The following is a 115,343-nucleotide window of genomic DNA, read 5'->3' on the forward strand; positions in this document are numbered from 1 at the left end:
CATGCGTTCGTAATAGTCCCGGATGACCCATGCTTCGCCGGCAATGTTGAATTCACCCATGATGTTGATGGACAGCGGGCTGACATTTTCTATTTCCCCGGTACCGACAATGTTGGCCATGGCATCACAGGCCGCCTTGTAACCGTCCTTTTTGGTTCCCTTAAACCCTTCGGAATGAACCGGCAGAACCGGGATGCCCTTTTCTTCGGACATCTTCTTGCATATGGCATCGATATCATCACCGATCAGACCGACAATACAGGTCGCATAGACAAACGCGGCTTTGGGTTTGTACTTATCTATCAGTGTATCCAGCGCATTGGTTAACTTTTTCTCACCGCCAAAAATGATATCTTTTTCCTGAAGATCGGTGGAAAAACTCATGCGGTGCAGTTGCGGGCCGGATGAGAGCGAGCCGCGGATGTCCCATGTGTAAGATGCACAGCCAATCGGGCCGTGTATGAGATGCAGCGCATCGGCGATGGGATAAAGCACCACCCGAGAGCCGCAAAACACACACGCCCGCTGACTGATGGAACCGGCCAGACTCTTTTTTTCACAAGACATGTCAAAGTCTTGACTGCCTTTTTGGTAGATCTGCTTTTCTCTGCCTTTTAGTATGGAGATGCTGGCCATGTTTCCCCCTCAATTACATTACGAGTTCAAATTCTATTTCTGAAGAATCCCGGTCCTGGCGATCCATCAGCGCGTCCAAAATTTTTTCCAGCAGTCGCATTGCCCCCTGATACCCCACGCTGGGAAAGTAGCTATGGCCAATGCGATCCAGAATCGGAAACCCGTACCGAATAAAGGGGATATCTTCATCCCTGGAAATATATTTGACATAGGTATTGCCGAACATCAGATCCACCGGCTCATTTTTGATCAACTGATGAAAATGGAACATATCTGCACCGTTGCCGCTTTTCACATTCACCTTGCAAGGCAGGTCGGCGGTGAGTTCCTGGATCCGTTTTTCGAATTGCTTATCCCGGGTACCGGTGATGATATGAACCGGCAGCATATCGATGTCGATCAGAAATTCCGTAAGTGCTTCCAACTGATCCGGATCACCCACTAAGGCGACTTTTTTATGGTAAAAATAGGCCTGCATATCGGTGATGATGTCCAGCAGTTGCCCACGCTCCACATTCAACGAATCCGGGACGGTAACACCGGCCATTTTTCTCAAGGCATCCACGAATCGATCGGTGGCCTTAAGACCGATGGGCAGGTCCAAAATTTCGCAGGGCACCTTGCATTTTGCGTCAAGCGCCTTGCCTGCAGGTCCGGAGGCAAGACGTCCGAGGGCGATGGTTCCCCGGCTGCTGCCGGTTTTTTTCAACTGGTCAATGGTGACGCCGCCCTTGGGGTACATGGTAAACTTACCGGTTTGCGGCCCATTGAGCACATTTTCCGTATCCGGGAAAAGGATCGACTTGACGCCCATTTCAGCGGCAATACGTTTGATTTCCTTCATATCCGACGGCTCCACCCAACCCGGGATCAGGTTGATACACTTCTCCTTGTGGCCGTTGGACGTTGCAAAATAATCGACCATGGCCTTGGTCATGTTGGCAAAACCGGTCACATGGGTGCCCACATAGCTGGGGGTGTTGGCGTGCAGCACATACTTGCCTTCAGGAATCTTACCGTCGGCCTCGGCTTTGCCGAATATCTGAGGGATATCGTCCCCGATGGTTTCAGACAAACACGTCGTATGAACGGCAATGACCTCCGGATTGTATACGGTAAAAATATTGTTGAGGGCCTGCAAAAGGTTGGCCTGGCCGCCAAACACAGAGGCACCTTCGGTGAACGAGCTGGTTGCCGCCAAAACCGGTTCTTTATAGTGCCGGGTCAAGCAGGACCGGTGGTAGGCGTAACATCCTTGGGAGCCGTGGCTGTGAGGCAGACAGCCGTGAATCCCTAAGGAGGCGTACATGGCGCCAATGGGCTGGCAGGTTTTGGCCGGGTTGACGGTCAGAGCCTTTCGCTCGGGTATTGCTTTGGGTGTATGTCGCATTAACATCTTGATTTTCCTCTCTATTAAATGAATACCATGCCGTAGCTATTCATTCGCATACATGGCGGCAAGCTCGGGGTTTTCTTCCCAGGGTGCCCGGATGTGGCCCCACACCTTGCTGTTAATCATACGGTCGATTTCATAATAAAAATTGATCGCGCCTTTGAATGCGGCGTAGGGTCCGCCGGAATCATAGCTGTGCAGTTGTTTCATCGGCATGCCGTTTTTCTGCACCATGTATTTCTCTTTGATGCCCGCACAGAAGATGGCCGGTTTGTAAATCTCGATCATCTTTTCGGTTTCATACTGGCTGATGTCGTCAATCGAGTACGTATAGTTTTCCTCCATGTCGGGCATCATGCCGGGGTATTCTTTCAGTTTGACACCGTTTCTTTCAGCCGCCTCGATTTCCTCTATAGGAATTCGCGGGTTATAACGGGTAGCATCTTTCTGAACGTCGAGTTCCTCGATGTTCCGGCTGTCGGCGTCTACCGTGATCGACGGCAGAACATGGCGCCCCTCGTAATCGTCACGATGGGCGAATTCATAACCAGCGGCAATGGTCTGCATGCCCATTTCAGCGAACAATTCCTGGTAGTGATGGGCGCGGGAGCCGCCGACAAACATCATCGCCAATTTGCCTTCCAACCGGGGCCTGACATCGGCCTGGGCTTTTTCAACATCCACCATTTCTTCAGCGATGACCTCTTCCACACGGTCAATGAGCTTTTGATCCCCATAATACTGGGCAATCTTACGCAAGGAAGCGGCCGTTGACTTGGCCCCCAGAAAATTGATTTTCATCCAGGGGATACCATACTTCTCTTCCATCATGTCGGCCACGTAGTTGATGGAACGGTGGCACATGATCAGGTTCAGGTCGGCCGTATGGGAATTTCTGAAATGATCCACACTGGAGTTCCCCGAAAAAGTAGAGATGATCTTAATGCCGCACTTTTCAAACAAGTCATCGATTATAAATTCATCCCCACCGATATTGTACTCACCCAAAAGGTTAACTTTGTACTCACCTTCCTGGACAGTATCATCCTGGCCGATCACATGCTGAAACAATCCGTTGTTGGCCACATGATGGCCGGCGGACTGGCTGACGCCTTTGTATCCCTCACAGCTGAAGCCGAATATGGTAATACCGAGTTTTTCCTGCATTTCCCGAGTAACAGAGTGAATATCATCACCGATCAATCCGATCGGGCAGGTTGAAAACACGGAGATCATCTTGGGTTTAAAAATATCGTAGGCTTCCTGAATGGCCTGTTTCAGCTTCTTTTCTCCACCAAAAATAACCTCTTTATCCTCTATGTCGGTCGAGAAACAATAGGTCATGAAGTTATGCCCGTCCGGCGTCGTGGAAGGATCGGTCTGGTTGCGCCGGGTCAGCCAGGAGTAAAATCCGCACCCAATAGGTCCGTGCGTCAAGTTGATGATGTCACGCGTGGGCCCCATGACCACGCCCTTGCACCCGGCATAGCAGCACCCTCGCTGGGAGATAATCCCGGGAATAGTTCTCACGTTGGCTTGAATTGGCGTAAAATTTTGTTCATCTTTCTTTTTGTTAACAACAAAATGCTTGGATCGTTTGCGCGCCACCTTGGGGGGATATTTGGCCATGATCTCCTTTTTTACTTCTTCAGGATTGAGCTCCCGCCATGATTTTGCGCTTTCTTCATATTCGGTTTTTTTGTCGGGCATAGCCGTCATGATTATTTCTCCTATAAATCATCTAAGGTGGAATCACCGTCTTCGGCGGTTCTTACGCTTATCGATTCGGCTACCGGCAGAACGAATATTTTGCCGTCACCGGGTTTGCCGGTCTGGTTCACTTTTATGATGGTTTTTACGATTTTATCGACATGCTTATCCTTGGAAACAATTACGATCATTCGTTTCGGAATCAGCCGGTTACTTTGGCCGAGCTGGGATATGGCCTCTTCGTAACCCTGTTCGGCCCCCTTTAGCAGGTTCATGTCAACTAAACCGGCGCCCCGCCCCAGGGCATCGGTGGCCGTCATTGAAGAGACGCCCATTTCGGTCAATGCCTTCCGGGTTTGATTGATCATACTCATTCGGACAATGGCCATTATCTCTTTCATATTGCTACCTCTTCGGGCTCGCCGGTTTCTGTTTCCTTGATCCCTGAACTGATGGTGTAGGATTCGTCTACGGGTGTAATGAAAATCTTTCCATCGCCAAAGGCACCTTTTTCTCCAGTCCGTGCCGCATCCATAATGGTTTTGATGACAAATTCCTTAGCGCCGTCTTTTACTACAGCGATGAGCATTTCTTTGGGAATCTTATCGTAAGTAATTTCACCGATTTTGATACCCCGCTGCTTACCCCGCCCAACCACGGAAAGCCTGGTCACTGCTGGAAACCCAGCCTCCATCAATGCGGCGAGTACATCATCTGCCTTTTCCGGCCTGACGATCGATCGAATCATTATCATGGTACTTAATCTCCTTGATTATTCTATTTTCGTTTTTGTTTAAGTTACTGTTTGCCAGTATTGGCGTTGCCGGATTAATCCATAAAACCGTAATCGATCAGCAGTTTTTCGAGATCTTCGATCGCCATCGGCGTGGGGATCACCTTCAGTTCGTTTTCCGAAATCTTTTTGGCCAGCGCCCGGTACTCATCCGCCTGGGGATCCTTGGGATCAAATTCGATCACGGTTTTCCGATTGATCTCGGCCCGCTGAACCACATTGTTCCGGGGAATGAAGTGAATCATCTGGGTGCCGAGCCGTTTTGCAAGTTCCTCGATCAGTTCCTTCTCCTGGTCCACATTACGGCTGTTGCAGATCAGTCCGCCCAGGCGCACCCCGCCGGCTTCCGCAAACTTCACAATACCCTTGCAGATGTTGTTGGCCGCGTACATGGCCATCATCTCACCAGAGACAACAATGTAGATTTCCTGGGCCTTGCCCTCGCGGATGGGCATGGCGAAACCACCGCAAACCACGTCGCCAAGAACATCGTAGAAAGCATAATCCAGCTCTTCACTATCTGCATAGGCACCGAGTTGTTCAAGCAGGTTAATGGAAGTGATAATCCCCCGACCGGCACAACCGACACCCGGTTCCGGGCCACCGGACTCTGTACACAATGTCCCGCCAAATCCAATCTTGCGAACATCTTCCAGTTCTACATCTTCGCCTTCTTCACGAAGGGTGTCCAAGACGGTTTTCTGGGCCAGCCCCCCCAACAACAACCGCGTTGAATCCGCCTTGGGATCGCAACCCACCACCATCACTTTTTGTCCCATTTCTACCAAACCGGCCACTGTGTTTTGTGTGGTTGTGGATTTACCAATTCCGCCCTTGCCGTAGATTGCTATTTTTCTCATTTTCTTTTTCCTTTTTAATACATGGTTAACATCAAATTGGTTCAAGTGGTTTATTTTCTTTAGAGCAACCCGTGTGCCAAAGTGGAAGAAAACAACCAACCGCCATATAACATAAAGTAATTATTATCCAATTGACTATCCATAGAAATTCTCTTCTCATTTCTGACAATTAAAATGACTATTCAATCTACATTCATGTACATTGACAATCTACAATATTGTAGATGTAGAAATATGACTGTAAGACTGTGTATAGCATTCATTATTTGGTAGTATATGCAGAAGCAATTAAATAAGTGCCAAGGCCACCCCAAAGACAGATAAAATTACTGATTGACGCGCATCCGGGATGGATACACGCCTTCATTATTGGATAACAGGGAAAGTGACCGGAAGGTCAAATCAGCGGATGGCGTATGGCCGAAAAACTGCAGTTGACGAGAGCGTAAAAGTTCTCAATTGGAGAGATTTTTGTACTGATTGTTGTTCAGTTTGTTTTCGCGGATGATTTTATCGAGCTTAAACTTCTTTACCCGATAGCCCATCTGCCTCAGCGTAAGACCGATTTCTCGGGCCGCTTTTTGCTGCACCCAATCATTTCGCGCCAGTGCTTCCAGAACGGTTTCTCTTTCCATCATCTCAAGACGGGATGTTGTAGTTGTATCTGGCGCTTCAAGATTGGATGTTTTCTTATTGCTAAAAAGATAGGCGGGAAGCATACGGGGTTGTATCTGATTACTTTCGGCCATGATGGCTACCCGCTCGATAAGATTTTCCAATTCGCGCACATTACCGGGCCAGTTATAGGCAGCCATGATTTCCATACATTCGGTGGAGAAGTAAAACTGCCGACCGTACTCCCGAGCAATTTTGGAAATAAAATAATCGACCAACAGGGGAAGATCGGCTTTGCGCTGACGAAGCGGGGGAATTGAAATCGGAAAAACATTCAGACGGTAAAACAGGTCCGATCTGAAGCGCCCGTCTTCCACGGCCTGGTTTAAATCAATGTTGGTTGCCGCAATGATGCGCACATCGACCTTGCGGGTCTGCGTGCTGCCCAAGCGTTCAAATTCACGTTCCTGCAAAAATCGCAGCAGTTTGGCCTGCACCGGAAGCGGCAATTCACCGATCTCGTCCAAAAAGATGGTTCCACTGTCCGCTTCTTCCAGGCGCCCTTTTTTTAACTGGGTGGCGCCTGTAAAGGCGCCCTTTTCATGGCCGAACAACTCGGACTCGATCAGGTTATCCGGCAGGGCGGCACAATTGACCTTGGCAAACGGATTTCTGCGGCGTTGGCTGAGTTCGTGAATAATTCTCGCGGTGAGTGTTTTCCCGGTCCCCGATTCACCGAGAAGCAATACCGAGGCCCGGCTGGGAGCAACCTTACGGATCATCTTGTTCAGCGTTTGCATGGCCGGGCTGACGCCAACCGCGAAAAAATGATTATACTTGGCCGACACTTCAGCCCGCAGGCTGCGGTTTTCGGTCAGCAGGTGCTCCTCGCGTCGTTCGACCTGTCGGTTCAGTTGAACAAACTGAGCCATCAATGTCGCCACAATAGTGAGGAATCGGATATCTTCCTTGAAGTCCACTTCCGGCCCAAAAAGCCGATCTACACTGAGCACGCCAATGGGGTCGTTATTGAGCAAGATCGGCACGCCGATGAATGCCAGGCTGTTTTTGGTAAGACTACGGGCCTGGGTTCGGTTGAGAAAAAGCGGTTCCTTGCCGATATCCGGCACCGCAAAGGGTTGGGCCGTTTCAAAGATGGCCCCGGTGACCCCTTCTCCAGGATGATAGATTCCCCGCTTCTGCTCCATGGGATCCAGGCCGTGGGAGGCAATGATTTTGAGTAAACCCGTATGCCTGTCTTTGAGCGTCACCGTGCCCCGTTCCATGGACAGATTCTTGGATAGAATTTCAAGAATCGCCATCAACGTATGGTCCAGATCCAAGACCTGGCCTGTTTTGTGGCTGATTGCGTAAAGCGTTTTCAGCTCTAATTCGAAAATATTGTTTTCCATGCGTGTATTAAATGGTCCGTTTCATCCCTTGTGGCTGCATTCTACTCGTAAATCTCCGGCGGGCATAGGTCCGCCAACCCATTACCCCACGTACGTTCAACATATGTGCCAATCCTATAAATCGGCGTAACTCATTATATCATCTCGTTATTATTTGAAATTTTAATTATTTACAGATCTATAGATTTAAAATATATAATACATTTTTGTTTTAAATGGATACTTTCTTACAATTATGTTTTTTGATCTTACATTTGTGTTCGATACCGCCTAATCCATCTCATCATGCTCCGGGTTGGCCACTTGAAATGGTCCTGATACTGCCCGATGGCCACGGATCTGGGAAAAGCGCGATTAACAAAGCCGATTGCCGTTGAATCATCCATGGGGCGACAAGTGAAGCCGGATCGGTCCGAGGATTACCTTTTCTCGAACAATTCACGCCGGGGGTTATTGACAATCCCCCAAAAGACGATCAGATTAATGGCACTTAACATGTAAATTACTTTGGGCTGCCAACTAACGGCACACATGTAACATCGATGAAAAGGGTTGATTATGCATTACGAAGGCAACATTATCCGTCCACCCAGTGAAGCCAATAGTATCCTTCTTCAAGTCACCGTAGGATGCTCGCACAACAAATGCACGTTTTGTGGCACCTTTACCGGCGAGCGGTTCAAAATCAAATCCGATGACATCATCATGGCCGATATCGCCTTTGCCGCGCAATACTGCAAACGCCAACGCAGGGTTTTCCTTTGCGATGGCGATGCCATGATCATTCCCCAAAAGCGACTGATGAAAATTCTGACCGAAATCCGCCGGCAGCTACCTTGGGTCACCCGGGTGGGCATCTATGCAAACACCAAAAGCCTGGCCATGAAAAGCGATGCACAGCTGCGCGAACTGCACGAAAACGGAATCGGCATTGCCTACATGGGTCTTGAGTCTGGTGACGATGTAACGCTGAAGGCTGTCAGAAAGGGCGCCACCGCCCAGCGGATGATTGACATGGGGCGCAAGGCACGCGCCGCCGGCATCAAACTTTCCGTTACGGTGCTTTTGGGCCTGGCCGGACGTGAACGTTCCCAAATCCATGCTCGGGAGACAGGTCGCGTGCTGTCGGCCATTGATCCGGAATTCGTGGGGGCCCTCAGCCTGATGCTGATGCCTGGCACGCCGCTTTATGACCAGTACCAGAATGGCACGTTTGAACTCATCGAGCCGGATGAAATGTTGGCCGAACTGCGCACCATGATCGCCGAGACGCATCAAACCCAGGGGATGTTTCATGCCAACCACGCATCCAACTATCTGCCTATCCGCGCCCGTATGCCCAAAGAAAAAGCCCAAACCCTGGCCCTGATCGACGCGGCGCTGGCCGGCAAGGTGCAGTTGCGGCCGGAATGGATGCGAGCGCTTTAAGAGCCAGTTTGCCCCACCGTCTAAGGCCCGCTAACGGGGCTTTCAAACAGGCTCGATGTCTCAGAACACCATCGGCTGGCAGATATCGGCAGGTCCGGATTAAAGTCCTTGATTCCACGGCTGATCTTTTGTATCAAGCCCTTTCAATGGCAGTGCATCAATTCAAATTCCTGTGTAAAGGAGCAGTGTTAAATGAATACGGGCAAGCAGAAAAAACGATCAGCCATCGACGATCTATGCATCAACACCATCCGCACCCTCTCCATGGATGCGGTGCAAAAGGCCAATTCCGGTCATCCGGGAGCGCCGATGGGACTGGCACCGGCTGGGTACACCCTCTGGACACGGGTGCTCAAGCACAATCCAGCCAATCCAGACTGGCCGGACCGCGACCGATTCGTACTATCTGGCGGCCATGCATCCATGCTGCTCTACAGTCTTTTACATTTGACCGGCTACGACCTCAGCCTGGAAGAAATCCAGAATTTCCGGCAGTGGGGCAGTAAAACACCGGGCCATCCGGAATATGGGCACACCGCCGGGGTTGAAACCACCACCGGCCCCCTGGGCCAGGGATTTTCCAACGCTGTGGGGATGGCCATGGCCGAATGCCATCTGGCCGCCTGTTTTAACAAACCGGGCGCCGACATTGTCGACCATTATACCTACGTCATGTGTGGGGACGGCGATCTGATGGAGGGCGTCGCCTCGGAAGCCGCCTCGCTCGCCGGCCACCTGAGCTTGGGCAAACTGATCTGCTTGTATGATAACAATGGGATTTCCATCGAAGGCACCACCGAAATCGCTTTTACCGAAAAAGTGGCCAAGCGCTTCGAGGCCTACCGCTGGCAGGTCATCAAGGTCAAGGACGGCAGCGACCCAAAGGCAATCGAAAAAGCACTGCTGGAGGCCAAAGCGGAGACCCAAAAACCGTCCATGATCATGCTCAAAACACACATCGCCCATGGCAGCCCCAACAAACAGGATACCCCCGATGCCCATGGCGCACCACTGGGCGAAGATGAAATTCAGCTGACCAAAGACGCTTTGGGATGGACGACCAAAGAACCGTTTACGATCCCTGAGGAAGCGTTAGACGTTTTCCGCAAATGCCTCAAAACCGGTGAAAAAGCGGAAACCCGCTGGAAAGAAAATTATCAGAAATATGCCAAGCAGAATCCGGATCTGGCCGATGCCTGGGTCAATGCCCTGACCCGCTTCATGCCCAAAGGATGGGAATGCAGCATGCCCGTGTTTACGCCCGAACAGGGCCCCATGGCTACGCGTGCCGCCTCCGGCAAGGCGCTCAATGCTGCAGCAGCCATCTTCCCCAGCCTGATGGGCGGGTCGGCGGATTTAGCCCCCTCCAACAAGACGTTTATCGATGGCTGCCCCGAATTTCAAAAAAACGACTATTCGGGCCGCAACATTCGTTTCGGTGTCCGTGAATTTGCCATGGGCGCGATCATGACCGGCATGTTTCTGCACGGCGGCATTCGTCCCTACGGCGGCACCTTTTTGGTTTTTGCCGACTATATCCGGCCGGCGATCCGGGTGGCAGCCTTAATGAAACTGCCAGTGATTTATGTCTTCACCCATGACAGCGTGGCCGTGGGTGAAGACGGGCCGACCCATCAACCCGTGGAGCATCTGGCATCTTTGCGTGCCATTCCCAACCTGACGGTTATCCGCCCGGCCGACGCCAACGAGACCGTTCAGGCCTGGCGCAAGGCCATCGCCACCAACGACCAACCGGTTGCCTTGATCCTCAGCCGCCAAAAGCTGCCCATTCTGGATGCCAAACAGACTGCCGCAAATGTCGAACGCGGCGCTTACATTTTGTCCAACTCTGACAGCAAGCCACAAATTCTGCTGATCGCCACCGGCGCCGAAGTTCATATTACCCTTGAGGCCCAGGCCATGCTGGCCGAAAAGGGCGTTGCCGCACGCGTGATCAACATGCCCTCCTGGGAGCTTTTTGAAGCCCAACCGGAAAGTTATAGAAAACGGATCCTACCGGCCATCCATAAAAAACGCATTGCCGTGGAAGCCGGCATTCCCATGGGATGGGAACGCTATGTCGGTTCCGAAGGCAAAGTCATCGGAATTGACCGCTTCGGTGCGTCGGCGCCTGGGGCAACCGTTTTGAAAAATTTTGGGTTCAGCGCTGACAAAATTGTTGAGACAGCGCTTGAAATGCTAAAATAAAACAATTTTCATCCAAGATAAAAAAAAGGGCACTCCATATGGAGTGCCCTTTTTTTTTAAATCCTAAAGTGGCCAAACGGATATGCCGATAATATTCTTTTCATTAGTAAAAAATGAAGGAACAATTCTCAACAAATGCTTTTTTTAGCCATGCGATAATGCTGATTCTCACATTGGTCATCACCCTGGTGATCAATGTCTGGTTCAGAGTAGTTGATGAGTGAATGCCATCACTATAAAATTACAGTTAACCGTGGAGGTCATCATGAAAAAGGCGATGATAGTCGCATTGATGGTTTTTTATGGAATCATCTTAGCCGTTAACGCAGCGGCCGGTACGCGTGACGATTGCGTCACAAAGTGCAAGGAAGCCGCAGAGTTAATCCAAACCAAAGGCATTGATGCGGGTATCAAAGAGATCGGCAACAAAAATGGGCCCTTTGTGTGGAACGATGGTGTCAGCTATGTTTTCGTAATGGATATGAACGCCAACATGTTGGCTCATCCCATCATGCCAAAATTAACCAAGGCCAAAAACCTGATCGAAACAAAGGATGTCAACGGAAAAAAATTCAATGTGGATATGATTGAAGCGGCAAAAAAAGGCAAGGGCTGGACCAAATACATCTGGCCGGTGCCCGGTATGGATGTCAACAAACCGAAATATACATTCATCTACCGTGTTCAGGACACGGATTATTTTGTGGCTGCTGGATATTACGTGATTAAAGCAGGTGTTTACCGTTGATATAGGTAGTGACAAGCGTAAAAGAAAAGGCGCCTGAAACGGCGCCTTTTTTATCGAAAGTTTTTCCTGAAACTGTCGATAAGAATTAATGAACAGAACTAATAACGGCATTCATTTTCATCCTTACGGTTATCGGTTCACCAACGAGAAAATGGAAATGACGCCGCGCGTCTGTTACACACGATTTTTTTGGAATTGACCTGGAACTGATCGATCAATCTGAATGGACTGGAGGTCATTTTGAAAACCATTATTACTCGTATGCTGACCGTCATCATGCTCGTGCTGCTGACGGTCCCCGCCCTGGCAGGAACCCGCGACGATTGCGTTGCCAAATGCAAGGAAGCCAGCGACTTTATTTCATCACAAGGCATTGATGCCGCCATCAAAGAAATCGGCAATAAAAATGGCCGGTTTGTATGGAACGATGGTGTCAGCTATGTATTTTTGATGAACATGAAGGCCAAAATGCTGGCCCACCCCCACAAACCGGAACTGACCAAAGCCGAGACCCTGCGTGACTCCAAGGATGTTGAAGGCAAGTTCCTTTTTCAGGACATGGTCAAGAAAGCCGAGAAGGGCAAGGGGTGGACCAAGTACACATGGCCGGTCCCGGGCATGGACATGAACAAATCCAAGCACACTTTTGTATACCGTGTACCGAACACGGATTATTTTGTTGGTGCGGGGTTTTACGTCATGTCACCGGGTGTTTTTTATTAGAACCGATTTTTTAACGGGTTCTAGTCAATCCGGTTCCAGGGCGTTGATGCCATGGGTCTGAATCCTTTTTCACGCGCCAGAACGTCCAGATGGATCATGCCTACGGCTGCCATTTCCAGTGACGGGGGGGCTTGAGTCTGGCGCAAATCCAGACATAAAAGGTAATGGCCGCATTGGTGGCATACATTGATACGCTGTCCTGTGTTTTCCGCTTCCTGGTAATAAACCAGGCGGTGATGGTCATCGGTTTCACACACTGGACAGCGATTGCGTGCAAAACGCCATTGGTGCCCGCACAAGCCGCAGTACAGGAATGCCTGCCCGCCCCCGCCGCTTAAAAACGCGTTGATACGCTGATCAGGGGCCAGGAGCAGCACCATAGCGGGCAGGCTGCCGCAGAAGGGGCAGTGGCCGGTGATTTCGGGAATGGGTGTCTGCGCCTCCTGCCATTTTATGCGCAGGGCATGGAACAGCGTTGACATGGCCCAGTGAACGACAAATCCCAACGCACCGGCCGATATGCGTCTGTCTTCGGCAAGTGCGTTAAACGCCGCCTGATTTCCATCCAGCCATGCCCGGTACAGCGTTCCCGCCATATCCGGGTGTTGCGGGAGCATTTCATCAATGGTTTGAAAATCCGCACTCAGGTCTGGAAACGATGCGTTCAACGCAGGCAGGAGGTCGCCCATGACCTTTGCCATACCATCATTCCATTGCCCGGACAAATGACGGACCAGCCACGACATCCCGGATTCATTTACCGGTCGCTGCAGAAGCGTTGCCGGCAGTCGGCCATTTAAGGCGGCGATAATTTTAGCGCGCCGGCCGAGGACAGTGGCAAACGGCCTGACAACGGTTTCCAGCGCCGGCCGTCTGGCCAGAATCCATTCAGCCGAAACATTGAATGGCTTTGAGACCATGTCACAAGTACTTTCCTGCTCAATCATATCATAATATCCTTGAATGGGTTTCGTCTCCCCCGGCATGGGGCTGCCATATAGCGGGGAGACGATTAAGATTGATTCATAGATTGAGAAATGGCCGCAATCCTTTTTTTAAAGGCGCGCCGAGCCTGGCCAGAAAAACCTTGCGATCGATCCCCGGCGAGAATTTGGCCACACTGAATTCATACACCTTCATGGGATCATCCGGTAGCAGATAAATCACATTGACATCGTCCGCATCGGCCAGCATGGCCTTGGGGTATTCCTTCCTTGCCCGTGCCAGACGGGATTGGGCAAGCCTCAGCATATCCTCCCGCTCACCAAAATTCATGGCGCCGGTAGGGCACACCTTGACGCAGGCTGGAAGCAGGCCACGCACCACCCGCTCAACACACATGGTACATTTGCTGATCTGTCCGGTGGCCGGGTCCCGCCGCGGGATGTTGTATGGGCAGGCGTCACGGATCTCCTCGAAATCCGCTTCGGAAAGCTGCCGGGTCTTGTCGGTGTAGATAACGGCACCGGTTTTGGTATCGTGAATGATGGCACCGTCCACCAGATCCCCGCCCACCGCCACACACGGCGGGTCAATGCAGTGCCGGCACTGATCGGGAAAGAAATACCAGCGGATGGTATCGCCGTCCAAATGCTCACTGAAGCGCACCACCTTGTAGTTGTTGGGATTCAGATCGGGCGGATTCTGATGGGTCCCGGTCTGTTTGGTTTTATTGGCCGGCAATTCGTTCCATTCCTTGCAGGCCACCTGGCACCCTCTGCAGGCCGTGCAGCGGGATGTGTCGATGAAGAAAGTCTTGGGCATGAGTCGTCTCCTTGTTGCATGGCGGGCAGATCAAAGCTGCCCCATCACCGTTTAAGCCAGTTCGGTCAGCTGGTCTGCCTTATGGATATTGACACAGCAGGCTTTGAATTCCGGGATGGTGGTATTGGGATCCCCCACCGCCGGGGTCAGCCGGTTGACGCCGTCACCGCATTTGGGTGTGGTCCAGCCGAAGCAAAAGGGCATGCCGATTTCGTGGATCATGCGGCCCTGAACCATCAGCGGCCGCATGCGCACGGTGACCATGGCAATGGCCTCGACCCGTCCACGCACACTTTCCACCACCACACCGTCTCCGTTGGCGATCCCCTTCTCTCCGGCCAGTTCCGGACTCATTTCCACATAGAGCTGCGGCTCGGCTTCCAGAAGGTTAGGCACGTTGCGGGTCTCTCCTCCCCCGCACCAGTGTTCGGTGACACTGTAGGTGGTCAGCACGATGGGATACTTGGGATCGGCCGGCGGGGCCAGACGATCCATCTCGCTTTTAACAGACTTGAAACACGGGCTGCTCAGCTGGCTCGAGAACGGATGGCGAACCACCGGTGTTTCCACCGGCTCGTAATGCTCAGAAAACGGCCCGTCGGCGCGTCCCGGGCCATAAAGCTGGCCAAAGCCGTGCTGATGCATGATAAACGGATGGCGCCCCTCGCCAGTGGCCATCGGCGGCCAGCCGCCGTCGGGCACGTCACCGACCCATTTTTCCCCTTGCCAGGCAATCACCGCCTTGTCGGGGCTCCAGGGCCGGCCATTGGCATCCACTGATGCACGGTTGTAGAGAATGCGGCGGTTGACCGGCCAGCACCAGGCAAAGTTGGGAAAAAGGCCGATCCGCGCCTGCATGTCGGTCTGTGAAGGATCCCGGCGCTTGGCCTTGTTGCCATCCTCCTCGGTAATGCTGCCGCAATAGAGCCAGTTCAGGCTAAGGGTCGAGCCGTCGTCGGACAGGGCCGTAAAACTGGGCACCTGCTGCCCCTTGCGATAGGCTTTGCCCTTGACCACAACATCCCGGGTGAAGACGCCGTTGATGCGCCGGGCCACGGTTTCCGGATCGTAGGCGTCGGGCCAGGCCATTTTCAGCAATGGATCCGGATAGCTACCGCCTTCCTCCTGGTAACGGCCCCGCACCCGGTTCATCAGATCCACGAACATGTCCCCAAAGGTCCGCGCCTGCCCCGGAGGCTTGACCGCTTCATAGTGCCAGAGCATCCAGCGGCCGCTGTTGGTCACCGAACCGGCTTTTTCCAGGCGATGGGCCGACGGCAGGAGAAAAACCTCGGTTTTCACGGTTTTGGGATCCACTCCCGGACGGTGCCAGTTGTCGCTGGTCTCGCTGTTGTGCACATCCACCGCCACCATCCAGTCCAGCTTGTCGAATGCTGCCCTGACCTTGTTGGCATTGGCCACGCTGTTGGCCGGGTTCAACCCCAGGATAAAGCCACCCTCGATTTCTCCGCGGTACATGCGGTCAAACAGGAACAGGTAGGAGTAGTCCTCACCTTTATCCAGCTTGGGCAGCATGCCGTAGCCAAAACCGTTTTCCGGCGTGGCGTTATCGCCGAACCAGGCCTTGAGCAGGCTGTTAAAATACTTGGGCTTGTGCTGCCACCAGTTGGCGCTTTCAGGATCATTGCTCACCGGGGTGTTGGCCTGGTGGTAATCGGCCAGGGTGGGCCAGTCGGCCCGTGGCGTTGCCATGTACCCCGGAATGATATGATAAAGCAGGGTATGGTCCGTGGAGCCCTGAACATTGGGCTCGCCACGCAGGGCGTTGATACCGCCGCCGGCAACGCCGATGTTGCCCAGAAGCAGTTGCAGGATGCCGGCCGAGCGGATGTTCTGGACCCCTACCGTGTGCTGGGTCCATCCCAGCGCATAGAGAATGGTGCCGGATTTCTCGGGAATTCCGGTAGCCGCATAAGCTTCATACACCCGCATCAGGTTGGCTTTGGAAACCCCGGTGATATCGGAGACTTTGTCCAGAGTGTACCGGGAATAGTGCTTTTTCAGCAGTTGGAAGACGCAGCGGTCGTGCTTGAGAGTGGTGTCACTGAGCGGTACCTGATCGGGCCCCAGTTCAAAAGCCCACTTGCTGCGGTCATACTGGCGTGTCTTTGGATCATACCCGGAGAAAAGACCGTCCTTGAAGCCAAAATCCTTGCCAACGATCAGGGCCGCATTGGTATAATTGGCCACATAGTCGTGAAAAAACTTATTGTTTTCGATAATATAATGGATCATACCGCCCAAAAAGGCGATGTCGGTCCCGGACCGTAACGGAACATGGAAATCACTGCGCGCCGACGTTCGTGAAAATTTTGGATCCACATGCATCACTACGGCACCGCGATTGGTCTTGGCGTCGAGAACCCATTTGAAAGAGATCGGGTGGTGTTCGGCAGCATTGCTGCCCATGATGAGGATGGCATCGGCATTTTTAATGTCGATCCAGTGGTTGGTCATTGCACCGCGTCCAAACGACTCTCCCAGAGCCGCAACTGTGGCGCTGTGTCAAATGCGGGCCTGGTGGTCCAGATGGACGACCCCCAACGCCCGAACCGCCTGATGCACCAGCGCACATTCCTCGTTGTCCATGTGCGAAGTGCCCAGCGTAAACAGATTCTCCAGGCGGTTGACCTGTTGCCCCTTGGCATTGGTGGCCGTGAAGCCCGCATCGCGGGTCTGTTTAACACGCCGGGCGATACGGTCCAGCACCCAGTCCCAGCTCTTCTGCTCCCATTGATCGCTGTATGGCGCCCGGTAAAGCGGCGTGGTCACGCGATGTGGATTGCGGGTGAGTGAAAGCATGGCCGCCCCTTTTGCACACAGGGCCCCTTCATTGATGGGGTAATCGGGATCGCCTTCGGTGCTGACCAGTTGGCCGTCTTTGACATGGGCGATGATGTGGCAGCTGACCGAGCAGAACGGACAGACACTGATCACCTCCTTTGCGCCATCGATCTTCAGTCCGCTGGCATACCCCTTGACCTGCTTCACGCTGCATCCCAGCTGCATCAGCGAAAGTCCGGCGATACCCGCACCGCTGACTTTCAAAAAGTCCCTCCGGTTGTAGGCCATAGCCTCCTCCTTTCAAAAGTAGCTTTTTTTGGTGAAAATTGGCAGATACCTGCCGATGGATATGTCTGCAATGATACAACGAAGGGGGTTACAAAAAGGTTACAGCGAGTGATGGGAAGGATGCCAAGCCGTTATCACGGCTTTGATCAATTGGGATTGAAAGCGTCTTGATCTTCTTTTTCAAGCAGCGCCGAAGGGCTTCAGATGCCGTGTGGGTGTGAGATTCACGCTAAATGGGTATTGGTGTTTCTCACTCTCAGCACCTTGCCTTTTGAAGCCCTTCGGTATTGGCGACAATCGGGTTGATTGGAGTGATATCATATTGACGAATCTGCCAATGCGTCGCGATTAACCGCTGATGCGCTCACCCGGTAATGGGCATTTCTCTAGACCATCGTGTTCACTGAAAATCGCGGCCCGGATGAAGCAATCGATTCACCACCGAGCATTTCCAGAACAGAGGATGGGCTCTGGTCTTTGTCCAGGTTGGCCATCATCATATAATTTTCAATGCTGCCCGTCTGCGACCATGAGCGGGTGGCCAGATCCCCATGATCTGTTTCCGGAGACGGCAGCGGTCCTTCCGGTCGGTTGGCTTCCAGAGCGGCCAGGGTTTCCTCCTCACTGAGGACCCCATCACCGTCTTCATCATAAGCGGCCATCAGATCTTCAACAGCCATATCTTCACCCGTCGCATCGCTGATCATGTCGGCAATCCCCTGCGCTTCGGCTTCATTCAGACTGCCATCATCGTCTTCATCGATTTTGTCAAACATCTCGGCAGGGCTCGGCCGACGCCCCATGCCTGCCATTTGCCCCGTGTTGGAAAAAGCTGAGCCAATGCTGTTGATCACCATAAAAGACCTCCTTGACGATTTATTTTGATTAACGATCTGGCTTTGTTCGCCACAACTGTTGAGCGACCGGTTAATCAAAGATATCGCCTTAAATAAACAGCCCATTATGGCAGTTGCGTTATGCTTCGGTAACTCTTTGTAACTTCATACAGGAAATCACCGACCACCCGCAGAGCAGGTGGTTTGATGAAGCCCCCTCGAAGGGGGCTAAAATTCAGACCAATAAACGTCGAACATCGAACGTCCAACTTCGAACATTGAATGAGGCATTCTGTCGATTTTAATCGTTTTTAGATCCTGCATCACAGGCGGCAGGCAAGGCGTTGGTGAGCCGTTTTTAATACGGCTTTTCACCAACACTGGCAAATAGACATCCGAAACCATCGGAAACGGTCAACAGGACGGTTTCGGGTGGCTTGGCAAAACAATGAAAGGCTTTTTCGATCAGGATTGGCAGATTGTCGGTGTGCGCTTGAGGAACCGGCTTTGCCCCTCACCGCGCAGGATAATGCTTTTGATATTTTCTCCCATTTCAACAAAATATCGATCATCGAAATAGCACAGGTTGCCAATAATCAACGCCTGTTCCGTTGAGCTGGCATGTTGAATTCGTTTAAACAGTTCTCGATTATCGGTCACATTCCATGCCGACAAAAAGGCGATCGTATCGGACACCCGGCACATACGCTTTTCAAATCCGTGTAAATAATCAGCGGTCATATACCGGGATGATTGTAAACTCCCCTTCAAATGGGGCAGCAGGGCCTCGCTTTTGATCTGAAGATGGGTTTCGCGTTTGAGCCAGGTCACCGGATTTTCGCTGCCGATAACGGCCGCAAACTGATCACTCAACCCGCTGTGTCGATCTTTTTGAATTTTTGCCGTGTTGCCACGTTGATAAACATCAATCCGTCTGGGATTGACCAGCAGATCACCAGCGGCCTGGAACTCGCAACTGTCGGCGTAATCGCCGGCCAGCTTGATGGCCAGCTCGGCAATTCTTGAAATGGTCAGCCAGAACACACGTGGATCGACGATTTCCAGATCCAGAGCCATCTTCAGCGCCTGATCAAGGAAGGCTTCGTTGGGAAGCCCGGTGGCATCCCGGTTTAATTGCTGGTTGAAGGTCAACCATGGATCTTGTCCCCAATAGGGATCATGGTCGCTAAACAGGTCATAGACAGTGGATAAAGACGACGATTGCACAGTGCACTCCTTTGAAAGGCAGCTTGAAAACCGTGTTAGTGTTTTCAAGCTGCCGCTTTAAGACAACATAAACGATTACAATTTTTCAAGGGCTACGGAACAGGCCTTGTACTCGGCGGTCAGCGTCACCGGATCAAAGGCCGCATTGGTCAACCAGTTGGCATTACCATCCCTGAAGTGAAACGCCATCCATACCATCCCCTGAGGAACTTCGGGCGTCACATTGGCCCGTACGGTGACCTCACCACGCCTTGATTTGACCCGTATCTTCTCGCCATTGGCGATCCCCAGGCGACCGGCATCGTCGAAGGAGATGTCGGCGGTTTCCTCTCCGAGAAGGTCGTTAAGGCCTTCGCACCGACCGGTCTGCGTACGCGTATGGTAGTGATAAAGCCGCCGCCCGGTACTGAGCACTAAGGGGTACGTTTCATCGGGCACCTCGGCCGGTGGTGTCCATTCGGCCGGCATGAAGCGGCCCAGCCCGGAGGTAAAGTTACCATCCCTGTGCAGAAACGTCGTTCCCGGGTGCTCGATCGTGGGGCAGGGCCACTGGAGCCCGTCTTGTTCGATCCGATAGTATTTGACACCGCCCAGGTTGGGAGCCAGCGCCGAAATTTCGTTGTCCCAGATCTCCTGGCCGCTGTTGGATGCCCAATCGTGACCCAAGCGTTTGGCGATCTGTTTGAAGATCCACCAGTTGGGTTTTGAGACACCCGGTGCCTGGCTGACACCGCGCACCCGGCTGACCCGACGTTCACTGTTGGTAAAGGTTCCGTTGTTTTCGCTCCAGGCACATGCGGGCAGCACCACATGGGCGAAACGGGTGGTCTCGTTCTGGAAAATGTCTTGAACCACGAGGAATTCGGCCGATGCCAATTCGTGTTCTACCTTGTGGATGTCCGGTTCGGTATTGGCCAGATTTTCTCCGAAAATATAAAAAGCCCTCACCTTGCCGTCCACCAGTCCGTCCATCATCTGAGGAATCATCAATCCCAGCTGAGTGGACATACCGTCGGTTTCCCAGGCCTTCTCGAACTTCTCGCATATCTTCTCGTCGGTTACGGCCTGGTAACCGGGATAGACGTTGGGCAACGCACCCATGTCACAGGCGCCCTGGACGTTGTTCTGGCCGCGCAGCGGGTTGACGCCGCCCATCTCCACGCCCATGTTGCCCAAGAGCATCTGCAGGTTGGCAGTGGACATGACGTTGTTCCGGCCGCAGGTGTGTTCGGTGATGCCCAGGGTGTAGCAGAGCATTACCGGTTTCACTGAAGCCAGCAGGCGGGCTACTTCACGGATTTTGTCAGCTTCGATACCGCAGATGTCAACGACCTTTTCCGGTGGATAGTTCATGACGATCTCTTTGAGTTCGTCAAAACCGGTGGTGTTTTTCTGCACGAATTCCTTGTCGTAAAGATCCTCTTCGATCAGGACGTACATGATGGCGTTGAGCAGGGCGATGTCGCTGCCGACCTTCAGTTGCAGATGCATATCGGCGAAATCCACCAGCCGATGCCGTCTGGGATCGGCCACAATCAGCTTGGCACCCTTTAGGACTGCATTTTTCACAAATGTGGAGGCCACGGGATGGGCCTCGGTCATATTGGAACCGATGACAAAGAACATTTTGGCCCGAGAAAACTCGGAGAAAGAGTTGGTCATTGCCCCTGACCCGAACGTTGCCGCCAGCCCGGCGACTGTTGGGGCATGTCAAGTACGGGCGCAATGGTCGATGTTGTTGGTCTTAAACACCCCCCTGAACAGCTTTTGCATCTGGTATGAATCTTCGTTGATGCTGCGGGCGCAGCTGACGCCGGCCACGGCATCAGGACCACTTTCTTTGATAATTTGCTTGAATTTGTTGGCCACCAGATCCAGCGCCTCATCCCAGGAGGCCTCACGGAAGGTGTCTCCTTCACGGATCAAGGGCGTGGTCAGGCGTTCTTCAGAGTAAATAAAATCGTAGCCGAAGCGGCCCTTGACACACAGCCGTCCCTTGTTGGGCGAGCCATCCTCGACCCCGGTGACTTTAACAATCTTGCCATCCTTGACGTGTAGCCACTGCTGGCACCCCACGCCGCAATACGGGCAGGTGGTGCGAACTTTTTCAGTCTCCCAAGGCCGCCAGTCAAGGCGGGCCTTTTTCTCGGTCAAGGCACCGGTAGGACAGGCCTGGATGCACTCACCGCAGAACACGCATTTGGAGTCCTTCAAGGGGACATCATCGCCGGCCACGATCTTGGCGTCGGCACTGCGGTAACCAAAGTTGATGGCCCGATTGACCTGCACCTCGTTACAGGCCTGCACACAACGGCCGCACAGGATGCAACGGGAGAAGTCACGCACGATCAACGGATTGGCCAGTTCCATGGGGTATTGTTGTTCTTTGCGCGGGTATTTGCCCCCCTCCACCTGGTACTGGTAGGCCAGGTCCTGGAGCCGGCAATCGCCCCAGGCCGGGCAAAGCGTGTCGAAATTATCGGATTTGGCAGCCTGCATCTGGTAACCGCTCCAGTCGCCCTCACGGCCTGAACCAATGGAGCAGTTGTGATTTCCCGAGGCTAACAGCAACTCCAAGGTTTCCCGCCTCGAGGCCACGACAGTGGGGGATTCGGTCAGGACATCCATGCCGTCGGCGGCCGGTGTATTACATGCGGTCACCAGAGTGCTGTACCCCTTGACTTCGACCACACAAATGCGACATGCACCCGTTGGCGTGGCGTCTTTGAGGTAGCAAAGCGTCGGAATGGGAATCTGGTTAGCTTGGGCGACCTCTAAAATGGTCTGCCCGGGTTCAAATGAAAAGGGGGAACCGTTGATAATAATGGTGCCCTGGGTCATGGACAGCTCCTTTTTATTATAATCATTGGTAGGTATTACCCGCTCTTTATGCCACCTCGGACATAACGTTTGTTGCTATTAGAAATTAATCGGTTTGTCAATCAGTTTCAGCAATTCCAATGGATTTTGGACGATTATATTGAACACTTCGCCCACTCGACACATATCCTACTTTAATTACAACATAAATCATCTTAAAAATGTCTCACAAAGACTCTTATTTGGGACAAGCGCAATAATTGTTCCGCATTGACAACATTTTATCGCTAGGCTATTCGATCAATGAGGATTGATCTTTGTAACCAGTAACTTTTTCATATACGGGAGACACAACGCATGGCAGAGAAGAAGTCTACCTACAGCGTCTGTGGGATGTGCACCGTAAGGTGCCCCATTAAAGTTGAGACAGAAAACGGGACCATCAGTTTCATTCAGGGGAACCCTCACATGGGTGGCATCAATGGTGCGCTATGCGCCCGGGGTGCAGCCGGTAAAGCACTGATCAATGACAATGAACGCATCCAACGCCCCATGATCCGGGTCGGCGACCGCGGCCAGGGCAACTGGAAAGCAATCAGCTGGGACGAGGCGCTGGACTACGCCGCCAAACAGCTCAAGTCGGTCATTGATACATATGGCGGCCGGAGTATCCTTTTTTCCGACCGTGGCGGTCCGTTCCGGGATCTTCATCAGGCCTTTGTGCGCGGTGTTGGCTCTCCCAACTGGTGCAATCATGACGCATCCTGTGCCCGCAACGTGCAGCATGCAGCTCTGTCCCTGTTTGGTTTCGGACGCAAAGGGGTCAGTTATGACCTTAAAAACGCCCGTCATGTGGTCCTTCAGACGCGCAACATGTTCGAAGCCATCAATGTCAAGGAGGTCAATGATCTCATGACGGCCATGGAAAAGGGATGCAAGTTGACCGTCATCGACATCCGTGCCAATGTACCGGCTACCAAGGCCCACCGATTTTTGATGATCCGTCCCGGATCGGATTACGCGCTTAACCTGGCGGTAATTCATACCCTGCTCAACCGCGGTCTTTACAATGCCGAATATGTTAACCGCTGGTTCAAGGATCTGGATGTACTGGAGCAGTTCGTCAAGCCCTACACCCCGGAGTGGGCCGAACAGGAAACCGGTATTCCGGCCACGGAAATCGTCAGCTTTGCCCAGGACCTGGCCAAAGACGCACCGGCCATCCTCTGGCATCCAGGCTGGATGAACGCCCGGTACCAAGACTCCTTTTACATGTCGCGCACCATTTACATTATCAACGCCCTATTGGGATCAATCGGTGCCAAGGGCGGACTCCCCATGGCCAACAAACCCAGCGATGTCGGCCGCAAGGGACTTAAAAAGCTGACCGATTTGGTACCCTCGCCCGAAGAAAAACGGGCCGATGGGACCGGTTGGAAATACGGGCATTTCGACACCGGCCCCGGCCTGCTCAACCTAGCTTTCGATGCCATTGAAACCGAAGATCCGTATCCGGTGAAAGCGTATATCGCTTATCGCCATGATCCGCTCATGGGCTTTCCTGATCCGGAACGGATGAAGCAAAAATGGTCCAAGCTGGACTTTCTCATGTCAGTCAGCTTTACCTGGTCAGACACGGCCTGGCATTCGGACCTGGTGCTGCCCCTGTCCCCCTATCTGGAACGGGAGTCGATTCTGGCCTGTAAAAACGGTCTCAACCCGTACATGTTTACCCGGCGCAGAGCCGTCGAGCCGCGTTATGAAACCCGTGCCGACTGGGAGATTCTGTGTGGCCTGGCCAAACGCCTGGGTATCGATGCCCTGGCTTTCAATTCCATTGAAGATATCTGGAATTACCAGCTTGATGGGTCCGGGGTAAGTGTGGCCGATTTCGATGCCAAAGGATTCGTGCAACTGGGCAAGGGTCCCTTATATAAAGATGAGCCCACCTTTAAAACACCTTCTGGAAAGATTGAAATCATCAATGAAAAATGGGAATCCCAGGGGGTTCCGTCTCTCAAGCCCTATGAAGGTGCCCATCCCCCCGAAGGACAGTTCCGCATCACGTTTGGCCGTTGTGGCGTACACACCCAAGGGCACACGGTAAACAACCCTCTGTTGTTCGAACAGGTCCCGGAAAACACCTTATGGATCAATGCCGGCGCCGGCGCAAAGCTGGGGCTGTCCGATGGCGATATGGTGGAAATCAGCGGAAATGGCCGGGGAGGACGCATGCGTGCCCGGTTGACCGATCTGATCCATCCCGAAGCAGTGTTCATGCTGCACGGGTTCGGACACCAACTCCCCGTGGAAAGCCGCGCCTTTGGCAAGGGGGTGGCCGACCATGAATTGATGTGCGGCGGCCTGGACAAATGGGATAAAGGTGGCGGCGCAATGGCCATGCAGGAACATTTTGTTTCCGTTTCAGCGTGTTAACCATCTAAAAGGCCAACCGCGCCTTAAGATAGTAAGATAGACAAAAAGCCATTTTTCGTATCTCATCCTTTTATCGGTAAGGTGCGATACTCGGCCGGACAGTAGTCGGCCAATACAATCCTTCGGAATCCACCCTGGGGCAGACAGCATGTCTGCCCCTCTTTTTTTTCCCATACGCCGAACCATTTTATCGATCATTAATCAAGGCGCCTTGGTCCCAAAGCCCAAATGGGCCAATCGCCTTGTCGGACACAACAACAAATTTACTTAATGTTTACCCCCCATTTGTCCGAAATAAATAATGATAATCGCTTGTCACGATCCAATCAGCACGTTTTAAAACCGGGAAAGATGTCCAGTTATCAGCTTCGCCGGAAAGGATGACCGTAATGGTTGATAAGGAAAACACAAAACCATTTCTTACGGGGCATTCATGTGCGACGGATCCACGGGCCGCCGCCGCCGAAATCAAGGACGCCGTGGTTGGACCGGACACGCGGTTGGTTCTTTTTTTCTGCTCCAGTAATTTTGATTTAGGGGTACTGGAAAAGGAAATACAGCGTCTGTTCACCGGCATGGAAGTCGTCGGCTGCACCACCGCCGGTGAAATCGGACCGGCCGGTTTCCGTGAACACAGTCTGGTGGGCATCAGTTTTTCGAAAAATGCCGCCAGCGCCGTTACAGGGCGTATCGATGGTCTGCGATCACTCACGATCGCTAAGGGGCAGGCATTTATCGAACACCTGCTTGGGCAGCAGGAAGATCAAATGCAAGATATGTCACCAGACAATAGTTTTGCATTCCTGATGGTCGACGGATTGTCCTTGAAAGAGGAGACTGTGGCGCACGTGGTGCAGACGGGACTGGGAAGCATCCCCCTGATCGGCGGATCAGCCGGCGATGGAATGCGATTTTCCAGTACATGTGTCTACCACAATGGACGATTTCATACGGACAGTGCGGTCCTGCTCCTGATCAAGACCCCACTGCCGTTCAAGGTATTCAAAACCCAGCACTTTATTCCCGGGGAAGAACGGCTGGTGGCCACCGAAGTTGATACAGAGAAGCGTATCGTCATGGAAATCAACGGACGACCTGCGGCCATCGAGTATGCAAGGGCAACCGGTTTTGACGAACGTCACCTGTCCCCCACCTGTTTTGCCGCCTCGCCGGTCGTTGTGTTGATGGACGGAACCAACTATGTCAGATCAATCCAAAAGGTGAATGCCGACAACAGTCTCACATTCTATTGCGCCATTGACGAGGGACTGGTTTTCAGAGTGGCCCACGGAGAAAACATTGAAAAAAATATAACCCAAACCCTTGAAGATCTTCAACGCACGTTAGGTCCCCTGCAACTAATCCTGGTCTGCGACTGCATTTTACGCAAGCTGGAAGTACTGCGCGATGGAAAGCAGGAAAGGGTGGAGGAAATCATGCGCCGTCACAATCTGGCAGGCTTCAATACCTATGGTGAGCAGTTCCGGGGCATCCATGTCAACCAAACACTGACCGGCGTTGCCTTCGGCACAACAGTAAAGGGAACCGATGACTGATTCCACGTCTTCTCCCCCGGATAAAGATAGCGATGAAATCGTTCGATTGAATAAAATCATCCGGGCCCTGATGAACCGTGCCGAAAAAACCATGAATGTTCGGGGATCTGCCTTTGGTCTGTTCGAGACAGCGGTCCGACTCGAAGACAAGGTCCGCCGCCGTACAGCCCAACTGGAAAATGCCCTGCGGGAAAACGAGCAGATCAACCGGGCCCTGCAACGCGCCCAAAAGCGCATGAAAGCGGAAATCGCGGAACGCCAACGCATCGAAGAAGCATTGAGAAAGGCCAATGAGCATCTGGAACAACTGAGTACGACTGATCCGCTGACTGGCCTGGCCAATCGGCGGCGCCTTATGGAAGCACTGACGACGGAATGGAATCGGGCGCTGCGCACCCACCATTCCATCGGCCTGGCCATGATCGACATCGACTATTTCAAAAAATACAATGACCGCTACGGCCATCCCGCCGGCGACCAATGTCTGCGCCACGTCGCCATGGCTTTAAAAACGGCAGTTCGGCGTACGGACATCGCCGCCCGATACGGGGGAGAAGAGTTTGCGGTCATTTTCCCGAATACCGACTATACGACCGTTTACCACGTGGCCGACCGTGCCCGGATGGCCGTGTATTCGCTGAAGGCACCCCACGCTGACAGTGATACCGGGATACTCACCGTCAGTGTCGGTGTTGCCGCCATGGTCCCTTCAACGGACACCACCATCGATCAGCTCATTTATTTAGCGGACACCGCATTGTATGTGGCAAAGCGTGAAGGCCGGAACCAGGTAAGGGGCCGATTTTTGGAATCATCGGGAACCCAATCGGAAAAGATCACGTTCAGGGGCTGAATGCCTAAGAGCCTATTTGATAAATCGTTTTCTCCGGCTGCCGAGTTCTCATTTCTCCTTTGACCTCACTCGGTGCTGGATCATCTCGCCGATAATACTCACACCGATTTCTTCAGGGGTTTCGGCATCGATGGAAATACCGATGGGGGAATGCACGCGATCAATGTCTGCCTGGGTATAGCCTTCTTCGAAAAGCGCGGAGTAAATGGCGTCTCTTTTTTTGCGGCTGCCGATCATACCGATATAACCAGCCTGGGTTTTAAGGGCCTGGGCCAGTACGGTTTTGTCGTGAAGATGGCCACGGGTCAAAATAACCACGTAGTCATCCGGACTCAGCTGGAGTCCCGCAAAACTCTCTTTAAAATTCTCCAACACCCGGATTTCACCAGCATCGGGAAACCGCTCGGCATTGGCGAATTCCTCCCGGTCATCGGCCACCGATACGGCAAAGCCCACCATGGCGGCCAAATGCGCCGTGGGCTGGGCCACATGACCGGCACCGAAAATAAACGCCCGACAGATCCGGCCCACCGGTTCCACGACCACGAAACCATCGATGATGCTTAAGGTATGAATCATCGATGAAGATGCCACCGCCCCCACCTGGTCCTGTTCGATGGCCGACAGCGGCAAGTCACCCAGAATCTCCCCGCGAGCCGAAACAATACCGTGATGCACGGCACTGATTTTATCTCCATTTTTTTTCACCATGGTCAGCAGGCTGCCGCTGGCACCCGAGGCAAACAGCTCACGCCAGGCGCTGAAAACAGTACGGTTGGAAGCGCTCGGCGCCACATAATCCAGTAGCACCTCTGCCTGCCCCCCACAGATCATATCCATGGTGGCCACGCTCTGTTCACTCAGATCAAAAGGAATCACCGCCGATTGTTCCTGCCCGATCAATTCCACGGCCGTTGACATGGCCCCGGCTTCGATAATTCCGCCGCCAATGGTCCCCACGCCACGGCCGTCGGCGGTGACGATCATTTTGCTTCCCGACGTGCGCGGTGTGGACCCGCTGTGGCTGATGATGGTGGCCAGAACAAACGGTTGGTTGGATGCCAGAAGTTCACAGGCGGTGTTGGCAATGATACGCATGGGTCAGATTCCTTCAACTTGGTTTTTTGTCAATTCAACAAAACGCGCGTTCTCCATACCGTTATAGACGGTCGAGATCAACCCTAAACAAATACCACCATTTGACATTTTTAATTGGACATTGGGTTTGTTACGAAGCTGCCATTATCCGTTTTGACGGTAGAGCCGCCTCCCTTCACGGCTGGTCAAATTATACAGGCAAAACGGCACCAGCCGGCGATCCGGGGCCATCACATGAATGCAGCAGTCACGCACCCGTTCCAGATCGAGGTTCCAGACATCCTGAAAGGCCATGGACGACACCGACAGCATGTGCGTCCGCGCCCGCTGGATAAACATATCCAGGTCCATGGCGTCCGGACCAGTAGAATCACCTGCCGGCGCAAGGGGGCTGGACGGCTCACAGCATGACTGGGGCGCCCGCCATTGCCGGGCCACATAGGCGATGGCATTGGCCGCACCAACCTCGGCCTGAATAGGCTTGGCGCAGCAGGTGCCGCCTGACCGGCCCACGGACTTGACACTGCCATCGGGCATCACCATATAGCTCGCACTGAAACTGCACAGGGAGTTCTCACAACCCGGTGGTGAAAAATCAGAAGCACGAAAAGCGCCATCGGTCTGGTCTTCGATCAGGCGCATAAGTTGCGGCAGGGTGATCCGATCCGCATCGGCCGGGGGGTGAAAAAAGCGGCCGAAATAACTCACCGGTTGAAAGTGGATCGATCTGACCACCGGCACGTGGGCCACGGCCAGCTTCATCAGATTGCCGATGTCCTGATCATTGACGCCGGGCACCAGGGTCGGCACCAGTACCACGCCGATGCCGTGCCGGCCGCAACACTCGATGACGGCCTGCTTTTGGGCCATCAGCGGCCGGCCGCGAAGCTTTTCGTAAACGGCATCATCGGTGCCGTCAAACTGCAGAAAAATCGACGACAGCCCTGCGTCCTTGAGATCGCTGACGAACGGTTCATCGCTGGCCAGACGCAGTCCATTGGTATTGACCTGGATAAACTCAAAGCCCGCTTGCCTGCCCATGGCAACGATCTGCGGCAAATCATCCCGCAGGGTGGGTTCACCGCCGGACAGTTGAATGTTGCTTCCCGGGCCGGCCTGGGCAGCTGCATCAAACCAACCCTTGATGGTCGAGAGGGAAGGATCATCATCGGCCGCGGCCGTTGAATCGGCATAGCAGACCGGGCATCCCAAATTACAGCGCTGGGTGACCTCGAGGATAATCGTGCACGAACGCTGGCGATGCTCCGGGCAAAGGCCGCAGTCAAAGGGGCAGCCTTTTTCCACAGCATGGCCGGGATGGGCCGGATGCGTGGGGATCTTGGGCCGCTGCCAACTGGTGAAGGCCGGCTCTCCGTCCCAAACGCGCACGCTAAAAGGTCCGTGGTCGGGGCAGGTTTTCTCTATATAGACCCGCTCATCGCGCATGACGCGCTGAGCCGGAATGCGCGCCAGGCAGACGGGACAAAGACTCTGCGTATTTTGGGGTAAAGTACTCATGAAGAACGCTTTCAATTCGCCTCGTAAGGATCAATTCCATGGACGGTAAGAATTTCCATGGCCTTGGCAAAGGTGTTGCCGACAATCTCACCACAACGCTGGCGGGCCGCAGCCGGGCCGTCCTCGCCGGTAATGCTCTCGCAAAGTGTGCCACCGTATCGAGCGCCCACTTGGGTTTGGAACCATTCGGTCAGCTCGGCCAGCATGAGCGGAAGCTGATCCGATTCCGTCTCGTCGTCACTGCCCTTGCCGGCATAAAGGGCCAGCATGCAGCAGCAGCCGGTGAGCGCCCCGCAACTGGCCTGCCCGCCGCCGCAGCCGTAGGCCAGCCCGGCCATGGAGCGCACCAGGGCCGGATTTTCCTCCTCCCGGGCATCCAGGGCAAGTTGAACGATGATCTGGCTGCAGGCGTAGCCGGCAGAAGCCAGGCGCAACATCTGAATTAGGTAATCATCCATTATATCAGTGTTTCTCCCATTAATCGTGTTCACATCTGAGCATCATTCACTATCGTTGTTTGCTCGCAACGATCAGGCAATACCCAGGACGTCGGCCGCTGTCACAGCTACCCGACGCACAATCGATGCCCCACCATTCGGTCAGCGATACACCGGCCCAGACGAGTTGGGCAGCCAATTGTTTCAGGGCACCCGAATGATCTTCCCACAAATCGATCTCGAATCCGGCAGCCTCGATACGCCGGGCCATGGTGTGTCGGTCCACGGCACCGGCCAGGCAACCGCCGCCGGTTGCCATGGGGTCGACCGTCAGCGCATCGTCCGGCGTCCGCCAATACAAGTCGGCGATCACCAGATGGCCGCCCGGCTGCAATACACGGTAAAAACCGTTCAACGCCGATGCAGCATCGGGCAACAGGGAACAGACACACTCGCAAAAAACCGCGCTGAGCCCATCTGCCTTGATGGGCAAGGCCATGGCGCTGCCACGAACCAGGCCCAGGGCTCGATCCTGATTTCTGGCCTCGGCGAGCAAACGGCGTGAAAGGTCCAACCCAATTACGCTGACACCATATTCGGCCTTTAAAAATACCGATGTGGCACCGGTTCCGCAGCCGATATCCAGTACCCGATCACCAGAACCCAACCCACAGTAATCCGTCGCCCGGCCGGTGAGCGCCAGGCCGCCGGGCCGGATCGTCGGCCCGGTCACAGCCCGCACAGAGTCTGATTCATAGGGTTTTGATATCATCTTGCTTCCTGGTCGTATTGATATTTTATATGAGATCACAGATGAACGAAGAAATGTCAAATAACAAAATCCAAATGTCAATTGAAGGATAACTTCGATTTATAATGGACAGAATACCACCATTTGGCATTTTTCATTGGACATTTGACATTCATACAAATCACACTCAGGTATCCTATCGATTCCTATATAGAATTAGATCCGATCCGCCACTTAACACTTAACACTTGAAACTTAACACTTTTACAAAACAACCTTGTCGTAAACCGTTCGTCTCCAACTTGAGATTTTTTGCGAACCGCGATCGGTCATTTCTGGATGGGCACTACTTATCTTCGAGGATTTGCTCTACCTCCGCCATCTTTCCCGTCGCCACCTGTTCGGTAATCAGCACCGTTTTGCAGTTCGGGCAATAGGGCAAATCCGTGGTAAACCGGTTGTTCATGTATGTCGCCGCCACCGGTCCTACCACCAGATCACACTGGCAACGCTCGCAGCGCCACTTCAGGTCTTCAGGTTGAACATTTTCGCTTTTCATGGCCCTACTACCTCCATGCGATGAGAATAGGCATTGTGCACCACATAGCCATCTACAGCCGGTGTATAAACCACCCAGAAAGTGGCATGGCCCAGGCGCTGCATCCCTAAAAATTGCCCGGTTTCACCATTGCAAAAGCGAATGCCGCCGGTTTCGGCATGGTGGATCACCCGGCGCAGGTTCTCTTCGAGAATACGGCGGGATTGCAGAATCTCGGCTACCTCAGGTGCGATTACAAGCCGTATGGCTGGATCCGGTTCGCCGGAATCATCCACGGTTTCGTTCCATAGCTCGCGCAATAGATCGCTTTTGAGTTGCTGACGGTTCTCCCGCCGCCGGGACCAGCCGGTCCTGGGACGGGCGGCCGGATCAGCGACGTCCTGATCCGGAAACATCAAATCCAACAGATGCACGGTGCGTTTGCCCACACCGGCCAGGACATCCCGGCACATGGCGCAGTAGGCCAGATAATCGCTGTTGCTGCGCCTGCTGCGGGTTTCAGTCACCTTTTTGGCCAGGTCGGGATTGGCGTTTTCCATGAGCCCGCCGAATCCGCAACACTCGGTGCGTTCCCGTCCCAGATCCAGTTCTTCGGCAGACACGTTCAAGCGATCAACCAGTCGTCGCACCGCCTCCTGAACCCCAGGCGCGTCACGGGAGGTGCAGGGATCATGGATGGCCAGCGGTCCGTCGGGCCGGAACACCCCCGCCTGGGGAATACCGATTTTATCAACCACCTCCCATAAGGAGACGGGTTCGACGCTGGGCAGATGGTCCTTAAACACCTTGAGGCAGGTGGCACAGGCCATCACCGGCTGTGGACAGCCCAGTTCCTTCCAGGTGGTTTCCCAGCGGGACAACTCAGTCAAGAACTGCGCCTGCCGGCCGGACCAATGGGCTGGCGCGCCGCAGCAACCCAGCATCATGGCAACGCCGCCGACCAGTTTTTCTCTTAAATAATCATAAACCCGCGTCACCTGACCGGGCATGGACGCGGCCAGTTGACACCCCGGGAAAAAGAGATATTGGCTTTGGGACTGTCCGGGCGCATGCCGGGCCATGAAAAAGGCATCGCTCTGGGAAAAGGCCATGTCCTGAAGCGCGAAATCGTGAGCCGAAGGAGGCATTTTATCGCGCCGTACCATGTCCTGCCGAGCGGCCAAGCAAAGGTCCTGCATGGCGAAATCATTGGGACAGACCGCCTCGCACAATCCGCACAGGCTGCAAGAATTGATCAGGCGGTTGGACTTGCGCTCACCCATGACAATCGACAGGTTGTTGTAAATCTCCCGAGCGTAGGTTTTGGGATAGCCTTTGAATGCGTCCAGATACTCACACACTTTCACGCATTCCAGGCACTGGCACTGCAGGCATCGGCTGGCCTCGGCCTGGGCCTCATCTTCCGCATAACCATTCTTGGAATCCGCCATGGCCACCGCCGGCAAGGATGCGATTCCTTCCAGGTTGGTGATCAGCCGGGTCTTTACAGGCCCCTCGTTTTCCCGGCCGGCATCCATGGAGACCTTTTGCAGCCAGCGGTCCATGGAGGTGGCGCACCAGCGCCCAGTCGCCGCCTGCCAAACGGGCGATGGGTGGCCACCGCCGGCAAATACCCCGTCCGTTCCCGTATCACCGGGAAAACGCCCTGCCGGAAGGCTGGCTTCAGGTTTCAGTCCCCAGATTTCAGTTAAAATTCCGTCCAGGCCCACATACACGGCGGCAAAAGACTGCCTTATTATATCCGCGTCCAGTGCGACCCCGGTTTCAAATTGCACGCCCAGGTGACCGATGCGTTTGACTTCCGCGCCGACCGCGTCTTCGGAAAGCCGCCCGGCATAACGATCAATCAGGCCACCCCCCATGCGGTTCCCGGGCTCAAATAGGGTAAGATCATAGCCTTTGCGGGCCAGATCCCAGGCCGCGGTCAGGCTGCTCAATCCGCTGCCGATCACCGCCACCCGAATCGGTTTTTTAGGCAGGGGCAGCACCCGCTTGGGCTTGTCACTGCGGGACACACAGGCCCGTTCCAGCTCGGCAATACGGATCCCACCACCCACCTTTGCTCGGTTACAGACCGCCTGGCAGGGTGCATCACAAATACGCCCCAAAATACCCGGCAGGGGCATGGTCTTGTTCAGCACCGCCAGTGCCTTGACCCACCCACCGGCGGCCATGTGCCCGGCCAGGGCACGCGCATCCACATGCAGGGGACAGGCGGCCACGCAGGGTGCCGGCTCATCCTGGATACAACGATTCTCCCACTGCCGTAATTCCGTCTGCTCCATCGTCCACCCTTCTCTTTCGGGCTGCTCCCTTAGAGTCTGTTTGATAAATCCGTCTAAGGCCCGCTAACGGTGTTGGAAAGTATCTCAAAATGCTCACATATTACATATATGCGCCGCTTTCGAGCCACTTTCCGCCTTGTTATCGGGCCTAATCCAGACTTCTCAAACAGGCTCTTTGCAGCGTCCCTGATGCTGCAAAAGCGACCTTCAGCCACAAATCTGCCGAAGGTCGCTTTTTTTTAAAAGATTACTCATCCGGTTGGTTTATGGTAGGCACGCCGGATGATCATCTTTCCTATTTTGCTTGCAGACCGGCCAACACCTTCTCCGGCAATGCCGGCAGACGCTTAATGCGCACGCCACAGGCGTTGTAGATCGCATTGATCACCGATGCATGCGGGCTGGTCAGCGGCAGCTCGCCCACCCCGCCAGCGCCAAACGGTCCATCCTTACGCGGTGTTTCCACATAAATCAATTCCATATCATCGGGAATCTGCTTGATATACGGGAATCCGGCGCCGGCCAGAGTGGAGTGTTTTTTGATATCTTCATAGTCCTCGGTCAGGGCCAGTCCGATGCCCTGGGCGATACCGCCGTACATCTGGCCATCCACGACCAGGCGGTTGTTGATGCTGCCGATGTCGGCCACCAGGGTCATCTTCTCCACGGTGGTCTTGCCCGTCGCGGTGTCCACGGCCACCTGAGCCATGAAAATGCCGTACATGTATACGGAAAACGGCGATCCCTGGCTGTTCTCATCGCAGTTGGTGGCCGGCGCGGTCCATTGCCCCACATAGTGAACCGCAATATCTTCGGCCTTCATCTGGGCGTAATCGCGATAGGTACCGTCCGGTTTCTTCATCCCGGCCAGCAGTGCCTGGCAGGCTTCCCTGATCGCCTGGCCGGTCATGACCTGGGAACGGCTACCACCGGCCGGTCCTGAATTGGGGGCCTTGCTGGTATCGTTCATCACCAGTTTGATCCGGTCCGGTGTGATTCCGGCTACCCGGAGGGCTTCGGCGGCCACACCCAGGGTTCCGGCATCGGCACCCTGACCGTGATCCTCCCAGCAGTTGAAAATGGTTACCGTATCATCGGCATTGAGCTCAGCCCAGGCTTCGGAAGCATCAGGTCCATCCAGCCCGCATCCATAAACACCGATGGAAATGCCCACCCCCTTTTTAACGGCATCCGTGGATTCGGCCTTGGCCTGATCCAGGGCCGCTTTGTACTTGGGCCGCAAAATGTCGATCATCTCGGGCAGGGAGTAGACTTCCGGGGCCTGACCCGTGGGGGTTGTCGATCCTTCCCGGTAGACGTTCTTGTATCGCAGTTCCAAGGGATCCATGCCGAGTTTTTCGGCCAGCTCGTCCATGAGCACTTCGGAGGCGAACTCACTCTGGGGTGATCCATAACCGCGGAATGCCGATCCCCAGGCATGGTTGGTGCAGACGGTACGACCTTCACCGCGGATGTTGGGGATGTCATAACCGGCGCCCATGAACTGGGTGCCGCGCAGGGTCAAAAGATCGCCGAACTCCGAGTAGGGGCCGTGATCCACGCTGTAATCGGTTTCCATGGCCTGCAGTTTGCCGTCCTTGTCCGCCGCAAAACGCATGTTCATGAAAAACGGGGAGCGCTTGCCGGTGTATGCCTGCTGCTGCTGGTAGTCGTATTTGAGGAAACAGGGTCGACCGGTGACCAGGGTGGCCACGCCCACCAGGGCTTCCATGGTGGGGCTGAACTTGTAGCCAAAGGTACCGCCAGTGGGGTTCTGAACCATGATCAGGTCTTCCAGTTCTACCCCCATGCCCGGCGCGATCATGGCCGCATGCAGCTGCAGGCCGATGGACTTGGAGTGAACGACCAGCTTGCCGTCGTCATTCTTATAGGCAAAGCCGACATCCGGTTCGATGGGCATGTGCGGCTGACGGCCAACGTAATAATCGCCTTCGATGACCACATCGGCAGAATCGAAGATCGTTGCAGTCTCATCGCCTTTGGCGATTTTCTGAATGTAATAGACATTGGGCGTTCCCGGGTGAATCTCGATGGCATCATCGGCCATGGCCGCCGGTGCACTCATGTATTCGGGCAACGGCTCGAGCTCGACCTTGACCTTGGCCGCGGCATCCTTGGCGTGATGCTCGGTGTCGGCGCACACGATGGCTATGGCATCACCGTATTGAAACACCTTGGTGTCGTTCAAAATGGGGCGTTCCCAGCCATCCCCCTTGTTGGTCGGAAAGGTGATCAAACCGGTGATACGGTTCTTTCCAGGTATATCCTTGTGGGTAATTACCTTGAACACGCCGGGCATCTTTTCGGCTTCGGCGGTATCGATGTCTTTAATGGTGGCGTGGGAAACCGTGGCCTGCACCAGCGCCATGTTGAGCCGGTCCTCGGGCAGTTTGAGCCCCAGGTCCCCGCCGTAATCCAGTGTGCCGGTCACCTTGCCGATAGCCGAGGGGCGCGGGTATTTGGTACCCCAGATGCGTCCGTCCTCGGGAATCTTGAAATGCAGTTCATCCACATCCATTTCGCCGCGCAGCACCTTGGCCGCATCCATGACCGCGTCGACCAGCGGTTTGTAGCCGGTGCAGCGACAGGCGTTGCGATGTTTCTGGAACCAGTCGCGAACCTCCTCACGGGTCGGGGAAGGATTTGTATCGAGTAAAACTTTGGCCGAAACGATAAAGCCGGGGCTGCAGAACCCGCACTGGGCGCAGCCGTGGGCGATCCAGGCGACCTGGATGGGATGCAGGGCTTCCGGTGTGCCGATCCCCTCGATGGTGGTCACCTGGGCACCATCGGGAACGCGAGAAAATTTGGTGATGCAGGAACGTACGAGCTTGCCGTCCATGATGATGTTACAGGCGCCGCACTGTCCCTGGTTACACCCGACCTTGGTACCGGTCAGTCCCATCTGGGCCCGCAGAATGTCTGCCAAGCTGTCCTTTTCCGATGCAACCACGGTCTTGGTGCTGCCGTTAAGCATAATGTTGCGTGAAATCATAATTCCTCCCCATTTGTTAGTGAAAAACAATTGAAAAAAGCAAACCACCAATCATCAGTCTTTGCCGAAACCACACAGGGGATAGCGGCAGACGTCACATCCGGCGCATAACCCGCCGTGTCCCATGGCGGCGATATCATCACGTGTCACCGGCTCGCCAGCCAACAGACGCGGTATGACCAGATCAAAAATACTGGTTTTGTAATACATGACACAGCCCGGCAAACCGGCCACGGGAATGTCACCGATGGTTGCCAGCATAAACATGGCCCCTGGAAAAATCGGCGCCCCATAGTTGATCACCCGGCCGCCGGCCGCCCGAATACTGGCTGGTGTCTGGTCATCGGGATCCACGGACATGCCACCGGTGACCATGATCATTTCGGCGCCATCTTCGATCAGTTCATGAATGGCGTTAACGGTCATCTGCCGGTCATCGGAAACCAGAATCTGGCGGATGACCCGGCTGCCCAGGGTCTTGAATTTTCTCTCGACCACCGGGCCGAACCCATCCTTGATGCGCCCGTGATAGACTTCACTGCCGGTGGTCACCACACCCACGCGACAGGATTTAAAGGCCTTGACCTGAATCAGGGGAAAAACCGCCGCACAGGTCTTTTCGGCCTCGATAATTTCTTTCTCGTCGATGGTCAGGGGCACGACGCGGGTGCCGGCAACAGTCTGTCCCGCCTGCACCGATTGACAGGAATGCAAGGTGGAAAATGCGATCTGACCGATGGAATTGATCTGCTTCAGGGCATCAACATCGATTTTGAGCAAGCCGTTTGTCTCGGCGATCAGATTCACGCGCCCTTCGGCAGGCTCACTCAGGCGGATGCCCTGCCCTGCTGCGGCCCGGGCCAGGCGACCAGCGGCAGCGTCCTCGTGAATCATTCCCGGGGTCATGTCGAAAACAAAGATGTTCTCCTTGCCCATGCTTAAAAAATCAGGAATTTCCTCCTCGCGAATAATGTGGCCTTTTCGAAAGGCCGGACCTTTTTCTTTTCCGGGAATGATGCGGGTTATATCGTGGCCCAGCACCATACCGACAGCCTCGGCAACAGGAATGGCTTTCATGGATCGATTCCCCTCACTGCATGCAAATTGTGAAAGACAGGTGTAACCTCAGCAGTCAAACCGTCGATATGAGCGATCAAACGCTCAAGATGAACAGATGGCACAGGTGGAAAAATGTAAAAAGGACAGGTGACAGCCTCTTATTGCATCTTCCTTTTTGTGTCAACTTTGACATATTGAGGACAAAAAATAACGCTTCAAACAATGCTGTTGTATAAAGCGATCGCCGAGTACTTTGAGCAAACATTAGGCCAGAGAATGAAAATTGGAGACAAAAAGAACCATGAATAACCGTTGCCGACCATAGACAACAATTCGCCTTCAGTTTGAACCATTATCAATGTTAAATTTAGTAAAGATGAATCATGGCAGGGGAAAAAATACGGGGCAATCTGACTCGCCGAGAAAGACCATTTTGAGTCATAAAGACCCGTTTGGTGTCAGCATAATCGGTTTCAGGGACAGGTAATACGGAAAAGTATGGTTTTACATGCGCCTCTGGCGTCAGTTCATCTCCAATGGGGTGGAATCGTCCATGGGCTGCTGTAGCGAGGCTTTTTGCTCATGCGCCTGTCGGGTCAACCACCCCCCGCCCAGGGCCTTGTACAAGCTGACATGGGCGACGAGGTATTGCTGCTGCAGTTCAGACAGCTGCAATTCCACGGAAAACAGGGTTCGCTCGGTCTCCAGGACCTCCAGATAGCTGGTCACGCCCTTGTCATAGCGCTGTTTGGACAGCGCATTGGCGTTTTTGGCGGCTTTTTGCTGGCGATCGGTGGAAGCCAGTTCCTTTTTCAATGTGGCGATGGCCACCAGGGCGTCCTCCACCTCACGAAATGCGTTCAACACCGTGGCCTCGTACTGGTAAAGGGCCTGACGGGTTTTCTCCTCCTCGATCTGCACGCGCCGTTTGTTCTTCCCGAAATCAATGATCGGCGCCAGCAATTGCCCGCCGATGGACCAGACCCCACCTTCGGTGGTGATGGATCCGATCTCGGTGCTGGCCACGCCCAGGGTACCGGTCAACGAAATACTGGGAAAGCGCAGAGCCTGGGCCACGCCGATGTTTTCGGTCTGGGCCTTGAGCCGATATTTGGCCTGGACGATATCCGGACGCCGTTCCAGAATATCCGAGGGCAGGCCCACCGGAATGCCCGGTGGTACCCGCTGAGCGGTCAGGTCCCGGCCCGTCTGGATGGCGCCAGGCAGGCGGCCCAGCAAAATGCCGAGCCGGTTTTCGGTCTGGGCAATGGCGCGCTGGTAAAGCGGAATCGCCGCCTCGGCGACCTCCTTTTGAATCTGGGACTGATTGACATCGATTTCGGCAATGATACCCCGATCAAAACGCTGCTGGATGATGTCCAGGCTTTTCACCCGCGAGTCCAGGGTCGAGCGCGACACGGCCAGTCGCTGGTAATAATCAAGCAACTGATAGTAGCTGACGGCCACATCGGCAATCAGCGACAGCTGGATAGTCTGCAGGCCATAGTCCGAAGCCATCAGATCGGCCCGGGCCGCCTCGGTGGCGCGCCGGTAGCGGCCCCAGAAATCGATTTCCCAGCTAAGCGGCGCATCCAGATAGATACTGGAATTGGTATCCGTGGATCGCGATCCACCGCTATAGTTGCCCGCATAAGCACCGGCCTGGCCGCTTAATTTTGGGAACTGGTCGGCCCGGGTAAAACCAACGGTCGCCCGGGCCTGCTCGATACGGCTGATAGCGATTCTAACGTCGCGGTTATTTTCAAGGGCCGTGACCACCAGGGTGTAAAGCACGGGATCGTCGAACAGTTCCCACCACTTCAGGTCTTCGGCGCTGCCTGACGGCATCGTCTGCGTGCGAAAGGCCTCGGGCGTGGCAATCACCGGCTCCTTGAAGTCCGGGCCTACGGCGCAGCCGGCGAGCAGCACGGCAGCCAGCGCCAGTGGGATGAGTCCCTTCCTACCTAAAAGATAGTGTTTAAGATAGTGTTTTTGGCAAGGCCAGAGGGAGGAAGCTGTATAATCAATACCGCGACGACCGATAACGCAGCCCAAAAACATTGTCTTGAATGCTATATGACGGTTCATCATACCTCTTTTGCCTGCTCGGGTTGAAGGTCTCTTTTTTTCTCATAGCGGGCGATTTTTCCGATGAAAACGAACAGCATGGGATAGAAAAAAACGCCCAAAAGGGTTGCCAGGGTCATGCCGCCGAGCAGCGCCATGCCGATCACCACGCGGGCCTCGGCACCGGCACCCGAGGCCACCACCAATGGAAACACCCCCAAAATAAATGAAAACGCGGTCATCAGGATCGGCCGGAAACGCAGCCGGGCCGCTTTTACCGCGGCATCGAAAAGCGACAGGCCTTTATTAAATTCAATATTGGCGAACTCGACGATAAGAATGGCATTTTTGGCGGCCATGGCGATCAGCATCACCAGGGCGATCTGGGCGAACACGTTCAATTCAAAGCTGGGGCTGAACATTCGGGCCAGGTACAGTGACAGAAAGGCGCCGAACACGGCAAAGGGTGTACCGAGCAGGATACTCAGCGGCAGGGACCAGCTTTCATACTGGGCGGCCAGGATCAGGAAAACGAATAGCAGGGAAAATACGAAAACGATGGCCCCGGTGCCCGAGGCCTGCTTTTCCTGAAAAGACATGTTGCTCCAGGCATATCCCATATCGGTGGGTAGGGATGCGTCGGCCACCTCCTCGAGGGCGGCGAGGGCCTGGGCCGAGGTGTATCCCGGGGCCGGTCCACCGGTCAGTTCAATGGCCCGGTAGAGGTTGAACCGGTTGGTGAAATCCGGTCCGGCAATGGACCTGATGGTGACAAAAGTGCTCAAGGGCACGGCCTGACCGTCCCTGTTCTTGACAAAGAACAGATTGATGCGTTCCTCGCTGATACGGTATTCGGGCTCCGCCTGAATGTAGGCCTTGTAAAGCCTTCCAAAGCGGTTGAAGTCGTTGACGTAGGAGCCGCCTAAAAAGGCGCCCACGGTGGTATAGATGTCGTTAAGGCTCACGCCGGCTTTAAGCACCTTGTCGCGGTTGATCTCCATGTAGCGCTGGGGCACGCCGGCCCGAAAAGTGGTAAAGATGGAGCCGATTTCCGGTCTGGCCATGGCGGCCTGGATGAAGCCCATGGTCTGCTGGGCCAGGTATTCGGGAGTGTTCCCCCCCCGATCCTGAACCATGATGGTAAACCCGGAGCCGTTGCCCAGGCCGGGAATGGCCGGCGGGCCGAAGGCGAACACCTGGGCCTCGTTAATGCCCATGAAAAATTCGCGGTTCAACACGTCAACCAGGTCCAGCGCGGTTTTTTCACGCAGGCCCCAATCTTTGAGAGAGACAAAAACAAACCCGGCATTGGAGGACATGCTGCCCGAGATCAGGCTGAAACCCGTGGCCGCAGTCACATATTCGACCTCCGGGTGCCGGCCGATAATCTGTTCGACTTTTTTCACCACCGCATCGGAGCGCTGCAGGGAAGCGGCATCGGGCAATTGAACGTTGACCATCAGGTAGCCCATGTCCTCGCTGGGCATGAACCCGCCCGGCAGGAGTTTTCCCAAAACGCCCAATCCGCCTGTGAGCACAAGGATAAAAATTAAACCGATGGCGATCCGTCGGGTCATGAAACGCACCAGCGTGGTATAGCCTTCCGTGGACTTGTCGAAGACCCGGTTGAACAGCCTGAAAAACGCGCCCAATGGACCGCCGATGGGTTGCTGTTTGCGCAGCAGGATACCGCACAGGGCCGGGCTCAGGGTCAGGGCATTGAGGGACGAAAAACATACCGAGACGGCCACGGTAATGGCAAACTGCTGGTACAGCCGGCCGGTGATCCCGCCCATCACGGCAACGGGGATGAACACCGCCACCAGTACCAGCGTGGTGGCGATGACCGGCGCGGTCACCTCTTTCATGGCCGCCCGGGTGGCTTCCTTGGTGGGCATGCCCTTTTCGATGTTCACCTGCACGGCTTCCACCACCACGATGGCATCATCGACCACGATACCGATGGCCAGCACCAGTCCCAACAGCGACAGCACGTTGATGGTGAACCCGATCATGGGAAAGACGATGAAGGCGCCTACCAGGGACACCGGGATAGCGATGGTGGGAATCAGGGCGGCCCGCCAATCCTGAATGAAGATGTAAACCACCAGGATCACCAGGGCCAGGGCCACAATCAGGGTGACGACAATCTCATGAATACCCGCCGTGATGGCCTGGGTGGTGTCGAGGCTGACGTCGTAGCGCATACCTTTGGGAAAGGAGCTGGACAGATCGGCCATGGTTGTCTGGACGGTTTCGGCAAGGGCCACGGCATTGGATCCCGGCGCCTGGTATACGGCGATCATGGCACAGGGCTTCCCATCCAGCCGGGTAAAAGCATTGTAGGTTTCCACCCCCAGTTCAACACGGGCGATGTGCTTGATTTTCACCTGGCTGCCGTCGGCTTTGGTGCGTACGACGATCTCGCCAAACGCCTTTTCGCTTTGCAGCCGCTCGGGCAAGCGTACCGTGTAGGTAAATTCGGTTCCCGGCGGAGCCGGCTCGGCACCGAACTTACCGCCGGGCACCACCACGCTCTGGGCCCGGATAGCATCCACGATTTCGGGAATGCTGATGTCCAGATGGGCCAGGCGGTCGGGCTTGATCCAGATGCGCATGGAGTAATCACTGGCCCCAATGACGTTCACCCGGCCGATGCCCTTGATGCGCGCCAGGATATCTTTGATGTTGATCAGCGCAAAGTTACCCAGAAAATTCTGGTCGAAACGGGGATCATCGGCGGTCAGGGCGATCAGCATGAGGATGTTGGGCAGGGATTTTTCCGTGGTCACGCCCAGGCGTTTGACCTCTTCGGGCAGTTTGGCCGTGGCCGCAGCGACCCGGTTCTGGGTGAACACGGTATTCATGTCCGGGTCCGTACCGATGTCAAAGGAAACCTGGATGGTCATGGTGCCGTCGTTGGCGTTGGTGGATTTCATGTAGATCATGTTGTCCACGCCGTTGATCTGCTGCTCCAGTGGTGTAGCCACGGACTGCTCGACACTGACGGCATTGGCCCCGGTATAATTGGCCCGCACCTCGACGATAGGCGGCGTGATATCCGGATATTGCTCCATGGGCAGGCCGCTCATGAACACGATGCCTACAATGACCATGAATATGGCAATCACCATGGCCACAATGGGCCGTCTGACAAAAAAATCACCCATAGCAGATCACTTTTTTCCCTGGTCGGTTGATTTTATATCCACGATTGCCGGCGTGACCGTGGCGCCGTCCTTGACTTTCTGCAGGCCTTCATAAACCACCCGCTCACCGGATTTAAGTCCGTCGGTGATCAACCAGAAGGAATCGATCTTCGGCCCCATGGTCACTTCCCGGGTATGGGCCACATCACTGCCGTCCACCACAAACACATTGAACAACCCCTGAAGTTCCATCACACAGCGCTGGGGAATCAGGATGCCATCTTTTACCACCTGGCCCTTGACCCGCACTTTGGCGAACTGGCCGGGTCGCAGCAGTTCTTCGGGATTGGGAAAGGAGGATTGCACCAGCATGGCGCCGGTGGTGGTGTCCACTTCGCGGTTGATGAAATCGATCTTCCCGGGATGCTTGTAGATCGACCCGTCGATCAGAATCAGTTCCAGTGGCAGCCCTTCATCCTGGACTTTTCTTGAACCGGCCTGGCTGAGATAGCGGGCCACCTCCAGGTACTGGCTCTCGGTGATGAAGAAGGTCACCAGGATTGTATCCACCTGGGAGACCGTATTTAAAATCACCGGATTGGGATCGCGGCCCACGAAATCGCCGACTTTGGCCTGGGTCCTGCCGATGATACCGTCAATGGGGGAATAGATCTTGGTGTAACCCAGCTCGATCTCGGCGGCCCGCAGGGTTGCATTTGCCGCATCCAGTGAGGACTGGCCGGCCTCGAACGCGGCCACGGCCTCGTCCAGGTCACTCTGGCTGACCGCATTGATTTTGGCCAGGGGCCGGATACGGTCCAGATCTCCTTTGGCCTTGGCCAGCATGGTCTCTGCCTCGGCAACGTTGCTCTTACGGGCGGCGACCTTCTCTTCAAAAGGCTGACTTTCCAGGGTGTAGAGGAGATCCCCTTTTTTTACCGGCCCACCCTCCTGAAAATGGATTCCCTCGAGAAAGCCTTCCACACGGGCCCGGATGGCAATGTCTTTTAGGCCATAGGTCTGCCCCACAAACTCCATGTAGATGGGAACGTCCTGGGCCTTGGTTTCAACCACAGATACATTCGGCGGTGGTGGAGCAACGGGCGCCTGGGCCTTGTCTTTCTCTCCACAGGCCAGAAAAAACAACGCCAAGCAGGCAAACAAACAGACGGTTTTTAGTCTCATGGTGCCTTCTTTTGCAAGGTTGGTGGTTAGTGTCCGTCCAGAAAACGGTTCAATTCGCAGAACGCTCAATCATGGTGCTTAACAACATCCCTCATCACTGCGACGGTCAACGAAAACACTTCATTTATGGGGCCTTTTAAGCCCCATTCAGACTCTTTTTACACAGCGTTTTGTTTAGACGCGCATCAACATAGGTTAGCAGGCAATATTGGGGGATTGGATGATTTTATATCATTTTTTCAGTTGCCAGGAAACAACCAAAATTGAAGATGATAGAGTAACCGCATTTGAATTGATGGCTTTCGCCGGAAGTAATGGATAAACTGTTAAAAACAGGCGTTTAGACAATTGGCATACTTCATGAATTGTTACATTGATCAGTTGGTCCCATACGGAAAGGCAACCTACCCACACTAGAACGGAGGGACACCATGATCCATTCCATCACCCATTTGTCTCCGTCCAATGAAACAACCCCATGCCCTTACTGCAGCCAACACACATCTGTCGAGCTTCCCGCGACTTACCGGCCGGTGTATGCCTACTGCGGCGCCTGCGGGAAGAAGTTCATTGCCGAGCGTCTGGCCGAGGGGTTTCACACGCTGACCCTGGAAGCAGCACCCTGTTTCAGTGATCCCGATTGCCGGGAGCTGGAAATGGCCGGAACTGATGAAGAGTGATCGTCGGCCATTCGGTTGACTCAGGCCGATAACCGCCAAACGAAACGTTAAGTAACGTTACGTCTTTGCATGTAACGGTTTAATCGACCAGGTCAAGGATCGCCTTGGAAGTATATTCACCCACATCGGCCAGACCGTCCATGGGCATGAATCGATTGGCGTTGTTGGCGTAGAGGCAGGTCACCGACGGCGGGAAATCCTCATCCGCTTCGTAAAAAATGTAGCACAAGTGAATCTTGGGCAGGGGTTGCACCACAATGGCAAAATCCCCACCCACCGAGGCCGGCGGCTGTTGGCCACCGAGTTGCTCGCCAATCCGATCAATCTTGGTTTTGATCTTATGCACCGCCGGCACCAGAATCTGCTCCGTGTGCGAGGCAAAGGCCCCCACATACGGGGCGGAATTGGGAAATTCCTTGAATGCCTTGAGCGGTTCCAATACCGGTGCGTCCGTGCTGGCATTGAGCGCGTAAAGCGAAAGCAAAATGCCGATGATGCTGGCTGCCGGCTGCCCATCCAGCGTAATCCCATCCGGGGCGATCACACATTGCCGGCCAAAAGCCGTGAAAGTAAAGGCAAGGCCCTGTTTGCTGGCTGGCAAGCGCCCTTCCAGATCTTCCGGTAAATCATCGTAAAGCCGCTTGAGGTTGTCGTTGACAATGATTTGGTAGTTGTCTGTCATTTCATCTGCCTTCCTTCTTTATTGGTTGAATACCAATGAACGCGAAAAGAATCCGGTTGCTATTGTTATTTTACGAATCTGTCATTATTAGCAGCAACGTTGGCCCGCATCAACACCACCTTTAAAATCCGGGATAGGCAGGCCATCAGCGCCACAAAGTCTGCAAGAACCCACCAGAAAAAACTTGACAGGCAGGCTGTGAAAGAATATTTTAGATAAAAAATAAAACGATCGTTCGAAATAATTATCCCCATACAATTCAACCCCACCGTATTTAATGAATTGCTATCGATCAGGAGGTCATAAAATGGGTATAGGAACCTATGAAGCGTATGTTGAAAGACTGGAAAAGATGAAACCGAATGTCTACATGTTCGGGGAAAAACACAAACGGACCGGTGATTATCTTAGCGGCGGCCTGTATGTGATCAAACAAACCTTCGACTGGGCCCATGATCCCGAATACGAAGATGTCTGCACAGCCACATCCCATCTCACCGGAGAAAAGATCAACCGTTTCACCCACATTCATCGTACCCAGGACGACCTGCTCAAGAAACAGCTGATGACCCGGCTCCTGTGCCACCGGGTGGGCGGATGCATTCAGCGCTGCATGGGCACCGACGCACTCAACGCACTGGCCGTCGTAACCTATGACTGTGACCAGGCCAACGGCACGAACTACGCGGAGAGACTCGAAAAGTACATCCGTTACTCCCAGGAATACGACCTGGTGGCCAACTGCGCCCAGACCGATGTCAAGGGCAGCCGCAATCCCAAATACAAGCGCGCCCACATGCAGCCCGATCCGGATCAGTTTCTGCACATCATCAAGCGGGACGTCGATGGCATCGGCGTCGACGGCAAGCCGTGCAAGGGTGTAATCGTGCGCGGAGCCAAGGTCTGCAATTCCATTGCACCCTATGCTGATGAGATCATCGCCCTGCCGACCAAGTTCATGGCCGAAGGCGACGAAAGCTACGCCATCGCCTTTGCCCTGCCCGGCGACTGGGACGGTGTCAAACTCATGGCCCTGCCCTCGAAACATCATAAGCGCAAACATCTCGATGCACCCATCGGTCACGTCGGCGATGTCGAGTCCATGACCATCTTCGATGATGTGTTCGTGCCTGAGGACAGAATATTCCTCAACGGCTATGATAACCCGGACGTTTTGCCCTATGCCGGCTACCTGGCCCTCATGTTCGCCCACTATCACCGGCATTCCTACACCGGTTGTAAAACCGCCGTCTCGGAAGTCTTCGCTGCCCAGGCCGCCCTGGTCGCCGATGTCAACGATATTGAAAAAGCGGCCCATGTTCGTGAAAAAATATGCGAAATCATCAGCACCGCTGAATTGGTGTTTGCCGCCGGGCAGGTGTCGGCCTACCGTGCGGTGGAATTTCCCAACGGCTCCTGGGTGCCGGATGAAATCCTGACCAATGCCGGACGCCGGCTGGCCGGGCACAAAATCTACGAAGAGTACGGCACGCTGGCCGACCTGACTGGCGGCATTTGCGCGTCGCTGCCCACGGAAGAAAGCTTCTACGATCCGGAAACCGCCGAGCTGTGCAACAAGTATATCACGCGTAACCCCGCCTACACGGCCGAAGAAAGCCACCGGGTGATGCGCATGATGGAAAACAAACTCTGCGATTCTTTCGAAGGCTCCCAGATGGTGGCCGGCATGCACGGCGGCGGCTCGCCCCTGATGGAAACCATCACCATGATGAGTCGCTATGACCTTGAACCCTTAAAGGACATCGCCAAGTACCTGGCTGGATTCGAGGGCGTCAAACTGCCACGCTACGAGCGCGCCACCGCCACCCCCAGGGCGATGCTTGATAAGTTTGAACAGGCCAAAAAAAGTAAAAAATAACGGCATTGAACAAATTATGGGGAGTACGATTTCATGATCAACAAAGTTTGCACTGCAAAAGAAGCAGTGGCTCTGGTCAAAGATGAAGATTGCATTGTCTACACCGGATTCATTCGTTCCATGTCTGCTGAAGAGTTGTTTTATGAGCTGATGAAGCGCTTTGATAAAACCTGTGCACCGAATAATCTGACCTTGCTGCACGGTGCTTGCTCCAGCACGTTCCTAAATGGTGCCTTTATTGGTATGAACTGCCTCGGCAAAGAAGGATTGCTGAAAAGAAGCATCAATGGGTTTTACGGAAACGCCGATTTTGTCAAACAGATGATTTATGACGAAAAGATCGAAGCCTATAATTTCCCCATGGGGGCGATCAACCAGCTGCTGCGCAGTTTTGCGCTCGGCCATAAAGGCATGCTCAGCAAAATTGGCCTGAAGACCTTTGTCGACCCACGCCTGGAAGGCGGCAAGACCAACCGCTCCTGCTCTGAAGATTTTGTCAAGGTCGTTGAACTGGAAGGTGAAGAATTCCTTTATTACACCGCCCCCAAACCCAATGTCGCCTTTTTACGGGGAACAACCGCTGACGAATACGGCAACATCACCATGGAAGAAGAAGCCATCTACTCGCTGTCCCGCGTGGCAGCCATGGCGACATACCAAAATGGCGGTACGGTTATCGTTCAGGTCAAGAGAGTTGTCAAAGGCGGCACACTGAATGCGCAGTCGGTTCATATTCCCGGTATTTTCGTGGACAAGGTCGTTGTTTGCTCCAATCCGGAAGAATTCCACCGGCAGTCTCTCAACACGCTGTATTCTCCGGTCCTTTCCGGCGACAAAAAAATGGTGACCAACGGGCACGACAAGGAAATGCCGCTGGATGAACGCAAGATGATCGGCCGTCGCGCGGCCATGGAACTCAGCCCCAATGATGTCGTCAATCTGGGGATCGGCATTCCTGACGCCGTTGCTTCGGTTGCCGGTGAAGAAAATGCAGACGACATGATCGTGCTGACCGTGGAAACCGGCACCATCGGCGGCATTCCCATGCCGAAAGGTGACTTCGGTACCACGGCCAACGCCTGGGCCATGGTTGCCGAGGATCGTCAGTTCGATTTGTATGATGGCGGCGGCCTGGACATCTGTTTCTTGGGATGTGCGGAAGTCAGCCCCAAAGGTGACGTCAATGTCTCCAAATTCCCCGGAAATATAATGGGTTGCGGCGGCTTCATCGATATCACGCAACCCACCAGAAAAGTCGTTTTCTGCGCAACCTTCACGGCCGGAGGCCTGAAAGTCAATGTAAAAGACGGCAAACTCGTGATCGTGCAGGAAGGCAAGATCGTCAAGTTTAGGAACGACATCATGCAGGTGACCTTCTCGGGCGACTATGCCAACGAGACCCACCAGGATGTCAGCTATGTCACCGAGCGATGCGTGTTCAAACTCACGCCGGCCGGTCTTGAACTGGTTGAAATCGCGCCGGGCATCGATCTGGAAAGAGATATTTTGGCGCACATGGAGTTCAAGCCGGCCATCAGCAAAGATCTTAAGCTCATGAACCCGAAGATTTTCGGCACCGCGCTCATGGGACTGCGCGACTATATTGATGCCAATGCCAAATATAAAGAGGCCCAAAAGCAGATACTCAACTAAAATCATTATTCCATCCTGGAGAGACGACAATCATGGGCAAATTCTCAGGGCAGATTTTTCTGATTACCGGTGCGGCAAGGGGGCTTGGACGCGATTGTGCGTTGCATTTGGCAAAATTGGGAGCGGACATCGGTGTGATCGATATCAACTTCGAGTCCTTTAAGGATTTTGATGGGGAAGCCGCGTTGATGACCGCCGAAAACGTCATCGAAGAGATTCGCAATCTCGGCGTTCGCGCAGCAGACGCCACGGCCGACATTGGCAACCGTGAGCAGGTGTTCGCTGCCGTCGATCAGATCGCCCAGGAACTCGGCGACATCACCGGTGTTTTTTGTAACGCCGGTGGCGGCATGGGAGCGCCCGACGGCAACAAGGCGACCGAGATGAACTGGGAGCATTATCACGCCGTCATCGACCGCAATCTCCACGGTACGGTTTATACCTGCAATGCGGTTGCGCCGATGATGAAGAAAAAAAAGGCCGGCAAGATCGTTACCATGGGATCCATCGGCGGATTAACCGCCGGCAGTGATGGCGCCTATGCTCATTATGCTGTGGCCAAAGCAGCCATTATTCATTACACCCATTACCTGGCCCAGGAACTGGGGCCGTACAATATTACCGCCAACTGCGTTGCGCCGGGCTACATGGCCACCGGACGCCTGAAGGAACTTTACAAGCAGGCCGGCGAAGACACATTCCTCAGTCGCAACGCCATTAAACGCTTTGGAACACCAGAGGATGTTTCCAGCGCCGTCGAATTCCTGCTTTCGGATGAATCCAGCTTTATTTCCGGCACGACACTTGAGGTCACCGGTGGCGCCATAGGCCGCGTTAGAGTCGATTAGGAATTATTTTTTACCTGCACCCTAAACCGTCGCCCTTGAAACATTTTCAGTGTAGACGCCGCATTTCCTGCGAACCAGATAAACGATGGCATATACCACGGGTGTATCCAGGGCGGCGATGGCCATCTTGACAATCCATTGGCCGACGATTAATGAGCCGATGGGCATCACCCCGTAAAAAGCGATGGTGATAAAGATAAAAGAATCCAAAAACTGGGAAACCGCCGTGGAAAGATTGTTGCGCAGCCACAGGTGCCGCTGATTGGTGATCCGCTTCCAGAAATGAAATGCCCACACATCGTGATATTGACTGACCAGGTAGGCAATGAAAGAGGCAACAATGATCCGGCTGGTGGCACCCAAAACCGATTGAAAGGCGGTATCGTTGTCCCAGAACGGGGCCTTGGGCCAGGCCAGACTTAACTGGACCAAAAACAGAACAGCCACAAGAGCAACAAATCCGCCCAATATTGTGGTGTTGGCCCGCTCGCGCCCCCAGATTTCACTGATCACATCGGTGCAGATAAAGGTGATCGAATAGGCCAGAACCCCGGCGGGAACGAACAGACCGAACACGGTAATGATTTTGTTGGCCAAAACAGAAGCAATGGTAATGCAGCCGATGAAAATACTAAGCAACAAGATGTATGCGCGGTCTCCCGCTGAAATGCTACTCATGTACAACCCTATCTAACGTTAAATTCCAACCTAAATTACAAATTGACCGATTGCCGAAAAAACAAAGGGTTTGCCAGCCAAACCCTTTACCCTCATATCTAATCCAACTGCTATCATCAAGCCCAAAAGATAGATCCGTGATCGGTGATCCGTGATCCGTGATCGGTGATCGGTGATCAGAAACCAATGCCCCTATTCCCATCCATTTTCATGGTCCTTGGCGATAAACCAGATCGGACAAGCGGTACGGTGTTTGCAGTAAAGCTTCGGGTCCCGGCAACGGGCACAGGATTCACAATAATGGATTTGGTATTTCATGTACACCAAGGCGACGGGTTTTTACGGATGATTTATACAGCTTTGCATTGTTTCTATTTTCATTATGCCTATAATGATATAGTAACAATTAAGTATGTAAGCGTTCGTCATTCTTAGGAGCCGATAGTATCAATTGGGTTACAATGACCCAGTAAATTTAGGAAGTGTGATGTATGGTATTGTTCAACGCACCCACAGCAACAAGAGACCGAGATGTTATGAAAGAGTTTTTCAACGTTGAAACCATTGAGGCGGTACTGGGCCATGCGCCGTCTTTTGCTGCAGTAGAAGTGGAAACCGTATCCCTGGCGGAATGTATGGGACGAATTCTGGCCGAGGATATCTACGCGGATGTGGATATCCCTGATTTCAACCGCTCCACCATGGATGGGTTTGCGGTCAGGGCCTCATCCACCTTTGGAGCATCCGAGGCCAACCCCGCCTATCTGACCGTCAAAGGGCAGATTCCCATGGGGGTGAAGCCGGATTTCACCATCGGCCCGGGTGAAGCCGCTCGTATTTCCACAGGTGGGATGTTGCCCGAAGGGGCGGACAGCGTGATCATGATCGAACATACCGATCTTTTGGATGACACCACGCTCGAGGCTTACCGCAGCGTGGCACCCGGCCAGTACATCATTGAAAAGGGCGAAGATATTCAATGCCAGGCCCCTGCCCTCTCCCAAAAAACGCGCATCCGTCCTCAGGAAGCGGGCCTTATCGCCGCTTGCGGACGAACGGAAATCAGCGTGTACAAACGTCCCATGGTCGGCATTATCTCCACCGGTGACGAGGTCGTCCCCGTGGACCAGACGCCCGGCGATGGCCAGATCCGCGATATCAACACCCACACCCTTTCCGGCCAGGTCCTGGCCGCCGGCGGGGTACCCGTGGTTTTCGGAATTGTCAAGGACAGCCGTGACGATCTGATGGAAAAATGCCGTAGCGCCCTTCATACCACCGACATGGTGATGATTTCCGGCGGCAGCTCCGTAGGTGCACGGGACTTTACCGTTGAGGTGTTGGAGGCCCTTCCCCACACCGATATCCTGGTTCACGGGATCTCTATCAGTCCCGGCAAGCCCACAATTCTGGCCCGCTCCGGGCAAAAGCCGTTCTGGGGGCTGCCCGGCCATGCGGTTTCGGCCATGGTGGTTTTTGCCGTGGTGGTACGCCCCTTCCTGGATCGTTTGTGTGGTCTGCCAAACGCGACCCGACAATTCGGCGTACAGGCCGTGCTGAATCGAAATATCGCCTCTGCCCAGGGGCGGGTGGATTATGTGCGGGTGCGCCTATTCGACCAGGATGGCGTGGTGATGGCCGAACCGGTCCTGGGCAAATCCGGTCTGATCCACACCATGGTCAAGGCGGATGGGCTGATCGCAATCGGTATGAATACCGAAGGGCTGGATGAAGGAACGGTGGTTGAAGTAGTACCGCTATAAGACATAGTTTTAAGTGTTAAGTTTTAAGTGTTAAGTTGATGAATGCTGCCGATAGTATTAAATCGATGCTCATCCTTCGCTTAACACTTAACACTTCCTACTTAACACTAATTTTTTATCAGGAGTCGATCATTGAGTACCAAGCGAAATGTTTATTTAGACATGAAACCCCTTGAAGAGGCGCGCCAGATTCTCTTCGACCATTTTCCCGCCACAGGCAACACGGCTGTCGAAACGGTTTCTCCACCTGAAGCCGTGGGCCGTGTGTTGGCTGAGCCGGTCATGGCGGCCGTATCGTCACCCAACTTTCATGCCGCCGCCATGGACGGCGTGGCCGTCGATGCGGCCGATACCTACGGGGCCAGCCAGTCCAAACCCAAAGAGCTGACAGTCGGCTCCCAGGTTCATTTTGTCAATACCGGTCATGTGATGCCGGAAGGCACCAATGCGGTAATCATGATCGAAAACATCCAGACCGTCGGCGAGGACCGTATCCGTATCGAAGCCCCGGCTTTTCCCTGGCAGCACGTACGCAAGATGGGCGAAGACATCGTGGCCACCGAGCTGCTCTACCCCCGCGGACACATGGTCAGCTCCTATTGCCTCGGTGCCCTGATCGCCGGCGGTGTCTACCAGGTCCCGGTGAGGCGCAAACCCCGGGTGTTGATCATTCCCACCGGCTCGGAACTGGTGGACTGGCGTACCACCGATCCCAAAGACCTGAAACCGGGTCAGGTATTGGAAAGCAACGCCTATGTGATTGAAAAAATAATCGAGGAGTGCGGTGGACAGGCCCTGCGTCATGACCGGGTCATCGACGATCTGGATTTGATTCGCCAGACCGTGGCCGATGCCATGGCCGGCGACGTGGACATGGTTTTGACCATCGGCGGGTCATCCGCCGGGTCCAAGGATTACGCCTTGCCCATGCTGAAAGATCTGGGCCAGCTTCTGGTACATGGCGTAACCATCATGCCCGGCAAACCGGTCATTCTCGGCGACATTCAGAACAAACCCTTTTTCGGTATGCCCGGTTATCCGGTGTCGACCATCATCATCTGTGAACAGTTTGTGCGGCCCATGATCAAACGCATGCTGGGCGTTGCCGATGATGAGCGCCAGCGTGTACCTGTGATGCCCACCCGCAAAATCGCATCCAAGCTGGGCATTGAAGAATTCCTGCGCGTCAAACTGGGCCAGGTGGGCGAGCATATCGTGGCCACGCCCCTGCCCCGCGGTGCCGGCACCATCACCAGTATCACCGAGGCCGATGGCATCATCCGCATCCCGCGCCAGTCGGAAGGCATCAAAGACAGCGATGCGGTCGTGGCCGAGCTGATCAAGCCTCTGTCCACCATCCGTAATACCATCGTTATCGTGGGCAGCCACGACAACACCCTTGATGTGCTGGCCGACGAACTGCGCGCCGGCGATGCCGGTCTGACGCTTTCGTCCAGTCACGTGGGCAGCATGGGTGGCCTCATAGCCGTCAAACGCGGTGTCTGTCACCTGGCCGGCACGCATCTGCTGGATACCGAAACCGGCGAATACAACCTGTCCTATATTAAACGATACCTGCCGGATGTTCCCGTGCAGTTGGTCAACCTGGTCATGCGCGATCAGGGGCTCATCGTTCCCAAAGGCAATCCCAAAGGCATCAAAGGGATCGAAGATCTGGGCCGCCAAGATGTCAGCTTTATCAACCGTCAGGGCGGCTCGGGCACGCGTATCCTGCTCGACTACCGGTTAGGGCAGTTGGGTCTTTCTCCGGATGCGATCAACGGTTATACCAACGAGGAATTCACCCATATGAACGTGGCCGTGGCCGTGCTCAGCGGGTCGGCCGATGCCGGCCTGGGGATCTATGCGGCGGCCAAGGCCCTGGATCTGGATTTTATCCCCGTAGTCACCGAGCAGTACGATCTGCTCATCCCCATGGCCTATATGGAAACCAAAAACATCCAGACCCTTTTGGCAACGATTCAAACGGACCGGTTCAAAAAGCGAGTTGTGGCGCTCGGCGGGTATAGTACCGAGAAAACGGGACAGATTATGGGATGAAAAAAAACTACACCCTTCTCGATCACACCGCAGACCTTAGGATCCGCATCACCGGCGACAGCCAGGCCGCGCTTTTTCAAAACGCCGGCCTGGCCCTGGCCGACCTGATCTGCGAAGCCAATTCACTCACCCCAGACGAAACACTGACCATCGACGTTGAAGGCGATGATCCGGCCGATCTGATGGTCAATTATCTGCGCGAGCTCTTGTACCAGTGGTCAGGTGAGGAAAAACTGATTCAAAAAGTGGATATTCTCGTCCTTTCAGACCGCACCTTGTCCGCCCGCATCCACACAACACACTATAACCCCGATCAGCACACCATTTTAAACGAAATCAAGGCGGTCACCTACCATCAGATTGCCGTGGAGCCGGTGGCAGGCGGCTGGCAGGCCACCGTTGTATTTGATATCTGATTTTAGTTTCCCACGAAAATTTTTTATTCGCTCTTGTTTTTTAATTTGGACCAAAAGCCTGAGGCCAGTCTCAACTACAGCTCTTTTTGTTTTTATCTGGCTGAGTGCCATGGCCTCATTGATAAGTTCATCGTCAATAACGATGTTGGTTCTCATCATTCTGCTCCTTTTTAAAAAAAATGTGTATGATTTTTATAATCATGTACACATCCAATCGTTGTCAAAGTAAACATGGCTCCAACGTGCATAATTATAAAAAAAAACAGTGATATAGAAGGAAGTGATTGAGAATGGTCTGTACTAAACAAATGAAAATGGGCCTATAATACGATTTTTGGCTCTGAAAATCGTAAAGAACTGAATCTGGCGAATCGCGATTGGTCCGAGCCTCAATATCGTGGTACAACGCAGTCCAACTGAAAGGGTATGGCGGTATCGGGCCAAACTGACAATCGTGATGGGTATGGGTATGGCAAACGGTTCAAATTCTCTGGAGGAGCCACTTTTCACGGGCCCCTTTTTGCTGTTGCTGGCTTGCAGCATGATGTTGCAGACCGGCATGGGTGTATTTTACCTGTTCCCCTTGTATGTTTTGGATATTGGGGGCAACAAGGCCGATATCGGCATCCTCATGGGCGCCATGTCTTTGGCGGCGGTTTGTGGACGTCCCGCAGTTTCCAGCCTCGTGGATCGAATTGGCCGCAAGCGCAGCCTGGTGATCGCAAGCCTGTTGCTGATGCTGGTGAGTATGCTCCACCTTTTTGTCAAGGGCGCCATCAACCAAACCCTGCCACTGCTTTTAATACTGCGGCTGATGTTCGGCGGAGGCCTGGCGCTATGCATTGTCGCCGGTCTGACCATGACCGCCGACCTGGTGCCCGCGTCCAGGCTCACCGAGGGAATCGGCTACTTTGGCATCACCCCCCTGGTGGGTATCGCATTGGGCCCCGTGGTGGCCGAAGGAATGGTTCATCAATGGGGGTTTGACGCCATCTTTTTCATCGGGTTGGCCGTTTTTATCGCAGCGTTCCTCCTCTTGATGCCCCTGCGGGATCGATTTGTCCCCACCATCGATAAGGCCACAGGCAATGGTAATTTCTTCAAGGCGCTCCGCATTCCCATTGTTTGGCGCATGTCTTTGATCTGCCTTTGTTTCGGCCTGGCCTTCGCAGCCCACAGCAGTTTTATCGCCCCCTTTGCCCAAAAAAACGCACTACCGGTTTCGGCCTACTTTGCGGCCTATTCCGCATCAGCGGTATTGGCCAGGCTGATGGGCGGCTACATTTTCAACCGCTTTGATGAGATACAGATTATGCCGTTTGCCCTGGTCCTGGGTGGGATTGGATTCCTCTGTCTGATCGGCGTATCCACCACAATGGGCCTTATGGGAACCGGATTTTTGGCAGGAATCGGGCACGGCCTGCTTTTCCCCAGCTTAATCGCTGTGACCATTCGTCCCATCACGGCCGATAATCGAGGCAAAGTCAACGGTGTGCTCACCGGCGGTTTCGACGCAGGCGTGTTCATGGGCGCCCTGATCATGGGCCAACTCGGCGAACTTTTCGGCTTTGGGATCATCTTCGGCACCTCGGCTGCAGCCATATTCCTGGGGTTGACCATTTTCCTGCGCATCCGTCCCATGATCGTTCGGCGTTGATCCGCACCGAAAGAGCAATAAAAAGGCGGTTGCACCAAGACGACTGCGGGTTTGATGCAAATCTGGAATAGGGGTCAAGTCTGCCCTTGACTCAATATTGTCTGTCGAACATAATCCATTCTTTTCGCCAGTTGCCGATCGGACCGGATTCGGCGCAAGTTGCTTTGAGTCAGGCACTTCGATGTGTCGTTTCTTTTCAAAGAATCGTTTCTTCAGCTTTTCAACAAATTGCCTGTCACCAAGCATGGATGGCCATTTTTTCAAGCTCAAAAGCCGAAGCAAATTCTCTTCTTCACCCTCCTCCATAAACGCCCGATATTTTTTGACGTGCTCTCTGGGAGCCTTGACAAGCATGGATAAGATGAACTGCTTGTGCAGTCAATCCCATTTCCTGACCTTGGAAAGATAGCCTTTATGGCTTGACCATTCGAAATTCTCAGCGCTTGTCACCATACCGGCACGAACCGGATTCAGGTGGATGTAGCGGACCAATTGCAGCAGATAATTATCTTCCGCGACAATATGGCCTTGTATCGGCCTTTGAACAGCGGGCCATCCAACGAATGCGCGCGATTGAATCGTTGCGTATAGACACCGTTGATATGCCGCATGCACCTGGATAAATTACCATCCGGTGTCTGCACCAAAAGATGGTAATAGTTGGGCATCAGGCAAAATGCGCTGATACGCAGTGCGAAAAGCTCGATCGCTTCATGTAAAACGTAGATAAATCGTATTTTTCGACTGCATTTTAGATTCTTTTCATGGAGACCGACTTTTTTCTTGACAAACGTCTTGAGTCTTTTATATATATTGACTGACGGTCGGTCAATTATCGAATCAATCACATCCGTAGGAGCGAAAAACAAACATGGCAAGAATCGTAAAGAAACCGGATGAAAGACGTAAAGAAATTCTTCAGGCCGCCAGGGAACTCTTCAAGACAAAAGAGTACGAGAAGGTGACTATGCAGGAGTTGATGGATAAGCTCAACATAGCAAAAGGGACCATTTACCATTACTTTTCTTCTAAAGACGACCTTCTCGAATCTGTCGTAGAAGATCTTATAGATGAAGAACTAAAGAGAAAGAAACAGTTACTGAAAAGCCGCCGATGTCGCAACCTTAATGCGCTTGAAAAGTTTCGGGTCCTTGTAACGTCAGATACCATGGCGGAAAAAAACGAGGAGATTCTTGAAAGTCTTCATCACCCTGGAAATACACTCATTCACACCAGACAGCTCGGAGACTATCTGATTAAACTCGCCCCTATTTTCGCTGCTGTTATTGAAGAAGGGTGTGATCAGGGCGTATTTAAGACGGAACACCCTCGTGAATGTGCCGAATTTATGCTGGCAGGCTTCCAGTTTTTGACAGATGTGGGTTTCTATCCTTGGAGCCAGTCACAACTTTCCCGACGAATTAAAGCATTTCCCTCTCTAATAGAGGCTCAATTAGGTGCGCCGAAAGGCTCTTTCAGTTTTCTTGCCGAATAAAAGCTCATGGTAATTGCCTTCATTAAACACCTTTTAAGCATAATTTTTTAATTTCCATTTTGTTCCTTGACAACCAACAAACGTATTTTTTTATTGTTTGCTTTTATTGACCGACGGTCGGTCAAAAAATGGCGATTATAACGACAAAGGGGGAAACAAACGACATGACAACAATCGACAAAAAGCTGAGTGAGAGAAGAAATGGAGGGATAATTGATATATAACTATAATTACAGACCTTTATTTTATTTCCTTATAACATTCATTGCGACCTGCGTCCTATGGTTTGCAGGAGCGTATATAAGTTTTCAGGAAGATATAAGTCATTTTTATATGCTACTGATGGTGCCGGGATTAATGGCACCGTTTCTTATTTCTGTCGTGATGATTTGGACATCTAAAAATTCTGCATTAAAAACGGAGTTTGTTAATCGGTTGATCAATCCCAGACTCATACGGCTAAAAATACTCCCTGTATTTTTTTTAATCATGCCGATTTCTGTTCTGGTATCCATTATTATTTCGCTTTCATTTGGGGAATCGATTTCGCAGTTTCGACTTTCCGAAGGTTTCTCGTTTTCTTCGGGATTTATTCCCGTACTGCTCCTCCTGTTGCTTGCCTCAACATTCGAAGAACTTGGATGGAGGGGGTACGCTTTTGATAGCCTGCAAAGCCGATACAACTATTTTACAGCATCGATTGTTTTCAGTGTGCTTTGGTCTGTCTGGCATTTTCCGCTCATATTTGTCAAGGACTCCTATCAGTATGAGGTCTTTCACCAGAACATCTGGTTCGGGATAAACTTTTTTGTCAGCATCATCCCAATGGGCATGATTATAAGTTGGATATGTTTAAAAAACAAAAAAAGTATGATTGCTGCGATTGTCTTTCATTTTATTATCAACATGTCACAGGAAATGCTTGAAATAACCCAAGCGACTAAATGTATCCAGACCGTAGTTCTTTTTGCCGTAGTGGCCGTTATTGTTACAATGGAGAAAGAGATGTTTTTCGAAAAACCTTGTCTCTTCGCAGAATACCAGAGTTAAAATCATTGAACCTTAAACGCTTTCTTAAAGCTTTGAGTCTCATAATAGTTCAGGAATATTGAAAGGAAAAAATTTAGAATGAGAAAATCATTTATAATGGCGGTCGCCCTCAGTGGAGCTGTCATTAACACGTTTTACAGCGTCGATATTCTAAGATCGATTTATGATTCACAATACAACAGTGCTATCAAAGAAATAATGATATCTGCCGTTGTTTTGGAAATCGGTTGGATAACATTGCTTATCTGGGTGATTATCGATCCATTTGAAAGGCGCCATATTCTATTGTTTACCATCCCACCGATTCTACTGGGGAATATTCTACACGGAGTCAATCAATTCTGGAGCCATAGTGAAAACTTAATGGCTATTGCCCTAAACACGGCTTTCGGTCTTTTCTATTCAGCATTGTTTTTTGCGGCGTTTATGGCAGGAAAAGATGAAAAAAATTGAGGTCTAAGGCATAGCCTTTATGAGATTTTCGTTAATTGCAAACCGAGAACAATGTAAAATGTTTAAAAAGGAATATTTCATGAAACCAATTACACTGAAATTGCTCATTATGGTTCTTATCTGTGTTTCATCGTTGACCGCTCTCGCCCAGGATCCTGGCAAATTGGAGTCTGGCCTTTCAGGCCGGATCCAGGGGGGTGCCTTTTTTCTACAATCCGATAGCCAATTATTGGTTACCGACAGCGATTCCATCAATACCAATCTGGAGGGACCTGTGGAAAGGTACGATGAGTTTTCAGCCATCGCATCCGTCTACCTGCATTACCAGTTTGAAAGCGGTACCGCGATATACGCAGGTAATCCAATGGAAATTGGGGAGGGGCTTTCTTTAAATGCTGGTGTTATCCAGCCTTTGGGGGACACCTCGCTGGATGTCGCTTTTACTTGGCTGCCGATAAATGAGGTCTGGAAAAATCCTTATCGGACAAACGCGGCCCGTGAAAAAAGCGACGCGGATGTTTATGGGATAAGGTTAAAATTGCTAACCATCGAGGGCAGCCGCTGGGAAGCAGAGTATGATTTGGAGCGGATCGATATCGATGAAGACGAGATCGGAGGGACGGAAGACGATTTAAAGCGAACAGGTTGGTCTCACGAACTTGGCCTGAAGTACACATTCCCGTTTCGTCAGGGAGGCGTTATTCGCCCCGAAATAACCTATACATACGGAGATATGGATGGGCACAGCAACAGTTATCACGGATTGGATGCAGGAATTCTTCTTCAGCAAAACAGCCAACCATGGATTTTTATCGGCCGAGTTTCCGGCTTTTATAACAAATACCAGAAGACACATCCGATATTCGATAAGACCCGTCAGGAAGGTGGCATTAGCGCCTTTGTTCAGGCGATTCGTTTGAACCTTTTCGGAGTGGAGCGTCTTTTTGCAAGTTTGGCGGCAGGGTATGTCTGGTCTGATGCAAATATCGATTTCTTCGATAGCCAAACGGTTGTCGGTCTTGCCAGCGTCGGGATCAATTTTTGATCCAGGCAGAATAAAAGATACAATTAAAAATAAGCAGATCGAGTCACTAATTCCTGGGCGAATCCGTTTTGGTTTTGCACTCCTGCATAATCAGGAAATAGAAGACATCAGCAGCGAAATTATCCGGCAAAAGCACCATGTGTGCTTGCTTTGGCTCACAACCATCTTTTTGCACTTGAAAGTAAAATTGTAGACTATAATTTTAAACACTTAGGTTGTACTGACATGCCAGTACGTGGCAAGTAAAACGCATGCAACTACTGCTATTGAAACGAAAACTGATCAGTCAAATGGACAGGCAACAGGTATGGTCCAATCCTCAATCGGCAAATAATGTTTAATGATACGGAAAGCTTTATCATTCGTAACCAATACCGCACCAACGGCAGCAGAATGAGCGGCAATGAGCATATCCATCGTTCCCAGCGGCGCTGCGTCCCTCTCACAAGACGCACGCAGTCTGGCATATACCTTTGCAGCGTTTGAATCCCATGGTAAAATTTCAACACGAACCTAAACTGGGCGATTCAAATTTTGGGATTCATGAAAATGGGCAAGCTTGGTAATACGATAGGCCATTATTACCTCCCAAAATTTGAACCCCTCACGGGGTTGCCGATCTCACCGCATCTCCGACGGTAGATGTCTTCCCGCATAGGCGACTATAGCGCAAAGACATCTGCCTTGTATATGCGGCAAGCTCGACAATCGCCCAGTTTAGGACGAATTAAGAATTATTTGATTACTTTAGGCAGGTGCCTGGCTTCCGCTTTTTCAGCTACGCAGTGAAGCAACTCCGCTTGGGTGATCGATGAGATACAAATACTTCCCATCGGTGCTTCAATCAAATGTTTTCGGACTGCGGTCGGCTTTCCTTTAATGATATAGCTGGCGGTGTTCGTATCCAGCATGTAAAGTTGCATTCAAGCCTCCGCTAAAACAGATCCAGGTCCGGCGGCAGTTCGTTGTCGCGATCAGCCATAAAATCCTGCGTCACCGCATTGGCATCTGCCAATTTGAAAAAGTCATCCCAGGATCCAGGCTTACGCGAAAGCACGATATTGCCCGAAACAGGATCCTTTCGAATAAAGACCTCTCTGCAATCGAAACGAAAAGCCGCCGGCAAACTCACCGCTTGACTGCGGCCATTCATAAACAGCTTGGCGGTATGACGCATAGTCCACATCCTTTTCGATACTTATGTGTCAATTTCAATTCTGTGGTATCGTTTTTTCCCTGCCCTTAAGATCATCTCACCATTTTTTATAAAGAGCGGACTGACCATCAGATCGAAAGCAGAAACCCTTTCTTCGTTGATGTATGCACCGTTCTGGCCAATCAGACGGCGCGCCTCTCCGGCGGAATTGGTCAATCCTGCACGCAGGAAGAGCTGGTAAGCGGGGATTCCGTCGGTTATCTCGCGCATTGCAATTCGGGTGGTAGGCAGCGTGCTTTCGGCACCTACCATCTTCTCGCGCCGGATACGACTGGACGGCAGCATCGCATGAGGAATTTTCCGGGTTCCAAAAGCGGCCTCCGCAGCGGCATGGGCCTCTTTGGCGGCTTGCTGTCCATGGGCCAGGGCTGTTGCCTCAAAGGCAAGAACGGCTTTTGCACCGTTCAAATCCGCACCTGAAACCTGTTCGAGTGCTTTGATTTCCGGCATGGGCAAAAACGTAAACAGAGAGAGAAACCGGGCCACATCCCGGTCGTCGGTATTGATCCAGAACTGGTAGTACGCGTAAGGTGAGGTTTTCAGCGGATCAAGCCATACGGCGCCGCTGGCACTTTTTCCCATTTTGCTGCCGTCGCTTTTGGTGATCAGCGGAAAGGTAATCCCAAAAACCGTTTTCTGGCGTTTCTTGCGCACCAGGTCGATGCCGGACACAATATTGCCCCACTGATCGCTGCCACCCATCTGGAGCCTGCAATCGTAAGTATCAAAGAGTTTGAAAAAATCGTAGGACTGAAGCAGCATGTAGTTGAACTCGATGAAGCTCAGGCCTTCTTCCGATTCGATCCGCTGCCGGTAACTTTCCGCCTTGATCATCCGGTTGATACTGAAATGCCTGCCGATATCCCTTAAAAAGGGAATGTAGGCAAGCTCGGCCAGCCAGTCCGCGTTGTTTGCCAGAATGGCACCCTGCTCGAAATCGATAAACCGGGAAAGCTGTCGCTTGATGCCATCAACGTTGGCGCCAATGGTTTTAAAGGTCATCATCTGGCGCATTTCGGTCTTGCCACTGGGGTCTCCGATCATTCCTGTGCCGCCGCCCACCAGTGCAATGGGACGGTGACCGCATCGCTGCATGTGGGCCAGGGACATGATGGGAATCAGGTGGCCGATGTGGAGGCTGTCGGCGGTGGGATCAAAACCGATGTAGCATGTTGCACCGCTTTGCGACAGGTATGCGCCCAATTCACTTTCGTGGGTCTGTTTTTCAATAAAGCCGCGCTCTTTCAGGATCTCCAAGACACCCATTGTTTTTTCTCCTATCAGGCTGAAAATAAAAAAAGGGCTGCAACCTTTGCAATGTGTTGCAGCCCTTTTAAAATAAAAATGCTGCAGTCCATCGCGATCCGCAGCATTGAAAGTTGGATTTTATTCTAAATCAAATCATGAGCAACACCACGGCAGCCGGATATGAATAATATCCACAATAATAATATGAACATTCGGCTGAACGATGGCGCTGCAAAAGATTCCTCCTGTATAAAGATTCGTTCCTTTAGCACTGCAATGAAAAAGAAATCAATATCTTTTTGGCATTGGGGTCTGTTTTAAACGGATCGTATCCTTTAATTGACATTTGCCCTGTGGCATTGGAAAGTTATCGTACAGGCAGCCATCGCACACAGCAACACGACAATCAACAGTCATCCGTCCAGGAGGTTCCCATGGAACTTACGCCTTTGAATCCGTATTGCTATGAAATCCCCCGCACCGGCGACATGCGCGTGCCCGGCCGCATTTTCATGAGCCGCCGGATGGTCGCCAATCTTACCGAGGCGGAGGCCCTCAAACAGGTGGCCAACGTGGCTACCCTGCCCGGCATCCTCACCGCGGCCATGGCCATGCCCGACATGCACTGGGGCTATGGGTTCCCCATCGGCGGGGTGGCGGCTTTTGACTGGAACACCGGCATTATTTCTCCCGGCGGCGTCGGGTATGACATCAACTGCGGTGTGCGCCTGGCTGGAACCGGTCTTACGGAAAAAGAAGTTCGGCCTGTGGCCGACCGTCTGGTGGAAGCCCTGTTCCAGAACATCCCCACCGGGGTGGGATCCACCGGGTCGGTCAAACTGTCCGCCAAGGAAGAAATGAAGGTACTCAGGCAGGGTGGACGCTGGGCCGTACGACAAGGCATGGGCGAGCCGTCGGATGTGGAGCGCACCGAAGACGGTGGGTGCATGACAGAAGCCGACCCAACGACGATCAGCCAGCGCGCCCTGGAGCGGGGAGCCAAACAATTGGGCACCCTGGGATCGGGCAATCACTTTTTGGAAGTGGGCGTGGTGGACGAGATTTTTGACGAGGACATCGCTCGTGCCTTTGGTCTGTTCGATGGCCAGATCACGGTCCTGCTGCATACCGGATCACGGGGCCTGGGCTACCAGGTCTGCGATGATTCCCTGGCCTTCATGAACAAGCATGTCAAAACCCTGGGAATCCGGTTGCCCGACCGCCAATTGGCCTGCGCCATGATCCGCAGCGCGGCAGGCGAACGCTATTTCAGCGCAATGGCCTGCGCGGCGAACTATGCCTGGGCCAACCGCCAGATTCTACTGCACCGCGCCCGGGAAACCTTCATGCAGGTGCTGGGCATCGGACCACGGGATCTGGCCATGCGTCAGGTGTACGACATCTGCCACAACATCGCCAAACGGGAAACCCACACGGTGGACGGCAAACCGCAAACCGTTTGCGTACACCGCAAAGGCGCCACCCGGGCCTTTGCCCCCGGCCACCCGGCAATCTGCGATGCCTATCGGTCCGTCGGCCAGCCGATCCTGATTCCCGGTGACATGGGTACCGCCTCCTATGTACTGGCCGGCACCCAGCGGGCCATGGAGGAAAGCTTTGGCTCCACCTGCCACGGCGCCGGACGGGTGCTGAGCCGCAAGGCCGCCAAGAAAAAAAGCCGTGGGCGCGCCATCCACCGCGAACTGGCCGAAAAAGGCATCTTGGTCAAATGGACCGGTCGCAGCACCCTGGCCGAAGAAATGCCCGACGCCTACAAGGACATCGACCAGGTGGTGGAAAGTGTGCATGGGGCCGGCATCTCAAAAAAAGTGGCACGGCTCAGGCCCATCTGCGTCATCAAAGGATAAACACAGTACAACGCCAATTCTGAACAGCCGATAATTAAACGCTCGCCTTCCTTTGTCATGGTTAACTGCTGCTGGGTCCCGTCCCCATTCCCGCTGTTTGTGTTTACCATTTATTGTTTTTTGCATTTCCCCATTAAACGAAACGGTGCTGTCGAATTTCTAAAGTTCTTAACTTCTTAAGGCAACGGGTCGATAAAAAAAAGATAGGGCTCACAAATAAAAAAAAGGAAACCCATCATGACTTCCAATGCAATATCGAAAGTCAGTGTCCAACCCGAACAATCCTATGCAATTGATCGCTTTAGGCCCAAGGATGCCGAAGGGGTAGCCCGGCTATTTCGTTCGGTTTACGGCGACAGCTACCCGGTAGCGGCCTATGTGGAGCCGGAACTGCTGATCCGGGAGAATGCCGACGAGCGCGTTATTTCCAGCGTGGCCCGCACTACGGATGGCGAAATTGTTGGCCACAATGCACTGTTCAACAGCGCCGCCCACCCGGGAACCTACGAGTCCGGTGCCGGGGTGGTGCACCAGGCCCATCGAGGCGCAAAGCGAATATTTACCGACTTGGTTGCCCATGGCCTAGAACTGGTCAAAACGCTGCCGGACGTGAACGCCGTGTTCAGTGAACCAGCCTGCACCCACCCTTTCAGTCAGAAAATGACAATCGAGTTGGGATTCACCACCAGAGCCCTTGAGGTGGATCTCATGCCGGCCGAAGCCTACTACGAAGACGGCAGCGCCAGCGGCCGGGTCGCGGCGTTTCTCGATTTTCGCACGATTCGCCAAAAACCCCATGCTGTCTATCTGCCCCATGCCTACCGGCAGGTGCTGGATTTTCTTTACGCGGACCTGGATGACCAGCGCGATTTGCGCCTTGCCGGAACAACGCTTCCAGCCCAACGGATTACCAACCTGCAGCTTCATGTATTTGATTTTGCCAGTGTGGCCCGTGTCGTCGTCTATACCACGGGCTTGGATTTTCAGGCCTCTATGACCCATCTGGAAGCAGAGCTTGAAAAAAAGAAAATTATGGTGACCCAAATTTTTCTCAACCTGGCCGAGCCGTGGGTCTGGCAGGCGGTGGAAACACTCAGGCACCGCGGCTATTTTCTGGGCGGTGTTTTGCTGCGGTGGTTCGATACGGATGGTCTGTTGATGCAGAAAACCCGCAAAGTCCCCGAATGGGACAAGATCTGCACCCACGCCAAGCGGCATCGGCAAATTCTCGCCCTTGTCCACGAGGACTGGCAGCGGGCCATAAGGATGAACAAGTAAAGGCTTTACTTTGCAAAGCGACTTTGCGCGGAGGTTTTCATCAATGGCCGCAGATGAAAACCTCCGGTGAATGCAAGATCCAACATATCCCCAAACAATGATTAGGCTTGAAGAGAAAATCTGTTTTATCTATCGTACGTGTGCCACCCCTGCCCGGTCTTGCGTCCCAGGTGACCGGCGGCAATGCGCTGGCGCAGGGCATTGCCGAAGCGGAAACGCTCGCCGTAGTTCTCCAAAAGCAGGTTGCCCACATCCAGGGCCATGTTTAGATCAGCCATGTCCATCAGGGCAAAAGGCCCGATTGGATGCCCCAGTCCCAACTGGCAGGCCGTATCGATGTCCTCCAGGCTGGCCACCCCTTCGTCAGCCAAGCGCACGGCTTCGTTGAACAGGGAAAAAAGCAGGCGATTGACCACGAAACCGGCAGTATCCTTGACCTGAACCGGCTGTTTCTTGATCATTTTGCAGGCCGCTAGTACTGCCTCAACCGTCTCCGGCGCGGTTTCCAGTGCGGGAATCACCTCCACCAGTTTCATGATGAAGGCCGGGGCAAAGAAATGGGCGCCGATAAAGCGCGGACGCCGCTGTTTCTCCACAGACGTGGCCAACAGGGTAATGGGAATAGAAGACGTATTGGTGGCGATGATGCATTCGGGTTTGGCCACCTTGTCCACCTCGGCCAGAATAGTCTTCTTCAACTCGATTTTCTCAAACACCGCCTCGACCACCATATCGGCATCGGCCATGGGCGCATAGTCACCGGTGGGCTGGATGCGATCCAGGGTGGCATCGCGCTGGTCCGCCGGAAAACGGCCTTTGTTAACCGCCTTGTCCACCACCTTGACCAGCCGGGCCTTACCTTTATCCGCCGCAGCCTGGTCCACATCTTTCAAAATCACCGCACAGCCAGCGACTGCGAAACAAAGACCGATCTCCGCCCCCATCATGCCGGCGCCCAATACGCCAACCTTTTTTATCTCACTCATTAGGAAACCCTTTCTATTATTATGGCCTGCCCATGCCCACCGCCACCGCATAGAGAGGCCAGCCCCCGGCTCAACCCCCGCTTCTCCATCTCGTGAATCAGGCTGACCGTGATGCGGCAACCGGTATCACCGATGGGATGGCCCAGGGCGATGCCGCTGCCGTTGACATTGACAATGTCCCGGTTGAGCCCCAATTCCTTTTCTACGGCTACCGAAGGCGCGGCAAAGGCCTCGTTGATTTCGATCAATTCGATATCGTCGATCGTGTACCCGGTCTGCTTGAACAGTTTGCGGACCGCATCGATGGGGCCGATGCCCATGATCTTAGGATCGACACCGACGGCCGCCGATCCGACCACGCGCCACTGACTTTTCATCTGGTACTGGTCTGCCATGGCCTTGGACATCACCAGCACCGCGCTGGCGCCGTCGTTGAGCCCCGAGGCATTACCGGCGGTAACACTGCCGTCCTTTTTGAATGCCGGTTTCAGATTGCTCAGCTCCTCCAGGGTGGTCTGCGGCTTGGGATGCTCGTCCGTATCGATAATTTTATCGGGTCTGCCGCGCTTGCCGGGAATGACCACGGGCACGATCTCATCCTTGAAACGGCCGGTCTCCAGGGCTTTTTTGGCGCGCATCTGGCTGGTGTAGGCGAATTCATCCTGCATCTCACGGGTGATCCCGTATTTCTCGGCCACGTTTTCCGCGGTCATGCCCATGATCAGGCCGGTGTGATGGTCGAACAAGCCATCCCAGATGCCGTCGGACAGTTCCTGATGGCGCCAGCCCAATCCCCAACGGGCATTCTTGATGCTGTAGGAGACATTGCTCATGCTCTCCCCACCGCCGGCCACCACCGCCTGGGACTCGCCCAACCGGATTTCCATGGACGCAATGCGGATGGCCTCCATACTCGAGCAGCAGGCACGGTTGAGCTGAACAGCGGACACATTGTCCGGGTATCCGGCCTTGAGCACCGCCCCGCGGGCCAGACCGTTTTCGTCACTTCTGACCATAACGGTGCCCCAATACACATCGTCAACCAGATCCTTGGAGAAATCCACCCGCTCGCAGACTTCCTTCAAGACCGTCACAGCCAAATGCTCATGGCTGGCCGCTTTCAGTGATCCGCCAAAAACGCCGATGGGGGTTCTTACCGCCGATACAATGATCGGGTCATTTGCTTTGTCTGTCATCTTCTTGTTTCCTTTTACCATTAAGTTCTTGTGACCGGCCGACCGGTCAATATTTAGTATGAAAAACCTTTTCCAGTTTATGGACAAACACTAACACCGTTGCAATTAATGAGTCGTTTACCCAAAGCAAGCGGTTAGCCTTTAGCAATCAGCTGTTAGCCCTTATCTGCTGAGAATTGGTCGGCAATTCGATTGTTACCAATTGGGTTAAACCCAAAATTTCAGCAATTTATTAAAATTGTTGTGCTAATTGCTAACGGCTAACGGCTAATCGCCCTTATAGGAAGGCATCATTGAGCGTTTCAAACCGCCGGTATGGGGCCCTTAGGATTCTTTCATCTTCCGAATGGCCCGCGCCATTTTGACAATTTTGGACGACCGTTCGTTCATGTAGTCGGTCGGATCAACGCCACTATAGTCAAAAGCGCCTTTCCCGGATTTCAATCCCAGATGGCCCTTGGCAACCAGCTCGGCGCCCAAAGGGTTCCCGCCCTCGGCATTGCTGTACAGCGAATGGTGAAGATCCAGGGCCACACGCTGAATCAGGTCCCAGCCAACGATGTCGTAAAGGGCCATGGGGCCTTCAAAGGCATAGCGCACACCGCTGGTGGCCTTGATGGCATTGTCGATGTCCTGGGGCGTGGTCCATCCCTGGGAGACCATATAGCCTGCTTCGCGCATCAGGGCGGTGGCCAGTCGATTGACGATAAATCCCGGTACATACTGGCGAATCACCGCAGGCGTCTTCCCCATCCGCTCGTGCAGGGCCACCACGGTTTCAAGGGTTTGCTCGGAGGTTTCAGGACCACACACGATTTCCACCAGGTCCATGATAAATGGCGGATTGAACCAATGGGTGATCAGCATGCGCTCGGGATGGGCGACCTCGGCGATCTCGAAGATATTGGAAGCCGAGGTGTTGCTGCACAGGATGCAGTCTTTGCTGCAGTATTGATTCAATTTGGCAAACGTGTCTTTTTTCACCGCCGGATCTTCGAAAACGCTTTCCACCACCAGATCGGCCGCGGGCAGGATTTGGTCCAGCCGATCCGTGGTCTCAAAGGTGATCAGGCGCTTTGCCTGCTCAGCATCGTCAGCGGTTGCCAATTGCTCTTTGACCAGCAGTGCAGTGCTGTTGGCAATGGCTTTTTCGGCCCGCGACAGGGACTCGGCGTCAAGGTCCACCAGGCTCGTTCTGAAACCGTTTAAGGCATAGACTTGAGCGATCCCCGCCCCCATGGTGCCGGCCCCCACAACCACGACCTGCCAATCATCAACCATCTTTTATCCCCTTTTGGATGCTGTTAAAAAGCAATGCATTTAATAAAGCAACACCTCAACGGCCGGTAAACTTGGGTGCACGCTTTTCAAGAAAATGGGCCACCCCCTCCTTGAAATCCTTCGATTCCAGGCTGCGCACAAGCTGCTGGTCGGCAAGCTCGGTAGCCTCGGCCAGGGTCTGGAACTGGGCGTCATAAACCTGTTTTTTCATGATCCCCAGCGAGCGCGGTGACACCATCGTGGCCATGTCGGTGGCGTAGGCCATGACCTGATCCATAAAGGTTGCCTCGGGCAGGACCCGGTTGACCAGTCCCATACCAAGGGCTTCCCGAGCATCGATCAGACGCGCCGAGAAAAGCAGGTCCAGGGCATTGGCCATGCCCACCGTGCGAGGCAACATCCAGCTGATGCCATGCTCGGCAATCAATCCCCGTCTTGCAAAGGCGGTAGTAAACTTGGCCTTTTCAGAGGCAAAACGGATGTCGCAGTAAAGGGTCATGATCAGTCCCAGGCCGGCGGCCGGCCCATTGATGGCGGCAATGATCGGCTTGGGAATGGACTGCAGATAGGAGTAGCGCTTCCTAAAATCAGATCGGGCCGCGTACCGGTTGGCTGGATCCAGTGCCGCTTCGGTCTGGATGCCGGACAAGATAGCAACAGCTGCTTCCGCATCTTCGGTGCCATTCAGGGCGGCAAGGCCTTGATCCGACGCATCCGACAACTCGCGCATGTCCGCACCGGCGCAAAATCCGCGGCCGGCGCCGGTGAGAATAATCACACAGACGTCATCGTCGCCGGCCGCAGTATGCAGGGCGTCACGAACCTCCAGGGACATGCGCGGGGTCCAGGCGTTGAGTCGATCCGGACGGTTGAGGGTGATGCAGGCCACCTTGTCGGCCGCTGTGTATCGGATTTCTTTATACGCCATCACTCATGTCACCTTTGCTGAATGGTTAGTGGATCAACAGTTGAGGCAGCCACAGGGCAATTTGTGGAAAGATAATGATGATCAGCAGGCACAGGGCCTGAATCAGCACAAAGGGAATAATTGCCTTGTAGATGTCGCCCATGGTCACCCCGCTCGGAACAATGGCTTTCATATAGAACAGATTGAATCCGAAGGGAGGCGTGAGATACCCCATTTCCATGTTCATGATAAACAAAATGCCAAACCAGACCGGATCGAATCCCAGAGATTTGATCAGGGGCACGAAAACCGGCGTACAGATCATGATAATGGCACCCGGATCCATCAACATGCCCAAAAACAGAAAACTCAGTTGAATGCCAAAGAGAATGACATATTTGGATACCGGCAGGGCGTCGACAACATCCTTGATAAAGTCCACGGCCCCGATGGCCGTGTACAAGGCAGCAAAACAGCTCCCACCAATGATGATCCACACCACCATGCATGAAAGTTTGAGGGTTTCGTAACTGCTCTCCTTGAAAACCTTCCAATTCATGCTTCCCGAGATGAACGCGCAGATGATGGAGCCCAGAGCGCCAATGGCCGCTGCCTCAGTGGGTGTGGCCACACCGAAAAAAATCGTTCCCAAAACAATAAAGATCAATGCTATGGGCAGCACAACCGATCGCAGAGCCTTCATCTTCTCATTCCACGTGGGCCGCTCGTCTGCCGGAATGGCGGGTCCAATGTCCTTTTGGAAGAAACAGCGAATGGCAATATAAAGGATAAACGCCCCCCCCAACAAAAGGCCCGGAAAGACGCCGGCGGCAAACAATGCTCCCACGGACTCATTGGCAAACAGGGCGTAAACAATCATCAGTACACTCGGCGGGATGAGAATACCCAGGGCCCCACCGGCAGCGATGGAGCCAATGACAATACTTTTATCGTACCCACGGTCAAGCATGGACGGCAGGGCCAGCACCCCCATACTGACGGTGGCACCGCCGCTGGTTCCGGTCATGGCCGCGAATATCATACAAATCACAACGGTTCCCATGGCCAGGCCACCTCGCAGGCCGCCGGCCCATTTGTGAACCGTATCGTACAGGGCGCTGGCCAGTCCGGACTTTTGCATGACCAGCCCCATGAAAATGAATAACGGAATCGCCGATAGAATAAAGTTCTGCATGACGCCCATTGTGTTCGCGGGAATGGCCATCAATGCAAACGGTCCCCACAGAAAATACGTGAAGATCACGCCAATGGAACCTAAGACAAACGCCAAGGGCAGACCGGTTAGCAGCGCACCGATCAGGGTAGCAAAGAGAATAAATGTGGTAACACCAACGTCCATTAGAAGTCACCCTTCACCAAGATGATAATATCCTTAAGGAATTTCGCTATACCTTGAAGCAAGAGAAGACCAGCCCCGATGGGCAGGGTCATTTTGAAGTAGTACAGTGGTGGGGCCCATTCCGTGGAATCGTGTTCCAACATCAGTACAGAACGCCAGGCCATCTGCCAGCCTTGCCAGAACAACACCCCCACAAACGCTAAAAACAGAGAAAACGTAATCAGATCCAACAGCGCCTTGCCTCGTTTCGGCAACGCGGCATAAACAATATCCATATTGGCGTGAGCTCCCCGGTAAAGGGTGTACCCGCCGCCGAGCATGATAAAGGCCCCGAAAAGCATGGCCGATAATTCGCTGATCCAGATGGTGGGACGCCCGAAAACATATCTTGAAATTACTTCGTAGCTTTCAAAAACGATAAGCAGGGGCATTAAAAAACTGGCCGTTTTCCCGACCCGATCATTGATGGCGTCAATTCCGCCGATCACCTTTTTAATGATGTGAATCATGTGTAATCCCCAGAGCCTGTTCGAAGACCGTGAACACGGTTTTCCAACCCCTCTCTCAGATGTGGGGGGTGGAGAGAAGTCCTCTCCACCCATATCAACAATTCATGCGATAGGCCGACGTTGTCAGGGTCAGCCTTTATTTTTTGATACTGCCGATTTCATTCAGGTATTCATAAAGTAGGTCGATCGCTTCTTTGCACAGGGGATCTTTGTTTTGGGCGATCTCATCCCACACCTTTTTACCGGCAGCTCTCATCTTTTCTGTTTCTTCCTCGGAAAGCGTATTGACGGTAACATCCCAGTTCTCGACCATGTCTTTGAGCGCTTTTTTGCTGATGTTACTCGTAAGCGAACGATTGAGGAAATTGCAGTCGCCGTTGGCGGCCGTTTCAATGATCGTTTGCTGCTCCTTGGACAAGGATTTCCAGACATCCATGTTGAACCAGATGCTGTTCCAGGAACCGATGATGGGCTCGGGCTTCATGTAGTTTTTGAGGATTTCATGAAATTTCATTTCATACATGGGGCCGGCATCAGCCCAGTGAGCGCCTTCGACCACGCCGGTGGCGAGACTGGTGTACAGTTCCGCGCCGGAAATCGATACCGTCGAGGCACCCATATTTCCCAACCACTTCTGCATGGTGCCGAAGGCGCGCAGCTTCATGCCCTTGAGGTCCTCGGCTTTGGTAACCGGTTTTTTAGTCATCAGGCCGGTGTTGTAAGATTCCATGGGAATGACGTAAATGTTGTGTTTGGCATACCCTTTTCTCAACAGATCGATAAACCCTTTCTGGAACATGAAAAAGTTGGCCTCATCGCCGTCCTTGAAGGCGAACGGCAGCCCCTGGGCGATGATACTGACCGGTACGCTTTTATACCAGTATCCTTCAGGTACACCTGCAGCCTCAACCACCCGATTGGTCACACTGCCCATGATCTCTTTCATGGGGACCAGTGCATTGACCGGGAAAATGCTGATTTTGATCTCACCGCCGGACATGGTTTCCACGTCCTTGACGAAATTGTCAAAACCGCGGTGCATCTGGTCCGGCGGCAAATGGCTTTGCAGCCTCAGGTTGATTTTGGCCGCTTCGGCAACCCCTGCGACTGAAACACCAATAAACAACATGGCGATGACGATACCGATAATTTTCCGTTGGCTGATCTTCATTTTGTCCTCCTCAGTTGAAATGTGTTCCGTTTTATCCTCACCCATGGCCATAGCTGCTTTAAAAAAGATAAACCAATAATAAAACAGCGCATTGACTTCGGTTTTTTATCTTACAACAAACCAACCAACCATCTGAGTCATAAAAAAATGATTCTTATTCAGAATGAATAACAGTTTTCCACCTGTCGCCATCGAGCTTGACCTCTTTCGGTTTGTGATCAAGCCGTTTGCCGGTTATCCTGGGATAACCGGCAAACGACTCATCGAGAAGGCAATTCACTCCATTTTCTCATTTGAGATCAGGAGGAAATGCAGGGAGGCCAACAAAATCGCGATGACGAGTGCCATCTTCAATGCGTGCGGCCCGTTTCGCGGCCGCCTTGTAGCGATCGAAATCCGCCAAGGCCAGAATCGACAGCTTTTGGGCTTCCAATGATCCTTCGGCATGGATGGTCAGGACATCTTCATAACACGAGGTCAGATCTCTAACCAATTTTACCATACGCAAACGGTGCTCAGTCGGGACCCCGGCTTTGCCACCAAACACCTTGTCTAAAATATCGTGCAGCTCAGGATTGAAATAATCCTTTCCCGACGGGCACGTCGCCACGATCCCGCCGGCAATGTCCTGGATATATTTGGTTGCCGTGTGCCAGTTGTTGGCAAAATAATATTTGCAGATATTGGCGATCATCGGATTGGGATATACATAGGATGAATCCTTCTCGGCCGTGCAGTACTCGCAGGCCGCCTTGCCCAATATTTCAACGGCTTCGGCATACATCACCAGCCAGGTCAGTTTGTCGCGAACATGAGATGCTTTTTCAATGCCATTATACTCCGCCATCAGCGTGGCCGCGCCGGTGAACAGCTCGAGTTCCATGGATTTGTAGGTCTCGGCACTGAGCCGATGGAAATTGGCGAACATGTAGGCCATTTGACCGGCGAATTCCCATTCGCCTTTGAGAAAAATGCGTTCTTTGGGAATGAACACCTTGTCAAAGATAATCGTCGCATCATTGATAAAAACGCTTTTGGCGATGGGGTGGTCGAACAGTGACGTTTCCGCGTTGATTTCAGGTTCCGCCGACACCATAGTGATCCCCTTGGCATTGGCCGGTACACTGAAGGCGACCGCAAAGGCCTTGTCGTCCTCACGCATGGCCCGGCAGGGAGCGATGAGGATCTCATTGCAAAGGGGCGCTTGACTGATGTGCGTTTTGGCGCCACTGACAATGATGCCGTCTGCGGTTTCCTCCTCAATTCTGACATAATAGTCCGGATGAATCTGCTGCGCGGGACGCAACCCACGGTCGCCCTTGATATCGGTAAGCCCCATGGCAAAAGACAGATCGTTCCTCTGCAGGTGCTTGCGGTAGGCTTCCACGTTTTCGGCATAGTTGGTGCCATACTTCTTATCAATCCGACGGCTGACCACGGTGACGGCGTTCAAGCCGTCTTTGGCCACAAACTTCGCTCCCGGTGGTTTTCCAAAACACACTCTCGCCCAGAGCTTGACTACCTCACGCAATCGAAGCAGATCGGCCTTTGTCCGCTGGGGAATCAGAGCAAAGTTGACCGGCTCACCATCTTCATCGACATCGGTCAAAAGGTCCTTAAAATCCGGATTGTTGCTCAGAACATAATCCATAGCCACCCAATCCCGGCAAACCTTCAAAATGGGATCGGTGGTCACATCATTGATGCGTTTTCCATTTAAATAAACGACGCGCCCGTCTTTCAGGCTTTCTATGTATTGCTTAGGTGAAATAATGGCCATGATCGTCCTCCATTGTTAAATGTCGCCGAATCATCTGTAGGGATGGGCATGCAAAACCTGGAATGACTTTTTATAGACCATGCCAATTGCTGAGTTCTTCGTCTGTTGATACCGTTCCGGTCACGCCACCAGCATCCTGATCGGCAAGGAAGACAACACACTTGACCATTTTCTCAGGGGAGACCCAATCCTTGGTGATATTCTCATCAGGTTCCCAATAGCGCATTCCTTCAGTATCGACCGGCTCTTTGGGTTTTATGTTGTTGACGGCGATATTGTGGCAACCGACCTCGGTGGCCAATCCATAGCAAAAACGATCGACCGCGGCCTTGGCGACCGCATACGCGACACCGGTAGGCACGGTCCCCTCGTCACGCTCGTCAGCAGCCAATGATGAGATATTGACGATACTGCCGCTTTTTTGAGCAATCATGGTGGGTAGAACGGCTTTTGAGCAGAGAAAGGTTCCGTTGACATTGACTTTAAGAACGATATCCCAGCGTGAGAGCGGTGTTTCGGCCACCGGGTAGTAAAAGGCCACGCCGGCATTATTGACCATAATATCGATGCGCCCAAAGGCAGCGATGGCCTTTTCTACCATTTCCTTGACACTGGCTTCATCGGTAACATCGCATCGAACGGCCAGGGCGGTGCCGCCCGCAGCTTCGATATCTTCAACCGTTTTAGAAATTGTCCCGGGAAGTTTTTTGTCCTTGACGACTTCACTACGCGCTGCCACCACAACCCGTGCACCCGCTTGTGCCAATCCCATGGCAATTGCTTTTCCTAAACCGCGGCTCGCGCCGGTGACGATGGCGACTTTGTCTTTTAGGCTCATACACCCCTCTCTTTGTTTCTATGCCGGCTGGTCGGTTCATCCTGATGAACGGACCAACAATGATGGGGAAATTCATTTTCAGGCATATCCAATTATACCAATTTCAAGGAACCTAAGATGAGAGATCGTTCGGATGATCACCTTTCCCCTAGACACATGTTGGCGGCCCAGATCAAAACCAACTTCAATATTTCGAACGATCGATTTATTTTTTTAGCACCGCTGTCTATTGCTGTCAACGAATTTCATCTTTGAATTTGACTTTCACCTGAAACGTTCTTATGAAATTAAGTTGAAACATTAATTTATTTTTCGTTTAATTCATGTAAACCACACTGCCGCTTCCACTGATTGTAGATTTTGAATAATCTGACCCACACTTGAGATTCCCACCTGATTTTTTCAAGGTGACGATTTCTTATCCTTATCCATCCGGTACGACTGGTTAAGTGTTGGCAGTGTCAACAAAAAATACGGCCTTAATCCGTCGCACCCCTGGCAAGCAAGACCAGGAACAACAATATCGAATACGTTTCTTTCAGACCGAACCAGCAACGAAATCATAACGGATGGGGCGTCTTTTTTCTGAAGGAGTTGTTGATGAATGAAATCGAAGCATTGCGATGGCAGTTGGAAAGGTACCGTGCACTGCTCAACCAAACCGTCGATCGCCTGTACAATGCCCTGGAAGAACTCCAGCGAACCACCCTGCTGCTTCTAAACCAGGCAGACCTGTACGCCGCTTCAGACCAGGAAATTGACCGGTGGCTTCAAAAAGAAGGATTTGCCATTGATGCGGATGGCTTTTTCCAAAGCATGCCCTTGCTGTCTGATTTCAGGCAGGGGATCTTACCACAGGATGCCATCAGCGTGTCATGGGGAAAACACCTTAAAACCAATCCGACCGTGCGACGGCATATATACAGCCATCGCAACATTGGCAGCCATCTTCAGCATATCCATGATCGATTGGGGGATATCGGTTGGATCTATTACCAGGATGCCGCCAATGCGTCCTTGCAGTACCCGTTCATCGACCAGTGCACGGCGATTCCTTTTGACTTCGACTGGACCACCTATCACACCTTTGTTTCGGTCAACCCTGAGAACAACCCAAAGCGACAGATTCGCTGGACGCCGCCCACCGTTGATTATGCCGGCGAAGGAATCATTCTTTCCGTTTCCATTCCGGTGTGGCGTGGTAATACATTCACCGGACTGTGGAGTATTGATCTACCGCTACGTTACCTTTACCGGGATTTTTCCGGTACAACCGCCCTTCCCCATCAAAGCCAGTTCATTGTGGACCAGCAGGGTATGCTGATCCTGCATGAAAAACTACACGCTGAAATCGATCAGACCCAGGGGCGTCTTTATTTGCATCCTTTATCCGAACTCGGCGGTGGGTGGGCGCATTTTGATTTGCAATCAATCATCACCAAACCAGGGGGGCTCAATATGATCACCGACGCTGCGGGCATTGAATGGGTCTATTGCCACTGCCATGTTCCCGGCGTTGATTGGATTCTTTTTTCGGGACTTCCCAAGGCGACAATGGAAGCGGCCGCCGCCGGGCGGCTGCAAAAGGCCTTTCGACAGATCGCCGACGGAAATTTTGCCCATCGCATCGAAGCAGCCCCCGACAACACCCTGTCGACCCTGGTGGACGAATTCAACAAAATGAGTACCCGTCTCAGCCATGTTGAAGCGCACCGCCAAAAAATGGAAAAACAATTGCTCCAGGCCCAGAAAATGGAGGCAGTCGGCCGGCTGGCGGGCGGGTTGGCGCACGATTACAACAACATGATCAGCGTCATCATTGGGTATACGGAAATGGCCCTTGAAAAAATCGGCGGCGATGATCCGCTTTATGCTGATCTTACTGAAATCATGGACGCCGCCAAACGGTCCAAGGAACTGACGCGCCAATTGCTGGCCTTCGCCCGCCGCCAGTCCATCGCCCCGAAGGTTCTGATTATCAATGACATCGTGCAAGGCATGATCAACATGCTGCTTCCCATCATTGGAGAAGATATCGAACTCGTCTGGCTGCCCGGCAACAAAATATGGCCCATCCAAATCGACCCCTCCCAAATCGATCAGATTCTGGCCAATCTGTGTGTCAATGCCAGGGACGCCATCAGCGGTGTGGGCAAAATCATCATCGAAACCGCAAACACCGAGTTGGATGAAACCTATTGTTCCCTGCACCAGGGATTCGTTCCCGGTGAATTTGTAAAGCTTACGGTCAGCGACAACGGCGAAGGCATGGATAAAAGCATTTTGAACAAAATTTTCGAACCTTTTTTCAGCACCAAGGCCATTGGCCGGGGAACCGGCCTGGGCCTGGCCATGGTCTATGGAATTGTCAAACAAAATAAAGGCTTTATCAATGTTTACAGCGAGCCGGGGCATGGTACCACGTTCAGGATCTATCTACCGCGGATCACCGGCGTATCCACGGCAACGGTCCCCAAGCCACCATCCGCCCCGTTGAAAGGCAACAACGAAACCGTGCTGGTCGTGGAAGATGATCACGCCATTCTCAAGCTGACCCAAAGAATGATCAAAAAGCTCGGTTACCAGGTTCTTGCCGCGACGTCACCGCAGGAGGCCATCGCCCTGGCTCGGAACCATCCGGAACCGATCGACCTGCTTTTAACCGATGTGATCATGCCCGAGTCCAATGGGCGGGATCTGGCCCATCGGATATCGGGCATTTGTCCCGGAATCAAGGTGTTGTACATGTCCGGCTATACCTCCAATGTCATCGTCAATAGAGGCGTTCTGGACGAGGATGTGGTCCTCCTGCAAAAACCATTTTCCAAAAACGAGCTGGCCGCCAAGATAAAAGACGCTCTGACCGCGACAATCAAAAGCTGACGGTGCATAAAATTCGAGATGGACCTACAAATGGTACACGGCTCGCTCGGCCGCGCCAAGGGCGCCTTCAAGATAGCCCCCGTGCTGATCGGCTGTTTCTGTGCCGGCAAAATGGATGGCGCCGTCCCAAATGGCACTCTGGCCGGCCGGGGGCTGATAGACCGGGTGGGTGACCATGGGCGGCTGGTCATACTCCGTGGCCGTATAGGGGTCACGGGCCCAGTCCTGATAGAAAAGCTTAAGGGGCGCAGCAGCGGCCGGGCCGAAAAGCAAGGCCAGCTGGTCCACAATGGCCTTGCTCAGGTGTGCCTGCTGATTGCGCCGGCCGGCCGAAATACCGGCAAAACCGGTCAGACCGAAAGGGGCCGCATGATGGTTGGAACCGTCGTGAATCTCACCCATCGGACCGCACTGGCTGAAGGCCTGGCCCGACAGGCCCGCATCACGCCAAAAAGGCGTTTGGTAGAGGGCATAGAATTTGGCCTGTCCGGCCATCCACGTGCCTGTTTTCAGCATGGCCTGGGCCAGACGGTCTGACAAATCAGGTGTGAAAAGAATCGTGGCAGCCGTGAGACGCGGTGGCATGGCGATAATGACCTGTTGGGCGACAAACCGAGCCCAGGGCGCTTTTTCCAGTTCCCCCACCGTCACCTGCACGCCGTCGGTACGCCGCTTGATCTCACACACAGGACGGTTCAACAAAACGGAATCTTTGGGCAGGCGCTGACTGAGCTTGGTGACCAATGCGATCATACCGCCGGCAACCCGCCAGGAACTAGGCTCGGTAGGATATCCACGCACGGTGTGCACCTCACCGCTGATTTGCTGGAACCGCCCCAACCCCGCTTCAAACTGGCGATACCCGTCTAACGCCAAGGATTCGATCAGGCGTGCCATGCGTGGATGGATCTCCGGCCAATACCAAGACGGGCCCAGATCACAAGCATAATCTTGATAGGCGGGGCACAAAATTCGGCCACCGATGCGGTCGCGGGCTTCAAGGATGATAAACGATTTATTTTTTTCAGCTAAAAGGCTGGCGGCATAGATTCCGCTCAGACCGGCACCGATGATAATGGTGTCGATACGTCTGGTGGTTGCAAGGCCCATTGGATAACCCTCTTTTTTGAACATTATCTCGGATAAAGAGAGTTTCATAGCACCGGCAGTCGCCCAGAAACAAGAAAAAATCGCACCATCAACCACGTACGGGGTGGGATAAAAAAATTCAAGCTGTGCCATTAGCATTTAGCTGGTCAATGGAAAATTCGTATTCAAATTACACCACTTCTGACTAAAAATCAAAAGGGTTAGAGATTGTGCCATGGCGCTTGGCAGTTGAAAGGCTGGCCCGAACCTGATATCCCAAGGCCCATGGATGCATCTTTTTCCACTATTCCCTGGGACACAAAAACGTTATGGCGGGAGGCCAATGCCAGCCTGAACCAAAGTGTCTGTCATCACCGCCATCGGCTGTGCGACTCTTTACGCTCGGCAGACCGCCTGTGCGTCCATTTGCTGTCCGTCTTCCCGATCATGGATGACTTGTGCCAACACACCTGCCTGGATTGCGCGGACATTTGCTGCCGGCACGCCTGGGTATGGGCGGATTTCAAGGATCTGCTGTTTTTGCATCTGGCCGGTATCCCGGCGCCCGACCAGCAGCTTGTCGGCCGACGGGGCGATCACTGTCGCTATGCGAGCCCCCATGGGTGCCGGCTGGACCGCCTGCAGCGGCCCTTTGTCTGCACCTGGTACATCTGCCCGGCCCAGACCCGCCTGCTGAACAAGCAGCCGGCGGAGCAGGCGCGACTCTCAGCCGCCCTGGAGCAGATAAAAATCGAGCGCCGCCGGATGGAGGAGCAATTTATCCAGTCTGTTATGGCGTGATCTCTTCCTTCAGCATGCAACAGGCAATCTTATACGGCGGCGGGCCGTCGTGGGCGTCAGGCAGGTTACGCGGCTGAATGATGCGGTTCATCACGCAGCCTTCGGGGATGGTCAGGGGAAAAAGGTCGGTTTCGTTGATACGGGGGGTGTCGACCAATCGGTTGTCAACGATCTCAAAGCTGTGCAGGGGATAGTCTTCGCAAAGCGGACATCGGTAAACCCGGCCGTTGGGGAAAATAAAATAATTATCAGCGACCATTCCCGCACATTCAAATGTCTCGTCCGGCCCCAAAAACACCTTGGGAAAAATGGTGGGAATTCCGCGGCGGGCCGCCTCCTCGGCAACCCGGGGAACCACCTCCAACCAGGTTTCCCGATCCACCTGGGCCAGGGTTTCGCGGTGCTCTGCATCCTCGGTCCACTGACCTCTTACACCAATCACCTGGATGAAAAAACGGTCGACCCCCATCTGCTGTACAAGCGCCGGCATATGATGCAGGTGATCGATATTGGCCCGGCTTACCGTATAGATCAGACTGATTGCAAATCCACGCGCCTTGGCCGCTGCAATCCCTTTTGTGCAGGCATCAAAACAGCCCGCCCCCCGTAAGGGGTCGTTTATTTCCGGGCGCGGGCCGTCTAAGCTGAAGCTGAAAAAATCCAATTCATCGGGCGTCACCCGGTCCAGGATATTGTGAAACAGATAGCCGTTGGTATCGATGGTAACCGATGCATACCCCAGGCCGCGCGCGCTTTTTACTGCCTGGGCCAAATCCGGATGCAAGGTGGGTTCACCACCCAAAAGAATCAGGTTGGAAGCCGGGTGACGATCGGCAAACAAGGCCAGCCAGTGGTTGATGGTATCAATATCCAGCGTATTTTCGCCATGCTGGTCGGGATTGATATAACAATGACGACAGCGCAGATTGCAGTGGGTCAGAAGATGGAAAAAAACATTGGCTGCCCGGCGGGTAAAGGAAACGGTCTTGCGTATCATGGCAGATTCATGAAACTATCCATATCCGCATCGAGGCTGGCCTCTTTGTCGGAGGCGTCGCCGCCCAGGCGACGGATCTCCTTTTTGGCACGGATCAACTCTTCATTGGTCAGCCGCAGGCGGTTGGACATGTATTCAGCAAAAATGCGGTACAGCAGCAACAGGAAATCAAGGCGCTGATCCTTTTGGTCGGCCGAGGAGAGGCGCTTGCCCGCCGACGTATCCACGGCCAGGCAAACGGTCTTGCCCAAGGCTACGACCGTGGCGGAGCGGCTCTGATCGTCGATAATACGCATCTCTCCGAAGATTTCGCCCTTCTTACCGATCACACCAATCTCTTCACCCTCCTTGGTGATACGGATCTTGCCGGAGAGCAGGAAGTAGAGCCAGGGATCCATATCGCCTTCCTGAATGATGGCCTCGCCATCCTCGTACTGCCGAATCTTGCTCAGGCGCAGGAGTTTTCCCAGGTTCCGCGTTTCAAAGTGCTTTAGTGCGGAAATGGACATGAGCCGCTGAATGTTTTCAATGTTTTCCTTCAGGTATTTGGACTCAATCATAGGTTCCCTCAGGCAGTGACAGTGGCAGAATCTACACGCATAAAAACATATTAATGTGCGGATCAGATAAAGGCAAGCCCGATTACCAACTACCGGACCTCCATGCAGTGTTTGGACAGGTTCTCGTCAAACTGCACCGGGTAACAGCCGTCAAAACAAGCTTTACAGAAATTTTCCGCCGGCTTGTCGATGCCGGTGGACGATAACAGTCCGTCCAGACTCAGGTAGCTCAATGAATCCAGTCCCAGGTGCCGTTCCAGTTCCTCCACACTCATCTTGGCCGCAATCAACTCCCCCTTGGTGGAAAAATCAATACCGTAATGACAGGGGAACCGGTGGGCCGGACCGCTGACCCTTAAGTGGACCCGCTTGACCCCCAGCTCGCGCAGGGCCTTGACCCGGGTCTTGGCCGTGGTGCCGCGGATAATGGAATCCTCGATAATGATAATATCCTTGCCCTTGAGCAGCTCTTTGATTGGATTGAGTTTCACCCGCACGCCGAAATCACGCATGCTTTGGGTCGGCTGAATAAACGTGCGGCCCACGTAGTGATTCCGAATCATACCCGCTTCAAAGGGAATCCCCGATTCTTCCGAGTAGCCCAGGGCCGCGTAAGTTCCCGAGTCGGGAAAAGGCATCACCAGATCCGCGTCCACGGCAGACTCGCGGGCCAGCTGGCGGCCGTGGGCTTTGCGCGTCAGGTAAACATTGTGCCCGAAAAAGGTGCTGTCCGGCCGGGCAAAATAGATGAATTCAAAAATACAGAACGAACGCTGTTTGGGCGTACGGGTATGGATGCTTTTGATGCCGTCCTTGCTGATGATGACGATCTCGCCCGGATCCAGTTCACGCACGAATTCGGCCTGCACCAGATCCAGGGCGCAGGTTTCCGACGCCAAAACCCAGCCCCCGTTGAGCTTGCCCAGGCAAAGGGGCCGAAACCCGTGGGGATCCTTGATGCCGATCATCTCTCCCCGACTGGTCAGCACCACCATGGAAAATGCCCCTTTCATACGGGCCACCGAAGCCTTGAGGGCTTCTTCGAATCCTAAGTTCAAGCTGCGCACAAACAGATGCAGAAAAACCTCGCTGTCCATCGTGGTCTGAAAAATCGAGCCGGAATCTTCCAGTTCGGCTTTGACGATGTGGGCATTGACCAGATTGCCGTTGTGGGCCACGGCATAGGCCCGATTGCGATGGCGCACCACCAGCGGCTGGGCATTGGCCACGATGGAACTGCCGGTGGTCGAATAGCGCACATGCCCGATGGCCGTGGCGCCGTCGAGCCCCTCCAAGGTGTCCATATCGAATACATCGGGGACCAATCCCATGCCTTTGTACTCGTCAATCACGCCATTTTCGGTAACGGCAATGCCGGCGCTTTCCTGCCCCCGATGCTGCAGGGCGTAAAGTCCGAAATAGCAGACCTTGGCGGCGTCCGCATGGTTAAAAACCCCGAAAAGCCCGCAGGCCTCACGGGGTTTGTCGTCACTGATCACTTCCCGAGGAATTGTTGCAGATGTTTTCATGTTCTGTTTGCCTTGAACGATTAACCGTTGAGAGATGGTCCCTTTACCTGTGGTAGTCCTGAATCGGCTTGACGGCAAAGGGTCTGTCCCTTAGCGCCGCCACGCCCCGGCACACCGCCAGGGCGCCGGCGGCGGTCGTGGCGTAGGGCACCTTGAATTTGAGGGCCGTCCGGCGGATCGTGTAGCCGTCACGCCGGGGTTCATCACCGGTACCGGTATTGATGATCAACTGGATGCGACCGTTTTTAATGGCATCGGCCACATGGGGCTGGCCCTGGGAAACCTTGTTGATGCGCTCGGCCGGGATGCCATTATCGGTCAGATGGGACCAGGTCCCGTCCGTGGCCATGACCGTAAATCCCATATCCACAAACTGTCTGGCCACCGGCAGCATGGCTGGCTTGTCAGCATCCCCGACGCTGATGAACACCGTCCCCGACAGCGGAAGGCGCTGTCCGGCACCGAGTTGGGCCTTGGCATAGGCCAGGCCGAAATCAGCGGCAATGCCCATCACCTCGCCGGTGGATTTCATCTCCGGTCCCAGCAGGGTGTCCACATCGGGAAAGCGGTCAAAGGGCAATACCGCTTCCTTGACCGACAGGTGGCGGGGGATCACTTCCCCGGTGAGTCCCAGCTCGGCCAGGGTGTTGCCCAGCATGATCTTGGTGGCCATCTTGGCCAGGGGCACACCGGTGGCCTTGCTGACAAAGGGGATGGTGCGGGACGCCCGCGGATTGACTTCGATCACGTAAAGCTGGTCATCCTTGATGGCGTACTGGACATTCATCAGCCCGATCACTTTAAGCTCGGCGGCCATGGCCTTGGTGGCGTTGGCAATCTGGTCGAGCATCTCAGGCTTGATGCTGTAGGGCGGCAGGACACAGGCCGAGTCCCCGCTGTGTACGCCGGCCGCCTCGATATGCTCCATGATGCCGCCGATAATCGTGGTCTGCCCATCGCAGATGGCATCCACATCCACCTCCACCGCGGCTTCCAGAAACTTGTCGATCAGTACCGGATGGCCCGGCGAGGCCAGGATGGCCAGCCGCGTGAAGTTTTCCATATCCTTGGGATCGTAGACGATCTTCATGGCCCGGCCGCCCAGCACAAAAGAGGGCCGCACGATCACCGGGTAGCCGATTTCATCGGCAATGGAAAGGGCCTCACTGATGGACATCGCCGTGCCGTTGGCCGGTTGGGTAAGATTCAGCTTTTTCAGCATGGCCTGGAACAGCTCACGGTCTTCGGCGCGGTCGATGCTTTCCGGCTGGGTACCCAATATGGGCACGCCTTCCTGAAACAGCGGGGTGGAAAGATTGAGCGGGGTCTGGCCGCCGAACTGGACGATCACACCATCGGGCTTTTCCTTCTCCACGATGTGCAACACGTCCTCACGGGTCAGCGGCTCGAAGTAGAGCTTGTCCGATGTATCATAGTCGGTACTGACCGTTTCCGGGTTGCTGTTGACCATGATGCTCTCGATACCCATCTCGCGTAAGGCAAAAGAGGCATGCACGCAGCAGTAATCGAACTCGATGCCCTGCCCGATGCGGTTGGGACCGCCGCCTAATATCATCACCTTCTTGCGGTCCGACACCCGGGCTTCGCATTCACTCTCATAGGTGGAATAATAGTAGGGCGTGGCGGCACGGAATTCGGCCGCACAGGTATCCACCAATTTGTAAACCGGCCGGATGCCCATGGTCTTGCGCGCCCGCTCGACCTCCTGTTCGGTGCTGCCGGTCAGATGGGCCAATTGGAAATCGGAAAATCCATATTCCTTGGCCCGTCGCAGCTGGTCGGCGGAAAGGGTGTAGACCGAACTGGTTGGAGCGCATTTGGCCGCCGCCTGGCCGGCTTGAGCCAGCTCGTTCTGCATCTGAAAAATCTGGCTCAGCTGAAATAAAAACCAGGGATCGATGGCGGTGGTCTGGTAGATCTCATCGATAGACATGCCCGCTTCCAGGGCATGGCGCAGGTAAAACAAGCGCTGGGAGTTGGGCACGGCCAGTTTCTGTTCGATTTCTTCCAGGGTCGGCGGCACGCCATCTTCTTCGATGCGGTCCTTGCCATCGGCGCCAAAGCCGAACCGACCGATCTCCAGACTGCGCAATCCTTTCTGGAAGGCCTCCTTGAAGGTTCTGCCGATGGCCATGGTTTCGCCCACCGATTTCATGGATGTGGTCAACAAGTCCTGGGTCTCGGGAAACTTTTCGAAGGTCCAGCGCGGAATCTTGACCACACAGTAGTCCAGGGTGGGCTCGAAAGAGGCCAGGGTTTCGCCGGTGATGTCGTTGGGAATTTCATCCAGGGTATATCCCACGGCCAGTTTGGCGGCGATCTTGGCGATGGGAAAACCGGTGGCCTTGGAGGCCAGGGCGCTGCTGCGCGACACCCGCGGGTTCATCTCCACCACGATCATGTCGCCGTCCGCGGGATTGATGGCGAACTGCACGTTGGAGCCGCCCGTGTCCACACCGATTTCGCGCATGATGGCCAGGGAAGCATCGCGCATGGTCTGGTATTCCCGATCGGTCAGGGTCTGGGCCGGGGCCACGGTGATGGAATCACCGGTATGCACGCCCATGGGGTCCATGTTTTCGATGGAGCAGATGATCACCACGTTGTCCCCGTGGTCACGCATCACTTCCAGCTCGTACTCTTTCCAGCCCAGCACCGACTGCTCCAGCATCACCTGGCTGGTCAGGCTGGCATCCAGCCCGGCCTTGGCAATGTTTTCCAGGTCTTCGGGGTTGTAAGCCACCCCCCCGCCGGTGCCGCCCAGGGTAAAACTGGGCCGGATAATCAGCGGGAAACCGACGGTTTCGGCGATGGCGCGCGCCTGTTCCATGGTGGTGGCGATGCCGCTTTCCGGAATCTTCAGACCGATGCGGTGCATGGCCTCACGGAAGCGATCGCGGGACTCGGCCTTTTCGATGGCATCCAGGGATGCGCCGATCAATTCCACGCCGAATTTTTCAAGCACCCCCTGACGGGCCACCTCTACGGCGGTATTCAGACCGGTCTGCCCGCCCAAGGTGGGCAGCAGGGCATCAGGGCGTTCCTTTTCGATGATTTTGGCCACGGCCTCGGGGGTTACCGGTTCGATATAGGTGCGATCTGCGGTTTCCGGGTCGGTCATGATGGTGGCCGGGTTGGAGTTGACCAGCACCACCTCGTACCCTTCTTCCTTCAGGGCCTTGCACGCCTGTGTGCCAGAATAATCAAACTCGCAGGCCTGGCCAATGATGATGGGACCGGCGCCGATAATCAGGATTTTATGAATGTCCGTACGTTTGGGCATTAGCGTTCCGAGGATAAAATGGTGAGCTTATCGTTCATATCGTCAGTGGGTTTTCATCATGGACCGGAACTGATCAAACAAATATACCGCATCATGGGGCCCCGGCGATGCCTCCGGATGATACTGGACGGCAAAGGCCGGCAGCCGGCGGTGCCTGATACCTTCCACGGTATTGTCGTTCAGATTGATGTGGGTCACATCCACGGTGTCTTTGCCTAGGCTTTCCATGTCTACGGCAAAGCCGTGATTTTGGGAGGTGATCTCCACCCGGCCGGTATCCAGATTCTTGACCGGTTGATTCGCACCGCGGTGACCGAACTTGAGCTTATAAGTCCGCCCCCCAAGAGCCAGCCCTAAAATCTGGTTGCCCAGGCAGATACCAAAAATAGGCAGCCGCCCCAACAGTTCCCGGGTGGTCTCGATACCGTAAACGACCGGTTCCGGATCACCAGGCCCGTTGGACAGAAAAAGGCCGTCGGGCGCCAGGGTCATGATCGTACTGGCGTCGGTCGCGGCCGGCACTACCAGCACTTCGAATCCCGCTTGGGTAAGACAGCGGGCGATATTGTATTTCAGGCCGAAATCAAGGGCCACCACCGACGGGCGCCGACCACGCTCGCGCCAAATCCCATGGTCCAGCTTTACGTCATCGGGCAGTATTTCAGGCTTGCCGCCGACCCACCGGTACGGCTTTGGCGTGGTCACTTCCCGGGCCAGATCCATGCCCACCATGCTGGGAACGGCATTGGCACGGCGTTTCAGGCTTTCGGGATCCAGATCATTGGTCGAAATAATGGCCCGCATGGCACCGCCATTTCGGATATGGCGGGTCAGGGCACGCGTGTCCAGTCCTTCCACGCCCAAAACCCCCTGCCCTTTCAGATAATCGGCCAGACTCTGGGTGGACCGAAAATTACTGGGAAACGGCTGGTACTCCTTGACCAGAAAGGCGGCCACCTGAATCCGGGACGATTCCACATCTTCCGGATTGACACCGTAATTCCCCATCAACGGGTAGGTCATGGTAACCATCTGGCCGCTGTAGGACGGGTCGGTGAGCACCTCCTGGTATCCGCTCATGCTGGTGTTGAAAACCACCTCACCGCTGGCTTCTCCCGGCCCGGTAAACGACCGGCAGGCAAAGGTCCGGCCGTCTTCTAACGTTAATCGTGCGTCCATAATATATCATCTTATCGCACACGGCGGCTTGGCCGCGCGCCGAAAAAGGTCTGAGGTCAATTACCACATCTGGCCGGCAAATCAACCCCTTAAAAAGTGTGGACCACAACGGTGCTTGCAGAATGGCCGTTCCTTCTATATCGGTCATTGGACATTGAGTATTCTGCGGTTATCCGTTCGCCCATGTCAACCCGTCGGCCGCAAAAACAACAATTGTAATTATGGCAAGTCGAGCGTTCCGATTACGATTACGCGCACTGCTACACTGAGCACGAGCACGACGGGCATTGGCATTTTTCGTGCTCGTGCTCGTAATCGATCATCATTTTTTGCTATCGATCGATGAAATTCCCGCTGAACACCTCCAAAATTACAATTACTGCTGTAAAAAGGGGCGGGCCGATCGGCCTGCCCCTTGGTGTCGTTTTCGGCAATGGCCCGCTTATCAACCCAAAGGCGTGTTTTCCACCAGGTCCCAGATACCGCAGGGGCAAGCACCGGCACAAAAGCCACAGCCGATACAACGCTCCGGGTCCACCACATACTCATAGTCCACACCGTCTCCGGCCTTGCGGCTGATGGCCGCCTGCGGACAGATAGCCACACAGATGCCGCAATCCCGGCAGGTCCCGCACGATGAGCACTGGGAACCGCAATGGTCCATGTCCTCGTAGTCGATAATCCGGGGATCCAGGTATTCCAGGGAAACGCGGTTGATATCGATGACCATCTTGCGGTCGGCCCCGGGCCGTTTACCGGCCAGGATCTCGGTAATGGTTTCCGCCGCCCGGCGACCGGCACCGATGGCGTCAGTCAACAGGCCGGGCCGCACCACATCACCGATGGCGTAAAGGTTGGCATTGGAGGTCTGATAATCATCGTTGACCACCACGTATCCACGCTCGGTAGCCACGTCCTCGGGCAGAAAATCCAGATCCGGCGCATCACCGATGGAGACGATGACCGTATCGGCGGGAATCACCTCCCCGCTTTCCAGTTCCACGCCTGCTTCCGTGATCTGGCGGGTAAATACCGGCCAGCGAAACTTGGCTCCGGCGGCCTCGGCATCTTCACGCTCCTTGCCGAAACTGGCCGGTTCCTGCACATCCAAAAGGGTAATATCATTGGCGCCCAGACGCGCCGCCTCGGTGGCCGCATCGCAACCCACATTACCGGCACCGATGATCACCACCCGCTGGCCTGGTTTGGCACTGCCTTGTTTGGCATCGGCCAGAAAATCATTGGCCGTGACCAGCCGTTCCTTGCCCGGGATGGGCAGGGTGCGCGGCTTCTGGGCGCCGGCGGCAACAATAACGAAATCATAGTCGGCAACCAGCTGTTCGGTTTGCCCACGGTCCAGTTTCTGCTGCAGGTGAACGTGGGGAATCACCTCCTGGGCCCGTTCCAATTCCTTTTGCACCACCTCGGCCGGGATGCGGCTATTGGGAATCACCGATGCAATTTTCCCGCCTAAGGTCGGTGCGGTGTCAAACACCACGGCTTCGTGGCCCTTGCGGCGCAGCTGCCAGGCGGTGGAAATACCGGCCGGACCACCGCCGATAACGGCAATCCGTTTGCCGGACAGGGGGGGCAGCTCCGGAATCTTGGCATCGATACTGGCCCGGCCCAACTGGCTGACATCCACCGGGGTCATGAACGCCGATCCCTTGGTGCAGGCGGTCATGCAGGGATGGGGGCACAGGTAACCGCATACCGAAGCGGGGAAAGGGGTAAAGGCCAGGGCCAGATCCACGGCTTCGTCCACACGTCCTTCACGCACCAGGCGCCAGCGCTCCTGCACAGGGATCCCCGACGGACAGGTGGCCTCACAAGGCGCTTTGAACTTGCGGTTTTCCCAGACCGGGACGAAACGGCGCATGTCGCCCTGGGTAATCAGTGGAATGGGGCTACGGTCAAGGTCGGTCAGATCGCCCACCAGGCCGCCCTTGCCCAGATGTTTGTCCCAGACATTTTGATGAAAGTCGGCCATGGAACGCCGTTTCACACCGATTTTGTCCTGGGGCGAGCGGGCGACGATCAGCTGCCACTCTTCACGGATCGACAGCTTCTCCAAAAGCTCCATCCGATCGGTGGATTTTAAAAATTCCTTCAATCCGTCGGTCAGCCACTGCCAGGTATCGTCATCGATGGGCACCATCTTGGCATCGGCGTGGCTGAAGCCCTTGTGCGGGCCGCGGAACAGCACCCGGCCGCCCACCATACCCACCATGGGATGGTAGCCCAGTACATTTTCGGGATTCTGGGGCGTGATGCCGCAAATTACGGCCACGCCGCCGGCCATGAACTCGGCGAAATAGTCCCCGGCGGAACCCAGCACCCATAACTCGGGAGGTTCGAAGCGGGGATTGTATTTGGTCATAGTCATGCCGCGGGCCCCGATATTACCGGCAATGTAGACCTTACCCTGGGCCATGCCGTTGGCTGTGCCATTGGAAGCATGACCATGAACGGTGATGATTGCGCCCGCATTGAGCCAGCCCACATCATCCGATGCCGGTCCCAAAACGTTGATGAAGGTGCCCGGATAGCCCATGGAGCCCATCCGCTGACCGGCTTGCCCTTCCACCGTGATCGTTATGGGTTCACCATCGTTTTTCCAGAGCCGTCCGCCGATTCCGTGCTGGCCGAAGGCATGAATCGTCAACTGTCGGTGCCCGGCTTCTACGGCCTTTTGAATTTGCTCTTCAAGGATCCGTGAGGGGAGGCGCTCCCCGTCACGCTTTCCTGTTATTTTAATCGGTTGTCTATTTTCCGTCATCGCATGTTCTCCGGTCAAATCAAAAGCAGGGGTTCAGCGGTTTAGGCCAAAGGCTGAAGGGCGTATTCCTCCAGCCTAAACCCCTTCAGCCTATTCACCTAATCTAAACCACATATTTGATTTTCAGCCGCTGAGCGGCATCGTAGTCACTGATCCCCAGGGCATCCGACATGCCGATGGGCAATGCCGTGGAGCGGCCCAATGGCGCCACGATCTTTTTTAATTCGGTGTCAAAGGCCAGAAACAGGTCGACCACCCGCTCGGCCACTTTTTCCACATCCAGGCGCCGATACAGGCGCGGGTCCTGGGACGTGATGCCCCGTGGGCAACGACCGATGTTACAGATGTTACAGCGATCGCTTTCCGAGCCCAGACAGCCGGCAGCCGCCTGCATGATGTATTTCCCGGTCTGCACACCGCTGGCCCCGAGCATGATCAGAGCCGCGGCATTGGCGGCCAGATTGCCGCTTTTGCCCACGCCGCCACCGGCAAAAATCGGAATTTCGTTTTGCATGCCCACTTCCACCAGGTTGAGATAACCATCGCGGATGTTCGTGGCGATGGGGTGCCCCATGTGGTTCATGGAAACGTTATAGGCCGCGCCGGTGCCGCCGTCCTCGCCGTCGATAGCAAGGCCCGCCGCATACGGATTGCGGGTGAGGTTGTTGAGCACGGCCATGGCTGTCGAAGTCGCCGAGATCTTGGGATAGACCGGCACCCGGAATCCCCAGGCCATGTACATGGACTGAATCATTTTGGCCACCGACTCCTCGATGGAGTACTGGGTCTGGTGGGTCGGCGGACTGGGCAGGCTCACTCCCGGCGGCACCCCGCGAATGGCGGCGATCAGCTTGTTGACCTTGTGCCACATGAGCAGGCCGCCGTCGCCAGGCTTGGCCCCCTGGCCGTATTTGATCTCGACGGCGCAGGGGTCTTCAACCATTTCGGGAATGGCGTGAATGATCTCGTCCCAGCCGAAATAACCGCTGGCGATCTGTAAAATCACGTATTTGATGAAGGGACTGCGCAACAGGCGCGGTGGACAGCCGCCTTCACCGGTGCACATGCGCACCGGCATGCCCAGCTCTTCGTTGAGATAGGCCACCCCCATTTGAAGCCCCTCCCACATATTGGGAGACAGGGCGCCGAAACTCATGCCGCCGATAATCAGGGGATAGATTTCCCGCACCGGTGGAATCCACCCGTTTTCACTTAAAAACTTCAGGTTCTGCTCGGGCGGCAGAATGCGCCCCAAAAGGGTGCGCAGTTCGAATTCATGGCGTCCGGCATCCAGGGCCGGATCCGTCAGCATGGAAATACGGATAAACTTGATCTGGTCCAGCAATCCGCCGGGCACGTTGCGCCGACCGCCGCGGCTGCGGGGCTGACCGCCCCGGTTGATGTGAAAGCGCAACTTGTCGGCTTCGTCGGAGCGCACGGGAATGATGGCGTCGTTGGGACAGACCAGGTTGCAGGTGGCACACCCCACGCAGGCATAGGCCGGGTCTGTTTTCTGGCGAATACCATGATAGACATCAAAACTGCTGGACGGATTGCCCTGGGGCTCCAGGGACACCTTGATCCGCCGTTTGCGAAATACACCCAGTTCAATGGCATTGACCGGACACACAGCCGTGCAACGACCGCACAGGGTACATTTATCTTTTTGCCAGAGAATCTGCCAGGGCAGATCCTTGACGCTTAGTGTAGATGGGGTAATGGCTGCATTTGGTTGCATACGGAAACCTCCTGGCGATCCGGTCCGACAATAACCGTGTCCAGATGCATGGGTTGAAAGTCTTTGCTCTTGTCTCGATCAGGGATGGCATAATCCAGGCCGCAAATTTCCGAGGAAAAGGCATAGCGACCGGGGCGGCCCCCGACCACACCGGGCCGAAGTTTCTTGCGGTCCTGGACCATGAACAGGCTGTGGTCAGGCAGACACCCGATAATGCAGTTGGGCCCATCGATGATCAGCCGGCGGCACGACTGCTTGAGCTGCTTGAGCAACGCTTTGTTGGGATGCACTTCGATGTCGGCATCCTGCAAAGGCGTGATCACGTGCTTGTAAGCCGGGATCCCAAGGCCCAGCCGGGTCTGGGTGTAGTGCAGGATATGGGTGAACACTTCCGAGTCACTCTGATAGCCGGTATAACCAGGGAAGTTTCGCGACAGCAAAAACTCCCGGATCGGCGTAAACGCCGTACATTCACCATTGGTCATGGAGGCGTAGCCCTGGATGAAAAACGGATGACAGGCATACAGATTGATGGCGTAGTTGGTATTCTGCCGTCCCTGGGCCATGATCACCCGGGCATGCAGTTCCTTACGATCCAATTTGAGATAATTGGCCACCTGAAGCGGATCACCGATCTCCTTGATCATGATCACATCCGGCCAGAATGAAAAAACGATCATGTCCCGCCGTTCTTCGCCCATGGCCCGCAGCTGCAAACGGATCTCAAGCAGTTTCTCGTTCAGTGCCTCCTGTGAATAGCCGTCCCACTCCTCAGGGTATTCATAGGCACGGATTAGATAAATATCCCGTTTGGGAATCCCCGGGGGAGGGGTTTTGGGCACCTTGATGGTAATCTTGTACTTGGTCATGAATCCGATATCCATCATAAAGGCATCCAGGCGTCTTAAGCCTTCTTCACTGAAAATACCGGACAGGATCGGCGCATCCTTGATCTCCTCAAAAGGTCCTCCCAGATCCCTTAGGAAAAGACCGACACCGGATCCATCGTGCCCTTCCCGCATGACATCCATGGCTTCCAGGGCGATCATGGGGGAGACGGGCGTCTCGCTGGTCATGGCAAACAGTCGGCACATGGTTCATTCACTCCTTTTCGCTGCCGAAGGTAAAAAAGGCCGGCATTGACCTGTCAATGCCGGACCCGTGTGTACATAGACTGGTTGTACTTGAAGAAGCAAGTTGCATACCATTATATAAAATGCGCTGAAATGCAATACCCTGTTGGCATGGCACGCTAGCGGCAACACATCTCTATAAACAAATTTATTACACTAATGCAATATTTTTTTCCATTTAAATACAATATTGTAATAAACCATCCGTTCACCCAAATCTTCCATAAACTATCGAAAAAATTCTAATCTTGGCAACTTTTTGAATATCTGATAGGCTTTTGGTTGCCAATCGGCAGAGTCCGTCGGGCAGCGTACGTCACTGTTTCCCCACCGGTGGGAAGCGCTGCCATTACAGAGCACAACGACATGTACCCCTATCTGTTTCGCTTTTCAACCACGTGAAGAAAGTGCCCGTTCCATGACCCGTTCCCTAATCGACACCCTAAACCACCAGCAAAAGGAACGCTGGGAGGCCTTTTGCAAGGCCGCGGAGGCGGCCGGTCATTCCTTTTCAACAGATTCGGAAGGGGCCAAGGACCTGTTCAACGCCTTCGGCTTCAGCGAATTCGTCTCCGCCAGTTGCATCCATCATCCGGCGATGGCCATTGATCTGATCGACAGTAACGATCTGACCACCCGTGCAACCAACGACTACATGCATCAGCACCTGGCACCGTTTCTGACCCCCCTGGCCCCCGCCGCGGTTGACCCCAATACGGCCCCGGAAGCGCTGCTGACCCCGTTGAAAGCGGCATTACGACAATTTCGCCGGCGGGAAATGGTACGCATCGCTGTGCGTGACATGGCAGGTCTTGACCAGGTGGAAGAAACCATGGCCGATATTTCCGCCCTGGCCACATGCGCGATCGACGGCGCCCTGACACTTTTGTACGATCACATGTGCGCCACCCAGGGCGTTCCCGTTGATGCGGCCGGCAAACCGCAACGGCTGGTGGTGATCGGCATGGGTAAACTCGGCGCCGGTGAGCTCAACTTTTCGTCGGATGTGGACCTGATCTTTACTTTTCCCGCCAGCGGTGAGACCCGTGGAGCCAACCGCTCGGTTGCCAACGAGGTGTTTTTCACCCGCCTGTGCCGCCATCTGATCCAGGCCATCGGCGAGGTCACCGTTGATGGGTTTGTCTTCCGGGTCGACACCCGGCTTCGGCCCTATGGTGATGGGGGGCCGCTGGTCATGAATTTCGACCACATGGAAGATTACTACCAGTCTCAGGGGCGCGAATGGGAACGCTATGCCTTGATCAAGGCGGCGGTTGTGGCTGGTGACGAAAAGGCCGGTGCAACCCTGCTCGACCAGCTCAAGCCGTTTATTTTTCGGCGCTATCTTGATTTCGGGGTGTTCGAGTCCTTGCGCGAAATGAAACAAAAGATCACCGCCGAAGTGCGTCGCAAAAAACTCCACGACAACATCAAGCTGGGCAGCGGGGGCATTCGCGAAATTGAATTTTTCGGCCAGATGTTTCAACTGATTCGCGGCGGCGTATTGCCGGCACTTCAGCAACCGGGCATCCAGGCCGTACTGAGCACCCTCGGCCAAGAGGGGGTTGTCCCCCCGGCCGTTTGCCGGGAACTGATCGAGGCCTATCGCTTCCTGCGCCAGGCCGAACACCGGCTGCAGGAAGAAAACGATCAGCAGACCCATGCCCTGCCAACGGATCCGCTGGCCCGCCTGCGCCTTTCACGCAGCATGGGGGCCGACAATTGGGAGGCCTTCATCGTCGAATTGGACGGCCATCGGCAACGGGTTCGCGGCCACTTTGCGGGACTGCTGGAAACCAAGACCCCAACCAGGAACGAAAACAAGGATAAAAATGCGCATACCACGGGTCTGGAAGACGCCTGGCGGCTTTCCGTCACCACCGAGCAGCGGGGCCAATGGCTCACCACAGCAGGCTTTTCAGATGGCCGTACGGCAGCGCTGCTATTGGAATCGTTCAAAGCCGAGCCGGCCACCCGCGCACTGAGCAGTACCGGCAGACATCGGCTGGACCGTCTGATGCCGCGCATCCTCGAGGCCGCTGCGGCCTGCGATGTGCCTGAAACCGTGCTGGACCGGGTGCTGCAAATCCTTAAAAATATTCAGCAGCGCATCAGCTACCTGTCACTGTTGCTCGAATATCCAACCGCGCTGACCCATCTGATCCGTCTGGTCGGCGCCAGCCCCTGGATCGCCGCATTTTTAAGCCGCCACCCGGTGCTTTTGGACGAGCTATTGGACCCGCGCACATTATATGCCCCGCCAGGGCCTGATGCACTTCGTAAAGGGCTTTCCCGGCGGCTTGCCAGCGTGCCCGATGACGACGCTGAATATCAGATTGAAGCCCTTTGCATTTTTCGCCAAATCAACATGCTGCGCGTGGCAGCATCAGACATCACCAATGTGCTGCCGTTGATGAAGGTCAGCGATCATTTGACCTGGATCGCCGAAACGATTCTGGAAAAAGTGGTGGACATCTCCTGGAACGACCTGGTAGCCAGGCACGGCAGGCCAACCTGCACCCTGGACGGCCACACCTGTGAGCGCGGGTTCGCCGTGATCGGTTATGGCAAGCTGGGCGGCCTTGAACTGGGCTATGGCTCTGATCTGGATCTGGTTTTTCTGCACGCCGCCGATCCGGGTGAAACGAAAGGGGGTCAGCGGCCCATTGACAACAGCCACTTCTTCGCCCGCCTAGGCCAGCGCGTGGTGCACATGCTGTCCGCCCATACCCCGGCTGGTGCTCTTTACGAAACCGACATGCGTCTTCGGCCCAACGGGAATTCCGGCCTCCTCGTCAGCCATGTCAACGGATTCAAAGCGTATCAGCTGGAAAACGCCTGGACCTGGGAGCATCAGGCCCTGATCCGGGCCCGGCCCATTACTGGTGATCCGGTTTTGCTAAGCGCCTTTTCCCGCATCAGACAACAGGTCCTGTGTTTACCCAGGGAAAAAAAGGAACTGCAGACATCGGTAAGGGAAATGCGCGAGCGTATGCGCAAGCATCGGCTGGCGGCCACACCGGATCAGTTCGACATCAAAGAAGATGTGGGCGCCATGGTGGACATCGAGTTTCTGGTTCAATACTTTATTTTGCAGCACGCTGCACATCATCCCGACATTACCCGCTGGACGGACAATGTAAGACTTTTGCAAGCCCTGTCCGAGGCCGATATCATAGATACGGTGACCGCCTACCGACTGCGGCGGGCCTATCTGATTTTCAGGGCCGTGGCCCATCGGTTGAATCTGCAGGAACGCTCCACCCTGGTCGACGTGAAACGGTTCGGTCACCTGAAAGGGTTGGTGCAAGGGCTCTGGCAATCAACACTTGTTTAAGGGCCGCTGTAAAACAGGAGTGACAGTGGATGATGGACACCCCTTTTTTTGAACGAACGGTTCCCTTCAGTCTTGACCTTGTCTTCCGGCAGGGCATGGGGCGGCGGTTGCTGCTGTGCATTTTTACCGTTGCCATGCTGCCAACCATGCTGATTGGTTGGATCAATTACCAAGCCGCCTACCACCATCTGGATCAGGATATTCAAAAAACGATTCGGCTCAATGCAGAACTGAAAAGCCAGCAGATCAACGCCTACCTCCATGGGCGCATGACCGATGCCGAACGGCACGGCCGCGAGCCGGCAACGATCAATTTTTTCAATTCCCTGGTCAGAAGGCATCAGGCCGCCGAAGAACCCTTGTCCGAATTTGTGCTCAGCCCTCCCTGGCAAACGGCGGTATCTGCTTTCGGGTCCGGCATTCAATTGCATGCGGATCTGCATGGATATCATGACATTCTGCTGATCGATGGAGATGGAAATATTATTTTTTCAAGCTCCAACGCACCAACGTTGACCGGGAACCTGAACCAGATGGAAACCAATTCCCCCATCTGTGACGCATTTCGTAAAACCCTCGAAACCGGCATCCCCGCCTTCTCTGGATTCGAATCGGGCGTTGACGAGACCACCGGTGTGCGTGCCTTTATCACGGCGGCGATTGGCAGCATGGGCGATCCACCGGCCGGCGTGATCGCCTTTACGATCCCCGGTGGTGACATTCAACAGTTGATCCATTTGCCTCCAGAACCGGACACCAACGTTCGCATTTATCTGATCGATAAGGATTTGACGTTATTGGCCGGCACCATCGCCGGACAGCGCCCTGACACCCGGTTGACCATAAAAACCGCCATTGCCCAACAATGGGGTGACGCCATCGCCAACGGCAAATCAGCCCTGCCCCCATCCAGCCTGCTTGAGTACCAGGACCCGGGCGGCCATTGGATGGTCGGCACCTATGCGTCGATCCAAGTGGATCGTCTCCATTACGCATTGGTGGTGGAGGTTGACCGAACCATGGCCCTTTCCAGCATCCATCGCCAGCAAAAAATAATCTTTACGATTTTGATCCTGACCGGCCTTGGCATCATCGCCGTTAGCGTAATTCTGTCCCGCATTCTCGTCGAACCGGTTCGGGATCTGACCAAACAGATGATGCTGGCCACCCGCGATCAACAGCGCAACCTGCCGGCGATATCCGCCAGCCATGAGATTGGCCAACTGGCCACCGTCTGCAACGATCTGATCAAACACATCCACGCCCTTTCCATCGAACACGAAACCCAATCGCGACTGGTTGCCGGCATGGCCAGCTTGCACCGACTGCTCGGCGGCACACCGGAACCGGAGACGTTATGCTTCAGAGCCCTCGAATTTCTATCTGATTTCCTGGATCTGGACCGGGCGGAGTTTTTCATTGGCACTGAAGATGGACGGTTTGCGTGTGCATGCCATTTTCCCGGCCGTGCCACGGGCGAATGCGATCTGGTTGTATCTTCCGGGGAAGGACGCATGGGCAGTGCCATCCATGAAAAAACCATGCTGGCCTTTCGTAAAGATGCGGTGGAAGCGTCCATCATACCGGTTCCCACAGCGGACCTGGGCAATATCGTTGCGGTTCCGCTGATCCTTGAAGAGTCTGTGATTGGGGGTGTGGAAGCCCAAAAAATAGGGGTGTTCAGTCTTTTCGAAAGCCATTTTTTACAAACGGCAGCGCCGTTTATTTCCATGGCCCTGGGGGCGGCCCTGGTCCGTGAAAAGGAAATGGCCCTGATCAAAAAAACAAGGCAGCAGGCCGATCAGTTAAGCCGTCGCGAGACTGAGCTGGAGAAGAACACCCAAGCTTTGCAATCACAACGCCAGGCATTTGAAAAGTCCGAACAGGTGCTGCAGCTCAAGCATCTGGAGCTTGAAGCGGCCAATGCCCAAATGGTCAAAAATGCAGCCGACCTGGAAGCCAACATGGCCATCCTCGAGCAGCAGAAAAAGGACATGCAAGAACAAAACGCCGAGCTTGAAAAGGCCCACCGGGAACTGGCCGATAAAGCCCGACAGCTGGAAATTTCCAGTCAATACAAAACAGAGTTCATGGCCAACATGTCCCATGAGCTCAGGACACCGCTCAACAGCATTTTGCTGCTCTCTCGATTACTTTTGGAAAATACGTCCAATACACTTAGCCCCAAACAAGCCGAGTTCGCACAAACCATTAATTCTGCAGGCGAGGATCTGCTCAACCTGATCAACGAAATTCTGGACCTGGCCAAAGTGGAATCCGGAAAGATAGACATTGAAACGGAACCCGTCGCCATCAAGTCCATTGCCCAGGCCATGCAGGCGAGTTTTGCGCCCCTGGCCGAGCAAAGCGGCGTCGTCTTTTCCATTGATGTGGCCGAGGATGTGCCCGAACGATTGGTATCGGATCGTAAACGGATCGCACAAATTGTGAAAAATTTTCTTTCCAATGCCTTTAAATTCACCTCCCACGGACGCATTCAGCTTGCATTCTCGACATGCGCCGAACCGCCCAACGGTCAATCCGCCGGCCCTGCCGATGACGCCGGCTGGCTTTCCATCAGCGTTGACGATACGGGAATCGGCATCCCCACAGACAAACAACAATTGGTTTTTGATGCGTTTCAGCAAGCGGACGGCTCCACCCGGCGCAAATACGGTGGGACCGGCCTGGGCCTTTCCATATCACGGGAACTGGCGCACATGCTGGGCGGAGAAATCAGCCTTACCAGCGAGGAAGGCAAAGGCAGTTGTTTTACCCTGCATCTGCCCATTGTGTTGCCCTCCACAGAAGAGCCGAAAATGATCCGCGACGAAACGCCAAAGCGGACCGCCAAGCCCACGCCATCATCGTCAACCGTCAATGACGACAGCACCGTCCAGCAAGGATGCGAGTGGGTTCCCGATGACCGCCATCGGCTGGTTCACGGTAATCCATGCATTCTGATTATGGATACCGATGTCAAAACCATCGACCCCATCATGGATGTGGCCCGTGACCAGGGCTATAAAGTGGTGGTGGCCGAGCAGCGCATGACCGGCCTGCATTTGGCGGATTATTACCAGCCGGTGGCCGTTTTCATCAATCCCCAGTCATGCGGCCCTGACGGGTGGCCGGTGATCGATCAAATCAAAGCCAATGTCCAAAACCACCATATTCCGATTTTTACTTTATCCGGCCAGGATGAAAAGCCCCGGGCGGCGGCGCATGGTGCGGCCGGACACATTCGGGTGCCCCCTGCCAAGAGTCGACTGACGCTGGCTTTTCAGCAGATTGAAACATGGCAATCCCAGAATGAACGCAATGTACTGGTGGTGGCCTCAGATCCCCAAACGGTCACCGATCGGATCAGGTCCGGCATCGACATCGAATCCATTCATTTCACGATAGCATCCACTGCAGCCGCTGCCGCAAAGGTTCTTCAGGCACAAACCATGGATGCCGCCATCCTTGAGCCCACCATGGATATCGCCGAGCTACAGCGATTTCTGACCATCTGGCAAACGCATCCCATTGCGCTGGTGATCTTTACGGACGTCGCTTTAACGGCCGATGTGAAAGCCGCGATCACTCCATTTGTCCAGGTGGACGCGCTGCCTTTCGTGGGGACCGTGGATCAGCTATTGGTTAAATTGCTGGCCTGTCTGCACCTGCCGCCCGATGCATTGGAAACCGCCTGTCGCCAGCGGTTGGACGCCCTGATCGGGCACAGGTATCCGTTGCAAGGACGCAAGGTCCTGCTTGTGGATGACGACATGCGTACCGTTTTTGCCGTTACCAGTGCCCTGGAGGCGCAGGGGGTTGAAGTCTGCACCGGGAAAACCGGCAAGGAAAGTCTTGACAAACTCAATCGTTTTCCGGACATTGATCTTGTACTCATGGATGTAATGATCAATGAAATTGACGGCTATGCGGCGATCCAACAGATTCGCCATCAGAAACATTATCGACATATTCCTATTCTTGCGTTGACAGCCAAAGCCATGCAGGGTGATCGTGCCAAGTGCATTGAAGCCGGTGCCGACGACTATCTGGCCAAACCGGTAAATTTGGAAAAATTGACGTCCATGCTCAAAATCTGGCTTGATCCCGGGCTGACCCAACCGCAGTGAATGCATGCCTGAGACTTCTCTAATAACCCCAGTTTCCGGATATACGGTATGTCAGAAGAGGAACCCATAAAAATACTGGTTGTTGATGACAGACCGGAGAACCTTTTGGCCATTGAGGGTGTCCTTGATCGACCGGGTCTGACCATCATTTCCGCCACCTCGGGCAATGAAGCGCTGGGACTGGTCCTGGAGCATCACTTTGCGTTGATCCTGCTTGATGTTCAGATGCCGGGAATGGATGGATTCGAAGTCGCCGAACTCATGCGCGGAAGCGAAAAAACGCGCCATATCCCCATTATTTTCGTTACGGCCATCAGCAAGGAAGAAACCCATGTCTTTACCGGCTATGAAAAAGGCGCCGTGGACTACCTGTTCAAGCCGCTGGACCCAATCATCCTGCGAGGCAAGGTTAATATTTTTGTTGAATTATTTCAGCGACGTAAACAGCTCCAGAAAAATAATGCAAAATTGAACGAAATGGTTGTAGAGCTGGAGCGGGTCAATCAACAAATCCGTGAACAACAAAAATCGATTATCGAAGAAGAACGCCTGAAAGTCCTGTTGCAAATGGCCGGGGCCACAGCCCATGAACTCAACCAGCCCCTGATGGTATTGATGGGCAATGTCCAATTGATGGAAATGGATGGCGGCATTCCCTCCCACCTGACCGAAAGAATCAACCGGATCAGTCAGGCAGCCAACCGAATCGCTGATATTGTCAAAAAAATCCAAACCCTTCGTCACGACGAACCCAAAAACTACGCCGGCGGCAAAACCATTCTCAACCTGGACCAGCCGGTGTCGATCCTCAGTATCGACGACCGGGACAATGACTTTACCATGCTCCAACAGGCGCTGTCTGATCAACCCGAGCTCAAACTGTCCCGGGCCAAACGGATTGATGAAGCCATGGACCGCATTGATAAAGGACGCTTCGATCTCATCTTCCTGGAATATATCCTGCCCGATGGCAATGGACTGGAATTTCTGGAATCGATCAACAGCAAAGGGGTGGACACCCCCGTGGTGGTAATCACCAGCCAGGGGGATGAGCTGATTGCCTCCCGGATGATTCAGGCGGGGGCGAGCGATTACTTACCCAAAGCCAAGCTGAGCAATAAAGCACTGTTGCGAATCATCTCCAATGCCCTGGAAAAGGCCAACCTCAAGCGGGAGATGCGCATCGCCCAGCAAAAGCTGACCGAGATGTCCATTCGCGATGAATTGACCGGCATGTTCAACCGGCGCTACTTTCAAGAATCCCTGGAACGGGAAATCTCCGGTGTCCATCGCTACAAACACTCTCTGGCGCTGTGTATCATGGATCTGGATCATTTCAAATTGGTCAATGACTCCTATGGCCATCTGTGCGGTGATGAGGTCCTGCAGGAGTTCGGAAAGATTCTCAGTGAGAGCATCCGCAAGTATGATGTGGCCTGCCGCTATGGTGGTGAGGAATTTGCCGTCCTTTTACCCGACACATCGATTGATGAGGCAATGGTCCTGTGCGACCGATTCCGGGAACGCATCAGCAAGCACGTTTTCACCTACAATCGTGTCAAGCTACATATCACGACCAGTGTCGGCGTGGCGGCCTGTTCGGCCCAAAAAGAAATAACCGGCCAACAGCTGGTCGATCTGGCCGACAAAGCGCTTTATCAGGCCAAAAAAAAGGGGCGCAATCAGGTGGTAACAGCGTAGATCAACAGGCACTTAGGTTGAAGGCCAGCGTGCCATGGAGATCGCCCCTTTGGGGCATACCGTCACACAAAGCCCACACCCCAGACATGCATCGGAATTAAATTCCAGCTCCCCATCCTTAATGATCCTGGCATCGAAGATACATCGGTCGACACAATCACCGCAACCAATGCATTCATCCACCAATGTAACGGCAATGTAATCCGAACGAATCATCAGGTCTTTACGATGATAACGCCGGACAATCTGCAAATCATGGCAACAACAGGCGCAACAGCTGCACAATGCAAAAATCTCATGGTCCGGACGGCACAGGGCCAGCTGTACCAAGCCGCTTTGGTTGGCCTTTTTCAGAATCTCAATCGCCGATTGCATGGTAACCTTACGCGCCTTTTTTTTGGCCACAAATGCATCCGCCACCGCATCCAGCAGTAAACAGACGTCCCGTGGATGATCGCAGCGCCGGTAATGGGTGCGGCAAATACAGTTTTGAACGGCAATGGACCTGGCGCTGTCAATGATATGCATGGCATGTCCGGTGGGCAGCACCCATTGTCTGGCATCAAGGGATTCCGAAACCGGAATCACCCGGGAAGAAAAAGAAATTGGCTTTTTTTGCAACCACCGGTCGTATTGAACGACTCTTTTCTCAAGAAATGACTCCGGCTGCCTGTCACGCGTCATTGATCGTCTCCTGTTGATGACCGGTTGTCTTTACAAACCAGCATTCGAACCATAGGCCTCAACGCCCCAGTTTCTCACCGATCAGCGCCAGGCTGCTTTGATCCAGGGTGATGGTAACGGGAATCAGTCGCTGGTGGGATTTGACCAGGGGTTTCACCCGCTCGACGATGAGATCGGTGGCGAAAATCACATCACATTCGGCAACCAGTCGCTGCAGTTCTTTTGAATTGTCCAAACCGGACAGGATGCGCTTAAGCCGTCTGCCCATGGAAAAATAGGCACTGTTGTAAAGGGTTTCGGTGCTGCGTTGATTGGCGCAGATATAGCCGATGCAGATGCCTTCAGGTAGCCTGGCCAGGGCATTGATCACACCGGCATCCACCTGCAGAAGAACCGCCACCACCTCGACCTGGGCGGCGATACCGGGAAGCGCCCGGTCAAGCTCCTCGAGGTAATTGAATCCGCAAACCAACAGATCCTGGTCTTCAACCATGGCCAGGGCCGCCTCGGGGTCATCTTCGATTTCCTGGATCAGGATGCCTTTGGTTTTCGCACCAAAGGTATTTTCGATTTTCTCGCCGATGTAACGGATGACTTCATCGTTACAATCCACCACCAGCACATGCTTCTGTTCATTTTCAGCGGATACCGCAAGAAGGCGGCTTAAAAAATGATCGATGATCTCCTGGTTTCCGAAACCAGCCGTTCGGGCCTGGGCCATGGCCTCGGCGAAGACCCGATCCAGCGTGGCCGTTGGTTTTAAACGAACGTTTTTGCGCACAAATGTGCCTGATCCAACGACAATGTTTAGCAGTCCTTCTGAGCACAGTTCCTTGTAAGCCTGGGTAATGGTGTTGCGGTTGATTTTCAAAAATGCGGACAGATCCCGTGCGGACGGCAGCGGCCGCCCGGGTTCAAGCGTGCCCTTTTCGATCAAAAAACGGATCTGTATCTTGATCTGCTCCCGTAGACCAAGCGGACTGTTTTTTTTGCAGAACTATTTTCATAGTGTCATATGATCATATGACGCTAATCCATCTGTCAACGTCTGTTTTTGGGGTTACGGCAAAAAAAAGCCGGGTACTTTCCATCTGGAAAGCACCCGGCGTGGCTATGCGCTGGGTTAATCGGTTAGGCCCATCCGTAAATGGCAAGTTGCCTATTTCCGGACGGACACGCGTTTAGATGCACCACCCAGTTTTTTTATTTTCTCGATCCGGCATACCCGATGCCCTTCAAGGCTTCTTCCATTTCACCCAGGATCGCCGGATCATCGATGGTGGCCGGCACCTTGTATTCCTTGTTGTCGGCGATCTTCTGAATGGTGCCGCGCAGAATCTTACCGGAACGGGTCTTGGGCAGCCGCTTGACCACCGTGGCGGTCTTGAAGGCTGCCACCGGACCGATCCGGTCGCGGACCATCTGAACCACTTCTTTCAGAATCTCCTCCTTAGGCTTGGTCACGCCGGCCTTGAGGACCACGAATCCCACCGGCACCTGCCCTTTGAGATCGTCATCCACGCCCAACACCGCGCACTCGGCCACATCGGGATGATCCGAAAGCACCTCTTCCATCGCCCCCGTGGAAAGACGGTGACCGGCCACATTGATGATGTCGTCCGTACGGCTCATTACGAAAGCGTAGCCTTCCGCATCAATGTATCCCGCATCGGCGGTTTTATAGTAGCCGGGAAATTCATCCAGGTAGGAATCGATGTAGCGCTGGTCGTTTTGCCACAGGGTCGGCAGTGTTCCCGGCGGCAAGGGCAGTTTCACCACCAGGGCACCGATTTCACCGGGAGCCACCTGTTTGTTGTTAGTATCCACCACTTGCAGATTCCACCCCGGCGCCGGCTTGGTCGGCGAGCCTTCCTTGACCGGAAACTCATGCAGCCCCAGGCAGTTGGCACAGATGGCCCAACCGGTTTCCGTCTGCCACCAGTGATCGACGACCGGCACCTTCAGAGCTTCCTCGGCCCAGTGCAGGGTATTGGGGTCGGTGCGTTCACCGGCCAGGAACAGGGCCTTGAAGTTTGACAGATCGTACTGCTTCATCAGCTCGGCATTGGGATCTTCGCGTTTGATGGCCCTGAACGCCGTTGGTGCGGTAAACATGGTTTTAACCTTGTGCTCGCCGATCACCCGCCAGAACACGCCGGCATCGGGTGTGCCCACGGGTTTGCCTTCAAAAAGGATCGTGGTGCAACCCTTGAACAGCGGACCGTAAACGATGTAGCTGTGGCCCACCACCCAGCCGACGTCCGAGGCCGCCCAGTAGACATCACCGGCATCCACATTGTAGATGTTCTTCATGGTCCACTTGAGTGCCACCACATGACCGCCGTTGTCACGCACCACGCCTTTGGGCTGTCCCGTGGTTCCCGATGTGTAGAGGATATACAAAGGATCCGTGGCGGCCACAGGCACGCAATCGGCCGGCGACGCCTTGGCCATGGCATCCGTCCAGTCAATATCCCTGCCCTCGATCATGGTTGCCGTCTCCATGGAGCGCTGAAAAACAACGCATTTTTCGGGTTTGGCATCACTCATGTCAATGGCTGCGTCAAGCAGCGGCTTGTATGCGATCACCTTCTTGACTTCAATGCCGCACGATGCCGAAACAATTACCTTGGGTTTGGCGTCGTTGATCCGGGTGGCCAGCTCCTTGGCCGCGAAACCGCCGAAAACAACCGAATGCACGGCCCCGATGCGTGCACAGGCCAGCATGGCTACGGCCGCCTCGGCAATCATGGGCATGTAAATCAGCACCCGGTCACCTTTTTGGAGGCCCTGCGCCTTGAGCACGCCGGCAAAAGTCGCCACCTCGTCCCTTAGCTGCGTGTAGGTGTACTTTTTAATAGTGTCGGTTACCGGACTGTCATAGATCAGCGCCAGTTGATCTCCCCGGCCCTGATCGATGTGGTAGTCCAGGGCATTGTAACAGGTATTAATCTGCCCACCGGTAAACCAGCGATAAAACGGTTTGTTGCTGTCATCCAGAACTTTGTCCCAACGTTTGTACCAGTGGCAGTCTTCTGCTGCTTTGCCCCAGAATCCATCCGGATCATTGATTGACTGTTCAAATGCGGCGTCATAGGGGTTGCTCATGTGGCCTCCTTTTACCAGTGGTTGAAAAAAGAAACTATAGAGGATAGCATTGGTTAAATCAACAACAAAAGATGAATACTATACAGTAGCTGAACAATCGTATTTTAATTATATTTTTTCATAAAAATCAATACCGATAAGCACGGTCCTCAGGGCAATCGCAAGTAAAATCAAAAACCGGCCGCTTTTGAACAAGCACCATCCCCGAAAGAGGAAAAATGCCAACGCCCAGATGTCAGATGTCAAATGAAGGATGAAATCGATTTTAAAAAGATGGATGGATAATCTGATTCGCCATCGGGCACAAAAGCCCGATTTGAAAGGCAGCGTGGTGCTATGATCGATCGTTCAAGCGCCGCCCGCTTACGGCGCCACGATGATGACCCCATATGCCTCTAAGCGGTTTCGCGTTTGTCCAGTGGGGTGGGAAAGGCCCCATTGCGGTCCTGCTCGATAAGCGTTTGAATGGACGTCTGATCATACACCTTGTCCATGGCCTGCTGGACCTGATCCCATAATCCCATGAACACACATCCGCCCAAAAAAGGACAATTTCCCTTGGATGCACAGGCCATACATGCGTCGGTTTTGTCCTCCTTGTCCAGCATGCGGAAAATCTCCCCCACGCGGATTTGATCCGGGGGTTGGGTAAGCGTATACCCGCCAAAAAATCCGCGTTTGGATTCTACGAAGCCAGCCCGTTTCAACTGCCCCATGATAACTTCCAGAAATCGCAGGGGAATGGCCTGTGCCTCGGCAATGGTTGAGGTCTTAACGGGTTCATCACTCTGTTGTTTGGCCAATTCAAAAATGGCACGCAAGGCGTATTGTTTTTTTTGGGTGACTAGCATGGCTGGCTTCAGTTCCCTTGGTCTTCAAAGGGTGCTTCCAAATGGAAGTCCCGTGGTGATCGATACGTTTGTGCGTTCAATAATCGTTCGAAAGTTAGCAGTATTTTCAATAAATGATATTTAGGCACAATAGCTAGTTTTTAATAGGATTTCAATGCTTGGTCGTCGTTTTTTTGATCATTTACTCCTAAAAATAAAATTCAAGCCCCTCCAATACCCCTTGAATTTGGGGGTAACACGTCATCATAATTATCTTTTTTTAGAAAATTAGGTTGGCTAACGCTTCAGACTGGATCCAGTTGGCCAAAATATTCAATACAGCGATCATCATCATGCATTAGATTGTCCTGTCAAACGAATATGATAATCCCAACTGTGATAAACTCGTAAAAAGTCGCATTTCAGACGGATTCGTAAACTGTAAACGTGGAGGTATTCATGAAAATCCAATCAGCGAGCATGACCATTGTTACATCCAAACTGCCGGAAACCCGCCATTTCTATGAAACCCATTTCGACGCGCGTCCGCTTTTCGACTGCGGTTGGTACGTTGTACTTCGCCTTGGCGTGTCGGGTTCTGGCCCGGAAGTCTGCTTGATGGAACCAAAAAGCGGTATGGTGCCATTTTCCGGTGGAACCGTCCTTAACTTACTTGTCGACGATGCCGACAAGGTACATGAAAAATTGACCGCAGCCGGTTTGTCGACGATGATTCAGTTGGAAGATCATCCCTGGGGCGATAGAGGGTTCGGCGTTGTTGATCCTTCCGGTGTGGTCGTCTATTGCTATCATCCTATTGCACTCACTCCCGAATTCAAAAAGTACATCATTGAGGATATCTAAAGGCCATTAAATGCATCGGGAGCAGCGAGCCGAGCGATGGCCTGCTCCCGGTTTGTATGGAGCATCATCGGCGTGCAGCCAAACCAGTGTCTTATCTCCCGGTTCATGTGGGCTTGATCCGAGAAACCATAATCGGCAGCAATGGATGCCAAGGGATGGAAACGTCTATGCGCATCTTGTCTGAGTCAGCGTTATCCCATGGAAAGGTTACCCCAGGAGCGAGCCGGACACCCAAAAACCGCGTTTCATTTGTACAGACGACGTTTCTAACAGAAACATCCAACCCGCTGCAAATAATCCTTAACGGTTGTTTCTTATCGATAATGGCGATCAGGTCTCTACAGCCATCGGGCCATACAGCAACGCTTCCCTTTGGAAATTGCACGCTCCATTTACAGACTATTGAATTCATCGTTATCCCTAATGTTGCAAAGGCCGAAGGGCTTCGGAAACAAGACGCCGAGGTTGTCCGCCAGAGGCGATTCATTGAAGGACCATGGCCTTTTCCGGACAGATCTCCTGACAGCAGAAGCAGGTCACGCAACGATCCATGTCCACCACGGGCAGATCGTCGATCAGGGTCAGGGCGTCGGCCGGGCACTGCTCGACACAACTGCCGCAAGCCGTGCATTGGTCCGGGTTGGCCTGCGGTGTCAACCGGGTCTTGCTCTCCAGAAGGGACTGAATGTCGGGATTGTTGAAATTGGCCTCACCACCCAAGGGTGGAATGATAAAATCCTTCAGCCGTACCAATTCACCATCCAGTTCAATATCATCCAGGTTCCAGGACCCCAATCCGGCCTCGGCGGCTTTTTGCAAAAAGCGCAGGCGGCCCGGATCCAGCCCCATCATGGTGGCCACGACGGCATCCATGGCCACGGCATTGTCGGCGGCAAGGATCAGACCGATATCGCGCAGGTCCGGTGAAGCCGGCCCGTTGCCCTGCATCCCGACCACGGCATCCATGACAAACAGATTCGGCACCCGCAGCTTGAAAACATCCACAATCAATTCATGAAACCGAAAGGGGCTGCCGGCGATTTTGTGCAGCCGGGCCTTCTGGGCACCGGGCAGGAAACCATAGCTGTTCTTGACGGCACCGGTCATCACCGTAAGCCCGTGGGTTTTGAACTTCGGCAAACTGATCACGACGTCTGCTTCAATGATGTCGCGGGAGATCCGTACACTATCCATGTAGTCGGCATTAAACGGGACGGTGACGGCATCCAGACCGATGTTGCGGTAATGGCCCTTGGCCGCCGCCATCAGTCCGGTCTGCTCGAAGGCGGCCTCATTGGCACCGTAACTGAACACACCGGGGTTGTCACCGACAACAATCGATTTTGGCTGGAAAGATCGGACCTTGTCCACGACGGCGGCCAGCACCGCGGGATGCGTGACGATTCCCTCGTTGGCCTGTGAAGCCCGCAGCAAATTGGGCTTGATCATCACCGATTTACCGTCAAGGTCCTGGGGAAACAAATCAAAAACCCGATCAACCGAATCATTGACCGTATCGTAGGTGGCCGGATGAATCATGACACGATGCATAAATCAATTCCTTTTTTCATAACCAATTGTATTTTCAGTTTATTCAACATTACCATCCAGAATGGTCCGAACCGTTTTCGCCAAATCCGCCTTGATGATGGGTTTATAGGCCAATGCTTTGATTCCAATTTCTTTGACCGTTAAACTGGAAATTTTTTTATTGTAACCGGTAAACATAATGATCGGGATATCCGGATCGACGGCCATGAGTTCAGTGGCCAACACATCCCCGGTCATTTTTGGCATCGTCATATCGCTGATCACCAAATCAAAATCGGTTGGCCTGGCCTTGAACAGCTTCAGTGCCTCGACACTGTCGGTCAGGGAGGTCACCCTATAGCCCAACGATCCGAGAATCTGAGCACCCAGTTTGGCCAAGGCAGCCTCGTCGTCGACGAACAAAATTCGTTCCGTGCCTTTGGGTAATACACTCTTTTCCTTTTGGCTTTCGGTTAGACGTACTTTTGTGGTCGGCAGAAACACGCGAAACGTGGTTCCGTTGGCGACCTGACTTTCAACGATAATCTTTCCGCCACTTTTTTCCACAATCCCCTGAACCACGGAAAGTCCCAGACCGGTGCCCTCTCCCATGGTTTTTGTGGTGAAATAGGGCTCAAAAATCAAGCCTAAAATGTCGGGAGAGATACCAGGCCCTGTATCTGCGACCGTCATCTCAACATAGACGCCCGGTGCCACCCCTTCCTGAAGCAGAGGGGATCGGTGATCGATGGTCACATCGTTCAGGCCGATCCTGAGCACGCCACCGGCAGCATCCATTGCATAGGCAGCGTTCGTGCAGAGGTTCATGATGATCTGGTGGATCTGGCTTGGATTGGCCATGATAAAGGCCTTGCTTTCCAGGTTCTGCTCAATTTCAATTGTGGACGGCATGGAAGATCGGATGAATTTCAATGCCTCCTTGACAATTTTATCGATCTGGATTGGCTGGGTCGGTTCATTTGCCTGGCGCGCAACAGCCAAAATTTGCTCGACAAGATCCTTGGCGCGCTTGCCGGCCGTGTAGACTTCCTGAAGACTTTCCTCAATCACCGAATCTTTTTCAACATCGTCGAGCGCCAGCTCCGTAAAGCCAATGATGGATGTCAAGATATTATTGAAATCATGGGCAATACCGCCAGCCAAGTTGCCGATGGCTTCCATCTTCTGGACTTGAATCAACTTGGCTTGGGCTTTTTCCTTGTCTTCTATGGCCTGCATGTAATCCGTAATATCCCTGAAAACCGACATCTTCGAACGGGTGCCTTCCGGATTATCGATCAGCATATTGGCGACGCGGTAGGTTCGATTATCTAGGGGGCTTTTGACATCAATTTCTATGGGTTCATGGATTGACAGTCGATTAAAAACACACCAGTTGCATTTCATATCCAATCCGTGCAGTACCTGGTGACATTTTTCTCCGCTAGCATCTCTGCCGATGCGACGAATCATAGCCGGATTCATATACTCGACAACAAAATCCGATGAGCAAATGTATAATGGATCGACAAATGCTTCCATCATGGATCGAAATTTTCTTTCACTTTCGACCAATGCTTCCTCAGTCAACTTGCGCTTGGTAATGTCCCTGAGAATATGCACCAGACCGGAACACCGGCCGTTTGCATCCAGAATCGGATCCACAGAGATATGAAACCATCGATCCCCAATTTGCATCTCCATCATCTGGCCAACCAGGCTCTCTTTGACCCGCGGGGCGGGACAATTCGGGATGGGGGCGTTTGTTCCGTGGATGAGTGCCCAGCAGTGTTTGCCGATAAAATCCGCTTTGCTGTCCCCAAATAACGTTCTGGCCATTTTGTTGGCGCGCCGCACGCGCTGGTCTGCGTCCATGATCCAGATGGCGTCGCTGGCGGACTCAAATGTGGCATTCCACTCTTGGACCGCGCGATGGGCTTTTTCCTCGGCCCGCTTCCGCAAGGACTCGGCCTGTTCCAGGTCTCGAACCCTTTGCTCAAGCGCTTTGTAAGTGGGTTTTTCAGACATGTTGGCTCCGGTAATCCGGTATTTTTAAGATACGCCGCTGTTTTCAATCCAGGTCAACAGCGTCCATCCAATATTGACGGTTCAGCAAAAAGTCGAAAATACCACTTTGGCGTCAGTCCGGCGTAGATCGGAATCCAGTTTTTTCAATATGTTCTGGATGCCGGATCAAGTCCGGCATGACGAGTCAGGCACTTTTTACGAGTTCATCAGTATTGGCCAATTGGCCCATTTATGGGCGAACACGAAATAGTAAATTCCTTGAGTTATGGGAAGCTCAGAAAGGCGGGCGACCACCGTTAAAACCCAGGAAGGAAAGATTTGTCATTCGATCAGCCAACTCAAGATATATTTTCAATTATACCAGAAGCGGGTGCCGAAGCAACCCCGGCGAAATCACAACAGCAATTGTACTTTTGGAGGTGTCACCGGCAAGTCAAGTCACAGATCAAAAAGCCGCTCAAGGGCCAATGGATCGATCTGATGGTATGGACGCCAATCTGTTCATGCTGATGCGTGGCGTGGTCGCCGTGGGTTGGCAGTGTTGGGCTGCCCCCTCCCAGGGACACAAGCTCGGCGTTATAAATCAGGGCCGGGTTGATATCGCCGTGGGCGGTGGTAAAAACCAGGGCATGGGGGTTGATCCGGGCAATCCGCACTTTGTTTTCTTCGACTTGCTTTGCTGTCAATTGATCGGTCTTGTTGAGCAAAACGATATCTGCCGCCCGGATCTGGTCGTGGGCGATATCCGAAGACGCAAGGGTGCGATAAAGATTCACCCCGTCCACGAGGGTGATAACGGAATCAAAGCGAACGATTTCCTCCACCTCGGCCAATTCATCTAACAGGTTGAACGGGTTGGCCAGCCCCGTGGTTTCCAGGACGATGGAATCGGGATGAAAGTCGCTCATGACTGATCAGCATCAAGTGCAGACCATCCTCAGTGCAAGGAACAGCCAACGTCACCCCGGCAATGTTGAACAACTCTATCATTGATGGATGAGACATGAAATCCCGGATGCACGGGTAGTAATCCGCTTGTTGGGTCAGCATCCCGGCCTGGACGCACAGGGATTCGACACAATCTTCTTCAGGGTGAGGAAAGTAGTTCAAGCCGAAACGCCCGGCAATTCCGGGTAAAAGCGGATCCATCTGATCGAAAAACAGACCGAACACCCCGGGACAGCCGTCGATGCGGGCGGTCCAGGCATCACTGCCGTGCGCCCCGTTTTGCAGGCCCCGCCACCCGAGCCGATGGCGCACACCCGGGACCAGATTCACGCGGACCATATGGTAACGCAGGATTTCCTGTATACCGGCTTCAGGATTGCTGAATCGATCCCCGGGTATCCATTGCAGAAGTGGCATGGGACCTCCTAAAAATATAATCAGGCACCAAAAGTAATCGTATCCCCATTGCCTAAATACGCCGTATCCTTGGACCGATATTGCGCGGTGCCTTTGACCACCGGATAGCCAGCGGCAATGAATTTTTTGGCGCACAGTACACCGGTGCAATGATTGCAGCCGATCTTCTCGAATCCGTATTTCCCCAATGAAATAACCAGATCGTCATATTTGGGATCCCAGTCGTCAAACGGAGAAATGTGCAACCCACCATAAATGCCGTACAGGTTGTCGTTCTCATAGCGGATTTCACGGTAGGCGGTTTCGGCAAACTGGATGATGCTCTGGTGGCAGCATCCGGTTACGCTCACCAACCCCTTGTCCTTGACATTGAAATAAAGGGACTGCTCACCGTAAACCCGGCAGATGATTTGGTAACCTTGATGCTGCGGCAAACACCGATATCGGTCATTTTCCGTTGAACCGTGGGGAAATGGCGCTTGCGCAGCGGTGAATAGGAATAAAGCCCCATGGCGAGCGCCTCACCACCGGCAACCCCCATGGCCGCCCCTTTGAGAAAACTGCGACGACTGATATTGTCGTTGTTATCGGACATGTTATCCTCCTTGGTGCTTCATCTTTAGGTGGTATGCATAAATGGCGACGCGCTTACTCGATCACGGTGATGGCATTGTAGAAAATCGGCAGCGCCCACACCGCAACAAAGTAAACCGCCACGCCCACCAGAGCACCGGTTCCCACCCCCCAGCCCAGGCCGGGTGTCCAGCGGATATCATCGACCATGGCTTGCCGGGCCTCATGATCGCGTTGGATCTCGGCAGCGGTTTTGGGCGCCATTTTCCAGGCCGGCCAGTTATCCATGAACCAGTGATGCACCAGGAAAAAAACCGCGGTTTCCCCCACGTGCAGCCATCGCCAGTCAGGCGCAAAATCCCGGCGGGTCCCGCGAATGGCCTCACCCCAGGTTAGCTCCTGGGCGAAGTAAAAGAAAAAGTGCATGGCCAGGGCGATGGCAATAATGCCGAAAAAGGAAACCACACGCCGCCACCCGTCATGCTTGATCAGGCTGAAGGGATAACGCTCCCAGATGGTCTCCACCAACCACACCGTTACCGTGCAGCACATAATCTAGGAGGCATGAAAGTTTCCGGACACTGTCTTGGCGAATTGCTCCCAGTACGGTGGCGCAATCGACGTAAAATATTGCCAGGGGTTGTAGAGGATGCCCATGTGAGAATGCATGGTGATAAAATAGACGATGGTGCTCAGGATACCTTCGAAAAACCCCTTGATCAGCGCGTATAGAATCACGAAAGAGACAAAGGTAAGAATAGCGCCCTTGATCAGCGGGTGGGTCCGGTTCAGCCATGCCCGCTTGAACGGCCAGAAGTCAAACAGATACACCATCCAGATCAGTACGATTAGCCACCAGCGCGTGTACATGTATAGCCCACATAGGGCGTGTACATGCGCATCCATCCACGGGGATCCTGAAAAATCCACCAGGTGGCGTAAAATGCCAATAGTGTGATCACCAGGCT

At 53.7% G+C, this 115,343-nt stretch carries 90 protein-coding genes (2 of these 90 only partly in view); 27 read left to right on the forward strand and 63 right to left on the reverse strand.

Annotation, left to right across the window (positions count from 1 at the left end; genetic code table 11):
* The 7 genes from nifE to Dvar_RS39950 form a co-directional block, all read right to left on the reverse strand.
* On the reverse strand, positions 1-636 hold the 5' end (the start) of the coding sequence (gene nifE / locus Dvar_RS39920; protein ID WP_419659030.1) for a nitrogenase iron-molybdenum cofactor biosynthesis protein NifE. 717 nt of this gene lie to the left of the window's left edge; only the first 636 of its 1,353 coding nucleotides appear in the window; it begins with the start codon at positions 634-636; its stop codon lies beyond the left edge, outside the window.
* A gap of 13 nt (positions 637-649) precedes the next feature.
* The gene (gene nifK / locus Dvar_RS39925) at positions 650-2,032 is read right to left on the reverse strand and encodes a nitrogenase molybdenum-iron protein subunit beta (RefSeq protein WP_419659031.1); all 1,383 of its coding nucleotides are present in this window, start codon (positions 2,030-2,032) and stop codon (positions 650-652) included.
* A gap of 39 nt (positions 2,033-2,071) precedes the next feature.
* On the reverse strand, positions 2,072-3,748 hold the full coding sequence (gene nifD, locus Dvar_RS39930) for a nitrogenase molybdenum-iron protein alpha chain (RefSeq protein ID WP_419659032.1): 1,677 nt from the start codon (positions 3,746-3,748) through the stop codon (positions 2,072-2,074).
* An 11-nt stretch (positions 3,749-3,759) separates the two neighbouring features.
* Positions 3,760-4,140 carry a P-II family nitrogen regulator gene (locus Dvar_RS39935; protein WP_419659033.1) on the reverse strand — a complete coding sequence of 127 codons (381 nt, stop codon included), beginning with the start codon at positions 4,138-4,140 and terminating at the stop codon, positions 3,760-3,762.
* Positions 4,137-4,493, reverse strand: coding sequence for a P-II family nitrogen regulator (locus tag Dvar_RS39940; RefSeq protein ID WP_419659034.1), 357 nt, complete (start codon positions 4,491-4,493; stop codon positions 4,137-4,139). Before Dvar_RS39940 ends, Dvar_RS39935 begins: the two co-directional genes overlap by 4 nt.
* A 74-nt stretch (positions 4,494-4,567) precedes the next feature.
* Positions 4,568-5,392, reverse strand: coding sequence for a nitrogenase iron protein (gene nifH, locus Dvar_RS39945; protein ID WP_419659035.1), 825 nt, complete (start codon positions 5,390-5,392; stop codon positions 4,568-4,570).
* A gap of 455 nt (positions 5,393-5,847) precedes the next feature.
* Entirely contained in the window at positions 5,848-7,419 is a 1,572-nt protein-coding gene (locus tag Dvar_RS39950) for a sigma 54-interacting transcriptional regulator (protein ID WP_419659036.1), read from the reverse strand.
* Positions 7,420-7,977: 558 nt separating this feature from the next.
* Between Dvar_RS39950 and Dvar_RS39955 the strand changes: the two genes are divergently transcribed.
* The 4 genes from Dvar_RS39955 to Dvar_RS39970 all read left to right on the forward strand — a co-directional run bounded on the left by Dvar_RS39955 (position 7,978) and on the right by Dvar_RS39970 (position 12,526).
* Positions 7,978-8,847: a radical SAM protein gene (locus Dvar_RS39955; RefSeq protein WP_419659037.1), complete on the forward strand. Its 870-nt coding sequence runs from the start codon at positions 7,978-7,980 to the stop codon at positions 8,845-8,847.
* Positions 8,848-9,039: 192 nt separating this feature from the next.
* Positions 9,040-11,055 carry a transketolase gene (gene tkt, locus Dvar_RS39960; RefSeq protein WP_419659038.1) on the forward strand — a complete coding sequence of 672 codons (2,016 nt, stop codon included), beginning with the start codon at positions 9,040-9,042 and terminating at the stop codon, positions 11,053-11,055.
* A gap of 265 nt (positions 11,056-11,320) precedes the next feature.
* A complete protein-coding gene (locus tag Dvar_RS39965; protein WP_419659039.1) occupies positions 11,321-11,803 on the forward strand; it encodes a cache domain-containing protein in 483 nt (160 codons plus the stop codon).
* A 240-nt stretch (positions 11,804-12,043) separates the two neighbouring features.
* Positions 12,044-12,526 (forward strand): cache domain-containing protein, encoded by a 483-nt coding sequence (locus Dvar_RS39970; protein WP_419659040.1) that lies wholly within the window; start codon positions 12,044-12,046, stop codon positions 12,524-12,526.
* Positions 12,527-12,546: 20 nt separating this feature from the next.
* Here Dvar_RS39970 and Dvar_RS39975 read toward each other — a convergent pair whose 3' ends face one another.
* The 6 genes from Dvar_RS39975 to fdhF all read right to left on the reverse strand — a co-directional run bounded on the left by Dvar_RS39975 (position 12,547) and on the right by fdhF (position 22,287).
* On the reverse strand, positions 12,547-13,473 hold the full coding sequence (locus Dvar_RS39975) for a formate dehydrogenase accessory protein FdhE (RefSeq protein ID WP_419659041.1): 927 nt from the start codon (positions 13,471-13,473) through the stop codon (positions 12,547-12,549).
* Between the two features lie 76 nt (positions 13,474-13,549).
* Positions 13,550-14,290, reverse strand: a complete 741-nt coding sequence (locus Dvar_RS39980) for a 4Fe-4S dicluster domain-containing protein (RefSeq protein WP_419659042.1) — start codon at positions 14,288-14,290, stop codon at positions 13,550-13,552.
* Between the two features lie 51 nt (positions 14,291-14,341).
* Entirely contained in the window at positions 14,342-17,383 is a 3,042-nt protein-coding gene (gene fdnG / locus Dvar_RS39985; RefSeq protein WP_419659043.1) for a formate dehydrogenase-N subunit alpha, read from the reverse strand.
* Positions 17,384-17,769: 386 nt separating this feature from the next.
* On the reverse strand, positions 17,770-18,240 hold the full coding sequence (locus Dvar_RS39990) for an EF-hand domain-containing protein (RefSeq protein WP_419659044.1): 471 nt from the start codon (positions 18,238-18,240) through the stop codon (positions 17,770-17,772).
* Between the two features lie 444 nt (positions 18,241-18,684).
* Positions 18,685-19,446, reverse strand: coding sequence for a hypothetical protein (locus Dvar_RS39995; RefSeq protein ID WP_419659045.1), 762 nt, complete (start codon positions 19,444-19,446; stop codon positions 18,685-18,687).
* A gap of 75 nt (positions 19,447-19,521) precedes the next feature.
* Positions 19,522-22,287 carry a formate dehydrogenase subunit alpha gene (gene fdhF / locus Dvar_RS40000; RefSeq protein ID WP_419659046.1) on the reverse strand — a complete coding sequence of 922 codons (2,766 nt, stop codon included), beginning with the start codon at positions 22,285-22,287 and terminating at the stop codon, positions 19,522-19,524.
* A gap of 336 nt (positions 22,288-22,623) precedes the next feature.
* On the opposite strand from fdhF, the gene Dvar_RS40005 reads away from it, so the two are divergent.
* From Dvar_RS40005 to Dvar_RS40015, 3 genes are all read left to right on the forward strand, one after another.
* Complete coding sequence (locus Dvar_RS40005) at positions 22,624-24,702, forward strand: molybdopterin-containing oxidoreductase family protein (protein WP_419659047.1); 2,079 nt, start codon at positions 22,624-22,626, stop codon at positions 24,700-24,702.
* A 389-nt stretch (positions 24,703-25,091) separates the two neighbouring features.
* Positions 25,092-26,258: a nitric oxide-sensing protein NosP gene (gene nosP / locus Dvar_RS40010; RefSeq protein ID WP_419659048.1), complete on the forward strand. Its 1,167-nt coding sequence runs from the start codon at positions 25,092-25,094 to the stop codon at positions 26,256-26,258.
* Positions 26,251-27,111: a GGDEF domain-containing protein gene (locus Dvar_RS40015; protein ID WP_419659049.1), complete on the forward strand. Its 861-nt coding sequence runs from the start codon at positions 26,251-26,253 to the stop codon at positions 27,109-27,111. Before nosP ends, Dvar_RS40015 begins: the two co-directional genes overlap by 8 nt.
* A 48-nt stretch (positions 27,112-27,159) precedes the next feature.
* Here the strand turns inward: Dvar_RS40015 and Dvar_RS40020 are convergent, their stop codons facing one another.
* The 11 genes from Dvar_RS40020 to Dvar_RS40070 form a co-directional block, all read right to left on the reverse strand.
* Positions 27,160-28,209, reverse strand: coding sequence for an XdhC family aldehyde oxidoreductase maturation factor (locus Dvar_RS40020; RefSeq protein WP_419659050.1), 1,050 nt, complete (start codon positions 28,207-28,209; stop codon positions 27,160-27,162).
* 144 nt (positions 28,210-28,353) lie between these two features.
* Positions 28,354-29,727 (reverse strand): radical SAM (seleno)protein TrsS, encoded by a 1,374-nt coding sequence (gene trsS, locus Dvar_RS40025; RefSeq protein ID WP_419659051.1) that lies wholly within the window; start codon positions 29,725-29,727, stop codon positions 28,354-28,356.
* Between the two features lie 11 nt (positions 29,728-29,738).
* Complete coding sequence (locus Dvar_RS40030; protein WP_419659052.1) at positions 29,739-30,185, reverse strand: DVU_1555 family C-GCAxxG-C-C protein; 447 nt, start codon at positions 30,183-30,185, stop codon at positions 29,739-29,741.
* A 49-nt stretch (positions 30,186-30,234) separates the two neighbouring features.
* A complete protein-coding gene (gene trsM, locus Dvar_RS40035; protein ID WP_419659053.1) occupies positions 30,235-30,936 on the reverse strand; it encodes a DVU_1556 family methyltransferase in 702 nt (233 codons plus the stop codon).
* A gap of 325 nt (positions 30,937-31,261) precedes the next feature.
* Positions 31,262-31,474, reverse strand: coding sequence for a DVU_1557 family redox protein (locus Dvar_RS40040; RefSeq protein ID WP_419659054.1), 213 nt, complete (start codon positions 31,472-31,474; stop codon positions 31,262-31,264).
* On the reverse strand, positions 31,471-33,759 hold the full coding sequence (locus Dvar_RS40045; protein WP_419659055.1) for a pyridine nucleotide-disulfide oxidoreductase/dicluster-binding protein: 2,289 nt from the start codon (positions 33,757-33,759) through the stop codon (positions 31,471-31,473). The genes Dvar_RS40040 and Dvar_RS40045 overlap by 4 nt, the downstream gene beginning before the upstream one ends.
* Positions 33,760-34,054: 295 nt before the next feature.
* The gene (locus tag Dvar_RS40050) at positions 34,055-36,775 is read right to left on the reverse strand and encodes a molybdopterin-dependent aldehyde oxidoreductase (RefSeq protein ID WP_419659056.1); all 2,721 of its coding nucleotides are present in this window, start codon (positions 36,773-36,775) and stop codon (positions 34,055-34,057) included.
* A 54-nt stretch (positions 36,776-36,829) separates the two neighbouring features.
* The gene (locus tag Dvar_RS40055; protein ID WP_419659057.1) at positions 36,830-37,852 is read right to left on the reverse strand and encodes a molybdopterin-binding protein; all 1,023 of its coding nucleotides are present in this window, start codon (positions 37,850-37,852) and stop codon (positions 36,830-36,832) included.
* 504 nt (positions 37,853-38,356) lie between these two features.
* Positions 38,357-39,925, reverse strand: coding sequence for an efflux transporter outer membrane subunit (locus Dvar_RS40060; RefSeq protein ID WP_419659058.1), 1,569 nt, complete (start codon positions 39,923-39,925; stop codon positions 38,357-38,359).
* Positions 39,922-43,071, reverse strand: a complete 3,150-nt coding sequence (locus tag Dvar_RS40065; RefSeq protein WP_419659059.1) for an efflux RND transporter permease subunit — start codon at positions 43,069-43,071, stop codon at positions 39,922-39,924. The genes Dvar_RS40060 and Dvar_RS40065 overlap by 4 nt, the downstream gene beginning before the upstream one ends.
* Positions 43,072-43,077: 6 nt before the next feature.
* The gene (locus tag Dvar_RS40070) at positions 43,078-44,235 is read right to left on the reverse strand and encodes an efflux RND transporter periplasmic adaptor subunit (protein WP_419659060.1); all 1,158 of its coding nucleotides are present in this window, start codon (positions 44,233-44,235) and stop codon (positions 43,078-43,080) included.
* 431 nt (positions 44,236-44,666) lie between these two features.
* Between Dvar_RS40070 and Dvar_RS40075 the strand changes: the two genes are divergently transcribed.
* Positions 44,667-44,915 carry a hypothetical protein gene (locus Dvar_RS40075; protein ID WP_419659061.1) on the forward strand — a complete coding sequence of 83 codons (249 nt, stop codon included), beginning with the start codon at positions 44,667-44,669 and terminating at the stop codon, positions 44,913-44,915.
* A 79-nt stretch (positions 44,916-44,994) separates the two neighbouring features.
* On the opposite strand, the gene Dvar_RS40080 is transcribed toward Dvar_RS40075, so the two are convergent.
* Positions 44,995-45,597: a DUF3786 domain-containing protein gene (locus Dvar_RS40080; protein WP_419659062.1), complete on the reverse strand. Its 603-nt coding sequence runs from the start codon at positions 45,595-45,597 to the stop codon at positions 44,995-44,997.
* 307 nt (positions 45,598-45,904) lie between these two features.
* Between Dvar_RS40080 and Dvar_RS40085 the strand changes: the two genes are divergently transcribed.
* The 3 genes from Dvar_RS40085 to Dvar_RS40095 are packed head-to-tail and all read left to right on the forward strand — an operon-like array spanning position 45,905 to position 49,977.
* Positions 45,905-47,476, forward strand: coding sequence for a 4-hydroxyphenylacetate 3-hydroxylase family protein (locus Dvar_RS40085; protein WP_419659063.1), 1,572 nt, complete (start codon positions 45,905-45,907; stop codon positions 47,474-47,476).
* Positions 47,477-47,509: 33 nt separating this feature from the next.
* Positions 47,510-49,129 carry an acyl CoA:acetate/3-ketoacid CoA transferase gene (locus tag Dvar_RS40090; RefSeq protein WP_419659064.1) on the forward strand — a complete coding sequence of 540 codons (1,620 nt, stop codon included), beginning with the start codon at positions 47,510-47,512 and terminating at the stop codon, positions 49,127-49,129.
* Positions 49,130-49,161: 32 nt separating this feature from the next.
* The gene (locus tag Dvar_RS40095) at positions 49,162-49,977 is read left to right on the forward strand and encodes an SDR family NAD(P)-dependent oxidoreductase (protein ID WP_419659065.1); all 816 of its coding nucleotides are present in this window, start codon (positions 49,162-49,164) and stop codon (positions 49,975-49,977) included.
* A gap of 21 nt (positions 49,978-49,998) precedes the next feature.
* Here the strand turns inward: Dvar_RS40095 and Dvar_RS40100 are convergent, their stop codons facing one another.
* Positions 49,999-50,655, reverse strand: coding sequence for a queuosine precursor transporter (locus Dvar_RS40100; protein ID WP_419659066.1), 657 nt, complete (start codon positions 50,653-50,655; stop codon positions 49,999-50,001).
* 536 nt (positions 50,656-51,191) lie between these two features.
* Here Dvar_RS40100 and glp point away from each other — a divergent pair.
* The 3 genes from glp (at position 51,192) to Dvar_RS40115 (ending at position 54,895) form a co-directional block, all read left to right on the forward strand.
* On the forward strand, positions 51,192-52,418 hold the full coding sequence (glp, locus tag Dvar_RS40105) for a gephyrin-like molybdotransferase Glp (protein ID WP_419659067.1): 1,227 nt from the start codon (positions 51,192-51,194) through the stop codon (positions 52,416-52,418).
* A 132-nt stretch (positions 52,419-52,550) separates the two neighbouring features.
* Positions 52,551-54,479, forward strand: a complete 1,929-nt coding sequence (locus tag Dvar_RS40110; RefSeq protein ID WP_419659068.1) for a molybdopterin biosynthesis protein — start codon at positions 52,551-52,553, stop codon at positions 54,477-54,479.
* Positions 54,476-54,895 (forward strand): archease, encoded by a 420-nt coding sequence (locus tag Dvar_RS40115; RefSeq protein ID WP_419659069.1) that lies wholly within the window; start codon positions 54,476-54,478, stop codon positions 54,893-54,895. The genes Dvar_RS40110 and Dvar_RS40115 overlap by 4 nt, the downstream gene beginning before the upstream one ends.
* Here the strand turns inward: Dvar_RS40115 and Dvar_RS40120 are convergent.
* Positions 54,806-55,054, reverse strand: coding sequence for a type II toxin-antitoxin system VapB family antitoxin (locus tag Dvar_RS40120; RefSeq protein ID WP_419659070.1), 249 nt, complete (start codon positions 55,052-55,054; stop codon positions 54,806-54,808). The two genes, Dvar_RS40115 and Dvar_RS40120, sit on opposite strands and share 90 nt — an antisense overlap.
* Positions 55,055-55,364: 310 nt before the next feature.
* On the opposite strand from Dvar_RS40120, the gene Dvar_RS40125 reads away from it, so the two are divergent.
* Complete coding sequence (locus tag Dvar_RS40125) at positions 55,365-56,552, forward strand: MFS transporter (RefSeq protein ID WP_419659071.1); 1,188 nt, start codon at positions 55,365-55,367, stop codon at positions 56,550-56,552.
* A 470-nt stretch (positions 56,553-57,022) separates the two neighbouring features.
* Here Dvar_RS40125 and Dvar_RS40130 read toward each other — a convergent pair whose 3' ends face one another.
* Positions 57,023-57,400, reverse strand: a complete 378-nt coding sequence (locus tag Dvar_RS40130; protein ID WP_419659072.1) for a transposase — start codon at positions 57,398-57,400, stop codon at positions 57,023-57,025.
* A gap of 23 nt (positions 57,401-57,423) precedes the next feature.
* Between Dvar_RS40130 and Dvar_RS40135 the strand changes: the two genes are divergently transcribed.
* The 4 genes from Dvar_RS40135 (at position 57,424) to Dvar_RS40150 (ending at position 60,595) form a co-directional block, all read left to right on the forward strand.
* Complete coding sequence (locus Dvar_RS40135; RefSeq protein ID WP_419659073.1) at positions 57,424-58,047, forward strand: TetR/AcrR family transcriptional regulator; 624 nt, start codon at positions 57,424-57,426, stop codon at positions 58,045-58,047.
* Between the two features lie 213 nt (positions 58,048-58,260).
* Positions 58,261-59,097 (forward strand): MmRce1 family CPBP family CAAX prenyl protease, encoded by an 837-nt coding sequence (mmrce1, locus tag Dvar_RS40140; protein WP_419659074.1) that lies wholly within the window; start codon positions 58,261-58,263, stop codon positions 59,095-59,097.
* Between the two features lie 78 nt (positions 59,098-59,175).
* Complete coding sequence (locus Dvar_RS40145) at positions 59,176-59,550, forward strand: hypothetical protein (protein ID WP_419659075.1); 375 nt, start codon at positions 59,176-59,178, stop codon at positions 59,548-59,550.
* A 79-nt stretch (positions 59,551-59,629) separates the two neighbouring features.
* Complete coding sequence (locus Dvar_RS40150) at positions 59,630-60,595, forward strand: DUF2860 family protein (protein WP_419659076.1); 966 nt, start codon at positions 59,630-59,632, stop codon at positions 60,593-60,595.
* Positions 60,596-60,877: 282 nt separating this feature from the next.
* On the opposite strand, the gene Dvar_RS40155 is transcribed toward Dvar_RS40150, so the two are convergent.
* The 4 genes from Dvar_RS40155 to tyrS all read right to left on the reverse strand — a co-directional run bounded on the left by Dvar_RS40155 (position 60,878) and on the right by tyrS (position 63,077).
* On the reverse strand, positions 60,878-61,096 hold the full coding sequence (locus Dvar_RS40155) for a PIN domain-containing protein (protein WP_419664231.1): 219 nt from the start codon (positions 61,094-61,096) through the stop codon (positions 60,878-60,880).
* Positions 61,097-61,329: 233 nt separating this feature from the next.
* Complete coding sequence (locus Dvar_RS40160) at positions 61,330-61,518, reverse strand: PIN domain-containing protein (protein WP_419659077.1); 189 nt, start codon at positions 61,516-61,518, stop codon at positions 61,330-61,332.
* Positions 61,519-61,529: 11 nt separating this feature from the next.
* Positions 61,530-61,772, reverse strand: a complete 243-nt coding sequence (locus tag Dvar_RS40165) for an antitoxin (RefSeq protein WP_419659078.1) — start codon at positions 61,770-61,772, stop codon at positions 61,530-61,532.
* A gap of 21 nt (positions 61,773-61,793) precedes the next feature.
* A complete protein-coding gene (gene tyrS, locus Dvar_RS40170; protein ID WP_419659079.1) occupies positions 61,794-63,077 on the reverse strand; it encodes a tyrosine--tRNA ligase in 1,284 nt (427 codons plus the stop codon).
* A gap of 416 nt (positions 63,078-63,493) precedes the next feature.
* On the opposite strand from tyrS, the gene Dvar_RS40175 reads away from it, so the two are divergent.
* Both Dvar_RS40175 and Dvar_RS40180 read left to right on the forward strand, forming a co-directional pair.
* Complete coding sequence (locus Dvar_RS40175; RefSeq protein ID WP_419659080.1) at positions 63,494-64,927, forward strand: RtcB family protein; 1,434 nt, start codon at positions 63,494-63,496, stop codon at positions 64,925-64,927.
* A gap of 237 nt (positions 64,928-65,164) precedes the next feature.
* Positions 65,165-66,205, forward strand: a complete 1,041-nt coding sequence (locus Dvar_RS40180) for a hypothetical protein (protein WP_419659081.1) — start codon at positions 65,165-65,167, stop codon at positions 66,203-66,205.
* A 125-nt stretch (positions 66,206-66,330) separates the two neighbouring features.
* On the opposite strand, the gene Dvar_RS40185 is transcribed toward Dvar_RS40180, so the two are convergent.
* The 9 genes from Dvar_RS40185 to Dvar_RS40225 all read right to left on the reverse strand — a co-directional run bounded on the left by Dvar_RS40185 (position 66,331) and on the right by Dvar_RS40225 (position 76,233).
* A complete protein-coding gene (locus Dvar_RS40185; RefSeq protein ID WP_419659082.1) occupies positions 66,331-67,191 on the reverse strand; it encodes a 3-hydroxyacyl-CoA dehydrogenase family protein in 861 nt (286 codons plus the stop codon).
* Complete coding sequence (locus Dvar_RS40190; protein ID WP_419659083.1) at positions 67,191-68,387, reverse strand: thiolase family protein; 1,197 nt, start codon at positions 68,385-68,387, stop codon at positions 67,191-67,193. Before Dvar_RS40190 ends, Dvar_RS40185 begins: the two co-directional genes overlap by 1 nt.
* 324 nt (positions 68,388-68,711) lie before the next feature.
* The gene (locus tag Dvar_RS40195) at positions 68,712-69,668 is read right to left on the reverse strand and encodes a 3-hydroxyacyl-CoA dehydrogenase family protein (RefSeq protein ID WP_419659084.1); all 957 of its coding nucleotides are present in this window, start codon (positions 69,666-69,668) and stop codon (positions 68,712-68,714) included.
* A 55-nt stretch (positions 69,669-69,723) separates the two neighbouring features.
* The gene (locus tag Dvar_RS40200) at positions 69,724-70,596 is read right to left on the reverse strand and encodes an enoyl-CoA hydratase (RefSeq protein ID WP_419659085.1); all 873 of its coding nucleotides are present in this window, start codon (positions 70,594-70,596) and stop codon (positions 69,724-69,726) included.
* 25 nt (positions 70,597-70,621) lie between these two features.
* Positions 70,622-71,935: a TRAP transporter large permease gene (locus Dvar_RS40205; RefSeq protein WP_419659086.1), complete on the reverse strand. Its 1,314-nt coding sequence runs from the start codon at positions 71,933-71,935 to the stop codon at positions 70,622-70,624.
* Positions 71,935-72,444, reverse strand: a complete 510-nt coding sequence (locus tag Dvar_RS40210) for a TRAP transporter small permease subunit (RefSeq protein ID WP_419659087.1) — start codon at positions 72,442-72,444, stop codon at positions 71,935-71,937. The genes Dvar_RS40205 and Dvar_RS40210 overlap by 1 nt, the downstream gene beginning before the upstream one ends.
* Positions 72,445-72,580: 136 nt before the next feature.
* On the reverse strand, positions 72,581-73,615 hold the full coding sequence (dctP, locus tag Dvar_RS40215) for a TRAP transporter substrate-binding protein DctP (RefSeq protein WP_419659088.1): 1,035 nt from the start codon (positions 73,613-73,615) through the stop codon (positions 72,581-72,583).
* A 289-nt stretch (positions 73,616-73,904) separates the two neighbouring features.
* Complete coding sequence (locus tag Dvar_RS40220) at positions 73,905-75,395, reverse strand: 4-hydroxyphenylacetate 3-hydroxylase N-terminal domain-containing protein (protein ID WP_419659089.1); 1,491 nt, start codon at positions 75,393-75,395, stop codon at positions 73,905-73,907.
* Positions 75,396-75,465: 70 nt separating this feature from the next.
* Positions 75,466-76,233: an SDR family NAD(P)-dependent oxidoreductase gene (locus Dvar_RS40225; RefSeq protein WP_419659090.1), complete on the reverse strand. Its 768-nt coding sequence runs from the start codon at positions 76,231-76,233 to the stop codon at positions 75,466-75,468.
* 600 nt (positions 76,234-76,833) lie between these two features.
* On the opposite strand from Dvar_RS40225, the gene Dvar_RS40230 reads away from it, so the two are divergent.
* On the forward strand, positions 76,834-79,116 hold the full coding sequence (locus tag Dvar_RS40230; RefSeq protein WP_419659091.1) for an ATP-binding protein: 2,283 nt from the start codon (positions 76,834-76,836) through the stop codon (positions 79,114-79,116).
* Between the two features lie 24 nt (positions 79,117-79,140).
* Here Dvar_RS40230 and Dvar_RS40235 read toward each other — a convergent pair whose 3' ends face one another.
* Positions 79,141-80,226, reverse strand: a complete 1,086-nt coding sequence (locus tag Dvar_RS40235) for a flavin monoamine oxidase family protein (protein ID WP_419659092.1) — start codon at positions 80,224-80,226, stop codon at positions 79,141-79,143.
* 228 nt (positions 80,227-80,454) lie between these two features.
* On the opposite strand from Dvar_RS40235, the gene Dvar_RS40240 reads away from it, so the two are divergent.
* Positions 80,455-81,006, forward strand: a complete 552-nt coding sequence (locus Dvar_RS40240; protein ID WP_419659093.1) for a hypothetical protein — start codon at positions 80,455-80,457, stop codon at positions 81,004-81,006.
* Here the strand turns inward: Dvar_RS40240 and Dvar_RS40245 are convergent.
* From Dvar_RS40245 to Dvar_RS40280, 8 genes are all read right to left on the reverse strand, one after another.
* Positions 80,996-82,003, reverse strand: coding sequence for a radical SAM protein (locus Dvar_RS40245; protein WP_419659094.1), 1,008 nt, complete (start codon positions 82,001-82,003; stop codon positions 80,996-80,998). The two genes, Dvar_RS40240 and Dvar_RS40245, sit on opposite strands and share 11 nt — an antisense overlap.
* Positions 82,000-82,563 (reverse strand): cyclic nucleotide-binding domain-containing protein, encoded by a 564-nt coding sequence (locus Dvar_RS40250; protein ID WP_419659095.1) that lies wholly within the window; start codon positions 82,561-82,563, stop codon positions 82,000-82,002. The genes Dvar_RS40245 and Dvar_RS40250 overlap by 4 nt, the downstream gene beginning before the upstream one ends.
* An 89-nt stretch (positions 82,564-82,652) precedes the next feature.
* Positions 82,653-84,092 (reverse strand): amidophosphoribosyltransferase, encoded by a 1,440-nt coding sequence (purF, locus tag Dvar_RS40255; RefSeq protein ID WP_419659096.1) that lies wholly within the window; start codon positions 84,090-84,092, stop codon positions 82,653-82,655.
* 43 nt (positions 84,093-84,135) lie between these two features.
* Entirely contained in the window at positions 84,136-87,396 is a 3,261-nt protein-coding gene (gene carB, locus Dvar_RS40260; RefSeq protein WP_419659097.1) for a carbamoyl-phosphate synthase large subunit, read from the reverse strand.
* A 42-nt stretch (positions 87,397-87,438) separates the two neighbouring features.
* Entirely contained in the window at positions 87,439-88,575 is a 1,137-nt protein-coding gene (carA, locus tag Dvar_RS40265) for a glutamine-hydrolyzing carbamoyl-phosphate synthase small subunit (RefSeq protein WP_419659098.1), read from the reverse strand.
* A 445-nt stretch (positions 88,576-89,020) separates the two neighbouring features.
* Positions 89,021-91,354: an FAD-dependent oxidoreductase gene (locus Dvar_RS40270; RefSeq protein WP_419659099.1), complete on the reverse strand. Its 2,334-nt coding sequence runs from the start codon at positions 91,352-91,354 to the stop codon at positions 89,021-89,023.
* Positions 91,355-91,457: 103 nt separating this feature from the next.
* Entirely contained in the window at positions 91,458-93,092 is a 1,635-nt protein-coding gene (locus Dvar_RS40275; protein WP_419659100.1) for a glutamate synthase-related protein, read from the reverse strand.
* Positions 93,056-94,186 (reverse strand): glutamate synthase, encoded by a 1,131-nt coding sequence (locus Dvar_RS40280; protein WP_419659101.1) that lies wholly within the window; start codon positions 94,184-94,186, stop codon positions 93,056-93,058. The genes Dvar_RS40275 and Dvar_RS40280 overlap by 37 nt, the downstream gene beginning before the upstream one ends.
* A 457-nt stretch (positions 94,187-94,643) precedes the next feature.
* Between Dvar_RS40280 and glnE the strand changes: the two genes are divergently transcribed.
* From glnE to Dvar_RS40295, 3 genes are read left to right on the forward strand one after another with little or no spacing between them, the layout of a single operon-like run.
* The gene (gene glnE / locus Dvar_RS40285) at positions 94,644-97,562 is read left to right on the forward strand and encodes a bifunctional [glutamate--ammonia ligase]-adenylyl-L-tyrosine phosphorylase/[glutamate--ammonia-ligase] adenylyltransferase (protein WP_419659102.1); all 2,919 of its coding nucleotides are present in this window, start codon (positions 94,644-94,646) and stop codon (positions 97,560-97,562) included.
* A gap of 29 nt (positions 97,563-97,591) precedes the next feature.
* A complete protein-coding gene (locus Dvar_RS40290; RefSeq protein ID WP_419659103.1) occupies positions 97,592-101,692 on the forward strand; it encodes a response regulator in 4,101 nt (1,366 codons plus the stop codon).
* 48 nt (positions 101,693-101,740) lie between these two features.
* Positions 101,741-103,393: a diguanylate cyclase gene (locus Dvar_RS40295; protein WP_419659104.1), complete on the forward strand. Its 1,653-nt coding sequence runs from the start codon at positions 101,741-101,743 to the stop codon at positions 103,391-103,393.
* Between the two features lie 12 nt (positions 103,394-103,405).
* Here the strand turns inward: Dvar_RS40295 and Dvar_RS40300 are convergent, their stop codons facing one another.
* From Dvar_RS40300 to Dvar_RS40315, 4 genes are all read right to left on the reverse strand, one after another.
* Entirely contained in the window at positions 103,406-104,077 is a 672-nt protein-coding gene (locus tag Dvar_RS40300; RefSeq protein ID WP_419659105.1) for an ATP-binding protein, read from the reverse strand.
* Between the two features lie 58 nt (positions 104,078-104,135).
* Entirely contained in the window at positions 104,136-105,035 is a 900-nt protein-coding gene (locus tag Dvar_RS40305; RefSeq protein WP_419664232.1) for a GntR family transcriptional regulator, read from the reverse strand.
* 245 nt (positions 105,036-105,280) lie between these two features.
* The gene (locus Dvar_RS40310; protein WP_419659106.1) at positions 105,281-107,185 is read right to left on the reverse strand and encodes a propionyl-CoA synthetase; all 1,905 of its coding nucleotides are present in this window, start codon (positions 107,183-107,185) and stop codon (positions 105,281-105,283) included.
* A gap of 395 nt (positions 107,186-107,580) precedes the next feature.
* Positions 107,581-108,036 carry an RrF2 family transcriptional regulator gene (locus Dvar_RS40315; RefSeq protein WP_419659107.1) on the reverse strand — a complete coding sequence of 152 codons (456 nt, stop codon included), beginning with the start codon at positions 108,034-108,036 and terminating at the stop codon, positions 107,581-107,583.
* Positions 108,037-108,474: 438 nt separating this feature from the next.
* On the opposite strand from Dvar_RS40315, the gene Dvar_RS40320 reads away from it, so the two are divergent.
* A complete protein-coding gene (locus Dvar_RS40320) occupies positions 108,475-108,879 on the forward strand; it encodes a VOC family protein (RefSeq protein ID WP_419659108.1) in 405 nt (134 codons plus the stop codon).
* Between the two features lie 483 nt (positions 108,880-109,362).
* Here the strand turns inward: Dvar_RS40320 and Dvar_RS40325 are convergent, their stop codons facing one another.
* The 9 genes from Dvar_RS40325 to Dvar_RS40365 form a co-directional block, all read right to left on the reverse strand.
* On the reverse strand, positions 109,363-110,430 hold the full coding sequence (locus Dvar_RS40325; RefSeq protein ID WP_419659109.1) for a DUF362 domain-containing protein: 1,068 nt from the start codon (positions 110,428-110,430) through the stop codon (positions 109,363-109,365).
* A gap of 39 nt (positions 110,431-110,469) precedes the next feature.
* Complete coding sequence (locus Dvar_RS40330; protein ID WP_419659110.1) at positions 110,470-112,437, reverse strand: PAS domain-containing hybrid sensor histidine kinase/response regulator; 1,968 nt, start codon at positions 112,435-112,437, stop codon at positions 110,470-110,472.
* A 422-nt stretch (positions 112,438-112,859) separates the two neighbouring features.
* Entirely contained in the window at positions 112,860-113,345 is a 486-nt protein-coding gene (locus Dvar_RS40335) for a GTP-binding protein (RefSeq protein ID WP_419659111.1), read from the reverse strand.
* Positions 113,272-113,802 carry a hypothetical protein gene (locus Dvar_RS40340; RefSeq protein WP_419659112.1) on the reverse strand — a complete coding sequence of 177 codons (531 nt, stop codon included), beginning with the start codon at positions 113,800-113,802 and terminating at the stop codon, positions 113,272-113,274. Before Dvar_RS40340 ends, Dvar_RS40335 begins: the two co-directional genes overlap by 74 nt.
* A gap of 20 nt (positions 113,803-113,822) precedes the next feature.
* Positions 113,823-114,152, reverse strand: a complete 330-nt coding sequence (locus Dvar_RS40345; RefSeq protein ID WP_419659113.1) for a hypothetical protein — start codon at positions 114,150-114,152, stop codon at positions 113,823-113,825.
* A complete protein-coding gene (locus tag Dvar_RS40350) occupies positions 114,149-114,397 on the reverse strand; it encodes a twin-arginine translocation signal domain-containing protein (RefSeq protein WP_419659114.1) in 249 nt (82 codons plus the stop codon). Before Dvar_RS40350 ends, Dvar_RS40345 begins: the two co-directional genes overlap by 4 nt.
* Positions 114,398-114,450: 53 nt before the next feature.
* A complete protein-coding gene (locus tag Dvar_RS40355; protein ID WP_419659115.1) occupies positions 114,451-114,900 on the reverse strand; it encodes a hypothetical protein in 450 nt (149 codons plus the stop codon).
* Between the two features lie 30 nt (positions 114,901-114,930).
* Positions 114,931-115,245, reverse strand: coding sequence for a hypothetical protein (locus Dvar_RS40360; RefSeq protein ID WP_419659116.1), 315 nt, complete (start codon positions 115,243-115,245; stop codon positions 114,931-114,933).
* Positions 115,224-115,343: the 3' portion of a hypothetical protein gene (locus tag Dvar_RS40365; RefSeq protein WP_419659117.1), read on the reverse strand. It continues 78 nt past the right edge of the window; only the last 120 of its 198 coding nucleotides appear in the window; the start codon falls outside the window, past its right edge — the gene reads right to left on this strand; its stop codon occupies positions 115,224-115,226. The genes Dvar_RS40360 and Dvar_RS40365 overlap by 22 nt, the downstream gene beginning before the upstream one ends.

This window comes from Desulfosarcina variabilis str. Montpellier (assembly GCF_048565275.1).
GTDB classification, from domain to species: Bacteria; Desulfobacterota; Desulfobacteria; order Desulfobacterales; family Desulfosarcinaceae; genus Desulfosarcina; species Desulfosarcina variabilis.

What these genes read in the sequence shown, in the direction of transcription:
- nifK (WP_419659031.1), bottom strand. Translation starts at nt 2,032, where the DNA reads ATGTTAATGCGACATACACCCAAAGCAATACCCGAGCGAAAGGCTCTG.
- nifD (WP_419659032.1), bottom strand. Translation starts at nt 3,748, where the DNA reads ATGACGGCTATGCCCGACAAAAAAACCGAATATGAAGAAAGCGCAAAA.
- Dvar_RS39935 (WP_419659033.1), bottom strand. Translation starts at nt 4,140, where the DNA reads ATGAAAGAGATAATGGCCATTGTCCGAATGAGTATGATCAATCAAACC.
- Dvar_RS39940 (WP_419659034.1), bottom strand. Translation starts at nt 4,493, where the DNA reads ATGATAATGATTCGATCGATCGTCAGGCCGGAAAAGGCAGATGATGTA.
- nifH (WP_419659035.1), bottom strand. Translation starts at nt 5,392, where the DNA reads ATGAGAAAAATAGCAATCTACGGCAAGGGCGGAATTGGTAAATCCACA.
- Dvar_RS39950 (WP_419659036.1), bottom strand. Translation starts at nt 7,419, where the DNA reads ATGGAAAACAATATTTTCGAATTAGAGCTGAAAACGCTTTACGCAATC.
- Dvar_RS39955 (WP_419659037.1), top strand. Translation starts at nt 7,978, where the DNA reads ATGCATTACGAAGGCAACATTATCCGTCCACCCAGTGAAGCCAATAGT.
- tkt (WP_419659038.1), top strand. Translation starts at nt 9,040, where the DNA reads ATGAATACGGGCAAGCAGAAAAAACGATCAGCCATCGACGATCTATGC.
- Dvar_RS39965 (WP_419659039.1), top strand. Translation starts at nt 11,321, where the DNA reads ATGAAAAAGGCGATGATAGTCGCATTGATGGTTTTTTATGGAATCATC.
- Dvar_RS39975 (WP_419659041.1), bottom strand. Translation starts at nt 13,473, where the DNA reads ATGATTGAGCAGGAAAGTACTTGTGACATGGTCTCAAAGCCATTCAAT.
- Dvar_RS39980 (WP_419659042.1), bottom strand. Translation starts at nt 14,290, where the DNA reads ATGCCCAAGACTTTCTTCATCGACACATCCCGCTGCACGGCCTGCAGA.
- Dvar_RS39990 (WP_419659044.1), bottom strand. Translation starts at nt 18,240, where the DNA reads ATGGTGATCAACAGCATTGGCTCAGCTTTTTCCAACACGGGGCAAATG.
- Dvar_RS40005 (WP_419659047.1), top strand. Translation starts at nt 22,624, where the DNA reads ATGGCAGAGAAGAAGTCTACCTACAGCGTCTGTGGGATGTGCACCGTA.
- nosP (WP_419659048.1), top strand. Translation starts at nt 25,092, where the DNA reads ATGGTTGATAAGGAAAACACAAAACCATTTCTTACGGGGCATTCATGT.
- Dvar_RS40015 (WP_419659049.1), top strand. Translation starts at nt 26,251, where the DNA reads ATGACTGATTCCACGTCTTCTCCCCCGGATAAAGATAGCGATGAAATC.
- Dvar_RS40020 (WP_419659050.1), bottom strand. Translation starts at nt 28,209, where the DNA reads ATGCGTATCATTGCCAACACCGCCTGTGAACTTCTGGCATCCAACCAA.
- trsS (WP_419659051.1), bottom strand. Translation starts at nt 29,727, where the DNA reads ATGAGTACTTTACCCCAAAATACGCAGAGTCTTTGTCCCGTCTGCCTG.
- Dvar_RS40030 (WP_419659052.1), bottom strand. Translation starts at nt 30,185, where the DNA reads ATGGATGATTACCTAATTCAGATGTTGCGCCTGGCTTCTGCCGGCTAC.
- trsM (WP_419659053.1), bottom strand. Translation starts at nt 30,936, where the DNA reads ATGATATCAAAACCCTATGAATCAGACTCTGTGCGGGCTGTGACCGGG.
- Dvar_RS40040 (WP_419659054.1), bottom strand. Translation starts at nt 31,474, where the DNA reads ATGAAAAGCGAAAATGTTCAACCTGAAGACCTGAAGTGGCGCTGCGAG.
- Dvar_RS40045 (WP_419659055.1), bottom strand. Translation starts at nt 33,759, where the DNA reads ATGGAGCAGACGGAATTACGGCAGTGGGAGAATCGTTGTATCCAGGAT.
- Dvar_RS40050 (WP_419659056.1), bottom strand. Translation starts at nt 36,775, where the DNA reads ATGATTTCACGCAACATTATGCTTAACGGCAGCACCAAGACCGTGGTT.
- Dvar_RS40055 (WP_419659057.1), bottom strand. Translation starts at nt 37,852, where the DNA reads ATGAAAGCCATTCCTGTTGCCGAGGCTGTCGGTATGGTGCTGGGCCAC.
- Dvar_RS40060 (WP_419659058.1), bottom strand. Translation starts at nt 39,925, where the DNA reads ATGATGAACCGTCATATAGCATTCAAGACAATGTTTTTGGGCTGCGTT.
- Dvar_RS40065 (WP_419659059.1), bottom strand. Translation starts at nt 43,071, where the DNA reads ATGGGTGATTTTTTTGTCAGACGGCCCATTGTGGCCATGGTGATTGCC.
- Dvar_RS40070 (WP_419659060.1), bottom strand. Translation starts at nt 44,235, where the DNA reads ATGAGACTAAAAACCGTCTGTTTGTTTGCCTGCTTGGCGTTGTTTTTT.
- Dvar_RS40075 (WP_419659061.1), top strand. Translation starts at nt 44,667, where the DNA reads ATGATCCATTCCATCACCCATTTGTCTCCGTCCAATGAAACAACCCCA.
- Dvar_RS40080 (WP_419659062.1), bottom strand. Translation starts at nt 45,597, where the DNA reads ATGACAGACAACTACCAAATCATTGTCAACGACAACCTCAAGCGGCTT.
- Dvar_RS40085 (WP_419659063.1), top strand. Translation starts at nt 45,905, where the DNA reads ATGGGTATAGGAACCTATGAAGCGTATGTTGAAAGACTGGAAAAGATG.
- Dvar_RS40090 (WP_419659064.1), top strand. Translation starts at nt 47,510, where the DNA reads ATGATCAACAAAGTTTGCACTGCAAAAGAAGCAGTGGCTCTGGTCAAA.
- Dvar_RS40095 (WP_419659065.1), top strand. Translation starts at nt 49,162, where the DNA reads ATGGGCAAATTCTCAGGGCAGATTTTTCTGATTACCGGTGCGGCAAGG.
- Dvar_RS40100 (WP_419659066.1), bottom strand. Translation starts at nt 50,655, where the DNA reads ATGAGTAGCATTTCAGCGGGAGACCGCGCATACATCTTGTTGCTTAGT.
- glp (WP_419659067.1), top strand. Translation starts at nt 51,192, where the DNA reads ATGAAAGAGTTTTTCAACGTTGAAACCATTGAGGCGGTACTGGGCCAT.
- Dvar_RS40115 (WP_419659069.1), top strand. Translation starts at nt 54,476, where the DNA reads ATGAAAAAAAACTACACCCTTCTCGATCACACCGCAGACCTTAGGATC.
- Dvar_RS40120 (WP_419659070.1), bottom strand. Translation starts at nt 55,054, where the DNA reads ATGATGAGAACCAACATCGTTATTGACGATGAACTTATCAATGAGGCC.
- Dvar_RS40125 (WP_419659071.1), top strand. Translation starts at nt 55,365, where the DNA reads ATGGCAAACGGTTCAAATTCTCTGGAGGAGCCACTTTTCACGGGCCCC.
- Dvar_RS40135 (WP_419659073.1), top strand. Translation starts at nt 57,424, where the DNA reads ATGGCAAGAATCGTAAAGAAACCGGATGAAAGACGTAAAGAAATTCTT.
- Dvar_RS40145 (WP_419659075.1), top strand. Translation starts at nt 59,176, where the DNA reads ATGAGAAAATCATTTATAATGGCGGTCGCCCTCAGTGGAGCTGTCATT.
- Dvar_RS40150 (WP_419659076.1), top strand. Translation starts at nt 59,630, where the DNA reads ATGAAACCAATTACACTGAAATTGCTCATTATGGTTCTTATCTGTGTT.
- Dvar_RS40160 (WP_419659077.1), bottom strand. Translation starts at nt 61,518, where the DNA reads ATGCAACTTTACATGCTGGATACGAACACCGCCAGCTATATCATTAAA.
- Dvar_RS40165 (WP_419659078.1), bottom strand. Translation starts at nt 61,772, where the DNA reads ATGCGTCATACCGCCAAGCTGTTTATGAATGGCCGCAGTCAAGCGGTG.
- tyrS (WP_419659079.1), bottom strand. Translation starts at nt 63,077, where the DNA reads ATGGGTGTCTTGGAGATCCTGAAAGAGCGCGGCTTTATTGAAAAACAG.
- Dvar_RS40175 (WP_419659080.1), top strand. Translation starts at nt 63,494, where the DNA reads ATGGAACTTACGCCTTTGAATCCGTATTGCTATGAAATCCCCCGCACC.
- Dvar_RS40180 (WP_419659081.1), top strand. Translation starts at nt 65,165, where the DNA reads ATGACTTCCAATGCAATATCGAAAGTCAGTGTCCAACCCGAACAATCC.
- Dvar_RS40185 (WP_419659082.1), bottom strand. Translation starts at nt 67,191, where the DNA reads ATGAGTGAGATAAAAAAGGTTGGCGTATTGGGCGCCGGCATGATGGGG.
- Dvar_RS40190 (WP_419659083.1), bottom strand. Translation starts at nt 68,387, where the DNA reads ATGACAGACAAAGCAAATGACCCGATCATTGTATCGGCGGTAAGAACC.
- Dvar_RS40195 (WP_419659084.1), bottom strand. Translation starts at nt 69,668, where the DNA reads ATGGTTGATGATTGGCAGGTCGTGGTTGTGGGGGCCGGCACCATGGGG.
- Dvar_RS40200 (WP_419659085.1), bottom strand. Translation starts at nt 70,596, where the DNA reads ATGGCGTATAAAGAAATCCGATACACAGCGGCCGACAAGGTGGCCTGC.
- Dvar_RS40205 (WP_419659086.1), bottom strand. Translation starts at nt 71,935, where the DNA reads ATGGACGTTGGTGTTACCACATTTATTCTCTTTGCTACCCTGATCGGT.
- Dvar_RS40210 (WP_419659087.1), bottom strand. Translation starts at nt 72,444, where the DNA reads ATGATTCACATCATTAAAAAGGTGATCGGCGGAATTGACGCCATCAAT.
- dctP (WP_419659088.1), bottom strand. Translation starts at nt 73,615, where the DNA reads ATGAAGATCAGCCAACGGAAAATTATCGGTATCGTCATCGCCATGTTG.
- Dvar_RS40220 (WP_419659089.1), bottom strand. Translation starts at nt 75,395, where the DNA reads ATGGCCATTATTTCACCTAAGCAATACATAGAAAGCCTGAAAGACGGG.
- Dvar_RS40225 (WP_419659090.1), bottom strand. Translation starts at nt 76,233, where the DNA reads ATGAGCCTAAAAGACAAAGTCGCCATCGTCACCGGCGCGAGCCGCGGT.
- Dvar_RS40230 (WP_419659091.1), top strand. Translation starts at nt 76,834, where the DNA reads ATGAATGAAATCGAAGCATTGCGATGGCAGTTGGAAAGGTACCGTGCA.
- Dvar_RS40235 (WP_419659092.1), bottom strand. Translation starts at nt 80,226, where the DNA reads ATGGGCCTTGCAACCACCAGACGTATCGACACCATTATCATCGGTGCC.
- Dvar_RS40245 (WP_419659094.1), bottom strand. Translation starts at nt 82,003, where the DNA reads ATGATACGCAAGACCGTTTCCTTTACCCGCCGGGCAGCCAATGTTTTT.
- Dvar_RS40250 (WP_419659095.1), bottom strand. Translation starts at nt 82,563, where the DNA reads ATGATTGAGTCCAAATACCTGAAGGAAAACATTGAAAACATTCAGCGG.
- purF (WP_419659096.1), bottom strand. Translation starts at nt 84,092, where the DNA reads ATGAAAACATCTGCAACAATTCCTCGGGAAGTGATCAGTGACGACAAA.
- carB (WP_419659097.1), bottom strand. Translation starts at nt 87,396, where the DNA reads ATGCCCAAACGTACGGACATTCATAAAATCCTGATTATCGGCGCCGGT.
- carA (WP_419659098.1), bottom strand. Translation starts at nt 88,575, where the DNA reads ATGGACGCACGATTAACGTTAGAAGACGGCCGGACCTTTGCCTGCCGG.
- Dvar_RS40270 (WP_419659099.1), bottom strand. Translation starts at nt 91,354, where the DNA reads ATGACGGAAAATAGACAACCGATTAAAATAACAGGAAAGCGTGACGGG.
- Dvar_RS40275 (WP_419659100.1), bottom strand. Translation starts at nt 93,092, where the DNA reads ATGCAACCAAATGCAGCCATTACCCCATCTACACTAAGCGTCAAGGAT.
- Dvar_RS40280 (WP_419659101.1), bottom strand. Translation starts at nt 94,186, where the DNA reads ATGTGCCGACTGTTTGCCATGACCAGCGAGACGCCCGTCTCCCCCATG.
- glnE (WP_419659102.1), top strand. Translation starts at nt 94,644, where the DNA reads ATGACCCGTTCCCTAATCGACACCCTAAACCACCAGCAAAAGGAACGC.
- Dvar_RS40290 (WP_419659103.1), top strand. Translation starts at nt 97,592, where the DNA reads ATGATGGACACCCCTTTTTTTGAACGAACGGTTCCCTTCAGTCTTGAC.
- Dvar_RS40295 (WP_419659104.1), top strand. Translation starts at nt 101,741, where the DNA reads ATGTCAGAAGAGGAACCCATAAAAATACTGGTTGTTGATGACAGACCG.
- Dvar_RS40300 (WP_419659105.1), bottom strand. Translation starts at nt 104,077, where the DNA reads ATGACGCGTGACAGGCAGCCGGAGTCATTTCTTGAGAAAAGAGTCGTT.
- Dvar_RS40310 (WP_419659106.1), bottom strand. Translation starts at nt 107,185, where the DNA reads ATGAGCAACCCCTATGACGCCGCATTTGAACAGTCAATCAATGATCCG.
- Dvar_RS40315 (WP_419659107.1), bottom strand. Translation starts at nt 108,036, where the DNA reads ATGCTAGTCACCCAAAAAAAACAATACGCCTTGCGTGCCATTTTTGAA.
- Dvar_RS40320 (WP_419659108.1), top strand. Translation starts at nt 108,475, where the DNA reads ATGAAAATCCAATCAGCGAGCATGACCATTGTTACATCCAAACTGCCG.
- Dvar_RS40325 (WP_419659109.1), bottom strand. Translation starts at nt 110,430, where the DNA reads ATGCATCGTGTCATGATTCATCCGGCCACCTACGATACGGTCAATGAT.
- Dvar_RS40330 (WP_419659110.1), bottom strand. Translation starts at nt 112,437, where the DNA reads ATGTCTGAAAAACCCACTTACAAAGCGCTTGAGCAAAGGGTTCGAGAC.
- Dvar_RS40335 (WP_419659111.1), bottom strand. Translation starts at nt 113,345, where the DNA reads ATGAGCGACTTTCATCCCGATTCCATCGTCCTGGAAACCACGGGGCTG.
- Dvar_RS40340 (WP_419659112.1), bottom strand. Translation starts at nt 113,802, where the DNA reads ATGCCACTTCTGCAATGGATACCCGGGGATCGATTCAGCAATCCTGAA.
- Dvar_RS40350 (WP_419659114.1), bottom strand. Translation starts at nt 114,397, where the DNA reads ATGTCCGATAACAACGACAATATCAGTCGTCGCAGTTTTCTCAAAGGG.
- Dvar_RS40360 (WP_419659116.1), bottom strand. Translation starts at nt 115,245, where the DNA reads ATGTACACGCGCTGGTGGCTAATCGTACTGATCTGGATGGTGTATCTG.